General features: G+C 71.8%; 100 protein-coding genes and 3 pseudogenes (1 of these 103 only partly in view). 50 read left to right on the forward strand and 53 right to left on the reverse strand.

The features are described 5' to 3' along the window. Positions 1-564: 564 nt before the first annotated feature. A complete protein-coding gene (locus AH6_RS15430; protein WP_067479944.1) occupies positions 565-2,709 on the forward strand; it encodes an ATP-binding protein in 2,145 nt (714 codons plus the stop codon). Positions 2,710-2,747: 38 nt separating this feature from the next. Next, positions 2,748-3,938 (forward strand): MFS transporter, encoded by a 1,191-nt coding sequence (locus AH6_RS15435; RefSeq protein ID WP_373861778.1) that lies wholly within the window; start codon positions 2,748-2,750, stop codon positions 3,936-3,938. 7 nt (positions 3,939-3,945) lie between these two features. Here AH6_RS15435 and AH6_RS15440 read toward each other — a convergent pair whose 3' ends face one another. After that, the gene (locus AH6_RS15440; protein ID WP_067479946.1) at positions 3,946-4,398 is read right to left on the reverse strand and encodes a VOC family protein; all 453 of its coding nucleotides are present in this window, start codon (positions 4,396-4,398) and stop codon (positions 3,946-3,948) included. A gap of 183 nt (positions 4,399-4,581) precedes the next feature. Here AH6_RS15440 and AH6_RS15445 point away from each other — a divergent pair, with 183 nt between their 5' ends. The 3 genes from AH6_RS15445 to AH6_RS15455 are packed head-to-tail and all read left to right on the forward strand — an operon-like array spanning position 4,582 to position 6,554. After that, positions 4,582-4,947 carry a VOC family protein gene (locus AH6_RS15445; RefSeq protein WP_067479948.1) on the forward strand — a complete coding sequence of 122 codons (366 nt, stop codon included), beginning with the start codon at positions 4,582-4,584 and terminating at the stop codon, positions 4,945-4,947. A 29-nt stretch (positions 4,948-4,976) separates the two neighbouring features. Further along, positions 4,977-5,330: a YciI family protein gene (locus tag AH6_RS15450; RefSeq protein ID WP_067479950.1), complete on the forward strand. Its 354-nt coding sequence runs from the start codon at positions 4,977-4,979 to the stop codon at positions 5,328-5,330. A gap of 3 nt (positions 5,331-5,333) precedes the next feature. Beyond that, positions 5,334-6,554 (forward strand): RNA polymerase sigma factor, encoded by a 1,221-nt coding sequence (locus AH6_RS15455; protein ID WP_067479952.1) that lies wholly within the window; start codon positions 5,334-5,336, stop codon positions 6,552-6,554. A gap of 43 nt (positions 6,555-6,597) precedes the next feature. Here the strand turns inward: AH6_RS15455 and AH6_RS15460 are convergent, their stop codons facing one another. Continuing rightward, entirely contained in the window at positions 6,598-7,668 is a 1,071-nt protein-coding gene (locus AH6_RS15460) for a polyprenyl synthetase family protein (protein ID WP_067480341.1), read from the reverse strand. 445 nt (positions 7,669-8,113) lie between these two features. On the opposite strand from AH6_RS15460, the gene AH6_RS15465 reads away from it, so the two are divergent. Then, the gene (locus AH6_RS15465) at positions 8,114-10,000 is read left to right on the forward strand and encodes a 1-deoxy-D-xylulose-5-phosphate synthase (protein WP_083982889.1); all 1,887 of its coding nucleotides are present in this window, start codon (positions 8,114-8,116) and stop codon (positions 9,998-10,000) included. A gap of 30 nt (positions 10,001-10,030) precedes the next feature. Here AH6_RS15465 and AH6_RS15470 read toward each other — a convergent pair whose 3' ends face one another. Together AH6_RS15470 and AH6_RS15475 are read right to left on the reverse strand one after the other, a co-directional pair. Further along, on the reverse strand, positions 10,031-10,357 hold the full coding sequence (locus AH6_RS15470; protein ID WP_067479954.1) for a DMT family transporter: 327 nt from the start codon (positions 10,355-10,357) through the stop codon (positions 10,031-10,033). Next, complete coding sequence (locus AH6_RS15475) at positions 10,354-10,704, reverse strand: DMT family transporter (RefSeq protein WP_067479960.1); 351 nt, start codon at positions 10,702-10,704, stop codon at positions 10,354-10,356. Before AH6_RS15475 ends, AH6_RS15470 begins: the two co-directional genes overlap by 4 nt. Positions 10,705-10,963: 259 nt before the next feature. Between AH6_RS15475 and AH6_RS15480 the strand changes: the two genes are divergently transcribed. Beyond that, the gene (locus AH6_RS15480) at positions 10,964-11,548 is read left to right on the forward strand and encodes a TetR/AcrR family transcriptional regulator (RefSeq protein WP_067479962.1); all 585 of its coding nucleotides are present in this window, start codon (positions 10,964-10,966) and stop codon (positions 11,546-11,548) included. 63 nt (positions 11,549-11,611) lie between these two features. On the opposite strand, the gene AH6_RS15485 is transcribed toward AH6_RS15480, so the two are convergent. Beyond that, positions 11,612-13,981: an ATP-binding cassette domain-containing protein gene (locus tag AH6_RS15485; RefSeq protein WP_067479964.1), complete on the reverse strand. Its 2,370-nt coding sequence runs from the start codon at positions 13,979-13,981 to the stop codon at positions 11,612-11,614. A gap of 61 nt (positions 13,982-14,042) precedes the next feature. After that, positions 14,043-14,525, reverse strand: a complete 483-nt coding sequence (locus AH6_RS15490; protein ID WP_067479966.1) for a pyridoxamine 5'-phosphate oxidase family protein — start codon at positions 14,523-14,525, stop codon at positions 14,043-14,045. Between the two features lie 434 nt (positions 14,526-14,959). On the opposite strand from AH6_RS15490, the gene AH6_RS15495 reads away from it, so the two are divergent. The 6 genes from AH6_RS15495 to AH6_RS15520 all read left to right on the forward strand — a co-directional run bounded on the left by AH6_RS15495 (position 14,960) and on the right by AH6_RS15520 (position 25,222). Then, positions 14,960-16,351, forward strand: a complete 1,392-nt coding sequence (locus tag AH6_RS15495) for a cytochrome P450 (protein ID WP_245679318.1) — start codon at positions 14,960-14,962, stop codon at positions 16,349-16,351. A 63-nt stretch (positions 16,352-16,414) separates the two neighbouring features. Continuing rightward, entirely contained in the window at positions 16,415-17,308 is an 894-nt protein-coding gene (locus AH6_RS15500; protein ID WP_067479968.1) for a terpene synthase family protein, read from the forward strand. 312 nt (positions 17,309-17,620) lie between these two features. Further along, positions 17,621-19,981: a sensor histidine kinase gene (locus AH6_RS15505; protein WP_169807862.1), complete on the forward strand. Its 2,361-nt coding sequence runs from the start codon at positions 17,621-17,623 to the stop codon at positions 19,979-19,981. A 70-nt stretch (positions 19,982-20,051) separates the two neighbouring features. After that, positions 20,052-20,591: a DUF742 domain-containing protein gene (locus AH6_RS15510; protein WP_067479972.1), complete on the forward strand. Its 540-nt coding sequence runs from the start codon at positions 20,052-20,054 to the stop codon at positions 20,589-20,591. Positions 20,592-20,625: 34 nt separating this feature from the next. After that, complete coding sequence (locus AH6_RS46620; RefSeq protein ID WP_067479974.1) at positions 20,626-22,899, forward strand: tetratricopeptide repeat protein; 2,274 nt, start codon at positions 20,626-20,628, stop codon at positions 22,897-22,899. Positions 22,900-23,185: 286 nt separating this feature from the next. Further along, a complete protein-coding gene (locus AH6_RS15520) occupies positions 23,186-25,222 on the forward strand; it encodes a catalase (RefSeq protein ID WP_067479976.1) in 2,037 nt (678 codons plus the stop codon). 66 nt (positions 25,223-25,288) lie between these two features. Here AH6_RS15520 and AH6_RS15525 read toward each other — a convergent pair whose 3' ends face one another. Beyond that, the gene (locus AH6_RS15525; RefSeq protein WP_067479978.1) at positions 25,289-26,662 is read right to left on the reverse strand and encodes a hypothetical protein; all 1,374 of its coding nucleotides are present in this window, start codon (positions 26,660-26,662) and stop codon (positions 25,289-25,291) included. A 498-nt stretch (positions 26,663-27,160) separates the two neighbouring features. Between AH6_RS15525 and AH6_RS15530 the strand changes: the two genes are divergently transcribed. Beyond that, positions 27,161-30,055 (forward strand): TIR domain-containing protein, encoded by a 2,895-nt coding sequence (locus tag AH6_RS15530; RefSeq protein WP_067479979.1) that lies wholly within the window; start codon positions 27,161-27,163, stop codon positions 30,053-30,055. An 11-nt stretch (positions 30,056-30,066) separates the two neighbouring features. Here AH6_RS15530 and AH6_RS15535 read toward each other — a convergent pair whose 3' ends face one another. Next, positions 30,067-30,552 (reverse strand): hypothetical protein, encoded by a 486-nt coding sequence (locus AH6_RS15535; protein ID WP_157431497.1) that lies wholly within the window; start codon positions 30,550-30,552, stop codon positions 30,067-30,069. 143 nt (positions 30,553-30,695) lie between these two features. Here AH6_RS15535 and AH6_RS15540 point away from each other — a divergent pair, with 143 nt between their 5' ends. Beyond that, on the forward strand, positions 30,696-32,432 hold the full coding sequence (locus AH6_RS15540) for a RyR domain-containing protein (protein ID WP_067479983.1): 1,737 nt from the start codon (positions 30,696-30,698) through the stop codon (positions 32,430-32,432). Continuing rightward, positions 32,429-35,407: a TIR domain-containing protein gene (locus AH6_RS15545; protein WP_067479985.1), complete on the forward strand. Its 2,979-nt coding sequence runs from the start codon at positions 32,429-32,431 to the stop codon at positions 35,405-35,407. The genes AH6_RS15540 and AH6_RS15545 overlap by 4 nt, the downstream gene beginning before the upstream one ends. 21 nt (positions 35,408-35,428) lie before the next feature. On the opposite strand, the gene AH6_RS46625 is transcribed toward AH6_RS15545, so the two are convergent. Next, positions 35,429-35,554 carry a hypothetical protein gene (locus tag AH6_RS46625; RefSeq protein WP_281180241.1) on the reverse strand — a complete coding sequence of 42 codons (126 nt, stop codon included), beginning with the start codon at positions 35,552-35,554 and terminating at the stop codon, positions 35,429-35,431. Positions 35,555-35,649: 95 nt separating this feature from the next. Here AH6_RS46625 and AH6_RS15550 point away from each other — a divergent pair, with 95 nt between their 5' ends. Both AH6_RS15550 and AH6_RS15555 read left to right on the forward strand, forming a co-directional pair. Beyond that, positions 35,650-35,958, forward strand: a complete 309-nt coding sequence (locus AH6_RS15550; RefSeq protein WP_067479987.1) for a hypothetical protein — start codon at positions 35,650-35,652, stop codon at positions 35,956-35,958. Between the two features lie 59 nt (positions 35,959-36,017). Continuing rightward, positions 36,018-36,413, forward strand: coding sequence for a lipocalin-like domain-containing protein (locus AH6_RS15555; RefSeq protein ID WP_067479989.1), 396 nt, complete (start codon positions 36,018-36,020; stop codon positions 36,411-36,413). Here the strand turns inward: AH6_RS15555 and AH6_RS15560 are convergent. The 4 genes from AH6_RS15560 to AH6_RS45910 form a co-directional block, all read right to left on the reverse strand. Next, positions 36,382-36,792 carry a DUF6114 domain-containing protein gene (locus AH6_RS15560; protein ID WP_083982893.1) on the reverse strand — a complete coding sequence of 137 codons (411 nt, stop codon included), beginning with the start codon at positions 36,790-36,792 and terminating at the stop codon, positions 36,382-36,384. The genes AH6_RS15555 and AH6_RS15560 overlap by 32 nt on opposite strands. Positions 36,793-36,794: 2 nt before the next feature. After that, positions 36,795-37,412, reverse strand: a complete 618-nt coding sequence (locus tag AH6_RS15565; RefSeq protein WP_067479993.1) for a DUF6230 family protein — start codon at positions 37,410-37,412, stop codon at positions 36,795-36,797. A 120-nt stretch (positions 37,413-37,532) separates the two neighbouring features. Beyond that, complete coding sequence (locus tag AH6_RS15570; protein ID WP_067479994.1) at positions 37,533-38,177, reverse strand: class I SAM-dependent methyltransferase; 645 nt, start codon at positions 38,175-38,177, stop codon at positions 37,533-37,535. Between the two features lie 296 nt (positions 38,178-38,473). Beyond that, positions 38,474-38,818, reverse strand: a complete 345-nt coding sequence (locus tag AH6_RS45910; protein WP_245679338.1) for a hypothetical protein — start codon at positions 38,816-38,818, stop codon at positions 38,474-38,476. On the opposite strand from AH6_RS45910, the pseudogene AH6_RS47200 reads away from it, so the two are divergent. Together AH6_RS47200 and AH6_RS47205 are read left to right on the forward strand one after the other, a co-directional pair. Beyond that, positions 38,810-39,049: pseudogene (locus AH6_RS47200) on the forward strand (WYL domain-containing protein); the annotation flags it as partial. The gene AH6_RS45910 and the pseudogene AH6_RS47200 overlap by 9 nt on opposite strands. A gap of 44 nt (positions 39,050-39,093) precedes the next feature. Further along, positions 39,094-39,417: a WYL domain-containing protein gene (locus AH6_RS47205; RefSeq protein WP_444978622.1), complete on the forward strand. Its 324-nt coding sequence runs from the start codon at positions 39,094-39,096 to the stop codon at positions 39,415-39,417. Positions 39,418-39,554: 137 nt separating this feature from the next. On the opposite strand, the gene AH6_RS15580 is transcribed toward AH6_RS47205, so the two are convergent. Together AH6_RS15580 and AH6_RS15585 are read right to left on the reverse strand one after the other, a co-directional pair. Beyond that, positions 39,555-39,767 carry a hypothetical protein gene (locus AH6_RS15580; RefSeq protein ID WP_067479996.1) on the reverse strand — a complete coding sequence of 71 codons (213 nt, stop codon included), beginning with the start codon at positions 39,765-39,767 and terminating at the stop codon, positions 39,555-39,557. A 363-nt stretch (positions 39,768-40,130) separates the two neighbouring features. Continuing rightward, the gene (locus AH6_RS15585) at positions 40,131-40,793 is read right to left on the reverse strand and encodes a TetR/AcrR family transcriptional regulator (protein ID WP_067479998.1); all 663 of its coding nucleotides are present in this window, start codon (positions 40,791-40,793) and stop codon (positions 40,131-40,133) included. Positions 40,794-40,916: 123 nt separating this feature from the next. Here AH6_RS15585 and AH6_RS15590 point away from each other — a divergent pair, with 123 nt between their 5' ends. Next, positions 40,917-41,747, forward strand: a complete 831-nt coding sequence (locus tag AH6_RS15590; protein ID WP_067480000.1) for an NmrA/HSCARG family protein — start codon at positions 40,917-40,919, stop codon at positions 41,745-41,747. 135 nt (positions 41,748-41,882) lie between these two features. On the opposite strand, the gene AH6_RS15595 is transcribed toward AH6_RS15590, so the two are convergent. Then, entirely contained in the window at positions 41,883-42,548 is a 666-nt protein-coding gene (locus AH6_RS15595; protein ID WP_067480002.1) for a hypothetical protein, read from the reverse strand. Positions 42,549-42,708: 160 nt separating this feature from the next. Here AH6_RS15595 and AH6_RS15600 point away from each other — a divergent pair, with 160 nt between their 5' ends. Further along, positions 42,709-43,305 carry a hypothetical protein gene (locus AH6_RS15600; protein ID WP_067480004.1) on the forward strand — a complete coding sequence of 199 codons (597 nt, stop codon included), beginning with the start codon at positions 42,709-42,711 and terminating at the stop codon, positions 43,303-43,305. 39 nt (positions 43,306-43,344) lie between these two features. Next, a complete protein-coding gene (locus AH6_RS15605) occupies positions 43,345-43,887 on the forward strand; it encodes a DUF1707 SHOCT-like domain-containing protein (RefSeq protein ID WP_067480006.1) in 543 nt (180 codons plus the stop codon). Positions 43,888-43,904: 17 nt separating this feature from the next. Here the strand turns inward: AH6_RS15605 and AH6_RS15610 are convergent, their stop codons facing one another. The 5 genes from AH6_RS15610 to AH6_RS15630 are packed head-to-tail and all read right to left on the reverse strand — an operon-like array spanning position 43,905 to position 51,524. After that, the gene (locus AH6_RS15610; RefSeq protein ID WP_067480008.1) at positions 43,905-44,888 is read right to left on the reverse strand and encodes a DUF2804 domain-containing protein; all 984 of its coding nucleotides are present in this window, start codon (positions 44,886-44,888) and stop codon (positions 43,905-43,907) included. Beyond that, complete coding sequence (locus AH6_RS15615) at positions 44,885-46,570, reverse strand: glycoside hydrolase family 2 protein (protein ID WP_067480010.1); 1,686 nt, start codon at positions 46,568-46,570, stop codon at positions 44,885-44,887. The genes AH6_RS15610 and AH6_RS15615 overlap by 4 nt, the downstream gene beginning before the upstream one ends. Next, positions 46,560-48,575 (reverse strand): alpha-galactosidase, encoded by a 2,016-nt coding sequence (locus AH6_RS15620; RefSeq protein ID WP_218005836.1) that lies wholly within the window; start codon positions 48,573-48,575, stop codon positions 46,560-46,562. Before AH6_RS15620 ends, AH6_RS15615 begins: the two co-directional genes overlap by 11 nt. Further along, complete coding sequence (locus tag AH6_RS15625) at positions 48,572-50,218, reverse strand: glycoside hydrolase family 13 protein (RefSeq protein WP_067480013.1); 1,647 nt, start codon at positions 50,216-50,218, stop codon at positions 48,572-48,574. Before AH6_RS15625 ends, AH6_RS15620 begins: the two co-directional genes overlap by 4 nt. Beyond that, the gene (locus tag AH6_RS15630; RefSeq protein ID WP_067480016.1) at positions 50,208-51,524 is read right to left on the reverse strand and encodes an MFS transporter; all 1,317 of its coding nucleotides are present in this window, start codon (positions 51,522-51,524) and stop codon (positions 50,208-50,210) included. The genes AH6_RS15625 and AH6_RS15630 overlap by 11 nt, the downstream gene beginning before the upstream one ends. A gap of 74 nt (positions 51,525-51,598) precedes the next feature. Here AH6_RS15630 and AH6_RS15635 point away from each other — a divergent pair, with 74 nt between their 5' ends. Next, positions 51,599-52,228 carry a TetR/AcrR family transcriptional regulator gene (locus AH6_RS15635; RefSeq protein ID WP_169807863.1) on the forward strand — a complete coding sequence of 210 codons (630 nt, stop codon included), beginning with the start codon at positions 51,599-51,601 and terminating at the stop codon, positions 52,226-52,228. A 99-nt stretch (positions 52,229-52,327) separates the two neighbouring features. Here AH6_RS15635 and AH6_RS15640 read toward each other — a convergent pair whose 3' ends face one another. Together AH6_RS15640 and AH6_RS15645 are read right to left on the reverse strand one after the other, a co-directional pair. After that, a complete protein-coding gene (locus AH6_RS15640) occupies positions 52,328-52,777 on the reverse strand; it encodes a hypothetical protein (RefSeq protein ID WP_067480020.1) in 450 nt (149 codons plus the stop codon). 233 nt (positions 52,778-53,010) lie between these two features. Beyond that, a complete protein-coding gene (locus AH6_RS15645) occupies positions 53,011-53,541 on the reverse strand; it encodes a MarR family winged helix-turn-helix transcriptional regulator (RefSeq protein ID WP_067480022.1) in 531 nt (176 codons plus the stop codon). Between the two features lie 92 nt (positions 53,542-53,633). Between AH6_RS15645 and AH6_RS15650 the strand changes: the two genes are divergently transcribed. The 4 genes from AH6_RS15650 (at position 53,634) to AH6_RS15665 (ending at position 57,142) form a co-directional block, all read left to right on the forward strand. After that, a complete protein-coding gene (locus AH6_RS15650; protein ID WP_067480024.1) occupies positions 53,634-54,563 on the forward strand; it encodes an EamA family transporter in 930 nt (309 codons plus the stop codon). Between the two features lie 39 nt (positions 54,564-54,602). Next, on the forward strand, positions 54,603-55,472 hold the full coding sequence (locus tag AH6_RS15655) for an SDR family oxidoreductase (protein WP_067480026.1): 870 nt from the start codon (positions 54,603-54,605) through the stop codon (positions 55,470-55,472). Positions 55,473-55,554: 82 nt separating this feature from the next. Further along, positions 55,555-56,478: an SMP-30/gluconolactonase/LRE family protein gene (locus AH6_RS15660; RefSeq protein WP_067480028.1), complete on the forward strand. Its 924-nt coding sequence runs from the start codon at positions 55,555-55,557 to the stop codon at positions 56,476-56,478. Positions 56,479-56,656: 178 nt separating this feature from the next. Further along, entirely contained in the window at positions 56,657-57,142 is a 486-nt protein-coding gene (locus tag AH6_RS15665; protein ID WP_157431500.1) for a hypothetical protein, read from the forward strand. 84 nt (positions 57,143-57,226) lie between these two features. Here AH6_RS15665 and AH6_RS15670 read toward each other — a convergent pair whose 3' ends face one another. Then, a complete protein-coding gene (locus AH6_RS15670; protein ID WP_067480033.1) occupies positions 57,227-58,327 on the reverse strand; it encodes a winged helix DNA-binding domain-containing protein in 1,101 nt (366 codons plus the stop codon). Positions 58,328-58,381: 54 nt separating this feature from the next. After that, positions 58,382-58,951: a DinB family protein gene (locus tag AH6_RS15675; RefSeq protein ID WP_067480035.1), complete on the reverse strand. Its 570-nt coding sequence runs from the start codon at positions 58,949-58,951 to the stop codon at positions 58,382-58,384. A gap of 98 nt (positions 58,952-59,049) precedes the next feature. Between AH6_RS15675 and AH6_RS15680 the strand changes: the two genes are divergently transcribed. Further along, positions 59,050-60,030: a helix-turn-helix transcriptional regulator gene (locus AH6_RS15680; protein ID WP_067480350.1), complete on the forward strand. Its 981-nt coding sequence runs from the start codon at positions 59,050-59,052 to the stop codon at positions 60,028-60,030. On the opposite strand, the gene AH6_RS15685 is transcribed toward AH6_RS15680, so the two are convergent. Both AH6_RS15685 and AH6_RS15690 read right to left on the reverse strand, forming a co-directional pair. Next, the gene (locus AH6_RS15685) at positions 59,975-60,457 is read right to left on the reverse strand and encodes a hypothetical protein (RefSeq protein ID WP_218005837.1); all 483 of its coding nucleotides are present in this window, start codon (positions 60,455-60,457) and stop codon (positions 59,975-59,977) included. The genes AH6_RS15680 and AH6_RS15685 overlap by 56 nt on opposite strands. A 235-nt stretch (positions 60,458-60,692) precedes the next feature. Next, on the reverse strand, positions 60,693-61,079 hold the full coding sequence (locus tag AH6_RS15690) for a MerR family transcriptional regulator (protein ID WP_067480037.1): 387 nt from the start codon (positions 61,077-61,079) through the stop codon (positions 60,693-60,695). Between the two features lie 58 nt (positions 61,080-61,137). Between AH6_RS15690 and AH6_RS15695 the strand changes: the two genes are divergently transcribed. Continuing rightward, a complete protein-coding gene (locus AH6_RS15695; RefSeq protein ID WP_083982895.1) occupies positions 61,138-62,367 on the forward strand; it encodes an MFS transporter in 1,230 nt (409 codons plus the stop codon). Here the strand turns inward: AH6_RS15695 and AH6_RS15700 are convergent. From AH6_RS15700 to AH6_RS15720, 5 genes are all read right to left on the reverse strand, one after another. Beyond that, positions 62,311-62,982, reverse strand: a complete 672-nt coding sequence (locus tag AH6_RS15700; RefSeq protein WP_157431501.1) for a DUF8175 domain-containg protein — start codon at positions 62,980-62,982, stop codon at positions 62,311-62,313. The two genes, AH6_RS15695 and AH6_RS15700, sit on opposite strands and share 57 nt — an antisense overlap. Before the next feature lie 157 nt (positions 62,983-63,139). Next, entirely contained in the window at positions 63,140-64,108 is a 969-nt protein-coding gene (locus AH6_RS15705) for a quinone oxidoreductase family protein (protein ID WP_067480041.1), read from the reverse strand. A gap of 20 nt (positions 64,109-64,128) precedes the next feature. Continuing rightward, complete coding sequence (locus tag AH6_RS15710; protein WP_067480043.1) at positions 64,129-64,959, reverse strand: SDR family oxidoreductase; 831 nt, start codon at positions 64,957-64,959, stop codon at positions 64,129-64,131. Positions 64,960-65,122: 163 nt separating this feature from the next. Beyond that, positions 65,123-65,698: a TetR/AcrR family transcriptional regulator gene (locus AH6_RS15715; protein WP_067480045.1), complete on the reverse strand. Its 576-nt coding sequence runs from the start codon at positions 65,696-65,698 to the stop codon at positions 65,123-65,125. A gap of 10 nt (positions 65,699-65,708) precedes the next feature. Next, positions 65,709-66,296 carry a sugar O-acetyltransferase gene (locus AH6_RS15720; protein ID WP_281180243.1) on the reverse strand — a complete coding sequence of 196 codons (588 nt, stop codon included), beginning with the start codon at positions 66,294-66,296 and terminating at the stop codon, positions 65,709-65,711. A gap of 1,262 nt (positions 66,297-67,558) precedes the next feature. Between AH6_RS15720 and AH6_RS15725 the strand changes: the two genes are divergently transcribed. The 5 genes from AH6_RS15725 (at position 67,559) to AH6_RS15745 (ending at position 76,671) form a co-directional block, all read left to right on the forward strand. After that, positions 67,559-69,949 (forward strand): helix-turn-helix domain-containing protein, encoded by a 2,391-nt coding sequence (locus AH6_RS15725; RefSeq protein ID WP_067480047.1) that lies wholly within the window; start codon positions 67,559-67,561, stop codon positions 69,947-69,949. 2,392 nt (positions 69,950-72,341) lie between these two features. Further along, the gene (locus AH6_RS15730) at positions 72,342-73,796 is read left to right on the forward strand and encodes a ParB/RepB/Spo0J family partition protein (RefSeq protein WP_507762028.1); all 1,455 of its coding nucleotides are present in this window, start codon (positions 72,342-72,344) and stop codon (positions 73,794-73,796) included. A gap of 44 nt (positions 73,797-73,840) precedes the next feature. Next, positions 73,841-74,716 carry a ParA family protein gene (locus AH6_RS15735; RefSeq protein WP_067480052.1) on the forward strand — a complete coding sequence of 292 codons (876 nt, stop codon included), beginning with the start codon at positions 73,841-73,843 and terminating at the stop codon, positions 74,714-74,716. Between the two features lie 117 nt (positions 74,717-74,833). Then, on the forward strand, positions 74,834-75,619 hold the full coding sequence (locus AH6_RS15740) for a hypothetical protein (protein ID WP_157431502.1): 786 nt from the start codon (positions 74,834-74,836) through the stop codon (positions 75,617-75,619). 524 nt (positions 75,620-76,143) lie between these two features. Next, complete coding sequence (locus AH6_RS15745; protein ID WP_157431503.1) at positions 76,144-76,671, forward strand: hypothetical protein; 528 nt, start codon at positions 76,144-76,146, stop codon at positions 76,669-76,671. Between the two features lie 239 nt (positions 76,672-76,910). Here the strand turns inward: AH6_RS15745 and AH6_RS15750 are convergent, their stop codons facing one another. Continuing rightward, complete coding sequence (locus AH6_RS15750; protein ID WP_067480058.1) at positions 76,911-77,132, reverse strand: hypothetical protein; 222 nt, start codon at positions 77,130-77,132, stop codon at positions 76,911-76,913. Between the two features lie 623 nt (positions 77,133-77,755). Between AH6_RS15750 and AH6_RS44695 the strand changes: the two genes are divergently transcribed. From AH6_RS44695 to AH6_RS15765, 3 genes are all read left to right on the forward strand, one after another. Further along, the gene (locus tag AH6_RS44695) at positions 77,756-78,913 is read left to right on the forward strand and encodes a hypothetical protein (protein WP_067480060.1); all 1,158 of its coding nucleotides are present in this window, start codon (positions 77,756-77,758) and stop codon (positions 78,911-78,913) included. Between the two features lie 239 nt (positions 78,914-79,152). Beyond that, a complete protein-coding gene (locus AH6_RS44700; RefSeq protein ID WP_067480061.1) occupies positions 79,153-80,076 on the forward strand; it encodes a chaplin in 924 nt (307 codons plus the stop codon). A gap of 366 nt (positions 80,077-80,442) precedes the next feature. Further along, positions 80,443-81,075: a class E sortase gene (locus tag AH6_RS15765; RefSeq protein WP_067480063.1), complete on the forward strand. Its 633-nt coding sequence runs from the start codon at positions 80,443-80,445 to the stop codon at positions 81,073-81,075. A 286-nt stretch (positions 81,076-81,361) separates the two neighbouring features. Here the strand turns inward: AH6_RS15765 and AH6_RS15770 are convergent, their stop codons facing one another. The 4 genes from AH6_RS15770 to AH6_RS15785 all read right to left on the reverse strand — a co-directional run bounded on the left by AH6_RS15770 (position 81,362) and on the right by AH6_RS15785 (position 84,911). Continuing rightward, on the reverse strand, positions 81,362-81,802 hold the full coding sequence (locus AH6_RS15770) for a hypothetical protein (protein ID WP_067480065.1): 441 nt from the start codon (positions 81,800-81,802) through the stop codon (positions 81,362-81,364). A gap of 158 nt (positions 81,803-81,960) precedes the next feature. After that, positions 81,961-82,200, reverse strand: a complete 240-nt coding sequence (locus AH6_RS15775) for a hypothetical protein (RefSeq protein ID WP_067480067.1) — start codon at positions 82,198-82,200, stop codon at positions 81,961-81,963. A 101-nt stretch (positions 82,201-82,301) separates the two neighbouring features. Continuing rightward, positions 82,302-83,546, reverse strand: a complete 1,245-nt coding sequence (locus AH6_RS15780) for an NAD(P)-binding domain-containing protein (protein ID WP_067480069.1) — start codon at positions 83,544-83,546, stop codon at positions 82,302-82,304. A 138-nt stretch (positions 83,547-83,684) separates the two neighbouring features. Next, positions 83,685-84,911: a carboxylate--amine ligase gene (locus AH6_RS15785; RefSeq protein ID WP_067480071.1), complete on the reverse strand. Its 1,227-nt coding sequence runs from the start codon at positions 84,909-84,911 to the stop codon at positions 83,685-83,687. 147 nt (positions 84,912-85,058) lie between these two features. On the opposite strand from AH6_RS15785, the gene AH6_RS45920 reads away from it, so the two are divergent. Further along, entirely contained in the window at positions 85,059-86,990 is a 1,932-nt protein-coding gene (locus AH6_RS45920; RefSeq protein WP_157431504.1) for a glycoside hydrolase family 26 protein, read from the forward strand. A 92-nt stretch (positions 86,991-87,082) separates the two neighbouring features. Here the strand turns inward: AH6_RS45920 and AH6_RS15805 are convergent. The 8 genes and pseudogenes from AH6_RS15805 to AH6_RS15840 form a co-directional block, all read right to left on the reverse strand. After that, positions 87,083-88,078: pseudogene (locus AH6_RS15805) on the reverse strand (glycosyltransferase); the annotation flags it as partial. Positions 88,079-88,083: 5 nt separating this feature from the next. Further along, positions 88,084-89,235 (reverse strand): GNAT family N-acetyltransferase, encoded by a 1,152-nt coding sequence (locus AH6_RS15810; protein ID WP_067480081.1) that lies wholly within the window; start codon positions 89,233-89,235, stop codon positions 88,084-88,086. Beyond that, positions 89,232-90,035 (reverse strand): YveK family protein, encoded by an 804-nt coding sequence (locus AH6_RS15815; RefSeq protein ID WP_067480083.1) that lies wholly within the window; start codon positions 90,033-90,035, stop codon positions 89,232-89,234. The genes AH6_RS15810 and AH6_RS15815 overlap by 4 nt, the downstream gene beginning before the upstream one ends. A 17-nt stretch (positions 90,036-90,052) precedes the next feature. Next, positions 90,053-91,228, reverse strand: coding sequence for a glycosyltransferase (locus tag AH6_RS15820; protein ID WP_067480085.1), 1,176 nt, complete (start codon positions 91,226-91,228; stop codon positions 90,053-90,055). Continuing rightward, the gene (locus AH6_RS15825) at positions 91,225-91,935 is read right to left on the reverse strand and encodes a polysaccharide deacetylase family protein (protein WP_245679320.1); all 711 of its coding nucleotides are present in this window, start codon (positions 91,933-91,935) and stop codon (positions 91,225-91,227) included. The genes AH6_RS15820 and AH6_RS15825 overlap by 4 nt, the downstream gene beginning before the upstream one ends. After that, positions 91,932-93,551, reverse strand: a complete 1,620-nt coding sequence (gene murJ / locus AH6_RS15830; protein WP_083982937.1) for a murein biosynthesis integral membrane protein MurJ — start codon at positions 93,549-93,551, stop codon at positions 91,932-91,934. Before murJ ends, AH6_RS15825 begins: the two co-directional genes overlap by 4 nt. Before the next feature lie 5 nt (positions 93,552-93,556). Continuing rightward, positions 93,557-95,023, reverse strand: coding sequence for an O-antigen ligase family protein (locus AH6_RS15835; RefSeq protein WP_157431506.1), 1,467 nt, complete (start codon positions 95,021-95,023; stop codon positions 93,557-93,559). Between the two features lie 8 nt (positions 95,024-95,031). Continuing rightward, the gene (locus AH6_RS15840) at positions 95,032-96,312 is read right to left on the reverse strand and encodes a sugar transferase (RefSeq protein ID WP_218005838.1); all 1,281 of its coding nucleotides are present in this window, start codon (positions 96,310-96,312) and stop codon (positions 95,032-95,034) included. Between the two features lie 675 nt (positions 96,313-96,987). Here AH6_RS15840 and AH6_RS15845 point away from each other — a divergent pair. Further along, positions 96,988-97,236: a hypothetical protein gene (locus AH6_RS15845; RefSeq protein ID WP_083982902.1), complete on the forward strand. Its 249-nt coding sequence runs from the start codon at positions 96,988-96,990 to the stop codon at positions 97,234-97,236. A 622-nt stretch (positions 97,237-97,858) separates the two neighbouring features. Further along, positions 97,859-98,470, forward strand: coding sequence for a BP74-related protein (locus AH6_RS15850; protein ID WP_245679321.1), 612 nt, complete (start codon positions 97,859-97,861; stop codon positions 98,468-98,470). 111 nt (positions 98,471-98,581) lie between these two features. Here AH6_RS15850 and AH6_RS15855 read toward each other — a convergent pair whose 3' ends face one another. Then, positions 98,582-99,856: a hypothetical protein gene (locus tag AH6_RS15855; RefSeq protein WP_067480091.1), complete on the reverse strand. Its 1,275-nt coding sequence runs from the start codon at positions 99,854-99,856 to the stop codon at positions 98,582-98,584. Between the two features lie 621 nt (positions 99,857-100,477). Between AH6_RS15855 and AH6_RS15860 the strand changes: the two genes are divergently transcribed. Then, the gene (locus tag AH6_RS15860; protein WP_067480093.1) at positions 100,478-101,530 is read left to right on the forward strand and encodes a matrixin family metalloprotease; all 1,053 of its coding nucleotides are present in this window, start codon (positions 100,478-100,480) and stop codon (positions 101,528-101,530) included. Positions 101,531-101,646: 116 nt separating this feature from the next. On the opposite strand, the gene AH6_RS15865 is transcribed toward AH6_RS15860, so the two are convergent. Next, entirely contained in the window at positions 101,647-102,501 is an 855-nt protein-coding gene (locus AH6_RS15865; RefSeq protein WP_067480095.1) for a hypothetical protein, read from the reverse strand. A 334-nt stretch (positions 102,502-102,835) separates the two neighbouring features. Here AH6_RS15865 and AH6_RS15870 point away from each other — a divergent pair, with 334 nt between their 5' ends. After that, the gene (locus AH6_RS15870; protein ID WP_067480097.1) at positions 102,836-103,120 is read left to right on the forward strand and encodes a hypothetical protein; all 285 of its coding nucleotides are present in this window, start codon (positions 102,836-102,838) and stop codon (positions 103,118-103,120) included. A gap of 103 nt (positions 103,121-103,223) precedes the next feature. After that, entirely contained in the window at positions 103,224-103,475 is a 252-nt protein-coding gene (locus AH6_RS15875; protein WP_067480099.1) for a hypothetical protein, read from the forward strand. A gap of 290 nt (positions 103,476-103,765) precedes the next feature. Here AH6_RS15875 and AH6_RS15880 read toward each other — a convergent pair whose 3' ends face one another. Then, positions 103,766-104,761 (reverse strand): DUF11 domain-containing protein, encoded by a 996-nt coding sequence (locus tag AH6_RS15880; RefSeq protein ID WP_083982903.1) that lies wholly within the window; start codon positions 104,759-104,761, stop codon positions 103,766-103,768. Positions 104,762-105,287: 526 nt separating this feature from the next. Between AH6_RS15880 and AH6_RS45145 the strand changes: the two genes are divergently transcribed. From AH6_RS45145 to AH6_RS15895, 3 genes are all read left to right on the forward strand, one after another. Beyond that, the gene (locus tag AH6_RS45145; protein ID WP_176580236.1) at positions 105,288-105,734 is read left to right on the forward strand and encodes a hypothetical protein; all 447 of its coding nucleotides are present in this window, start codon (positions 105,288-105,290) and stop codon (positions 105,732-105,734) included. Between the two features lie 353 nt (positions 105,735-106,087). Further along, positions 106,088-106,828: an esterase/lipase family protein gene (locus AH6_RS15890; protein WP_083982905.1), complete on the forward strand. Its 741-nt coding sequence runs from the start codon at positions 106,088-106,090 to the stop codon at positions 106,826-106,828. A gap of 402 nt (positions 106,829-107,230) precedes the next feature. Next, the gene (locus AH6_RS15895) at positions 107,231-107,896 is read left to right on the forward strand and encodes a C40 family peptidase (RefSeq protein ID WP_067480105.1); all 666 of its coding nucleotides are present in this window, start codon (positions 107,231-107,233) and stop codon (positions 107,894-107,896) included. Positions 107,897-108,021: 125 nt separating this feature from the next. Here AH6_RS15895 and AH6_RS15900 read toward each other — a convergent pair whose 3' ends face one another. After that, positions 108,022-109,371 (reverse strand): aminotransferase-like domain-containing protein, encoded by a 1,350-nt coding sequence (locus AH6_RS15900; protein WP_067480107.1) that lies wholly within the window; start codon positions 109,369-109,371, stop codon positions 108,022-108,024. Between the two features lie 102 nt (positions 109,372-109,473). On the opposite strand from AH6_RS15900, the gene AH6_RS15905 reads away from it, so the two are divergent. Together AH6_RS15905 and AH6_RS15910 are read left to right on the forward strand one after the other, a co-directional pair. Then, entirely contained in the window at positions 109,474-110,271 is a 798-nt protein-coding gene (locus AH6_RS15905) for an alpha/beta fold hydrolase (protein ID WP_067480109.1), read from the forward strand. Positions 110,272-110,276: 5 nt separating this feature from the next. Continuing rightward, complete coding sequence (locus tag AH6_RS15910; RefSeq protein ID WP_083982939.1) at positions 110,277-111,035, forward strand: SDR family oxidoreductase; 759 nt, start codon at positions 110,277-110,279, stop codon at positions 111,033-111,035. 190 nt (positions 111,036-111,225) lie between these two features. On the opposite strand, the gene AH6_RS15915 is transcribed toward AH6_RS15910, so the two are convergent. Then, positions 111,226-111,723, reverse strand: a complete 498-nt coding sequence (locus AH6_RS15915) for a hypothetical protein (RefSeq protein WP_067480113.1) — start codon at positions 111,721-111,723, stop codon at positions 111,226-111,228. A 905-nt stretch (positions 111,724-112,628) separates the two neighbouring features. On the opposite strand from AH6_RS15915, the gene AH6_RS15920 reads away from it, so the two are divergent. After that, positions 112,629-112,862 (forward strand): hypothetical protein, encoded by a 234-nt coding sequence (locus AH6_RS15920; protein ID WP_157431508.1) that lies wholly within the window; start codon positions 112,629-112,631, stop codon positions 112,860-112,862. A 178-nt stretch (positions 112,863-113,040) separates the two neighbouring features. On the opposite strand, the gene AH6_RS45925 is transcribed toward AH6_RS15920, so the two are convergent. From AH6_RS45925 to AH6_RS15940, 3 genes and pseudogenes are all read right to left on the reverse strand, one after another. Beyond that, complete coding sequence (locus tag AH6_RS45925) at positions 113,041-113,787, reverse strand: DUF6879 family protein (RefSeq protein WP_245679322.1); 747 nt, start codon at positions 113,785-113,787, stop codon at positions 113,041-113,043. Between the two features lie 59 nt (positions 113,788-113,846). Then, positions 113,847-114,260 (reverse strand): annotated as a pseudogene (locus AH6_RS15930) (Scr1 family TA system antitoxin-like transcriptional regulator); the annotation flags it as partial. Between the two features lie 40 nt (positions 114,261-114,300). After that, positions 114,301-114,513, reverse strand: a protein-coding gene (locus AH6_RS15940) for an IS3 family transposase (RefSeq protein ID WP_157431516.1) (it continues 1,004 nt past the right edge of the window). Within the gene, positions 114,301-114,513 belong to an annotated coding region that runs on past the window's edge; the region does not span the whole gene.

Genomic DNA, 114,513 nt, shown 5'->3' on the forward strand with positions numbered 1-114,513 from the left:
CCGCTGCACCGACTCAATCCGTGGGGGTCTACAGCCGACCAACCACCTCAACCCCGTGCCCCGCACCCGAGCAGCGACCCCAACCCCGTACAGGTTTCCCACACCCGACCACCAACCCCAGCCCTACGCGGGGTTGATCCAGGCGCCCACCAACCCAACCCGCACGGGTTTCCCACACCCGATCAACAAACCCCAGCCCGCACGGGGTTGCTCCAAATACCCGACAACCCCAGCCCATGCAGGTTTTCAGTCCAGGCCCACCCACCTCAACCCCGCGCCCCGCACCCGACCAACGACCCCAACCCAGCGCCCTGCACCTGCCCTTCAACCCCAGCCCCGCATCCGCGCCCCGTGCCCCGCGCCGCACACCCGACCAACACTCCCCCACACCCGCCACCCGCCACCCGACCTCCACCAACCCCAGCCTCGCCGCCCGGCCCCCATCACCCCCATCTCCGACCCCTTACTGAAAGTTGCCGAAATCCCCCGCAACGTAACCGGAGCTTGCTTAGGCTGAGCGCGCGAGTCACTGACCAACCGTGAAGACCCCGTGGTGGAACCCCCGTGCGACGACCCGGCAACCTGCCCATCGAGCCGACCAGCTTCGTGGGTCGGCGCGCGGAAGTGCGCGCCGTTCGCGATTTGCTGGCCGAGTCCCGGCTGGTGACGCTGACCGGGGTCGGCGGGGTGGGCAAGACGCGGCTGGCCCTGCAGTCGGCGGCCGGGCTGTGCGAGCGGTTTCCCGACGGCGTCTGGCTGGTCCCCTTGTCGGGCTTGCAGGATCAGGTTCTGCTCGCGCACACCGTCGCCGCCACGCTGGAGATGAACGAGCAGACCGCGCGCTCCCCCGTCGATCTCCTCACCAGCCACCTGGCCGGCAAGCGCCTGCTGTTGATCCTCGACACCTGCGAGCATCTGCTGGACGGTTGCGCGGAACTGGTGGTCGAACTGCTCACCCGGTGCCCCGAGCTGAGCATCCTGGCCACCAGCAGGACTCCCCTGACGGTGCGGGGCGAGTGCATCTACGCCGTCATGCCGCTGCCGACGGTCCGGCCGGGCGACGGTGTGAGCGCGTCGGTGGCCGATCTGGACGCGGTCGCCCTCTTCGCCGACCGGGCGGTCGAGGCGGTGCCCGGTTTCGTCCTCGGGCACGATGATCTGGACGTCGTCGCGCGCCTGTGCGCCCTGGTGGACGGCCTGCCGCTGGCCATCGAGCTGGCGGCGGCGCGGCTGCGGTACCTGCCGCTCGCGGAGATCGAAACGGCGCTGGAGGATCGGTTCGGGCTCCTGACCGCCCATCACACGCCGCTCCCCCGGCACCAGACGATGCGGTCGGCGATCGGCTGGAGCCACGAGTTGTGCGAACCGCTCGAACGGCTCCTCTGGGCACGGTTGTCGGTGCTCGTCGGCGGCTACTCCCTCGATCTCGCCAAGGACGTCTGCGCTGCTCCGCCGCTGTCCGCCACGCAGGTCGCCGAGCTCATGCCGAGGCTGGTGGGCCAGTCGATCGTGCTGCGCGAGGACGGGGGCACCCGCTTCCGGATGCTGGACACCGTCCGCGAGTACGGCGTGGAACGGCTGCGCGATCTGGGCGAGGAGCACGTCCTCCGGCGCCGCCACCGCGACGCGTGCCTGCGGCTGGCCGGGCGCGTCGAGGCGGAGTGGTCGGGCGCGGACCAGCTCGGGTGGATCAGGCGGTTGGGCGCCGAGTTTCCCAACCTCCGCGTGGCGCTGGACTACTGCCTGAGGATGAAATCGGCGAAGGCGCTGGATCTGTCGGCCGCGTTGTGGCCGTTGTGGAGCGCGTGCGGATATCACCGGGAAGGGCGCTACTACCTGCAACGCGCCCTGGAGCAGGACATCGGGTCGGATTCCCAGTTCGCCAAGGCCCTGTGGGTGTCCACATGGGTGGACGCCGAGCACTACGAGGCGGAGGTCGCCGCCGCGCGGCTCGATCTGGCGCGCCGCGCGGCGGTGGCATCCGGTGACAAGACCGCGCTGGCCTACGTCGGTCACATGGCCGGGGTCACCGCGTTCGTCGCGGGCGACGACGAGGCCGCCGCCGGCCTGCTGCGCGACACGCTCGCCCTGCACCGGTCGGCGCTGGAGGAGGCCGGGCCGGGGCCGCTGCTGACGATGGCGCAGCTGGGGGTGTCGCTGGCCAGGCTGGGGCACGACGACGCCGTGCCGATGCTCCGCGACTGCGTGCGGCAGTGCCGCCGGCGCGGCGAGCTGTGGGCGCGCTCCATCGCCCATTACGGTCTCGCCCTCGCGGCGTGGCGGTGCGGTGACGTGGCCGGCGCGGGCGCGCACAACCAGGAGTCGTTGCGGATCAAGCGGCGGTTCGGGGACGTCGCGGGCGCGGCGCTGGGCATCGAGTTGCAGGCGTGGTGCGCGGCCGCGTCCGGGCAGGGCGACGTCGCCGCGTACCTGCTCGGCGGCGTCGACCGGTTGTGCCTGGCGACGGAGATGCGGATCGACCAGGTGCCGTTCTGGGCCGCCGGGCACCGCGAGTGCGAACGGGCCGCCCGCGCGCTGCTCGGCGACGAGGGCTTCGACGCGGCCTTCCGTCTAGGCCGCGCGCTGGAGCTGGACGAGGCTTACGGCTTCGCGCTCGGCGAGCGGCCCGGCATCCGCCTGCGTGCGCGTTATCCGGGGTCGGCGGTGGGCAGGACCGATCCGTCGTCGGGGCACCGGGAGGCACGCTGAGCGGGAGTCAGGCCATCCGGTCGGAGGCGTCCGTCAGGCTGGTCCGACCCGGCTGGATCGTCGCGTTCACCCTCGCCAACCTGGGCTTGTGGGCGGGGCACTACGCCCCGCTGTCGGTGCTGCTGCCGGTCCGGCTCCAGGAGGCCGCGCCCGACCATAAAGAGATCACGTTCGCGCTGGTCAGCGGCGCGGGCGCGGTCGTGGCGATGGTCGCCGGGCCGGTGGCGGGCGCGTGGTCGGACCGCACGTCCGGACGGTTCGGCCGCCGCCATCCCTGGACGCTGGGCGGCGCGGCGCTGGCGGCCGTGGCGCTGGCCCTGCTCGCCGGGCAGCAGACCGTGGCCGGGATGCTCGTGGGCTGGTGCCTGGCCCAGGCCGGGCTCAACACCATGCAGGCGAGCCTCACGGCGGAGCTGGCCGACCGGGTTCCGGTCCGGCAGCGCGCGACCGTCGCGGGCTGGATGGGCATCACGGCGGGGAGCGCGCTGCTGCCGGTGTTCGTCATGACGCGGGTCGTCTCCGGGACCGGTCCCGGGTTCGTGGTCACCGGCGCGGTGGTGCTGCTGTGCGCGGTGGCCTTCTTTGTGCTGACGCGTCGTTCGACCGCAGAACCGGAGGAGGCCCCGCCTGCTTACGCGGGGCGGCTTCGTCGTGCCGACTTCCTGTGGGCCTGCGTCAGCCGCGCGCTCTTCTTCACGGGCTGGTCGCTGGCCACGGTCTACGTGTTCTACTACCTCGTCGACCAGGTGCGCTACGAGGAGCGTTTCCCGGGCAAGACCGGCGCGGACGGGGTGCTGGAGGTCTCCACGGTCTTCACCGCCGTCCTCATCGTCGCGGCGCTTCTCAGCGGCGTCGTCTCCGACCGGACGGGCGGGCGCAAGAGGCTGGCCGCCGGGGGCAGCGTCGTGGTGGCGGCGGGGATCATGATGTGGGCGTTGTGGCCGAGCTGGCCCGCGGTGCTCGCCGGGACGGCGCTGCTGGCCGTCGGGCAGGGCGCGTTCCTGTCGGTCGACCAGGCGCTGGTGACGCAGGTGTTGCCGTCGGCCGCCCACCGGGCCCGCGACCTGGGGATCGTCAACATCTCCTACACCGGCCCGCAGACCCTCGCGCCCTTCGTCGCCGGTCCGATCGTCACCACCCTGGGCGGATACGAGACGTTGTTCGTCGTCGCCGCGATCCTGACGCTGCTCGCCGGGCTCGCCGTTCGGAGGGTCCGGGGCGTCGCCTGACCGGCCGTCACGTCGCGCAGAACTCGTTGCCTTCGGGGTCCAGCATGACCCACCAGTGCCCGGCGGGCCCCTGGTCGACCTCGCGGACGCGGGTCGCTCCCAGCTTCTCCAGCCGCGCCACCAGCTCGTCCAGGCCGCCGGGCTCGCTGTGGACGTCGATGTGCAGGCGGTTCTTGACGCTCTTGCCCTCGGGCACGTCCTGGAACAGCAGCCGACGGCCGCGGCCGACGCCGCTGAGCTCGTCGAAGGGGTCCTCGGGGTGGCGGACGGCGGCGTAGCCGCGGAAGAGCTTGCGGCCGCGATGCTCGGTGACGGCCTCCGCGCCGATGTGCCCGGCGGCCAGCAGCTGCTCGACCAGAGCGCTGGGGTCCTCCACCTCGTACTCCAGGGCCGCTCCCCAGAAGTCCGCGAGGGCGGCCGCGTCGGTGCTGTCGATGACCAGCTTCCAGCTCAGTGCCATGTAACCCGTTTTAGCGGTTATCCCACCGTCCCCGCAACCACCGCGCGGCGCTTGCCCGCCCCTCCGTCAACGCCGCCCAGCGGTCGAAATCCGGTCGTGGCGAAGTGTCCATGACGGGCGATCCTGTTCGTCCTTAAGGTGAAGGCCGGTGAGAGGCACCGGCCCCGCCCGGAGGAGCGAGCCATGTCCGAATCCCGCATCACCGAAGTGGCGACGATCGCAATCCCCGTCACCGACCAGGACCGCGCGGTCGACTTCTACGTCGGCACGCTCGGCTTCGAGAAGCGCCGGGATCTTCCCTTCGGGCAGGCGCGCTGGATCGAGGTGGCCCCGCCCGGGGCCGCGACGACCATCGCGCTCGTCCCCACCGGGATGCCCACCGGCATCCGCCTCACGACCGAGGACGCCGACGCCGCCCACGCCGACCTCGCCCGGCAGGGCGCCGACGTCGATGCCGAGATCCTGCGCATGGAGGGCATGGCACCGCCCATGTTCACCCTGCGGGACCCGGACGGCAACACGCTCATCCTCGTGGAAAACGCCCAGTGAAGCACGAGCGGTCCGACTGAAGGGAAACCATGCCCACCTACATCGCCCTCACCTACACCGCCGAGGTCGACTGGAAGCAGCCGGAGTACGCGGACGCCATCCAGGAGTACGTCGCGTTCGACGAGGCGCACGCGGCCGTGCTGCGAGGCGGCCACGCGCTCTACCCGACGGCCACCGCCACGACGGTGCGCGTCCCCGGCGGCAAGGGCGGCGAGCCGATCGTCAGCGACGGCCCGTACGCCGAGACGAAGGAGGCGCTCACCGGCTTCTACCTGCTGGAGTGCGCCGACCTGGACGAGGCGCTCGCGGTGGCCGCGAAGATGCCGGCGGCCTGGCACGGGACCGTCGAGGTCCGCCCGGTCCATCCGTCGCTGGAGTCCTGATCCGTGGCGGCCGGTGACGCGGTGGCGCGGCTGCTGCGCGACGAGGGCGCGCACGTGCTGGCCACGCTGATCCGCGTCACCGGCGACATCACCCTGGCCGAGGACGCGGTGCAGGACGCCGCCGTCCGCGCGCTGGAGCGGTGGCCGCGCGACGGCGTCCCGGACAACCCGCGCGCCTGGCTCATCGTCGCCGCCAAGCGGCGGGCGATCGACGTCGTGCGGCGGGAGGCCCGGCGCGCCGGGAAGGAGACGGCGGCCGTGGCGCTGCTCGACCCCGTGCCCGAACCCGCCGGGGCCGTCCGTGACGACCTCCTCCGGCTGGTGTTCACCTGCTGCCATCCGGCGCTGTCGGCCGAGGCGCAGGTCGCGCTGGCGCTGCGGACGCTGGGCGGGCTGTCCACCGCGGAGGTCGCCCGCGCCCTGATGGTGCCCGAGGCGACGATGGCCAAGCGGCTGACCCGCGCCAAGCAGAAGATCGCGCTGGCGCGGATCCCCTACCGCGTGCCGTCCGCCGGGGAACTGCCGGGCCGGGTGCGGGGCGTCGCGGCCACGATCTACCTGATCTTCAACGAGGGGTACGCGGCCGGGGCGGGCGAGCACCTGGTCCGGGTCGCGCTGTCGGCGGAGGCGATCCGGCTGGCCCGGCTCCTGGTCGGTCTCCTGCCCGACGAGCCGACCGCGCTCGGCCTGCTCGCGCTGCTGCTGCTGAGCGACGCCCGCCGCGCCGCCCGGCTCGACGAGCGGGGCGGCGCGGTGCTGCTGCCCGACCAGGACCGCACGCGCTGGGACACCGCCATGATCAGAGAGGGGGTCGTGCTGGTCGGGACGGCCCTGCGCCGCGCCCCCGACCGGCCCGACCCCTACGTGGCGCAGGCGGCGATCGCGGCCTGCCACGCGCTCGCGCCCTCCTACGCCGACACCGACTGGGACGCCGTCGTGTCCTGGTACGACGTGCTGCTCACCGTCCAGGACACCGCGGTCGTCCGCCTCAACCGGGCGGTGGCCGTGGCCGAACGGGACGGCCCCGAGGCGGGCCTCGCCCTGGTCGAGGGCATCGACGGGCTGGCGGCGTATCCGTGGTGGCACGCGACGCGCGCCGAACTGCTGCGCCGCGTGGGCCGGGCGTCCGAGGCGAGCGCGGCCTACGAGCGGGCGCTCGGCCTGGAGATGAACGACGTCCAGGCCGGGCATCTGCGCCGTCGCCTTTCCGACCTCGACGGCTAGGTGGTCCCCGCCTGCCGTCTTCGCCCGCCGCGCCCGTCCAAGGTCAGCTCAGGCGGTCGGTCAGCAGCCGTGCCACCGCGATCAGTTCGTCCGCCGACCCGTCCGTGTCCAGCGCGCGCAGCTCCCTGATCGCGGCGTCCTGGTAGTGGCACGCCATCTGCTCGGCGACGGCCCGGCCGCCGGTGGCCTCGATGAGTTCGGCGGCCTGGCGCACCTGGGCGTCGTCGCGCCCGCCGGACAGCAGCGCCACCAGCCTGCCGCCGCGGTCCGGTCCGGTGCGCGGGCCGGGCAGCGGGTCGGCCGGGGGGCCGGTCAGCGCCGCCAGCACCGGAGCGGTCTTCTTGCCGCTCCGCAGGTCGCTGAAGGCGGGCTTGCCGGTGACGGCGGGATCCCCCCAGATGCCGAGGACGTCGTCGATCGCCTGGAAGGCCAACCCGAGGTGACGTCCGGCCTCCTGCAAACCGGTCACCACGGCGGCGGGCGCTCCCGCCAGCGCCGCCCCGATCGCGATGGAGCAGCCCAGCAGCGCGCCGGTCTTGCGGGCCGCCATGCGCCGGTACTCCGCCATGGTGACCGCGCGGGGCCCGGTCCAGGGACGGCTCTCGAACGCCAGGTCCGCCGCCTGCCCGCCGACCAGGTCCACCAGCGCGCCCGACAGCAGGCGGGTCGCCTCGGCGGACCCGTTGTGCGGGACGTCGGCCAGGGTGCGCAGGGCAAGGGCGAGCAGGGCGTCGCCGGTGAGGACGGCCGGGCCCACGCCGTACGCCTTCCACACCGACGGGCGGTGGCGGCGCTGCTCGTCGCCGTCCATGATGTCGTCGTGCACCAGCGAGAAGACGTGCATCAGCTCGACGGCGACGGCCCCGGCCACCGCGGTCTCGGCCGGGACACCGGCGGTCCGGGCGCCCAGCAGGGCCAGCGCCGGCCGCAGCCCCTTGCCCGCGCCGCCCTTGCCGGGACGGCCGTCGCTGTCCCACCAGCCCAGCGCGAAGCCGCACATCACCTCCAGCTCGCCGCCCAGCGAACCGACGGCCGCGCGCAGCGCCGGCCGCACCAGCTCCTGGCAGCGGGCCATGCTCCCGGTCGCCTCGCATGTCGTCGTCGGCGTGTTCATCACCACATCCGTTCCTGGATTGCGCGCTGAGTGATCGCGTCCGCTGTTCCGGGCATTCTCGCATCCGGGTCGAATGGCGCACGAATGGTCGGAGGAAAACGAGCGAAACGCCGCCCCAGGCTGCGCTCATCGGCGCGCCCGCACCGCCGTACATCCCCCAGCGAGTGGAAAACTGCACTTTTGTCTCTTAGTGGGCGGGAGGGCATCCAGCAGGAACGACGCATGCTCGTACGGTATGGGGCGGCACCGACACCGAAGCTTTGGCGGCGGGCGAGTCAAATAATGCTTTCCCCGGATAATTAGGGCATTTACCTTTCGTTCCTGCCCTCCAGCAAGGAAGCAGTGACCGAACATCCCGCCACTGTCACGCCGGGTCAGTCCTTTTGAGGCGGCGACAAGGAAAGGAATACGGGCACCCCGTTTTCTTCCCGAGGAGGCCCCCGCCATGATCCTCCGGCGCCCTTCCGCCGCGCCCGCCAACGGTGCCGGACGCACGGCCACCGCCACGCGGAGCGGACCCCCGCCGCTGGAATCGCTCGACCCCCGGCGCCTGCGCGCCCTACCGGCGGCCGAACTGCCGCTGCTCGCCGAACGCATCCGGCGGTTCCTGGTGGCGAGGGTCTGCGCGACCGGCGGGCACCTGGGGCCGAACCTGGGCGTGGTCGAGCTGACGATGGCCCTGCACCGGGTGTTCGACTCGCCCCGCGACGCGCTCCTGTTCGACACCGGCCACCAGTCCTACGTCCATAAGATCCTCACGGGCCGGGCGGGCGGCTTCGGCATGTTGCGGCAGCAGGGCGGCCTGTCGGGCTACCCCAGCAGGACCGAGTCCGAGCACGACTGGGTGGAGAACTCGCACGCCTCCACCGCGCTGGCCTACGCCGACGGCCTGGCCAAGGCGCTACGGCTGACCGGGGCGGCGGCCGACCGCACCGTGCTCGCGGTCGTCGGGGACGGGGCCCTGACGGGCGGGGCCGCCTGGGAGGGGCTCAACAACATCGGCGCGGCCCCCGACCGCCCCGTGATCGTCGTGCTCAACGACAACGGCCGCTCCTACGCCCCGACCACCGGCGGGCTCGCCGCCCACCTCGCGGACCTGCGCGAACGGCTCGGCAGGCCGGGCGTCGCATCGCCGCCGACCGTCTTCGAGCAGTGCGGCCTGGCCTACCTCGGACCGGTCGACGGCCACGACATCGGCGCGCTGGAGGACGCCCTGCGCCAGGCGCGCGACCTGCGTCGGCCCGTCGTGGTGCACGTCCTCACCCGCAAGGGCCGCGGCTACGAACCGGCCGAACGCGACCGGGCCGACCACCTGCACGGCGTCGGCGTGCTGGACCCGGCGACCGGCCGCCCGATCGTGCCGGGAGCGCCTTCCTGGACGTCGGTCTTCGGGCGGGAGATGGCGCGGATCGGGGCCCGGCGTCCCGCGCTGGTGGCCGTCACCGCGGCGATGTTGCTGCCGGTCGGGCTCGGGCCGTTCGCCGAGGCGTTCCCCGACCGGGTCTATGACGTCGGCATCGCCGAGCAGCACGCGGTGGGCAGCGCCGCTGGCCTGGCGATGGGCGGGCTGCATCCGGTGGTGTGCCTGTACGGCACCTTCCTGAACCGCGCCGTCGACCAGCTCCTGATGGACGTCGCCCTGCACCGGCTGCCGGTCACCTTCGTGCTGGACCGCGCCGGGATCACCGGCCCGGACGGGCCGTCCCACCACGGCGCGTGGGACATGGCGCTGCTCGGCGCCGTGCCGGGGCTGCGCATGGCCGCGCCGCGCGATCCCGTCCGGCTGTGCGAGCTGCTGGACGAGGCGATCGCCGACGACACCGGGCCCACCGCGATCCGCTTCCCCAAGGCGACCGCGAGCGTCGAGGTTCCGGCGCTGGCGCGCGTCGAAGACGTCGATGTGCTGCACCGCTCGCCACGCCGCCGCCAGGACGTCCTGCTGGTGAGCATCAGTGCGATGGCCGAACGCTGCCTGGACGCGGCCGGGCTCCTGGAGCGGTACGGCCTTGGCACGACCGTCGTGGACCCGCGCTGGATCACGCCGGTCAACCCGTTCCTGCCCCGCCTGGCCGCCCGGCACCGGCTGGTGGTCACCGTCGAGGACGGCTGCCGCGCCGGTGGGGCCGGATCGTTGATCGCCCAAGCCTGCGTGGACGCCGCCTTCCCGGTCCCTGTCCTCAACCTGGGCCTGCCCCGCGAGTTCATCGGCGCAGGCGACCGGGAGGAGTTGCTCGACGAACACGGCCTGTCCGCCGAGCGCATCGCCGGGTCCGTGCTGGACGCCTGCGGCACGCTGTTCGACCCGGACGGTGCCGTGCCGATCGGTCGCTGACGCCACCCGGCAGCCCGCTCCGGGCGCGGGTCAGTGGGCGGAGCCGAGCTCGATGAACAGGACGCCCGCGATGATCAGGGCGATGCCCAGGCCCATCACCCTGGTGAGCGCCTCGCCGAACAGCACGCGGGACGCCAGCGCGGTCAGCGCGACCCCGACGGCGGACCAGATGCCGTACGCGACGCCGACCGCCAGGCCGCGGCCGAGGACGACGGTGAGCAGCACGAAGGCGGCCAGGTAGCCGACGCCCACGACCAGCAGCCAGCCCTTGCGCGCGCCGGGCTGGGACGCCATGCGCAGGGCCAGCGTCGCGGCGACTTCGGAGAGGATCGCGCCGGTGAGGAACAGCCAGGTCATGCGGGCTTTTCCGCTTCCGCACGTTGCGCCTGCTGGGAGCCGAGCTCGACGCACAGCACACCGGCGATGACCAGGACGATCCCCAGCCCCATGGTGGCGGTGAGCGGATCACCGAACAGGACGGCGGCCAGGATCGCGGTCAAGGCGACTCCGGTGGCGGCCCAGACGCCGTACGCGACACCGATGCCCAGGCCAGCGCGCAGGGCCAGGCTCAAAGCGCCGAACGCACCGAGATAGCCCACCGCGACCAGCGCGTACCAGGCGGGATGGTCGAGAGCCGCGCGGAGGGCCAGCGTGCCGCTCACTTCGAGCAGGATCGCCGCCAGCAGCGGCAGCCACTTCTTCATAGGGCGTCGCGGCACGGCGCGTCGTCCGGGGTCCACCGCCGGGCGTTCGATCTCACCCGCCTGACCTTACCGTCCGGAAGGTCGGGCGCACGGGCTCATGGCCGTCCCGCGACCGGCCGGGTGATGTGGAACGGCGGTCCCGGCGGACGCCGGACGCGCGGTTTGGCCGTCCGGTCCCCGCTCTGGCATCATAGGCAAATGGAACGATGCTCCGATTAATGTGCGGAGCGCCGGTCCGTCCGGAGAGGGGGCAGGCGCGGTGAGCGACAACGACGAGGGCACGGCGGCCCGGCCCAGGCGGGCGGACGCCCGGCGCAACCAGCAGGTCCTGCTGGACGCGGCCGCCGCCGTCTTCGTCGCCTCGGGCGTCGAGGCGCCGGTCCGCGACATCGCCGCCAAGGCCGGGGTCGGGATGGGCACCATCTACCGCCACTTCCCCACCCGCGCCGATCTCATCATCGCCGTCTACCGCCACCAGGTCGAAGCCTGCGCCGAGGCCGGGCCCGCCCTGCTGGAGAGCAGCGCGACGCCGCACGCCGCCCTGGCGCAGTGGATCGACCTGTTCGTGGACTTCCTGGTCACCAAGCACGGGCTCGCCGCCGCCCTGCAATCGGACGAGGCCGGTTTCGACGCCCTGCACGCCTCCTTCCTCGACCGCCTCGTGCCGGTGTGCACCGAACTGCTCGACGCCGCGGCCGAGGCCGGTGAGATCCGCTCCGACCTGACCGCCTACCAGCTCATGCGCGGCGTCGGGAACCTCTGCATCGGCGCGGACACCGACCCCCGCTACGACGCGCGCCGGCTGGTCGCGCTGCTCATCGCGGGGCTGCGCCAGCCGAACTGACCGACCGGCCGGGCGGTCCGAAGTGGACCCGCCCGGCGTAAGCACGTGCCCTCGGCGACGCCGTCAGGCTCCGACGTAGGACGCGAGGTGCCGCCCGGTGAGGGTGGAGCGGGCGGCGACCAGGTCGGCGGGCGTGCCCTCGAAGACGATCTGGCCGCCGTCGTGGCCCGCGCCGGGGCCGAGGTCGATGATCCAGTCGGCGTGCGCCATGACCGCCTGGTGGTGCTCCACGACGATGACCGACGTGCCGGAGTCGACCAGCCGGTCCAGCAGGCCGAGCAGCTGTTCGACGTCGGCCAGGTGCAGGCCGGTGGTCGGCTCGTCCAGCACGTAGACGCCGCCCTTCTCGCCCATGTGCGTCGCCAGCTTGAGCCGCTGCCGCTCGCCGCCCGACAGCGTGGTGAGCGGCTGGCCGAGGCTGAGGTAGCCGAGCCCGACGTCGGCGAGCCTGGCGAGGACGGTGTGCGCGGCGGGCGTGCGCGCCTCGCCGGTGCCGAAGAACTCCTCGGCCTCGGTCACCGACATCGCGAGCACCTCGCTGATGTCGCGGCCGCCGAAGCGGTACTCCAGCACCGACGCCTCGAACCGCTTGCCTTCGCACTCCTCGCAGGTGGTGGCGACGCCCGCCATCATGGCGAGGTCGGTGTAGATGACGCCGGCGCCGTTGCAGTTGGGGCAGGCGCCTTCGGAGTTGGCGCTGAACAGGGCGGGCTTGACGCCGTTGGCCTTGGCGAACGCCTTGCGGATGGGGTCGAGCAGGCCGGTGTAGGTCGCCGGGTTGCTGCGCCGCGACCCGCGGATCGCCGACTGGTCGATCGACACCACGCCCGCGCCCGCCGGGATCGACCCGTGCACGAGCGAGCTCTTGCCGGACCCGGCGACGCCGGTGATGACGGTGAGGACGCCGAGCGGGATGTCGACGTCCACGTCCCGCAGGTTGTGCGCCGTCGCGCCGCGGATCTCCAGCTTGCCGGTGGGCTTGCGCACCGTCTCCTTGACGGCGGCGCGGTCGTCGAGATGGCGGCCGGTGAGGGTGTCGGAGGCGCGCAGACCCTCGACCGTGCCCTCGTAGCAGATGGTGCCGCCCGCCGTACCGGCGCCGGGTCCGAGGTCGACGACGTGGTCGGCGATGGCGATGGTCTCGGGTTTGTGTTCGACGACCAGGACGGTGTTGCCCTTGTCGCGCAGGCGCAGGAGCAGGGTGTTCATGCGCTGGATGTCGTGGGGGTGCAGGCCGATGGTGGGTTCGTCGAAGACGTAGGTGACGTCGGTGAGGGAGGAGCCCAGGTGGCGGACCATCTTGACGCGCTGGGCCTCACCGCCCGACAACGTCCCGGCCGGACGGTCCAGCGACAGGTAGCCCAGCCCGATCTCCACGAACGAGTCCAGGGACTGCCGCAGCGCCGTGAGCAGCGGGGCCACCGACGGCTCGTCCAGGCCGCGGATCCACTCGGCCAGGTCGCTGATCTGCATCGCGCACGCGTCGGCGATGTTCGTCCCGTCGATCCGCGACGACCGGGCCTCCTCGCTGAGCCGGGTGCCGTCGCACTCGGGACAGGTCGTGAAGGTGACGGCGCGGTCCACGAAGGCGCGGATGTGCGGCTGCATCGCCTCCCGGTCCTTGGACAGGAACGACTTCTGCACCCGGGGGACCAGACCCTCGTAGGTGAGGTTCACACCCTCGACCTTGATCTTGACCGGCTCGTGGTAGAGGAAGTCCCGCATCTCCTTCTTGGTGTAGTTGCGGATCGGCTTGTCCGGGTCGAGGAAGCCCGACTCGGCGTAGGTCCGCACCGTCCACCAGCTGTCGGACTTCCAGCCCGGGATGGTGAACGCGCCCTCGGCGATCGACTTGGAATCGTCGTAGAGCTGGGTGAGGTCGATGTCGGAGACGGTGCCCCGGCCCTCGCAGCGCACGCACATGCCACCGGTGCGGGAGAAGGTCGCCTTCAGCGCCTTCTTGGCGCCGCGCTCGACGGTGATCGCGCCGCTGGCCCGGACCGAGGGCACGTTGAAGGCGAACGCGCCGGGCGGGCCGATGTGCGGCTGGCCCAGCCGGCTGAACAGGATGCGCAACATCGCGTTGGCGTCGGTGGCGGTGCCGACGGTGGAGCGGGGGTCGGCGCCCATCCGCTGCTGGTCCACGATGATCGCGGTCGTCAGGCCGTCGAGGACGTCGACCTCGGGTCGCGCCAGCGAGGGCATGAAGCCCTGCACGAACGCGCTGTAGGTCTCGTTGATGAGCCGCTGCGACTCGGCGGCGATGGTGCCGAACACCAGCGAGCTCTTGCCCGAGCCGGAAACGCCGGTGAACACCGTCAGCCGGCGCTTGGGGATCTCGACGGCGACGTCCTTGAGGTTGTTCACGCGCGCGCCGTGCACGCGGATCAGGTCGTGGCCGTCGGCCGGGTGCGGGGCGGTGTTCGTGCTCATCGTGTCTCCGTTGGTCTGCTCTGATCGGTTGCGAATACTACGGCGGGGCCGTCGGCTCTGGTCAGGCCAGCCAGCGGCCGTCGCGCATCAGGTCGCGGCCGGCCAGCTCGTCCTCCTCGCGCCACGCCTGGACGCGGCGCGGGGTGACGCGGAACCAGCGGTACGGCACGGCCGACGCGCGCGGGTCGAAGCCGGTGCGCGCGGCGAAACGGTCGCCCCGCTCCCGTGGCAGCGCGTCGATCCCGAGGACCTCGACCACGCCGTCGATCATGGTCACGTCGCGGGTGGGGCCGAGGCCTAGCCGGGCGGTGCCGGTGGCGGCGAGGTTGCGGCCGGTCGGGCTGCTCGCCGGGGTGGCGAGCAGCAGCGCCTCGCCGTCCCAGTCGAAGGACAGCGGGACCAGGTACGGCGCGCCGTCCGGGGAGGCGCTGGCCACCCAGAGGTCGACGTCGCGGGCGAGCCGGTGCTCGGTGTCGCGGCGGCGCTGAGCGCGGGACCGGGGAGCGGGCGTCGGGCCGTCGGCGGTGGTGTCGGTGTCGGTCATGGTCGCGGTCTTCCGATCGTTCAGCGCGGCTCGTTGACGCGGGCCGGGTCGCCCACCGGGCCGTCGTGCGGTGGGAAGCCTGCGTGGATGTCCATGACGATCACGTTAGGCCCGGCGCGACGACCTGCGCTTCTCGATTCCTGACCGGTCCGCGCGCTCCCTTCCTCGCGCCCGAGGAGCGGAGAGAGCGATCACATGGGGCGGAGTGATCCGTGACATCGGATGGCGATTCCGTTGCCGCAGGGCATCGATCGGTGCGTCATCTGTCGCCGGGAGTCGCGTGTGGCGTGCCGGTCGAGGGGGGCGGTAGGGGTTCTGTCGCCTTATAGGCACCTAGGCGCGTCATGGGGCATATGTAATAGTTCGACCGAAGATCAGGGCGCGGCCCGTCGCGGCCCCGGACCTTCGTGTTCGCCGTCCACTCAGGAGCTGCCGTGACCATCACCAGCCATCACTCCGCGGCCTCCTTCGTGCCGCGCGGCCACGTGCTTCAGGTGCCGCTGCGCCGCCTGCTGGGAACCGCCCGCAAGCAGGGCGCGCTGGGCCTGATCGAGGGGCTGGGGGAACAGGCCGCGGGCGAGCTGGTGCAGCTGAAGCTGGGTCCGTTCAAGCCGTACCTGGCCTACCACCCCCTCCACCTGGAGCACCTGCTGCGCGCCAACGCCGCCAACTGGCCGCGCGGCGCGGCGATGTGGGACGCCCTGGGGCGGCTCACCGGCGAGGGCATCGGCGGCGAGGGGGCGCAGTGGCAGGCCAGCCGCCGGATCCTGCAACCGGCGTTCGCCGCCCGGCACGTCAAGGCCATGGGCGAGCAGATGGTCGCCTCGGTGAGCGGCGCGGTCCAGGACCTGGCGCGCCGGGTCGAGGCCGGGCGGCCCGTCGACGCCGGCGCGGAGATGACCGCGATCGTGCAGCGCGTCGTCGACCCGGTGTTCTTCGGGCAGCTCATCCCCGACGGCGAGGGCGGCCGGCTGGGGGCGGCGGTGGCGACGGCGATGCGGTCGTTGTTGTGGCGGATGGCGATGCCGGGGGTGCCGCACTGGGCGCCGCTCCCCGGCGACCGCCGGTTCCACCGCTCCACCCGCACGATCAAGCAGATCCTGGGCCCGGTCCTCACCCAGGCCCGCGCGCAGCCGGCCGACCAGCAGGGCCGGGACGTGGTGTCGATGCTGATGAACGGCCTCGGGGCCGACGACGCCGCGCTCACCGACGAGCAGATCATGCAGGACATCGTGGCGCTGTTCGTGGCCGGTTCCGAGAGCAGCGCGATCGCGCTGGTGTGGGCCTGGGTCGCGCTGGTCCAGCACCCGGAGGTGCACGCCGCCGTGCGCGAGGAGGTGGACCGGGTCCTGGGCGGCGGCGAGCTGCGCCCCGAGCACATCCGCCGCCTCCCCTACACCGGCAAGGTCGTCAAGGAGGTGCTGCGCCTGTACTCGGTCGCCTGGGCGGTCCCCCGCATCGCCGTCCAGGACGACGAGGTCGGCGGTGTCCCGGTCCGGGCCGGGTCCACCCTGGTGATCTCCCCCTACCTGACCCACCGGCTGCCCGGCTACTGGCCCGACCCGCTGCGGTTCGACCCCGAGCGTTTCGACGGCGACCAGGTCCGCGCGCGCATGGCCCTGCCCGGTGGCCCGCTGGCCTACCTGCCGTTCGGCGACGGCGCTCACGCGTGCCTGGGCGAGGGTTTCTTCCACCAGGAGGCGACGCTCGTGATGGCCGAGATGGTGCGGACCTTCGACATCGAGCTGGCCGCCCCGGTGCAGCCGTCGTTGTCCTTGACCATGCAGCCCCGCGATCCGGTCGGCCTGCTGCTGACCCGCCGCTGACCGACGCGGCCAGAGCCGCGGCGACCGTCGTGGCCGCGCGGCCGGTGACCCCAGGGAGACCCGTTGCACGAGTTCGCGGACAACGCCGACGCACGCCAGGCTGACCGGGACATGCGCCTGCTGACGCAGATCGGGGAGGACCTGCACGCGCGCATGCGCGCCCACCCCGACCTTTTCCCGGAGCGGCCGCTGGGCACCGAACTGGCGGTCAAGCTGGCGCAGCCGCTTGCCTGGGGCGCCCCCTGGTGCAGCGCGGAGGAGCTGAGGCCCGCGGCCCGCGCCGCTCTGTGGATCTTCGCGCTGGACTGGATCGTGGACCACCAGGCCACCGAGGCCGGTCGGATCCTCCAGCTGGTCGACCAGTGCCTGGACGTCGCCGACGGCGCCGATCCCGCGAACTCCCTGGGCGCGCTGCTGGCCGAGGTGCGCGACGAACTCGCCGGTCACGACGCCTTCGAACAACTACGGCCCCTGTGGCGCGCGGAGCTGGAACGCATGCTCCGCGCCATGGCCCGCGAATGGGACTGGAAGACCACCCTGGCGTCGTCCCCGCCCGGCGCACCCGCGCCGATCACGCTCGACCAGTACCTGGACAACGCCGCGAACTTCGGCTCGACCTGGGTCAACGTCTGCCACTGGATCCGCCAGGGCGACCCCGTCGCCCTGCGGCACCTGGCGGCCCTCGTGCCGCTCAGCGACACCGTCCAGCGGATGTTGCGGCTGTACAACGACCAGGCCACCCTGCACCGGGATCGCGGGTGGGGCGACCTCAACGCGCACATGATCGCCGATGCGGACCAGCTCGGACGGCGCCTCCGCGACCTCACCGACCGGTTCGAGCACGAGTGCGACGCCCTGCGCGCCGCCTGCCCGCACGAGGTCGACTACCTGAGCCGCCAGCTCGCCTTCAGCCGGGACTTCTACGGCGCGGGCAACGACTACTGGGGACAGCTATGACGCCGCCCGCCGGCCGGTCAACGCAAGTCCGGCGCGGCGGGCCGTGACCGGTCCAACGACCGGCGTTCTTTCCGGCGGTTAACGGGATGTTCGGTGATCAATACGAAACCGGCGTTGCTAAGGTGCTGCACGTGCAATCAGGCGTCCGGCCGCGTCCGTGACGGCCTGCTCTCCCCGAGCACGCCGTGCCGCGCCGGTGCCTGACCTTGCCGTCCCTGCTGCTCCCCCGGCCACCGCTAGGACGTTGCCCCGATGCGCTTTCGCTCTCCCCCCGAATCTCGCCGGATCCGGCTGAGGTTCAAGATCACCTCAGTGCTGGTCTCGCTGGTCCTGTTGTGGGGGTTCGCCGCCTGGGTGACCGTCGGCGACGGCTGGAACCTGCTCCAGGCCGCCGCGCGCGACGAGACCGCCGGGCGTCCCTCCAAGACGCTGATCAGCACGCTCCAGGACGAGCGGCGGGCGGCGCTGGCCAACCTGGGCGCCCGCCGCCGCGGTGGCATGGCGCCGGGGCTGGCCGCCCAGCAGGCCCGCACCGACGAGGCGATCATCGTGTGGCGGCGCAGCGCGCACCAGGCCGAGGGCAAGAAGATCAAGGCCGCCGTCCGGCTGACCGACCAGCGGCTGCGCACCCTCGGCGCGGCCCGCGCGGCCGCCGCCTCCGCCGCCACCGACCGGGACGCGGCGGCCCGCCCCTACAACGACATCATCGACGCGGCCTTCGCCATCACCAGCGCCAACGCCGAGCTGGACGACCTGGACGTCAGCGCCGACGGCCGCGCCCTGATCGCCCTGACCCGCGCCCGGGAGCTGCTGTCGCGCGAGGACGCCTACCTGGCGAGCGTGATCGGCGAGGGCCGCTTCGGTCCCGGCGAGCTCGTCGCGTTCGGGCAGGCCGTGGGGATCACCCGGCACGCGCTCCAGGAGGTCTCCGGCCAGTTGCCGCCCGACGACCAGCAGCGCCTGCGCTCCCTCATGCAGAGCTCGGTGTACACCCAGCTACGCGGCGTGGAGGACCGGGTGCTGCAGCAGCCGGTCCGGGCCAGGGCCAAGACCAAGCCGACCGTGGGCGTGACGGCCCTCCAGTGGCAGGCGGCCACCCGCCCGGTGCTGACCCGGCTGGACGAGACCATCGACGTCGGCGGTGACGCGGTCGTCGAGCGCGCCACGCCGGTCGGCTACGGCGTGCTGGTGCGCCTGGTGATCGTGGCGGGCCTCGGCCTGCTGGCCGTGGTCACCTCCATCGTGCTGGCCTTCACCACCAGCCGCACCCTGCTGCGCCAGCTGCACCGGCTCCAGATCGCCGCGACGGAGCTGGCCGAGCACAGCCTGCCCACCCTCATGGAGCGCCTCAGCCGCGGCGAGAAGGTCGACGTGGCCGCCGAGGCCCCGCCGCTGGCCTTCGGCGACGACGAGATCGGCCGGGTCGGCCAGGCGTTCAACCAGGTCCGGGGGTCCGCGATCGCCGCGGCCGTCAAGCAGGCGGAGCTGCGCCAGGGCTCGGCCAAGGTCCAGGCCCAGCTGGCCCGGCGGACCCAGTCGCTGGTGGTCCAGGCCCACAAGCACCTCGACGAGCTGGAGCGGCGCGAGGACCTGGCCGACCAGCAGGAGCTGTACGGCAAGGTCGTCAAGGTCGACGAGATCGTCACCCGCCTGGGCCGGCAGGCCGTGAACGCCCTGGTGGCGACGGGCGAGGTGAAGCACCAGAGTTCGCGGCGCCCGCTGCCGCTGCTGGACGTCATCCGCGCGGCGATGGGCGCGGTCGAGGGGTACGAGCGCATCCAGCTGACCCACGTCGAGACGCGCTGGCTGAACGGGCGGGCCTACGACCTGCCCAACCTGTTCGCCGCGCTGCTGGAGAACGCGCTCAGCTACAGCCAGCCCGACACCAGCGTCACCATCACCACCACCACGACCGCCAACGGGCTCGCCGTGGAGATCCAGGACAAGGGCCTGGGCATGTCCTCCGAGCAGCTGGCCCGCGCGAACCAGATCCTGGCCTCGCCCCCGCCGTTCGACGCCGTCGGCGGCGGGCAGCTCGGCCACCTGGTGGTGGGCATGATCGCGCAGCGGCACGGCATCACCGTCACCCTCCAGCCCTCGGCCTACGGCGGCGTCCAGGCGGTGGTGCTGCTGCCCAACAAGCTGTTCGAGCAGGACCCGCCGCAGACGCGCGACCGCTCGGGCCTGCGGAACCTGGGGACCGCACCGCTCGCGGAACGGCCGTCGTCCCCGCCCCAAGGACCGCGCCGCCTGGCCCCCGTGGCCGTGCTGCCCGACACCGAAGAGGCGGCCCCGGCCGACGAGCAGGCCGCGGACGACCAGCGTCCCTCCATCGACACCGGCCCCCGCCCCGTCCAGGTCGCGGCGCCGATCCGCCCGGTCGAGGACGCCGCCCCCGAGCGCGCCGTCCCCCCGGCCCGGCAGCAGACGCCGGGCGGCCTGCCGATGCGGACGCCGCAGGCCAGCCTCGCGCCGCAGCTCCAGACCAACGTGTCGCTGGACGAGCTGCCCGAGGCGGACTCCGTCGTCGCCGGGCGTTCCCCCGAGGACGTCCGGTCCACCATGAGCGCTTTCCAGCGCGGCACCCAGCAGGGCCGCGCGGACGCCTCGCAGGGGACCGACGAGACCGGTGAAGGCGTCCAGCAGGATCCCGGCCCCGGCGACGACCGGTAGGCGGGCCGTTCCCGTGACCTCTGACCCGTCCGGCGCGTCCGGGCCCGGCCCGAGTGGAGTACGTCCGTACATGCTGCTCGACCAGGCCACGCGGGAGCACCTGGCGCGGCTGCGTGACCGGGCGGTGGGGCGCGTCGACTGGTTGTCGGTGGTATGCAGCGAGGTCTCCCGCGAGGAGATCGACGCCGAGGCCCGGACCTACGCGGAGCAGGACCGCCGCACGGGCGAGGTCGTGGAGCGCCAGCGGGCCTTCGGCCTCGGGCCCGAGCACCTGACGTTGCTGCGGCTGTGCCAGGACGGGCCGGAGGCCGTGATGTACCTGGCCGCCGGTCTGAGCCGGCAGGAGCGGACCGGCGTGGGCTCCGGCTCGTCGGTCCCGTCAGAGGATCTGGCGGAGCGGTTGGGAGCCCGCATGGTCGCCGATCTCACCGGTCCGCCCGGGTTGCCGATCGCGCTGGTGCGGGGACTGCTGGCGGATCTGGCGACCGTCGGGCTGGTCAGCATCCGGCAGGCCGAGCCGGAGGCGACGCTCGCCGACCCCCGGACCTACCAGGCGCTTCTGGAGGGGCTGGAGGCTCTGGGCGAAGGGACCGACGCCCCCGTTCCTTGACGCGCAGCGGCTCGGCGGAGGGGAGAATGCGGTCATGACGGGGCGAGCGCGGCGCGAGCACGGTCAGGACGGACCCGTTCCCGAGGGCGCGCGGAGCGACGCGCCGGGCCCGGCGGCCGCCAACGAGTTCTCGGGCGTGGTGCGCGGGCCGGTGATCCAGGCGCGGGACGTCAACGGTCCCGTCACCTTCCGGTTGCCCGCCGAGGTGCCGTCGGCGGTGAACGGGCTGCGAGCGCCGACGGCGGAGTTCGTGGGCCGGAGCGAGACGCTGGCCGAACTGCTGGGGCTGATCGATCCGAAGGCGTCGGGCGCGCGGGTCGCGCGGGTGTCGGCGGTGGCGGGGCTGGGCGGTGTCGGCAAGACCGAACTGGCGGTGCAGGCCGCGCACGCGGCGTTGGCGCGGGGATGGTTCGCGGGCGGGGTGCTGGCGATCGACCTGCACGGTTACGAGCCCGAGCGGCGTCTTGAAGCGGGGACGGCGCTGGCCCGGTTGTTGCGCCGGTTGCAGGTGCCGGAGGAGGTCATCCCGGCCGAGGCGGAGGAGCGCGGGGAGCTGTACCGGGCGGTGCTGCACGCCTACGCGGCGACGGGGCGCCCGGTGCTGGTGGTGGTCGACAACGTCTCCCCGGCCACGCCCCCGGACGCTCTGCTGCCCGGGGTGGGGCCGGTGATCGTGACCTCCCGGCACACCCTGGAGCGCCTGGGCGGGCGGCTGCTGGACCTGGACGTCCTGCCGTCGAAGCGGGCGATGGAACTGCTGGCCCGGTTGCTGGAACTCAAGCTCGGTGCCCCCGACCCGCGTCTCATCTCCCAGGCCGAGGACGCGGAACGCCTGATCGGGTGGTGCGCGGGCCTGCCGCTGGCGGTCCAGATCGTGGCGGCGCTGCTGGCGGCCCGGCCCCGCAAGCCCCTCGCGCAGACGGTGGCCCGTCTGGAGGCCGGGCACTCCCCCGCCGGTGAGGTGAACGCGGTGTTCGCGCTGTCGTACGGGGCCCTGGACGAGGCGCAGCAACGAGTCTTCCGGTTGATGGCGCTCAACCCGGGCCCGCAGGTCTCCACCGAAGCCGTCGCCGCGCTGACCGGGCTGGACGAGGAGCAGGCCGAGGAGACCTTGGAGGCGCTGGCTTCCGCCCACCTGGTGCAGGAGGCCGAACGGTACGGGTGGTGGCGGATGCACGACCTGGTCACCGCCTACGCCACCACCCTCGTCACCGGTGATGACGACGCCGGACAGGCGCTGGAGAGGTTGTTGCGGCACTACGCCGACACCGTCGACGCCACGGTCGCCCATGTGAGCGTGCGGGCGACCGCTCCGGCCGGAGGCCGGTTCGCCACCCGCGCCGACGCGCTGGAGTGGCTGGACGCCGAGTTCCCCAACCTGGCCGCCGCCGCCCGGACCGCCGCCGCCCCGCACCCCGAGACCGCCATCACCCTGGCGCTGGACCTGGCGCACTACCTGAGCCGGCGACGCCGCTTCTCCGACTGGCTCGCCCTGTCCGCCCTGGCCCGCGACACCGCCCGCCGCACCGGTGCCCACCACCGCGAGAGCAGGGCGCTGAACAACCTGGGCATCGCGCTGCGCCAGCTCCGGCGCTTCGAGGAGGCGATCACCGCCCACCGGGAGGCCGTCAGGCTGGAGCGTGAATCCGGTGACCGGAACGGCGAGGGCGCGGCGCTGAACAATCTGGCGACCGCGTTGTTGCATGTGCGGCGCTCCGACGAGGCCGTCACCGTCCAGCGGCAGGCCACCGGCATCTACCGCGAGATCGGCGACCGGCAACGCGAGGGCCGGGCGCTGAACAATCTGGGGGTCGCGCTGCGCCGGGCGCGGCGGCTGGAAGAGGCGATCACCGCCCACGAGCAGGCCGCCGCCATCTGCCGTGAGATCGGCGACCGGCATGGCGAGGCCCAAACGCTGAACGGCCGCGGGCTCGCGCTGGCGGAGACGCGGCGGTTCGAGGAGGCCGTCACCGCCCACCGCCAGGCCGCCGTCTTCTTCCGCGAAGTCGACGACCGGCACGGTGAGGGCCAGGCGGTGGGCAATCTGGGGCTCGCCCTGGCGGAGACACCGCGCCTTGAGGAAGCCGTCGCCGCCCACCGAGAGGCCGCCGCCATCTTCCACGAGGTCGGCGACCGGCACAGCGAAGGGCTGGCGCTGATCGGACTGGGCCGGACGCTCCGGCGGACCGGCCAGGACCAGCAGGCCGCCGCAGCCTTCACCGAAGCCGCCACCGCCCTCCAGGAGGTCGGCGACGAACTCGCGCACCGAGAGGCCGTGGAAGCCCTGCAAACGGTCGTGGACGAGTAGAGACCGCGCCCGTCGGACGACCGGAGGATGGGACCCGGCAGCAGAACTTCCCCATCCTGCCGCCGGGCTGATCAACTCATGCCCCGAACGGCCCCCGCATAACCCGGACGGCGCGCCGCCGGGCGAGCCGCCGCCTCTCCGGCGTCCTGGCAGGTCAACGCCGGGATCCCGCACCTGTCCATCCCTTGCCGAACCTTGGCGTGCGGAGTCGATCACTGATCATCCCGCCGGGTAGGTCCTGCTGCGGTCCTCCTACGGCCGGCGGCAGAGATCACCAGGGGAGCACATGACGGAGGATGACAAGCAGCGGCAGCTCGATGCCCACCGCGTCGATTCCGACGGGACCCGCTACACCACCGACCAGGGCGTACGCGTCGACGACACCGACAACTCCCTGAGCATCGGCGAGCGGGGCCCGACGATCCTGGAGGACTTCCACTTCCGGGAAAAGACGATGCGCTTCGACCACGAGCGCATCCCCGAACGCGTCGTGCACGCGCGCGGCGCGGGGGCGTACGGGCAGTTCCGGGTCTATGACGACTCGCTGGCCGAGTACACCGTCGCCGACTTCCTGACCGACCCTTCCCAGGTGACGCCGGTCTTCGTGCGGTTCTCGACCGTCGCCGGGTCGCGCGGTTCGGCCGACACCGTGCGCGACGTGCGCGGCTTCGCGACGAAGTTCTACACCCGCCAGGGCAACTACGACCTGGTCGGCAACAACATGCCGGTGTTCTTCATCCAGGACGCGATCAAGTTCGCCGACTTCGTGCACGCGGTGAAGCCCGAGCCGCACAACGAGATCCCGCAGGCGCAGTCGGCGCACGACACGTTGTGGGACTTCGTCCAGCTCCAGCCCGAGACCATGCACATGATCATGTGGCTGATGTCGGACCGGGCGATCCCGCGCAGCTACCGCATGATGCAGGGTTTCGGCGTGCACACCTTCCGGCTCGTCAACGCCCAGGGCAAGGGCACGTTCGTGAAGTTCCACTGGCGGCCGAAGCTGGGCACGCACTCGCTGGTGTGGGACGAGGTGCTGCGCGTCCAGGGCAACGACCCCGACTTCAACCGCCGCGACCTCTGGGAGAACATCGAGACCGGCAGCTACCCCGAGTTCGAGCTGAGCGTGCAACTCGTCCCCGAAGAGGACGAGCACAAGTTCGACTTCGACCTGCTGGACGCCACCAAGATCATTCCGGAGGAGGAGGTCCCGCTGCGGCCGGTCGGCTCGATGGTGCTGAACCGCAATCCGGAGAACTTCTTCGCCGAGACCGAGCAGATCGCCTTCTGCACCGCCAACGTGGTGCCCGGCATCGACTTCACCAACGACCCGCTGCTCCAGGGCCGCAACTTCTCCTACCTCGACACCCAGCTGATCCGCCTGGGCGGCCCCAACTTCCCGCAGATCCCGATCAACCGGCCGGTCGCGCCGGTGCACAACGACCAGCGCGACGGCTACCACCAGCACATGATCCACCAGAGCCGCACCAGCTACTCCAAGAACTCCATCAGCGGCGGCTGCCCGATGACCGGGGTCGGGAGCGGCGACATGGAGGGGGTCTTCAAGCACTACACCGAGCGGGTGGACGGCAACAAGATCCGCAAGCGCAGCCCCAGCTTCGAGGACCACTACAGCCAGGCCACGCTGTTCTGGAACAGCATGGCCGACTGGGAGAAGCGGCACATCGTCAGCGCCTTCCTGTTCGAGCTGGGCCACGTGGAGCGCCGCTCCATCAAGGAGAAGGTCGTCGAGCACCTGACGCACGTCGACCAGGACCTGGCCGCCCAGGTCGCCGCCGGGCTCGGCATGCCCGCGCCGAGCGGCGGCACGCCCAACCACGGCAAGTCCTCGCCCGCCCTCAGCCAGGCCGACCAGCCGCACGACTCGATCGCCACCCGCAAGATCGCGATCCTGGTGGCCGACGCCAGCGACGCCGGTGAGGTCGAGGCCGTCCGCCAGGCCCTCACCGACCGCGGCGCGATCTGCGAGATCGTCGCCCCGCACGAGGGCGAGGCCGGCTCGCTGACGGTGGACCGGCAGGTCAGCGCGGCCTCCTCGGTCCTGTACGACGCGGTGCTGCTGGCCGCCGGGCAGGACCTGGCCGAGACCGGCGACGCGGTGCACTTCGTCCGCGAGGCGTTCAAGCACGGCAAGGCCATCGGCGTGCTCGCCGACGCCCGGCCGCTGCTGGAGGCGGCGAACCTGCCGAGCGACCTGGGCGTGATCGGCCCGGACTCCGCCTCCGCGCTGGCCGACCAGTTCGCCCAGGCGATCGCCGGGCACCGCTTCTACGACCGCGACGTCGCCGCCTTCTCGGCCTGATCCACCCGGCCACCGGAATCCCGCCCGATGCGATCGGGCGGGATTCCGCCGTTCCCGGACCGGCGCTCAGCAGCCCAGGAGGCGGGCGACGTTGGGAGTGACCTTGTCGCACGGCCGCCCCTCCTCCGCGCCCTCGTTGTTGTAGACCAGCCGCCAGGCGTCATCGGCGCGTTGGAGCAGGTAGATGTTCCTGGACGCGACGCTGTCGCCGAACCGGACGGCCGCGTACCCGCCGCCGCACTCGATCTGGTGCACCCGGAACCCGGTGGCGGCGGGCGGCGGCCGGTAGAGGCCGAGGCGCTGGAACTCGGCGGCGGTCAGGCAGGCCACCGGACGGGCCGTCGCGACGGCGACGGTGACCGGACCGCTGAACTTCCGGCGCATCGCGTCGACCCCGCCCAGCAGCCCGCCGGCGGCCTTGCCGATGGCCTGGAAGACGGCGAGCTTCTTCGCGAAGGTGTCGTTCCAGGCATTCCGGTCCAGGGCGACCCGGTACCCCAGCCCCTCGGCGATCTTCTCGCCGCAGACGCTGGTCGCGGCGTCGAGCAGGCCGGTGACGCGGGTCGCGATGGCGCCGTCGGAGGCGGCGTCCCCGAGACCGCGCAGGCAGTCGACCACCGACGCGGTGTCGAGCAGGCGCGAGATCTCACCGGTGTCCCCGCCGAGGAGGCCGACCAGTAGTCCCAGGACCACGACCAGTTCCTCGGCGTGGAAGGCTCCGTCGTCCGGACGCAGCTGGAGCAGGGCGGTCGGGTTCTCCGCTTCGAGCCGGGCGAGCAGGACGCCCTGCCGGGACAGGTGCGCTTTGACGCCCTTGGCGGCGAGGACGGTCTCCAGCACCCTGACGGTCAGGTCGGCGTCGAGGTTCTCGTTCCGGGCCTCGAAGGTGACGCCCGGCGTCGCCTTCACCGCCCAGTAGGTAAAGGCGTTGTTCGTCACCTCCAGGCTGACCGACCCGGCCACGGCCTTGAGGCACGGATGCACGGCGCTGTCCCTGCCCCGCTGCCAGTTGCCCTGGCTTGCCGGAGGAAAGCCGACCTTGCCCGCCGCCGTGGAGAGTTCGCGCGCGCAGCCGTTCGGCGGGTCCTTGTCGATCCCCTGTGGAAGAGCGTTCGTCCTGGTCCAGGCGAGGACGTCCCCTGCGCGCTTCGTGGTCTCCTCATAAACGTTCCGGAGCCACGCGTCAGCCTCGGGGGAAAGGAAGACGAAGGGCGAGAGGTGGGTGAGATTCGCTTTGAGGAAGGCGCCCTCCCGCCGGGACGGCACACGTTCGTACGGGAGCCTGAAGGGCGCCTTGCCCGGAGTGAACAACATCGCGGTGGCGGGATTCCTGAGCGCCAAGGGGCCGAGATCCGCCTCCAGGAGAAGGGTCTTACCGGGCCGCAACCGGCCCCGCCCGCCGTCCAACTCGATGGTGATCTCGATGGCGGAGGGGGCCATTTCGCTGAGCGGTGGACGCAATGCCGCCGGGCGCGGCCCCGTCATGGTGAGCCGGTGTTCGCCGTCCACCGCCCCCGGCGGAAAAGTGATCTTTATCGGGCCGGACCGGAAGTGGCCACCCTTCTCCGTGACGGTGAAGGAGCCGCGGTCGGGCCCGTCCTTTGGCAACCAGAGCGCCACGCCCACGGCGACGACGACCGCGACGGCGGCGGAAAGGAAGACCAGCGCTTTCGCGCGACTTCGTCCAGCGAGGATCGACGCCATCCGCACCTGCCTTGACCCGCCACGGACCGAACCGGAGACGGCACAACCGTAATGCCGCATTCCGCAATGCACAGCTTCTTTGGAAAAGCGACCCGGACACCGTCACCGAGAAGCTCCCGCCGTTACCCGATCGCAACTCCACCCGGTGAACCACCGTGGAAATCCGGGCGTCTTCTCGCACGAGCGGCACTTCACCTAAAGATCATTTCTCTTCGTTCCGAAGGCCAGGTGGGAATGCTCGGCACAGATCATGAGTATGACGCCTTCATCTCCTACAGCCACACCGAGATCGACACCGCCGCGGCGTTGCAGCGGTCCATGCAGCGGCTCGCGCGGCCCTGGTGGAAGAGCCGCGCGATGCGGGTCTTCCGCGACGAGAGCGATCTCGCGGCCGCGCCCGCCCTCTGGCCGACGATCGAGCGGGCGCTCGAAGCCTCGCAGTGGCTGGTGCTGATGGCCTCTCCGCGGGCCGCCGCCTCGGGGTGGGTGGCCCGCGAAGTGGCCTGGTGGCTGGAGCACCGGCCCGAGGCGCGCGAACGCCTGCTCATCGTGCTGACCTCCGGCGAGATCCACTGGGGTGACGGGGACTTCGACCGGGACACGACCAACGCGCTCCCGAAGGAACTGTTCGGCGTCTATCCCCAGCCTCCCACCTGGGTCGATCTGCGCAATCTCATGCCGGAGGGGCCGCGGGAACCGGGGGACGCCGCCCTGGCCGACGTCGTCTCGAACGGCAGGCTGCCCGACCTGATGGTCGCCGCGGTCGCGGCGCCCATCCGCGGCCTCTCCAAGAGCGAGATGGTCGGCGAGCACCTCCGGCAGCGGCGCACGACGCGCCGCGTGGTGACCACGACCGTGGCCGTCCTGACCGTGTTGACGGTCCTGGCCGGTGTGACGGCCTGGCTCGCCGTCGACCAGAGCCACGAGGCCGGGGAGCGCGCCCGCATCGCCGAGGCCCGCCAGCTCGCCGCCGTCTCCACGACCCTGCTCGACGACCGGCTCGATCTCGCCCAGCCGATGGCGGTGGCCGCCTACCGGCGCGACCGCAACGCCGAGACCCGCGCCGCGCTGTTGCGGTCGGTGCTGGCGAGCCCGCATCTCGTGCGGTATCTGGACGCGGGCGATCAGGTGTCGGCGCTGGCCGGCTCCGCCGACGGGCGGGTGATCGTCGCCGGGACCCGTGGCGGCGACGTCCTGCGCTGGGACGTCGGGACGGATCCCGGGACCGGATCGAGGGTGGGCAAAACGAAGCTGGCCAAGCTGCCCGACCAGGTCGCCGATGTCGGGATCAGCGCCGACGGCAGGGTCATCGCGGCGGCGGGCAGGACGGCAGCGGTGTTGTGGACCGCGGGCCGGGGCGACGCCCCGCTCGCCGTCCCCGCCGGATGGCTCCCGAAACTGATCACCGTGTCGCCCGGCGGCGCCCGCGTCGCCATGACCACCGAACGAGCGGACGCCGAGTACGACGAGGCCCCGACGCTGAACCTCCTCGACCGGGCCACGGGCGCGTGGCACCGGAGCCGGACCGTGCGCTGGCCCTCGCGCCTCAGCATGCCGGACGAGAAGGAGGTCGTCGTCTTCGACGGCACCGCCGGGAACTGGACGCGCCACGCGGTGCCCGCCTGGAAGATGCGCGACCCGGTCGGCCCCGGCTTCGGCACCTACGACTTCTCCAGCGCCCTGTCCCAGGGCGGGCGGTACTTCACCTACAGCAACGGGAACACGGAGTTCCAGATCTGGCGCACCGATGCCACCTCCGCCAGCTACGACCATCCGCCGCTGTGGGGGAAGGCGGGCGTCGACTACCCGAGCGCGATGGCGGTCGCCCCGGACGGGAAGCGCCTCGCCGTCGCCGGTCCCGGCGGGATCCACGTCTCGACGAGCGCGGCCCGGCGCGGCCAGAACGGCAAGGTGACCGTGCTCACCGGCAACGAGTCGGTCAACACCGACACGCTGAGCTTCTTCGGCCAGGGCGACGACAGGCTCCTGTCCGCCTCCGGGCAGATGGTCACGCTGTGGGACCTGAGGCAGACCTCGCGGATCGGCTCGACGCACCGGCTCGAAATCCCGCTCGGCTGCCGGGCCTGTAGCGCTCCCCGCATCGCGGTGCGGCCCGACGGGCGGGCGGTGGCCGTCCTCGACGGCAACGGCGAGACCGTCGCCGTCAAGGACCTCTCCTCGTCCACGCCTCCCACGGTGCTGCGGAAGGAGCTGCTGGACGGCGTCTACGGTCCTCCCCTGTGGAGCGCGCGTGGCGACCGGCTGTTCCTGCCCACCCCGAGGGACGGCGGCGGCGAGGTCCGCGGCGGCGGGACCGCCGCCACGACGCTCGCGACATGGCCGTCCAGACCAGAGCTCGGCGAGACCGCCGAGGACGATCCCGTCGTCATGACCGGATGGGCCGGACGGGACGGGCACCTCCTCGAATTCCGCTCCTCGGGCCGCGTCGTCACCCGTGATGCCGCGACGGGAGAGGTCGTGAACGACCGGACCGGGCCTCCGCAGCTGGAGGACACCACAACGATCCATGTGGGAGAGATGGACTTCGATCCCACCCGCCAGCAGGCGATCATCGCGGCCAACGGCTCGAACAGCACCGACAGGACCTACGCGCTCCTGCTCAGCACTCGCGACGGCCGCGCCGAGCGCATCCCGGGCGATGACGAGGTCGGCCTGGTCGGGTTCGCCGGGAGCCGGGTCCTCGTGCAACGTACGAACGGATCGCTGGAGGTGCGCTCCCCGAACGGCCGGGACCTCGTCCGGACCATCCCGGGTGACGGCCGCTACCCGGCCCTCACCACCGACAACGCGAATCTACTGGTCCGGCTCCGGTCGGACGGCAAGGCGGTCGTCTCCGACCTCGGTTCGAGCGCGGCGGTCGGTGTCGTCCCCGTCCAGGAGCCTCCCATCTCGGGCTCCATCGCCCTGCGGTTCTCTCCCGACGGATCGACGTTGTTCGTCGCGATCCCGTCGGACGGCCCGTCCGACCAGGGAGCGTTGCAGCAGTGGTCCTTCGACGAGAAGAAGTGGCTGCGCGTCGCCTGCGACGCCGCCGGGCACGACCTCACCGACGACCAGTGGCGGCGCTACACCGGGATCGGCGCGCCGGCGGGTTCCAGGTGCGGCTGACGGACGGCGGCTCAGCAGGCGGGCAACTCGGTCACAGGCCAGCCCCGCTCGCGGCAGGAGCGCGCCAGATGCCCCGTCACCTCGCCGCCGGGCAGGTCGCGGCTCTGGACGACGACGGCCTCGACCCGCTCGCCCGCCTCCCCCGCCACCGCGACGATCAGATCGTTCACGGCACGATGGCCGATCCCGCCGTCATCGGTACCGGGCACGAAGGACAACGTCACCGAAGGGTCGGCGACGATCCGGTCGTAGCGGCCCGTCCACTCCGCGCCCAGGTCGGCGACCGACACCTCCCGGAACCGGGCCGCATCGCCCAGCAGGACCACGTGCGCCGGTACCTCGCGGCGTCCGGCCTCCTCCAGGAGCAGCAGATCCGTCCCGGCGGCGGCCGAGCCGACCACCAGCCGTGGCCGATGGTGGTCGAGGAACCGCCCCAGAGCGCGGGCGGTGCGCCCGGGATCGGCCAGGGTCCGCCGTCCCGCGTAAACGATGATCACGTTGCCCATGGTGGCAGCGGCGGCCTGACCGGCAGCGGCCAAGGCCGCCGGCGCGGGCGGGCCCGGAACAAGGATGTCGACCGTCGGGGTCGCGCGCGAAGAGCCGGAGGCGGCGGATGTCAGGGGAACGGTTCGCACCACGGGTGTCACGCAGAGCGATCCTGCGGCTGCTGTTCGGCTTGGCCGCGCCGACCGCGCTGTTGCTGGGCGTCGTCGGATTCGAGGAGTACCTGCAACGGCGGCCCGACCTGGGCCGGAGCGCCGCCGACGTCCTGTACTACTCCCTGCAGCTCTACGTGCTGGACCCGACTCCCCTGGACGGCAAGGGCCCCTACCCGGTCGCCCTGGAGATCGCCCGGTTCCTCGCCCCGGCCGTCACCGTCTACGCCATCGTCGACGCCGTCTGGACGCTCTGCGCCGAGCGGTTGCGGCGCTTCCGGCTGAGCCGGGCGCGCGGGCACTGCCTGGTCAGCGGGGACGGTCCGGCCCCGCGCGTCCTGGCGGAGCGGTTGGCCGCGGCGGGCGAACGGGTGATCACCATCGGCCCGGCGGGCGAGGGCGCGCCGCTGCACCGCCGCCATCTCAGCGGCGACGCCACCGACGGCGACCTGCTCCTGGCCGCCGGGCTGCGCGGCGCCAAGGCGCTGTACGCGTTCGGCTCCGAGAGCGCCGCCAACGCGCGCGTCGCCCTGACCGCCCAGCGGCTCCTGCCCGGCCGCAAGGCCCGGCCGTTCCGCACCTACATGTACGTGAACGATCCCGACCTGTGCCAGGTGCTGCGCGCCCGCCGTCTCGGGCTGGGCGGCTCCGGCGGCTTCCGACTCGACTTCTTCAACCCGGCGCAGATCGCGGCGCGCGTGCTCCTGGAGACCCATCCCCTGAACCCCGGTGACCGGAGCTTCCTGGTCCTCGGGCTCAACGGCTTCGGCCGGGAGACGGTGGTGGAGCTGGCCCGGCAGCACCGGCTGCTGGAGCCCGCGCCCGGCACGCCCGACGGCGCGCGCCGCCCGGTCCTGACGGCCGTGGACCGCGACGCCCGGCGCATCCTGGACGGGCTGGTCCGCCGCTACCCGATCCTCCGGTCGTGGGAGACCGTCGCGATAGACCTCGCGCCCGAGGACTTCCGGCTCGACGAGGCGGTCGGCGACGCCCCGCCGGACCGCACGATCCTGTGCCACCGGGACCCCGACCTGGCCCTGCACACCGCGCTGGCCTCGGTGCGGCTCTGGCGCGGCGCGCCCGGCTCGATCGTGGTGGCGGTCGACCAGGACACCACCTACGGGCGGGCCTTCGCCGCCCGGGACGGCGGGGCCCTGCTGGACGGCCTCGCCGGGCGGCTGGTGGTGCACGGCGTGCTGGACGCCGCCTGCGACCCGGCGCGGATCGGCGACGACCTGATCGAGCAGCTCGCCCGCGCCATCCACGACCACTACGTCGTCAACCAGACCCGGCGCGGCCGCACCCGGTGGGACAACCCGGCGCTGGTGCCCTGGGCGCGGCTGCCGGAGGACCTGCGCACCGCCAACCGCGAGCAGGCCCTGGGCATCAGCGGCAAGCTCGCGGCCGTGGGCGCGACGCTCGCCCCGCACGTCGGCGAGGGCCCGCCGTTCTGCTTCGAGGACGAGGAGGTCGAGCTGCTGGCGCGCGTCGAGCACGTCCGCTGGGTCGAGGAACGCGGGCGGGCGGGCTGGAGCTTCGGTCCCCACCGCGACGACGAGCGCCGGTTGCACCCGCAGATGAAGGACTGGGCGGCGCTGGACGAGGAGAACCGCGAGAAGGACAGGGACGCGGTGCGCGCGCTGCCGCGCATCCTCGCCGACGCCGGTTTCCAGATCGTGCGCCTGCCGCGGACCGCCCCGGACACCGGCGGGACCGCGTGAACGCGCCCCGGCGGCCGGACGGGGAGCCGTCGGCGGTCGCGCCGCGCCCCACCGCTCCGCCGGACGGCGTGCGGTTCGACGCCTTCCTGTCCTACGCCCGGCAGGACGAGGCGGTGTGCGAGGAGCTGCACCGGGCCCTGGCGCGCTTCGTCAAGCCCTGGTACCGGACGCGCGCCCTGCGGATCTTCCGGGACCGCGCCGTCCTGCCCGCGGGTCCCGGGCTGCGCTCCTCCCTGCACGACCACCTGCGCCGCAGCCGGGCCCTGATCGTGCTGGCCTCCCCCGCCGCCGCCCGGTCGCGGTGGGTGGAGGAGGAGATCGCCTTCTGGCGGCGGGAGCGCGGCCGGGCGCCAGTGTTCGTCGTGGTGGTGGCCGGGCGCATCGGCTGGGACGACGCCCTCGGCGACTTCGCCCGGGACCGGACCGACTGCCTGCCCGAGGCCGCCCATGGCCTGTTCGCCGAGGAGCCGCTCTGGGGCGACCTGCGCGGCATCGCCCCAGAGCGGCTGCGGGCCGAGCCGCGCTTCGTCCAGGCGGTCGCCGACATCGCCGCGCCCCTGCACGGGCGGCCCAAGGACGAGATGTTCGGCGAGGAGGTGCGCCAGCGGCGGCGGTTCCGCCGGGTGGTCACCGCGACCGTGGCGGCGCTCACCGTGCTGGCCGTCGCAGCCGTCGCCGCCGCCGTCGTGGCGGTGCGCCAGCGCGACACCGCCGAACGGCGGGCGGCCATAGCCGAGTCGCGGGAGATGGCCGCGCACGCTGCCGACCTGTTCGCCACCGATCCGCACGGCGGTGCCGCGCTCGCCGCCAGGGCGGTGCGCAGGCACGCCACCTCGGAGGCGGTGGAGGCGCTGCGGCAGGGGCTGGGCCTCGACCATGTGCGCGCGGTGCTGCGCGGCGACGGGGCGATCGGCGACGTCGCCCTGTCCCCGGACGGCCGCCAGATGGCCTACGGCGACAGCCGCGGCCAGGTGTACCTGTGGGACGTCCCCGGCCGGACCGCCCGCAGGCTCGCCACCCGTCCCGCCACGGTCATCACCCTGGCCTTCGACGCCGCCGGGCGGCGGCTGGCCGTCGGTGACGGCGATGGCGGGGCGGCTCTGGTCGATCTGCGGACGGGGGCGGCCACCGAGCTGCGCGGGCACGACCGCAGGCCGGTGCGGATCGTCGAGTTCGCCCCCGGCGGCGACCGGGTGCTGACGACCGGCGACGACGAGACGGGCCGCCTGTGGGATGCCGCCACCGGACGGCAGTTGTCCCGGTTCGCCGACACCGCCTCTTTCATGGACGCGCCCCACTTCAGCGCGCGCGGCGGCCTGGTGCTGGCACGGGAGCCGGAGCGGGTCGTCGTCCGTGACGCCGCCACCGGCGACCAGGTGTCGGCGCTGGAGCATCCGAGCGTGTCGGTCGCCACCTTCAGCCCGGACGGGCGCACTGTGGTGACGGGCGGCTTCGACACCAAGGCGATGTTGTGGGAGGCGCGCACCGGCCACCGCAAAGCCGAGCTCAGCGGGCACGGGGACCCAGTGCGCGGCGTGGCGTTCAGCTCCTCCGGCGCACTGGTCGCGACAGCCGCCGACAGTCCCCGGATGGACACCGACTTCACCGCGCGGGTCTGGAACGCAGGCGACGGCCGCGCGGTGGCGACGCTGCGCGGGCATACCGCCGCCGTGCGCCGCGTGTTGTTCCTCAACGACCGCGAGGTCGCCACCGCCTCCTATGACGGGACCGCCCGGTTGTGGGACGGCCGCAGCGGCGCCCAGCACACCGTCCTGGCTGGGCACACCCGCAACATCTGGGACGCCGCCGCCGACCGGGACGGCCGCCTGCTGGCCACGGCGAGCGAGGACGGCACCGTCCGGCTCTGGGCCGCCGACGCCGACCGCCCGCGGTTCACGGCCGAACTGCCGGGCGGGGCCGAGGACGCCGGGTTCCTGCCGGACGGCCGACTGTTGGTGGTCGGCCCGCAGGAGGCGCGGGTCATCGGGGCGGACGACGGGCGGACGCTGGCGACGCGGCGGCTGGCTCCGGCGCCCGGCGGCGTCCGCCTGGAGCCCCACCTGCGCGTCTCGCCCGACCGGCGGCGCGTCGGCGTCGACGCCAACGGGCTGGTGACCACCTTCGACACCGCGACCGGCCGCTGGACCGCCGACCTGCCTTCCGAGACCGGCTTCTACAGCTACAACGCCGTGGACCGGAAGGTGACCAGGGCGGTGACGTTCCCTGCCGGTCGGGAACCGCCGCAGGTGCGGGAACTCCCCGGCGGGCGGGTGACGGCGCGGTTGGCGCAGGCCGTCCCCCACCTGGTGAGCGCCGTCGTGTTCAGCCCGGACGGCCGGTACGTCGCCGTGGGGCAGATCGACGGCCAGACGCTGGTGTTCGACGCGGGCGACGGCCGCCTGCGGTGGCGGCTGCCGCCCGCCAAGGACCGAGTCTTCACGATGGCCTTCAACGCCGACTCCACCGCGCTGGTGACCGGAGGAGGGCAGGATCTGGAACGCAACTCCCAGGACAGCTCCGCCCGGGTGTACGACCTGCGGACCGGACGGCTGCGGGCCACCCTCACCGGCCACATCGAGGCGATCCGGTCGGCGGCGTTCAGCCCCGACGGCCGCCTGGTCGCCACGGCCGCCCAGGACGACACCGCTCGGCTGTGGGACGCGCGCAGCGGCCGCCAGATCCATCTGCTGCGCGGGCACGCGGGGCAGGTGTGGACGGCGGAGTTCGGTCCGGACGGCGCGTTCCTGCTCACCTCCGGCAGCGACCGCACCGCCCGGATCTGGCGCGTCGCCACCGGCCAGCCCGCCGGAGTCCTGCGCGGACACGGGCACGAGGTGCGCTCGGCCCACTTCGCCCCCGGCGGCCGGCAGGTCGTGACCACCAGCCTGGACCGCGGTGCCCGCGTCTTCGACTGCCCGCTGCTGGGCGACGCGGACACCTTGTTGAAGGTGGCCCGTGGACGGGGGCTGACCTGACGACTCCCCCGAGCCCGCCTGTCATCTGGCGGGAGGCCCGAAGTCCTTGGTGAGGATCTCGTCCAGGCAACGTTCGACGATCGCGGCGATCGTCGGGGACGGGTTGACCGCCGCCACGCCGCCCACGCCCGACCAGATGATCTCCACCCGGTGGGGTTCCTCCCGGCCCCCGCCGCCTGATCGACGGGTCGGCCGCACCGCACCGTCTGGCCGGACGGTGTGATGATCTTTATGCTGGGTGCATGGACTTCGGACTGGCCCCCCACACCATCGTCACGGTCACCGTCGTCGCGCTCGCGGCGATCGCCGGGACCATCGTCGCGATGCGGCAGGAGCAGGACCTGTACCGCGACCAGCGCCGCGTGTCGACCGAGGTCGGCGGGATGGAGCTGCCTGAGATCCGGCGGTTGCTGAGCCAGGGGATGTTGTCGCCGACGCGGGAGTTCTGGCAGGTCATGGAGGAGGGACTGGTGGCCTTCCGTCCCCGCGACCGCGACGAGGAGGTCCAGCGCCAGCGGCTGCTCCAGCAGGTCCGCCTGCACCTGCTCTGACGGGGTTGGCCGCCCCGCCGAGGGGCGGTCCGCCGCCCGTCGCCTAGCCTGGAAGGATCATGTCCAATGACACGATCACTCCCGAGCGGCTGACCGGTGCCTGGACCCTGCACCGGGTCCTCCTGAGGCGAGGCGGCAAGGGCCGTCCCATGCCCGCGTCCGCCTGGAAGGGCTTGCTGTTCTACAGCGCCGACCGGCATTTCTCCGTGACGTTGAGCGTCAGCCTGGGACCGCTGCGCAAGACGATCGCCTATGCGGGGACCTTCGCCGTCGACGCCACCCGACCCGGCAGCCCGGCGCAGATGCTGCACCAGCCTGCGATGGCAACCCTGCCGCTGCGGCCCGGCCGGACCCAACGGCGCGCCGCTCGGCTCCAGCAGGACCCCGACGTCCTCACGTTGACCGCCGCCTGGCGCGGCTGGTCTATGGACCTGGTCTGGACGCGTCCGGACTGAGCCGGTTCGGGACGTTCCTCGAATGCCTTCCCGCGCGCGGAGCTTCGGCGGGCGTCCAGGCCATACCGGCGGCGGCCCCGGTCAGGGCCAGCAGCAGGCCGATCCCGAATCCGGCCAGGTTGGCCGCCAGCAGCGCGGCCAGCGCGGCGGCGATGGTGAACACCGCCGTGCAGGCACGCTGGGCGGGCACCAGCCAGAACAGCGCGCCCAGCCCGATGAGCACGATCCCGAGCACCAGCCCGGCCTGCCCGGCGAACCCCGGATGCACCACCAGCCCGACACCGGCGACGGGCGTCAGCAGGATCTCGGCCCCGGCGAGCATGGTCAGCAGCCCGGCGCCGAACGGACGCCGGTGCCGCCACGCGGCGACAGAGGCCATCGTCACTGCTCCCCCGCCCGTCGGGACGAGCCGAAGCATTCGCGCTCGCCGCGGCCGATCGCCAGCCGGAACCCCTGCACGCGGATCGAACTGGACAGCAGCGACCACGAGTCCACCTTGACGTCGTCAACGGTGAAGTTCAGCGCCTGCAACCCGAACTGGCCCGGATTGCCCACCGCGCCCGGCACGGCGTCCAGGGTCGCCGCGTCCCGGTTGAGTTGCAGGGAGGAGAAGTCCAGATCGGCGTCCAGGCGGGTGGCCGACACCAGCAGGTTCTTCACCGTCGCCGTCTGGCCGGGCGCCGAATCCAGCCGCAACACGTACCGGCCCAGCGGGGTCCGCACCACCGCCGACTGGCAGAACCCCCTGATCCGCGCCGACCTGATCGCCAGCACCGTGACCGGGTGCCTGCGGCCGTCGGCGGTCGTGACCACCGACGGGTAGGTCGCGTACCCGCGGCCCTCGATCCGCTGTGCCGACACCTTCATCTGGCGGCCCGACACGGCGAACGACGCCGCCAGGCTCCCCTGCCCGACCGCCACACCCAGGACCCCCGCCACCAGCAGCGATCCCACCAGCGTCACCCCGAACCGGCCCCACCGGATGCGCGCCCGTCCCACCTGGCCACCCCGGTGCCGCCCCCGGCACGCCCCACCCCTCAAGATCACGACACATCATTACACGCAGTCACAATGAGGTGGTGGACATGACGCTCCGTGCCGTGCACCGGCCGACGTGAGTCATTCGCCTCTGCGCATCAGCAGGCGGCCGTGGCGGAGGGGCCGTTCTCCCTCCAGGGGTTCGCGCAACATCCGGCCGATCTCGCGGAACCCGGCTTCACCGGCCAGTTTCGCAAGGTCGTCGATCGGCCAACAGTAGGCCGTCGTCACCTTGTGGTCGAACGCCGTGACCGGAGCGTCCCCCGCCTCGAAGAAGCCGAGGAGCAGGTGTCCGCCGGGCGCGACGACCCGCCGGAACTCGGCGAAGTACGCGGGCACCTCCTGCGGCGGGGCGTGGATGATCGAGTACCAGGACACGACACCGCCCAGCGTGCCGTCGGGCAGGTCCAGCGCGTCCATGGACCCGACCTCGAACCGCAGGTCCGGGTAGGCCCGGCGGGCGAGGTCGATCATCACCGGCGACAGGTCGACGCCGAAGACCTCCAGCCCAAGGTCCCGCAGGTGTGCGGTGATCCGCCCGGGTCCGCACCCCAGCTCGGCGACGGGCCCGGCGTCGGCGGTCCGGGCGAACTCGGCGAACGCGGCGAACAGCGCGCGGTCCAGCGGAACGGCGTCGAGCTCGTCGCGGAAGAGTTCGGCGTAGAGGACGGCCACGGCATCGTAGGCGTCCGCCGTCACATCGAGGTACGAGGAAGATCCAGTCACGGCCCAGGACCCTAGGCCCTCCCCCGCCGCACCGGCACCGGACCCGCGAAACCCGGAGCTTGACGGCGGGGTTGGTGGTGCGTAGCCACGTGCGGTGGGAGACCGCCGCTCCTTTGACCAAAGATCGGCGATCATTAACCTTGAGCAAATGTCCGAAAGGGCAAGGTAGCAGTAGCGGGTCGGCGGCCACCGGCAAGCAGCGAGCTGAGCGGTTCGGATTACGGAAGGCCAGCCCGGACAGGGCCAGGGGAGCGCGAGTGAGTCACCTCGCGCTCCCCTGGTCGTTTCAGGGGCCCTCAGCGGACGAGCGAGCGGGCCGTGGGCGCCAGCCGGAGTACCTGAGGGGATGCCGTCTGCTCCCGCTCGATGCCCGGCAGGACCTCTTCCCGTGCGTGGGCCTGCACCTCGGCGAGGTGACGGTGGTGGGCCTCCTCGTCCGGTACCCGCTGCTCGACGGCTACCGCACCAGCCTCACCGGCATGAGCGAGGGCGAGGCGCGGGCGCTGTTCTTCGCCGGGCTGCCCGAGCCCGCCGCCGACCTGGGGCTCGCGGCGGAGGTGACGGCGGCACGCCTGAAGCTGCTGGCCGCGCTGCCTGCGGGGCCGCGCGAGGAGGCGGCGCGGATCGCGGCGGTGTTCCATCTGGACGCTCCGGCCTGGTACCGCGAGCCCGAGGAGACGCCGCACCTGCCCCTGCTCGTCGACGCGGTGCTCACCCGGCGCGCGGTCGACGTGCGTTACCGGCGCTGGCGCGCGCCGCAGGAGGTCGACCGCCGCCTTCGCCCCTACGGCCTCGTGCTCAAATCCGGCGTCTGGTACCTCATGGCCGCCTCCCAGAGCCGGATCGCCACCTACCGGGTCGCCCAGGTCCTCGACGCGACGGTGAGCGACGAGCGGTTCGACCGGAGGACTTCGACCTGGCCGCGCACTGGGCCTCCTACCTCGCCGATTTCGAGGCGCGCCGCTACACCGGCACCGCCACCGTCCGCCTGTCCCCGCACGGCCTCCGCCGCCTGCCCGACAACGTCCCCCCGGAGGTGGCGCGGGCGGTCGACGCCACCGCGACCGCCGCCGGCGACGACGGATGGGTCGAGGCGGTCATCCCGACCGAGAGCACCGCGCACTCCTGCGGCGAGCTGCTACGGCTCGGCGTCGACGTCGAGGTCGTCGCGCCTCCCGAACTGCGCCGGGCCATGGCCGACAACGTGCGCGTGCTCGCTCGGGCCTACGGACTTTTCTGACGCCCGGCCGCACTTCCCCGGGAACATGCGAAGGCGCCCCGAACACTGGAGTGGTTCGGGGCGCCGAACAGGAGCCGGTCGCTGCGTGTCGACGAGCTGACTAGAAGCTCATCCGACTACCGGGCTACGGGCCGTACTCAGTCGCAGTTGGCCAGCAGCACCAGGTTGAGCAGCCCGCCGTTGCAGGACGGGCCGTCGTAGTCGTAGTGGTTGTGGTGCCCCGGCCACGGGTCCTGCGAGGCGCTGGCGGGCGCGCTGTTGGTGGCGGCCGACGCCGAGCCGGCGGCCAGGCCCACCGTGCCGAGCGCACTCAGGGCCAGGACGGGCACCAGGACGAGCTTGCGTTTCATCTTCGCTCCTTCGAGTTGAGACCAACCGGTTCATACCCAAAGTGAGCAGTTAATTACTCTCCGCGAGCAAAGGTGTGGTAACGGGTGCATGCCGTATTTTGCCGATGATCTTCCTGGGCGGCCGGTTCATCCCCCGGCGGCCCGGGGTCGGCTGCGGTGCCACGACCAGCGCATGTACGCCGTCAATCCCCATGCCTGGAGCGTCGAGGGGAGGCGGCGGGCTGCTCTCACGAGTTGCGGGGGGTTGCACATCCCGTGCAGCCTGCCACGTTCCAGAGATCGATATGGCGAGAGTCCGTCCTTCACCTCAAGAAGGGCCGGTTCGCGCCGCAGGCGAGGACGTCGTTTCCGCGGCGGCCGGGGTCAGGCGGTCGCCCAGCGCCGGGTGAACAGCGTCTCAGGAGGCGGGTCTCCGGGGAGCGGCTCGCCGTCGGCGCGGAGGCCGTCGAGCACGACCGCGACGATGCGGCGGCGGGCCGCCGCGGCGGCCGGGAGCTGGTCGGTGCGGCCCTGCTTGCGGAGCTGTTCGAACATCGGGGCGGCGGCGAACTGCTCCAGCAGCGCCCAGATGTCGGTCGGTGCGACGTCGGCGCGCAGGATCCCGGCGGCCGACGCGCGGTCCACGAGGCCGGAGAGCAGCTCGTCGGCCCGGCGACTCTTCTCCCACATGGCGGGGGTGACCTCGACGGTCCCGGCGATCGGCGCGAGCGAGCCTCCCCCCGGGTCCAGGGACGCGGTGACGAACCCCGTCAGCGCCTCCCAGGGATCGTCGAGCGCCGCCGCCTCCTCCAGGACGCGCAGCGACTGGTCGAGCGAGAGGTCGGCGAGGCGCTGGAAGAGCTCTTCCTTGGTCCGGTAGCGGCGGTACAGGCTGCCGATCCCGACCCCGGCGCGGGCGGCGATCGCGGCGACGGAGGCGTGCGCGCCGTCCTCGGAGAGGACCTCGCGGGCGGCCTGCAACAGGGCCCGGTCATTACGTTCGGCCTCGGCCTGGCGCGGGGCGGGCCGCCGTCCTGGAGCGTTCACGGGGTCAGCCTATCCCGTTGCGGAGTGATTCGCTCCGTTATAGCCTCAGGTCTAAACGGAGTTTTTCGCTCCGATTCAACGGCCGCAGGTCCGCTCCCCGAACGCAACACGACAGGAGACGTCATGACCGACACCAGGACCGTCCTGGTCACCGGAGCCACGGGCAACCAGGGCGGCGCCACCGCCCGAGCACTCCTCCAGCGCGGCTGGGCGGTGCGGGCCCTGGTCCGCGCCCCCGGCGGTCCCGCCGCGCAAGACCTTCGGAAGCTCGGCGCCGAACTCGTCCAGGGCGACCTGGAGGACCCCGCGTCCCTGCGCCGGGCGGCGGCCGGGGTCCACGGCGTGTTCAGCGTCCAGCCCTTGGCGTACGAGCCCGAGACGCTCGCCGCCGAGGTCCGCCAGGGCAAGGCGGTCGCGGACGCCGCCGCCGAGGCCGGTGTTCAGCACCTGGTCTACAGCTCGGTCGGCGGCGCGGAGCGCGGGACCGGCATCGACCACTTCGAGAGCAAGGCCGAGATCGAGGCCCACATCCGGACCCTCGCGCTACCCACCACGATCCTGCGCCCGGTGTTCTTCATGAACAACCTGCTGCACTACGCCGATGCCACCGGCGAGCGGGTTATGGAGCTGCCGGTGCTGCCCGACCGGCCCATGCAGCTGATCGCCTCCGACGACATCGGCCGGATCGCGGCCACCGCCTTCGACGAACCGGCCGGGTTCCTCGGCACCGAGCTGGAGATCGCAGGAGACGAGCTGTCCTTCGCCCGCGTCGCGGAGATCTACCAGCGGGTCAGCGGGGTCCCCACCCGCCTCGTCCCGCTGCCGATCGAGGAGCGCATGTTCGAGTGGTTCGCCGAGGACGGCTACCGGGCCGACGTGTCCGCGCTCCGCAAGCGGTTCCCGGAACTGCTGACCTTCGAGGAGTTCCTGACGCGACGGCTCGCCGCCGGGTAGCCCGCACGGCGTCGCACCGCTGAGAGCCGCGGGCGGTATCCCCGCTCGATGCCGCCCGACTGCGCACGACGCCGGTGGCGCGAGGTGGAGCCGATCAACGGCCGTCAACGTGGGCGGCGGATCGCTTGGGTCGGGTCAGCGGGGCAGGACCGTCTCGCCGCTGAGGACCTGGGCGATGATCGGCGACAGTCGGGCCGCGGTCTCGGCGCAGGGCTCAGGGGCGACGACGCCGGTGCCGTGGAAGGTGGCGGTCCAGGTGCCGTGGGGGACCTTGTGACCGAGCACCCACTCCCACGGACCGGGCTCGTAGCCGCCGTACCAGCCACCGGTGCCCGAAGACGCGGCGGCCGCCGCGGCGGCACGGTCGGGCCTGCCCAGGGTCACCACCAACGGTTGCCGACCGTCTTCTCCCAGCGGCGGTGTGGTGTCCAGGCGGGGAAGGACCATGTACGCCACGATCGCGGTGGAGTCGGCCATCACCGGCGGCTGGAGGGGCGTCAGCGGAGTGTCGAGGTGATCGGGCAGGAAGTCCAGGGCGACTTGCAGCAGCGCACAGGGGTCGATCTCCTCCTCGCCGGTGAAGTAGTTGGCGCGGACACAGCGCTCCTTGACCGCGTTGAGCACCAGGCCCGCCAGGTCACCGGTACGTCGCTGGAATCCGTCCCTGATGTCGTGGTCGGCCAGGACGTCCTCAAGCGCTTCCAGAGCCCGAGCCGCATCATCAAGGACAGGATCGGTGTACAAGTCCCAACGAGAACCGGTGGCGGCCAGGCCGATCTGCATACGGAAGTAGCTGTCCACAAGAACCTCCCTGGGTACGGAAGCCCAGGATCCCGAAACAGCCGCCCCGCAGAGCGGACTTCACCGAACATGACCGACACGGGTCGTGCAGGCCCGAGCCCCGCACCGGAGGCTGCCTTAGAGTCTGCTGGGCAATCAACGGTGATCGATGGAGCGGACCATGTTCGAGGAACGGCTGAAGGAGTTCTCCCGCGAGCGTCTGGGCGGCCGTCCGCTCCCTGATGACCTGCGCACCATGCTGGTGGCGCAGTGGGAAGGTCGCACCGGTTTCCGCGACCTCCTCTTCCTCACGTTCCCGGAGCCGGGCGAGGTCGACATGCTGCGCGACACCAGCTACCTCAGCGAAGCCGAGCTGGCCGATCCCGAGATGCAGGCCATCTGCGCCGGAATGGCGGAGATGGGCAAGTACGTCAAGCTCGTCGCCAAGGACGAGGAGAACTGGATCGGCTACTGGCTGCACCCCGACGAGCCCGCCGACCGCCCCGCGCCGCTCGTCGAGCTCGACACCGAAGCCTCGTTCCGGCTCCTGCCGGGACGCACCCTGGCCGAAGCATGCGTCGCTACTTGCTCCCGCTACCTGGACGAGCCCGACGAACGGCTCGCCTTCACCGAACTGGCGGACGACCTCGCCGACCTCGGCCTGCCCCTCGCCCAGGACGCCTACGACGCCCTTCGCGAGCCTGAGCCCGTCGTACGCCCCGAGGACCTGGTGGAAGAACTCATCGACGCAGAACGGCAGAAGCGCGGCATCGCCTAGGCCTCACGCCCCTTACAGGCACGGCGTTAGGGTGAAACAATGTCCCCCCTTACGGAAGACCCTTCATCTCTAGTCGGCGAAGACGATCGCGACATGGCCGTGCACCGCCTGCAAGAGGCGTACGCCGAAGGGCACCTCTCGCACGAGGAGATGGACGAACGCCTCCACCAGGCGCTCACCGCCAAGACGCACGGTGACCTCGTGCCGGCCCTGGCCGCGCTCCCGCCGGAGAAGCCGGGCACCACCGCCACGATCACCGCTTTCAGCGGACGGATCCGGCGGCGCGGCGAGTGGCGGGTGCCGCGCGTGTTCAAGGTCGAGTCCGCGTTCGGAAAGGTGCGCCTGAACCTGTCCCGGGCGGTCATCGAGCACCCGGTGATCGACATCCGGCTGCACCTCGGCACCGGCAAGGCGACGATCATCGTGCCCCGCGACGCGGTCGTGGACGTCGAGCACCTGCACACCGGCTGGAAGGCCCTGCTCTACCAGCCCCCGCCGCACCCCCGCCCCGGCGGCCCGAAGATCCGGATCTCCGGGGGCATGGGGATGGGCCGTCTGAAGATCCGCCACGCGCGGCGCTGACCTCGTCGCGGCCTACGTCACCAGCGGTTGCGCGCCTCCTCGGCCCAGCCGGTGAGGCCGTCGAGGTCCACCCAGGTGCCGTCGTCGGCGCGCGCCCGTCCCGAGAAGTGGCCGAAGCACTGGTGGGTCTCGTTGCCCACCAGACCCAGTTCGGTGCGGGCCACCTTCTCGTGGAAGGGCCGGAACTCCACCTCGACCCGCGGGCCGGTGATCCGCCAGGGCCGCGACCAGTCGGTCCGGTCGTAGGTCCACGCCAGCTCGTCGCCGATCTTGTGCAGGCGGCCGTCGAGGAACAGGGCGTTCTCCGTCGAGCCGGTGCCGTCGGTCCACTTGCCGCCGAGCTGGATCGCCCGGCCGGGCCCGCTTCCGGCCGCCCAGTTCCACGTCATCGAGTACGGCCACTTGCCCCGGCCGTGGTCGAGCACGGCGAACGAGTCGGTCTCGTCGAACGCGAACTCCGCCGACCCCAGCCACAGGCGGCCGCGCGCCGGGCGGCCGACGTCCTTCAGCGTGTACTGGAACCGGTTCGGCCCCCACGGCACCACCACGCCAAGCGACTCGTGGCCCTCCGGCAGCGGCACCTCCAGGTCCAGTTCGACGCCGGGCGCGACGGCCCGGATCGCGGTGCCCGAGGCCGTCTGCTCGATGTCGATCTTCACGCCGCCGCCCCGCACCGACACCGTCCCGGCGCCGCTGCGGTCGGGGAAGACGGCGCCGCGGGCCAGCGGCACCACCGCGTCCTTGACGGTCTCGGCCCGGGTCTCCCGGTCGAGCACGTACACGCTGTTCACCGCCGCGTAGTCCAGCGAGGACGCGACCAGGCCGATGATGTGGCGCGGGGTGACGACGCCCCAGTACTCCCAGCGCTTGCACCGCCCCCAGCCCCGCAGGTTGCCGCGGTGCAGCGGCCGCCGGGTCCAGCCGACCGCCGCGGCGTTGAGCCGACCGTCGGCCCGGCACAGGTCGACGGGCTCGGTGATCTCCCGCTCGTGGGTGGTCATGGCAGCCTGAGCCTTTCGGTGATCGAGCGCAGCAGTTCCGCGGGCAGCTTGAGCACCGCCCGGTCGTAGGTGAGCAGGCCGTTGATCTCGTCCTCCACGTCGGACAGTTGCGTGTAGACGGTCGCGCTCAGCCCGCGCGCGATGGCGGGGATGATCTGCTCCTCGTGCAGCCGGACGAGCGCTTCGCCGAGCGCCTCCGCCGTTCGGTACCGGCGGTAGCCGAACTGCTTGTCGCCCCAGAGATGTCCCTCGACCGGCAGGCTGTACCCACCGTATTCGGACAGTATGAGCACCCGTCCGTCGGGGCGGGGCGGGCGGAACCGGCGGAAGTAGACGTGCAGGCTCTGCATGTCGCCCGCGCGCTGGTCGTGCCAGCCGCTGGCGTGGTCGATCGTGCGGGTCGGGTCGAGTTCGACGAGTTCGGCGGCGATCCGCGCGGCGTCGAACTGGCCCCAACCTTCGTTGAACGGCACCCACACCGCCAGGCTCACCACGTTGCGCAGGTGCTCGACCGTGGCGCGCAGCTCGGCCTCGAAGGCCGCGCGGCCCGCCGCGTCGGCCCGGCCGAACCGGCGGTGGCGGCGGTCGTCCAGCCGCAGGGCGGGCAGGACGGCGGGCGTGGTGATCACCGACGGGCGGTAGGGCGCGCCGCCGTTGACCATGTCCTGCCAGACGAGCATGCCGAGCCGGTCGCAGTGGTGGTACCAGCGCAGCGGCTCGATCTTGATGTGCTTGCGCAGCATGGTGAAGCCGAGCCGCTTCATCGTGGCGATGTCGTGGACCATCGCCGCGTCGTCGGGCGGGGTGTAGAGGCTGTCCGGCCAGTAGCCCTGGTCGAGCACGCCCGCGTGGAAGTAGGGACGGCCGTTCAGCAGCAGCCGGGGGACGCCGTCGGCGTCGGGTCCGACCGAGAAGGAGCGCATGCCGACGTAGCCGCGCACGTGGTCGGTGCCGAGCGACACGGTGACGTCGTAGAGGAAGGGGTCTTCGGGAGTCCAGGCGCGCACCTCGGGCAGGGGGATGCGGACGGGTTGACTTGCTGGAACCGTGGCGTGCGCGACCAGCGAGCCTCCGGCGGAGATCTCGACCTGCGCCTCGCCTTCGGACGCATGGACCGTCACCTCGACGCACGAGTCGTCCAGCAGCGGGGTCAGGGTGAGCCGTTCAACGTGGACGTCGGGCACGCGCTCGGCCCAGACCGTCTGCCAGATGCCCGACTGCGCGGTGTACCAGATGCCGCCGCGCCGCAGACGCTGCTTGCCCCGCGAGCCGTCCCCGGTGTCGTCCTGGACGGACACGACGACGACGTTCCCCGTGGGGCGCAGCGCGTCGGTGACGTCGAAGTGGAAGGGGAGGTAGCCGCCGGTGTGCCCGCCGACCTCGACGTCGTTGACCCACACCCGGCAGGTCTGGTCGACCGCGCCGAAGTGCAGCAGCACCCGGCCATCGGCGAAACCGTCCGGCAGGTCGAACGAGCGGCGGTACCAGAGGGTCTCCCCCGGGAGCAGTTGCCGGTTCACCCCGGACAGCGGCGCTTCCGGCGAGTACGGCACGAGGATCTCGCCCTGGTAGTTATCGGGGGCGTCGTCGCTGAACGCGTACTGCCAGCGGCCGTTGAGGTTCAGGTAGCTGTCGCGGACGAGCTGAGGGCGCGGGTACTCCGGAAGCGGGTTATCCGACACGGGTGAACCTCTTCAGTTCGCTGCTGGACTCGAATGGCCACGGCCGGGGCAACCCGTGGTTCATCAGCACGACGCCGTGGTGGATCTCCCCGGTGTCCCGGTCGCGGTAGCGGCCGTCCGGGTCGAGGCCCTTGATCCGGACGGGGGCCGTCGCGTGGACCAGCATCGTCGGCCGCCAGGAGAGGACGATGACGTCCGCGTCACGGGTGTACTGCACGGCCCAGTCGGCGAGACGGTCGGCGCGGCCACCGTGCACGACCGGGCGGATCTCCTTGTACCGCTCGACGAGGTGTGCCGCCTCCGCCAGGTCGGCCGGGCTCCATCGCCGCAGGTCGCCGCCGATGCCGAGCGCGCCCGCCATCGCGACGTGGAAGCGGAAGGCGAGCGGTGTCGGCCTGCCGGTGATGGCGTTCGGGCTGTCGGTCACCCACGCGCCCATCGTGCAGGCCGGGTAGAGCCGGCCGTAACCGTGCTGGATCGCGATGCGCTGGGCGGCGTCGGTGTTGTCGGAGGTCCAGATCTGGTCGGTGCGGGCGAGTATGCCGAGGTCAGCGCGGCCTCCGCCGCTCGCGCAGCCCTCGATCATCAGGTGCGGGTGAGCCGCGCGCAGGCGGTCGATCACGGCGTACACGTTGCGGATGTACGGCACCCACACGTCGTCACCGGCCTCGGTGACAGGCCGGTTCATGTCCCACTTGAGGAACGCGATGTCGTTGCCGGTCACCAGCTCGTCGAGCCGGTCGTACACCCACGCGGCAACGTCGTCCCGAGCAAGGTCGAGCAGCAGTTGGTCGCGCACTTCGGACGAGTGGCGGTTCGGCTGGCGCAGTACCCATTCGGGGTGCTTGCGGTAAAGCTCGCTGTCTTCATTGACTGACTCCGGCTCCACCCACAGGCCGAAGTCCATGCCGAGCCGCTTCACGTGCTCGATCAGCGGAGTGAGGCCGTCGGGGAAACGTTCGGGGTCCGGCCACCAGTCGCCCAGGCCCGCCGTCTCGCCCCGGCGACCGGCGAACCAGCCGTCGTCCACCACGAACAGCTCGACGCCGATGCCAGCGGCCAGGTCGGCCAGCTCCATCTGCTGCGCCTGGGAGATGTCGAACTCGGTCGCCTCCCACGAGTTGAAGATCACCGGCCGGGTCCGGTCGGGCGCGGGCAGGACATGGCAGCGGACGTGGTCGTGCCAGCGGTGGCTGATCCCGCCGAATCCCTCGGCCGAGTAGATGCCGGTGAACTTCGGCGTCTCCAGGGTTTCGCCTGGTCCGAGCCGCCAGGTCACGCCCTCGTGGCCGAACCCGCCGGTCCAGCCCGCGCGGCCGTCGCGATCGTGTTCGCAGGTGATGCGCCAACTTCCGCTCCAGGCCAGCGCCGCGCTCCACACCTCGCCGTGGTCCTCGGTCGCGTCGCCCGCGTCGAGCATCACCCACGGGTTGGCGTGGTGGCCGCTGTGCCCGCGCCTGCTGGTCAGCGTGGTCTCGGCCATCGCGAGCGGCGTGCGCCTGGTCTGGAACTCCGCGCCCCACTCGCCGGTGACGTGGGTGAGCCGGTAGTCCGGGCGGTGCGGGACGGTCCAGGCCGCCGAGTCGCAGCGCAGGATCGTGATCGGTGCCGCGCCGGTGTTGCGCAGGGTCGTCCAGCGGTCGATGGCGTCGTCGCCGGGCCTGACGCGGTAGTGGAGATCGATCTCCAGCGGGTAGTGCCGGTCGGCCATTCTGATGGTCAGGTGGCTGCCCGGATTGTCGTCGGTGATGTCGTGGCCGAGGTGCTGCCATTCGACGCCGCGTACGCCGTCGTCGTATCTGATCTGTAGGCCCGCCACGCCGAACCGTCCGCCGCCCTCGCTGGCGAGTTCCTCGCGTCCGGCGGGTAGGGCGCGGGCCTGGTCGAGCGTGAGGGGCGGCCCCCAGTGGGCGCAGCGCGGCGCGCCGTCCGGTCCGAGCCGCACGGCGTACGCGCTGGACGGGGTGGTGAGCAGCCACAAACCGGGTTCTTCGTGAACGATCACGACAACCACACTCCGGTGTCGGGTGGCAGCAGGTCGCCGTCGAGCGGTCCGCTGGCGAGCAGCACGTTCTGGTGCGGAGCCAGCGGCACCGGTTCGGAGCCGAAGTTCACCATCAGCGTGAAATCGGGGTCGCGGGCGAAGGCCAGCACGCTAGGAGGTGCGTTCAGCCAGGTCAGGTCGCCGTCGCCGAGCGCGGGGTGATCGCGCCGGAGGGCGAGGGCGGTCCGGTAGAGGTTCAGCGTGGAGCCGGGGTCGGCTTGCTGCGCGGCCACGGTCAGCTCTGCCCAGTCCTTCGGCTGTGGCAGCCACGTTTCTGGGGAGACGCGGGTATCCGCATCGCCGAATCCGTACGGTGCGGCCGTGCCGGACCAGGGGAGCGGCACGCGGCAACCGTCCCGCCCCATGAACGTGCGGAGCGTGCGTTCGAACATCGGGTCCTGCCGGGCCTCGTCCGGGATGGTGAGGTGTTCCGGCAGGCCCAGCTCGTCGCCCTGGTAGATGTACGCGCCGCCGGGCAGGGCGAGTAGCAGCAGCGCGGCGGCGCGGGCCCGCCTGGTGCCCAGCTCGACGTCGACGTCCATCCGACCCAGGAGGACGTCGGGGGTCGGCGCGCGGACCAGGGCTTGGTCGACGCCGTATCGGGTCACCATGCGCGGCACGTCATGGTTGCCCAGCACCCACGGGATCGACCCGCCCGTCTCGCGCGCCAGCCGGTGCGACTCGTCGATGACCGCGCGGAACTCCTCGGCCGACCACGGAGCCGGCATCAGTTTGAAGTTGAACAGCTGGGCCAGCCCGTCCCCCACCAGGTAGGGCCTGGCCTGGTCGGCGTCGAACCACATCTCCGCGACGGCGCTCCGGTCACCGGGATAGGAGTCGAGGATCGTGCGCCAGGACCGGTAGAGCTCCAGCAACTCCGGCTGGTGCTCGTAGGGTGTGGCCGCCAGGCCCGGCGTGAGCGGGCTGCTCTGGTCGCCGGGAACGACGTCGGGCAGGCCGTCCTGCTTGAACAACATGTTGGCCACGTCGATCCGGAACCCGGCCACGCCCCGGTCCAGCCAGAACCGCAACACCTCCTCGAACAGGGCGACCACGTCGGGGTGCCGCCAGTTCCAGTCGGGCTGGGCGGAGTCGAACAGGTGCAGGTACCACTGCCCGTCGGCCACCTGGGTCCAGGCCGGGCCGCCGAACAACGACCGCCAGTTGTTGGGCTTGTCGCGGAAGACGAACCGCTCGCGCTCCGGGCTGCCGGGACCGGCGGCCAGCGCGGCGCGGAACCATGGATGCTCGGCCGAGCAGTGGTTGGGAACGATGTCGACGATCACCTTGATATCCCGCGCCGCCGCCCCCGCCACGAGCGCGTCGAAGTCGGCCAGCGTGCCGTAGCGCGGATCGACGTCGCGGTAGTCGGCCACGTCGTAGCCGCCGTCGGCCAGCGGCGAGGGGTAGAACGGGCTCAGCCAGAGCGCGTCCACCCCCAGGTCGGCCAGGTGGTCGAGCCGGGACAACACGCCGGGCAGGTCCCCTTCGCCGTCGCCGTTGGAGTCGGCGAAGCTGCGCGGGTAGACCTGGTAGACGACGGCGTCCCGCCACCACGGTCCCGGCCCCGGCCGGTCCCCGTCAGACGATCGTTCAGCGGACACCGCGAATCCTCCAGATCAGGCAGGCTCCGAGCGCGGCGAAGGCGGACGCCACGCCGTACATGAGCGGGTAGCCGCCGGCCGAGGTGACCAGCGGCGCGGCGATCACCGGGCCGAGCGCGTTGGCCGCCGAGTTGGCCAGGCTCACGATGCCGAGGTCCTTGGCCCGGTCGGCGTCGGTGGGCAGCAGCTGGGTGACCATCGCCTGGTCGACGGCGGCGAAGATCCCGTAGCCCGCGCCGAGCAGCACCGACGCCGCGATGGCGGCGGTCCAGCTGGTCAGCAGCGTCAGCACCAGCCCGGAGGCGGCCATCGTGAGGCCGCCGACGAACACGGCGGGCCTGCGGCTGCCGTACCGGTCGGACAACCAGCCCGCCGCCAGCGTCGGCACGACGCTGCTCAGCGTGAACACCGCCACGAGCACCACGACGCCCTGCTCGACGGTCGACCCGGGGAACAGCCGCTCGTAGTGGACGGCGTCCCGCAGGTAGTACTGGAGGTAGCCGATCGCCATCGCGAGCGTGAGGGTGATCAGTAGCCGGCTCGTCCAGGCCCAGGCGAAGTCGGGATGCCTGCGCGGGCTCACCCACAGGCCGCGCAGGAAGGCCCGCAGGTCGAACGGCGCGGCCGTCCCAACCGTGGCCGTCTCGACCGTGGCGACGGCGGTCCCAGCGCTTCCAGCGGCGGTGGCGACAGTGTCGGAAGCCTCCACGGGTTCGCGGGTGAACAGGCCGAAGGGCAGGATCAGCAGCAGCGTCAGGGCCGCCATCGCGAGGAACCCGCTCCGCACGCCGGTCAGCAGGACCGTCACCACCACCCCGCCCAGCAGCGGCCCGGTCAGCTGGCCCACGGCCGCCAGCGCGGACGCCTTGCCGCGCTGGTGGACCGGCACCTGGTCGGGCACTGTGGCGATGGCGGCGGCCAGGGCGGCGGTGAACGCGAGTTGCGCGACCGCCCAGCCGACGACCAGCCCGGCCAGCGAGTCCTGCCAGGCGAGGAACACCAGCGCGGCGGCGCAGACCAGCGCGCCGCCCACGATCCAGGGGCGGCGCCGGCCGAACCGGGACCGGGTCCGGTCCGACAGGGCGCCGAACAGCGGGTTGGCGACGATCGTGCAGGCGGCGCCGACCGCGAACACGACCGCCAGCGACGCCTCCTTGTGCTCGGGATCGACGCGCACCATGTGGGAGGGCAGCAGGACCTGGTTGCCGACGGTCATCGCCATGATGACGCCCATCTGGGCGAGCGCCAGCAGCGCCATCCAGCCGGCCGACACCCGTCTCACGGGCGTGGTGCGCACCTCGTGCATGCGGTTCCTTCGGGGGAAAACATGAGAGGCTGACACGTTAGAACATGACAGGGCGTTATGTTAAGACTGAGAACGTGGAGAATCCCGGCATCCGGCGGCGGCCGGTCCAGCAGCGGAGCATCGACCGGGTCGAGCGCATCCTGGACGCCTGCGCCCGCCTGCTGGACGAGGTGGGCCTCGACGCGCTGACCACCGCCGAGGTCGCCCGGCGGGCCGGGGTGCCGGGCGGCACCGTCTACCAGTTCTTCGACGGCAAGCCCGGCATGTTGCGCGAGCTGGCGCTGCGCAACCTGGAACTGCTCCTCCTGCGGCTGCGCCGCCGGGTGGCCGAGGGGGGCGCGCTCACCTGGCCGCAGGCGGTCGAACTCGTGCTGGCCGAGACCATCGAGATGCGCAGGACGGTCCCCGGTTACACCGTGGTCGACTTCGCCGACACCCGGTCCGGCGGGCAGACGTTCCTGCCGCAGGGCGAGGCGGCCGAGGGCGGGGACGTGCTGGCCGAGCGGCTCTACCACTTCGCCCTCGACGAGGCCGGGCTGCCGCCGCTCCCCGACCCCTACCGCGTCATGCGGCTGGCCATCCAGACCACGGCCGCCGCCCTCCAGCTCGCCTTCGCGGCCTCCCCGGACGGCGACCCCCTCATGATCGAGCAAGGACGCAGGATGCTGCGCGCCTACTTCACCGAGGTGTCCTCCGCCGAGTGAGACGTGGGGCGGGGGCCCGTCCGGACGGTTGACGAGGACAGGCGGCGGTGGTCCATCGCAATCGCCGCGTCCGGATCGGGAGCGGGGTACAGGCCTCGGCTATTCCTGCGATTGCCGGGGGCCGAGCTGCACGTCCAGCGTCACGACGCCGTGCGGGGCGTCCGGCTGCTGCCGCGCCTGGTAGTCGCCGATGGTGGGCAGGATCTCCGCGTAACCGCACACGTCACGGAGCATGCGTTCGACACCGGGATAGCCCTCGTCGACGTAGAAGTCGGCCTCGTACTGGGGCAGCGGCTCCAGGAAGCGGATCTCCAGCGCCGACCGTTCCTCCTTGAGCAGGAACGCGGCGTAGAACTCCTCGTGCGGTTCGGCGATCCGGCGCTCCAGAGCGTCCATGTCCTCCTCGATGGACGGCGGGAAGACCTTGATCTTGCAGATGCCGAAGCCCTTGAGGCACTTGCGCTTCTTGCGCCCGAAGGCCCCTTTCACGATCGTGATCCCCTCAGCGCTGCCCTCCAGCAACACGCCGTTCACCACGCTGCTCGCCATGAGCCGGTCTCCTCGTGCTCGGCCGGGTCGATCCCGGTTCTGCGCTGCGGGGTGCGGACCGTGATCCGGACGACGGGCGCGGGCTCGGGGAGCCCGTCGCCGTCCGGCTACTGCGCCCAGGATCCCCCCGCTTCGCGTTCCCGTCACCCGCAGGCGGCTGCCCACATCCGGACATCCGGCGAGCGCGACGCCAGGAGCGGCCGGAAACCGCGCGACGGCTCACGCCTGGCCTGTCAGCGGCTCTCCTGAGCGGTCTCGGGCACCGGTGCCGACGGCACGTCGCCGAGCCCCACCAGCAGGGTGCGCAGCAGCGCCGCGAGTTGCCGCCGCTCATCGGCGCTCAGGGCGGCCAGCAGGCGTTCCTCCTCGGCCACGTGGTGGGCGAGGACGTCCTCGATGACCTGCCAGCCGCTCTCGGTCAGGGTGATGGCGACCGAGCGCCGGTTGGCGGGGTCGGTCTCGCGGGTCACCAGGCCCTTGGCCACCAGCCGGTCGATGCGGTTGGTGATCGCGCCCGAGGTGACCATGGCGCTGGCGGAGAGCGCGCCGGCGGTCAGCCGGTAGGGCGGCCCGGACCGGCGCAGGGTGCCCAGGATGTCGAACTCCCACAGCTGGAGGCCGTGGAGGGCGAAGTTCTCGCTCAGCCCGCGTTCGAGCCGGCGGCTCGCGCGCTGGACGCGGCCGATGACGCCCATCGGCGAGGCGTCCAGGTCGGGCCGCTCGGCGAGCCACTGCTCCAGCACGCGGTCGACGTTGTCGCCCATCCGGCCCCCTTCTCGACGTGCACGCGGTTGACGCAGCGTATCAACAGTCTTAAAGTCTTCAATGTTGAACATTTCAATATTGAGGAGTTCAGATGCTCCAGAACGCCGGTGGCGGCTCGCGCACCGCCGCCTTCACCGCCCTCGCCGCCGTCGCCCCGATCACCTGGGGGACGACCTACCTCGTCACCACCGAGTTCCTCCCGCCCGACCGCCCCCTGCTCTCCGGCGTGCTGCGCACGCTCCCCGCCGGACTCGCCGTCCTGCTGCTCACCCGCACGCTGCCCCGCGGCCGGTGGTGGTGGCGTTCGGCGGTGCTGGGCCTGCTCAACATCGGCGCGTTCAACGTGCTGCTGTTCGTCGCCGCCTACCGGCTGCCCGGCGGCGTCGCGGCCACCCTCACCTCGATGCAGCCGCTGCTCGTCGCCGGGATGGCCCTGCTGCTCCTGAAGGAGCGGCCGACCGCCTGGCGGCTCGGCTGGGGGGTCGCGGGCGTGGCGGGCGTCGCGCTGATGGTGCTGCGCGGGGAGGCGGCCTTCGACCTCCTCGGTGTCCTGGCGGGCATCGCGGCCGCGTTGTCGATGGCCACCGGCGTCGTGCTGACCAAGCGCTGGGGGGCGACGCATGGCGCGGGCCTGCTGTCGTTCACCGGATGGCAGCTCACGGCGGGCGGGCTGCTGATCGTCCCGCTCGCCCTGATCGTCGAGGGAACACCGCCCGCGCTGGACGCGGCGGCGGTCGGCGGCTACCTCTGGCTGGGGGTCGTCGGCACGCTGGTGGCGTACGTGCTCTGGTTCCAGGGCGTGGGACGGCTGCCGGTCGCGGCGGTGTCCTTCCTGGTCCTGCTCTCGCCCGTCGTGGCGACCGCGCTGGGCTGGCTGGTGCTCGGCCAGCCGCTCACCGCACTCCAGACCGCCGGGTTCGTCCTGGCCATGGTCTCGATCCTCGGCGCGCAGCTCACACCACAGGCGGCGAGCGCCCTGCTGCGCGTGACGCCGCGCGCGCACCGCTCCTCCACCTCCTGACATCTCGCACGTTCCCCCCGACGAAAGGAAACACCGACCATGGGTCGCACCCTGCTGATCACCGGAGCCACCGGCAGCGTCTCCAGCGCGCTGCGGACGGCGCTGGAAGGCTCCGACCTCGCCGTCCGGGCGATGGTCCGGGACGAGACCAAGGCCGCGCCGCTGCGCGACCAGGGCATCCAGGTCGTGCCCGGCGACCTGGACGATCCCAACTCGCTGCCCCCGGCCTTCGAGGGCGTCCAGGACCTGTGGCTGCTGGTCCCCAACGGGCCGCGCGCCCCGGAGCACAGCATGAACGCCGTGTGGGCCGCGCGGCAGGCGGGCGTCGAGAGGATCGTCCGCCTCTCGGTCGTCGGCGCGGCCCACGACGCGCCGACCCGCAGCGGGCGGCTGCACGCCCTGTCCGACCGCGAGCTGCAGGAGTCCGGGATGAGCTGGACCGTCCTGCGCCCGCACTGGTTCATGCAGAACCTGCTGAACGAAGCGGGCGACATCGCGGCGCACAGGCGGTTCTCCCTCAACGCCGGTGACGGCCGGCTGGGCATGATCGACGTCCGGGACATCGCGGAGTTCGCCGCGCGCGTGCTCACCGACGACCCGAAGCGGCACGACGGCAGGACCTACACGCTGACCGGGCCGAGGTCGGTCTCCTTCGCCGACGTCGCCCAGGGGTTCACCCGGGCCCTCGGCGAACCGGTCGACTACGTGCCGGTCTCCGACGAGGCCCAGCGCAACACCTTGCTGAGCTACGGCGTCCCGGCCTGGATCACCGACATGCTCATCGAGTACTCGCAGGCCTACGCCGCAGGCTGGGGCGACTACACCACCGGCGACTTCCTCGACGTCGTCGGGCACCCGCCGCGCGACGTGGCGGACTTCATCCGCGACCACCTCGCGGCCTTCTCCTGACCAGGCCCGGTCTGCGGTCGGGCACCACCGCCCGGCCGCAGACCCGTCAGCGACCGCACCACGAAAAGAGGAAGGACAGAAGATGAGGCGATCGATCGCGGTTCTCGCCACCGGCACGCTGGTCGTCACCTTGGCCACCCCCGCCGGAGCGGCATCGGCGCGGCGGGACGGCGCGTTTCCGACCTCCTTCGCGTTGCCCGACGGCTTCCGCCCCGAGGGCATCGCCATCGGCCCCGGGCCCGTCGCGTACTTCGGGTCGCTGGCCGACGGGTCGATCTACCGCACCGACCTGCGCACCGGCCGTGGCAAGATCGTCAGCCGAGGGCCCGGCACCCCCGCGGCCGGTCTCAAGACCGATGCCCACGGACGGCTGTTCGTCGCGGGCGGCACCGGCGGTGACGCGCGGGTCGTCGACACCCGCACCGGGGCGGTGCTGGCCTCCTACCGGCTCGCCACCGGCACCACCTACGTCAACGACGTGGTGCTCACCCTCGGCGCGGCCTGGTTCACCGACTCCTACAAGCGGGTGCTCTACAAGGTGCCGCTGCGCAACGGCCGGTTGCCCGCCGCCGCCGAGACGATCCCGATCACCGGCGACCTGGCCTACCGGGACGGCTTCAACGCCAACGGCATCACCGCCACCCCCGACGGCAAGGGCCTGCTCATCGTGCAGTCCAACACCGGACGGCTGTTCCGGGCCGACACGACCGGCCGCACCCGCCGCGTGGACCTGCGCGGCGAGTCGCTGACCGAAGGCGACGGCATGCTGCTGGAAGGCCGCACCCTCTACGCCGTGCAGAACCGGCGCAACGTGGTCACCGTGCTCCGGCTGGACCGTGCCGCGACGACCGCCCGCGTGGTGCGACGGGTGACCGACCGCCGGTTCGACGTCCCCACGACGCTGGCGGCGTTCGGAGGCCGCCTGTACCTGCCCAACGCCCGGTTCGACACCCCTCCGACCCCCACCACGCCTTACACGGCGGTGGCCGTTCGCCCGCGTCGCTAACCCGGCGGATCGGTGTGTTCGCGCAGGTGAAGCCCGCTATCGAGTCTTGGCCGTTACGCCTGGCAACGCTCGCGGTTAGGCGAGGACATCGTGGCTCCACGGCACGGTACAGAGAGTAGTTTCACAACTACCTTGTGTGAGGCGACATGAAAGCCATGGACCAGCCAAGGGAGTTCTCTTGCGCAAGCATCCGATCATTCGCCGCATCCTGACCGCAGCCCTCCTTCCCCTCGCTATGGGCGCCGTCGCGGTCGTGCCCGCCCAGGCCACCCCTGTGCGCACCACCGCCGTGACGGCCGCCCCGGCGCAGAACTGCGCCGGTCGCCTCATCGACCGCAAGGTCGCGTCCTACAACGGCAGCCCCGTCGCCGAACTGGTCGTCTACTACAAGGACGGCCAGAACTGCGCCCGCCTCAACCACCTCGGCGCGACCCGGGGCGTGCGGTTGCGGACCAGCGTGTTCCTCGTCGCCTGCCAGCAGACCCGGCCCGGCCCGCTGTGCGCCTTCCACGGCCGCCCCGCCGCGCAGGACGGCGCGTTCACGCACTTCGCCGGGCCGGTCCGCGTCCGCGCCGGAGGCCGCTGCATCCATGCCGCCGGTGACATCTACTTCCACGGCAAGCGGCATCTGGAAACCTCGCCCGCCGCCTCGCACTGCCGGTGACGGCCGTCGCGGGAAGGTGAGGCCCCGCCCGATCCGGCGGACCGGACGGGGCTTCGCCAAGCGGCGACACGCTCCGTCCCCTGCTCAGTGGGGAGACTCCACGATCCGCACGCGGTCGTCGTCGCCGTCGGAGAGGAACGACGCCATCGCTCCGCCCTCCTCGGCGACGGCGCTGCGGTCGGCCTGGGAGAAGCGGCGCAGCGGGGTGACCGTCACGGCGCCGTCCTCGACGTTCCAGGTCGCGGAGACCCGTCCGTCGACCAGGACGACGCGGACACCGGCGACCGACAGACCGCGGTGGGCGGTGTCGATGATCCGGCTGCGGTCGTCGTAACCGAGGATCGTGTTGTCAAAAGCTGGCAGGAACCGCACCGGGGCCGGGGTGTCGGGGTCCGGGCGCGGCGCGTCGGGAAGGTCCAGCAGTTCCCGGCCGCGCTCGTCGCGGAAGGTGACCAGTTCCTCGCGCAGCCCGGCCACCGCCGCCGGTAGCCCGGCGAGCCCGGACCAGGCGCGCAGGTCGGCCGTGGCGGCGGGACCGAACGCGGCCAGGTAGCGCCGCACCAGTTCCCGGCCCACGGGATCGGAGCCGTCCGGGGCGGGAGGGGCGATCTCGCGGCCCAGCCAGGACGAGAGCGGGACGTTGCGCACTCCCGCCTTCGTCCGCCAGAGCCCGCGCGGCGGCAGCTGCACCATCGGGACGAGGGCGCCGATCAACATCTCGCCGAGCGCCCGCGGCCCCGGTTCCGGCCAGCGCTCGGCCAGCGCCCGCCCGATCTCCGGCATCGAGCGGGGTTCGCCGTCGGCCATGAGCGCCCGGCCCGCCGCCGCGAGTTCGTCCAGATCCATCCCGGCGAGTTCGCGGCGGTAGACCCCGAGCACCCGCTGGCGCAGCATGGCGTCGTGGCGAGCCCGCCAGGCGAGGGCGTCGTCGGCGGTGACGAGGTGGATGGTCCGGCGCATGAGGTGGGTCCGCACGATGCTCCGGCCGACCAGCAGCTCCGAGAGCCGGGCGGGGTCGAAGGCGCGCAGCCGGGACCAGAGCCCGACGAACGGTTCCTGCGGCTCCTGCGCCTGGAGGCCGCCCAGGTGGGCGACGGCGTCGCGGACCGGCAGGTCGGCGCGGTCGAGCAGCAGTTGCCGCGCGAGCGTCGCGCGGTTGAGCGCCCGAAGGCTGAGAACGGTCATCGGTGTCTCCCCGGCTCGCGCGTCTTCACGGTGTCGTCGTCCCTTCGGTGTCGCTCAGGCCGCCGTCCGGCCGTCGAGGGTCTCGCGCAGGATGTCGGCGTGCCCGGCGTGCTGGGCGGTCTCGGCGATGATGTGCGTCAGCACCCGGCGCGCGCTGCGCACCGCGCCCGGCTCGTGCCAGGGTGCCTCCGGCAGCGGGTGCGCCGCCGACAGGTCGGGGAGCGCGGCGACGATCTCCTCGGTGCGGGCGGCGACGCGCTCGTAACGGGCGAGGACGCCCTCCAGCGTCTCGCCGGGCGACATCCCGAACTCCTCCTGGTGGTCGATCATCCACTGCGGGAACTCGCGCGCGGTGCCGGACGCGATGTCGGCCCAGGTGACGCCGTCGGGCAGGTCGTAGCGGAGCGCCGACGGCCCTTCGGCGACGAAGCGCGACCAGTCCTCCTCCATGGACGCGACGTGCTTGACCAGCCCGCCGAGGCACAGCGCGCTGACCGTCGGGCGCTCGCCGAGCTGCTCGTCGGTGAGCCCGCTGACGGTGCCGGTCAGGGCGACCCGTGCGGTCGCGAGGGCGGCGAGCAGGTCGGCGCGTTCGGTGTCGAGGGTGGTGGAGGAGAGGGTCATGGCGGATGTCCTTTGATCGTCGTCGTTGGCCGGTACGCGACAACCTTCGCAAGGGAAGAGGCCAGGATGTGTCCTCTTCTCCGGGCATCATGGACGTCATGGCGAAGACCTCAGCGCGTCTGCTGGCCCTGCTCTCGCTGCTCCAGGCGCGCCGGGACTGGCCGGGAGCGCTGCTGGCCGAGCGGCTGGAGGTCAGCCCGCGCACCGTGCGCCGCGACGTGGACCGCCTGCGCGAACTCGGCTACCCGATCACGGCCGTCAAGGGGCCCGACGGCGGATACCGGCTGGACGCCGGGACGCGCCTGCCCCCGCTGCTGTTCGACGACGAGCAGGCCGTCGCCCTGGCCATCGCGCTCCAGATCGCCACCACCTCCGGCGCGGGCATCGAGGAGGACGCGATGCGCGCGCTGCACACCGTCCGGCAGGTGATGCCCGCGCGGCTGCGCGGCCGGATCGACACCTTCCGGGTCACCGCCGTCGAGCCGCCGACGGCCCGGCAGGGGCCGCAGGTCGGCGGCGGCGTGCTCATGGCGCTCAGCGCCGCCGTCCATGCCCGGGAGGTGCTGCGCTTCGACTACGCGTCCCCGGCAAGGACGGACGAAGACACCATGGCCCCGCCGAGACGAGTGGAGCCGCATCACCTCATCACCTGGAACAGGCGCTGGTACCTGGTCGCCTGGGATCTCGACCGCGAGGACTGGCGCACCTTCCGCGCCGACCGCGTCACCCCGCGCTCGCCCACGGGCCCCCGCTTCACGCCGCGCGAGCTGCCCGGTGGCGACGTGGCCGCCTTCATCGCCGACCGGTTCAGGGGTGCCGGCGGTTCCGGCGGCTGGCCCTGTCTGGGCGAAGTGATCCTCGGCCTGCCCGCCGCCGCCGTGTCCCGCTACACCTATGACGGGGCCGTCGAGGCGCTCGGGCCGGATCGCTGCCGCCTCGTTCTCGGCTCGTGGTCGTGGACCGGCCTGGCCGCCGCCATCGGCGCGTTCGACGCCGACATCGAGGTCGTCGGCCCGGCCGAGCTCAGTGACGCCTTCGCACGCCTGGCCCGCCGCTACGCCGCAGCCGCCAGGCGGTGAGGGCGAGGCGGGCGCGGATCAGGCCGGTGGGATCGGCCATGGTGGTGCGGGCGGGCCCGTACTTCTCGACCACGCCCGCAGCGGCGATGGCCAGGCGATCCAGCAACGCCTCGTCCAAGGGGCTGGGCGGGCCGGGGCGCTCCAGCCACACCGTGCCGATCTCCTCGTCGTCCAGGGCGATGGGCGCGCTGCTGGAGACGGAGGCCGACGAACCGGAAACCGAACCGCCGTCGGGCGCGAACCGGATCGTCCGCCCCGTACTGTGCAGGCGGATCCCGGCCACGCACTCGGCCAGCCCCGCCGACGCCCGCACCAGCGCCGGAAGGTCCACCCGTCGGCGCATCAGCGTGTCGTGGAACATGACGACGCGGATCGCGCCCTCGACCTGGGTGTCCAGCTGCGACAACCGTGCCGCCAGTGCCTCCACGGCCGCGAGGATAGGCGGCGGTCCGCACCCGGTGCCCGGCGGGTGGCGGACGGGCGGCCATAATGATCACCGCTCGCGTCGAGGAGGCCGTGCATGCCGCAGATCACCGTCGAGTACTCCGCCTCGCTGGGGACACCTTCGACCGCCGGTCGTTCGCCCTCCACACCGGCGGCGCCGACCTCATCGGCAGCGCCCTGGGCGGCTATCACAAAGCCGTTCTCCCGTAGGTCGCCTCTCAGGTGGTGCCGGTCGTGGCGCGTTCGGCGACGTCGGCGGGGGCTGCGGCGATGACGCTGTCGAGCGCGCTGCGGGAGGTCTGCAGGTCGGTGATGGCCTTGGTGATCCGCTCGCGTTCCCTCATCAGGTCGCCGAGCAGGTCGGAGCATGTCGGCACCAGGCGCTCGCCCTCGTCACGCAGGCACGGCAGGATCGTGCCGATGGTGGCGGTGTTGAGGCCGGCGGCGAGCAGGCTGCGGATGCGGCGCACCGTGTCCACGTCCGCCTCGCTGTATTCGCGGTAGCCGCTGGGCCGCCGCGCGGGCTGGAGCAGGTCCTGCTCCTCGTAGTAGCGCAGCAGCCGTTCGTGCACGCCGGTCCTGCGGGACAGCTCGCCGATCCGCACGCCGTCCTCCTTCCCGCCGCTTGACTCTCACACCCATGTGAGACTCTAGCTTCTCCGCATGAGCAGGAGTCATGCCTCGCTCGCGGCCTTGTGCGCGAGCGTCTTCGTCGTCGGTACGTCGGAATACCTGGTCGCGGGCATGCTGCCCGAGGTCGGCGCGGATCTCCAGGTGTCGCAGGGCACCGCGGGGCAGGCGGTGACCGTCTACGCGCTCGGCGTCGTGATCGGCGGCCCCGCGGTGACCATGCTCACCGCGCGCCTGCCCCGCAAGCCCCTGGCGCTCGGGCTGATGCTGCTGTTCGCCGCGGGCAGCGCGCTCAGCGCCCTGGCCCCCTCCTTCCCGATGTTGCTGGCCGGACGGCTGGTCTCCTCGCTCAGCCACGCCGCGTTCCTCGCACTGGCGCTGGTGATGGCCACCAGCGTGGTGCCCGCGCACAGGACCGGTTCGGCGATCGCCACCGTGTCCTCCGGCTTCACCGTCGCCACCCTGCTCGGAGTACCGCTGGGCTCGTTGCTGGGGAACAGCGCGGGCTGGCGCGCCCCGTTCGCGGTGCTGACCGTGCTGACGCTGGTCGCCGTCGCCCTGCTGGCGTTGGTGCTGCCCAGGCAGCAGGCGCCGTCCGGCAGCCTGCGCGACGAAGTGCGCGTGGTGACGCGCAGGCCGGTGCTGCTGGCCATCGCCACCACGGCGGTCGGCTTCTCCGGCGTCGCCGTCGTCTTCACCTACATCGCGCCGCTACTCACCCGCGTCGCCGGTTTCTCCCCGTCCGCCGTCTCCGCCCTGCTGCTCACCTACGGGGTCGGCAGCTTCCTGGGCAATCTGGCCGCGGGCAAGCTGACCGACCGATCCATGTCCGCCACCATGCGCGGGGTCTTCGGCGGCCTGACCGGCGTGCTGGCGGCCATGCCGTTCGCCGTCGCCTGGCGGCCCACTGCCGTGCTCGCGGTCCTGGTCATGGGCCTGCTGGCCACCGCCACCATCGCCCCGTTGCAGGGCCTGATCCTGCGCCACGCCGGTGCCGCGCCGACGCTGGCGGTCTCGGCCAACGTCGGTGCCTTCAACCTCGGCGCCGCCGCCGGTTCCGCCCTGGGTGGCGTCCTCGTCACCACCGGCGCACTGCGCTGGACCGGCCTGGCAGGGGCGGCGCTCAGCCTGACCGGCCTGGCCCTGACCTACCTCGCCCTGCCCCGCACCGAGACGGCCAGCGCCTCGCACCAGGCGGGCTGGTCTTTAGAAGCCGCCCCAGAAGACGTATCCGGAGGTCGAGTCGACAGCCTTGGGCACTGAGCCCGTGGAGCCCTCCGAGGTCAGCGCGAGCTTCCAGTCGCCGTCCCACTTCACGGTCGTGGTCCTGGCCGTGCGGCCGCCGCGCACCGGGTCCCGCGACACCGTCCCGACGACGGCGGTCCGGGGCGTGTAGGAGACGATCCGGAAACCCGCGATCTGCGCCGCCTTCGCGGCCGGCACGACCTTGCCGCCCGTCCGCGTCCGCATATAGGCCGCCTGGCTCCCACCCGCCACGACCTGCTGCTGCAAGATCTTCCGCCACTGCGGTGACCGGTCGAGCCGCACGCTGATGTGCACCGCGGCCATCAGGGCCCCGCGCGGCGTGTGCTCGTAGCAGCGCGCGATGTCACCCTGGACGACGAGCGGTCCGACCGACGGCGAGAACGGCACCGCCACACCCTGGAACCGTTCCCAGTGCACCTGCCTCGGCGCGGTGTGGGGGATGCTCTGGTTGCTGTTGTCGGGCGTGCACCCGTCCGTCCCGGCCGAACTCGTGGTCTGGGGCGTCGGCTTCGCCTTGGCCGCCGCGGGCTTCTCCTGTCCCGGCCCGACACAACCGGCGGTGACCAGGGCTGCCAAGCCGATGATCACTGCGGGACAAGCTCTGCTGAACATGGAGGGATCCGTTTCGCCGGGGGGGACTGGCACGATCAGGCCGACATGCCAGACCCTGATCATCCACCAGCCGGAGAGCAGGACGGTCAGCCACTGGTCGCTTCTTCGACGATCTTCTTCAGGAGGTTCCCGCCCCTCGCCTTGTGGCCGTGCCGGGTCAGGGCATCGTCAGCACGACCTTGCCGTGGGCCTGGTGGTCGCGGAGCCGGTCGGCGGCCCGGTCGGCCTCGTCGAGGGGCAGGACGTGGTCGATGACGGCGCGGACGCGGCCGTCGGCGATGGCGGGGCCGAGCGCGGTGAAAGCGGTGGCGAGGGCGTCGCCGAGTTCGGCGGGCCGGGTGAACCCGAACGACACCCCGCGCACGCGCAGGTGCCGGTAGGACAGGGCGTCCAGGTCGATGGTCGAGGCGGCGCCGCCGAGGCGGCCGATGTTGACCACGGCGCCGCCGACGGCGGTGGCGGGCAGGCAGTCGGCGAAGGTCCGGCCGCCGACGTGGTCGAGCACGACGTCGGCGCCGCAACCGTCGGTGGCGTCCAGGACCTCGGTGGCGAGATCGCGTCCACCGGTCACCAGCACCCGGTCGGCGCCCGCGGCGACCAGCAGGTTCCGCCGGGCGGCCGTACGGGTGGTGGCCAGGACCCGGCGCGCCCGCAGGGTCCGGGCGATCTGCACGCCGATCAGGCCGACGGCGGAGGCCCCCGCGGTGATCAGGACGGTGCGGCCGGGCCGGAAGCCGCCGAGCGCCAGCGCGCCGTGCTCGGTCAGCAGGCCCGTGGGCAGCGCGGCGGCCTCGGCGTCGGCCAGGCCGTCGGGGACCGGCAGCACGTGCCGGTGGTCGGCGGCGACGTACTGGGCGAAGCTGCCGGGCGCGGTGCCCATGACGCGGTCCCCGGCGCGCAGCCCCCGCACGCCGCTCCCGACCGTCGCGATCTGCCCGGCGAACTCGAACCCGGCCGTGTACTCCCGGTCCGCGCCGTCCAGCATGGGGATGTCGGCGTTGTTGAGCGCGACGGCGTGGACGCGCACCAGGACCTGGCCGTGGCCCGGCTCGGGCACCGGCACCTGGCGCGCCTGCCAGTGCGGGCCCAGGCCGCCCAGCAGGGCCGTCATCTCCGTGGTCGTCATCTGTTCCCCTGTTCCACCGGTCAGGCGGCGCCGCTGTGCGCCAGCTCGCGGGACGCCTCGGCCTGGCCGGTCAGCTCCCCGGCCTTGCCGACGGCGGCGGCGACGGCGTCGTCCCCCGTGATCCAGCGCAGCGGCGGCCGCCCGGTCTCGACGATCTTGACGAGGCCGGCCGCGGTCCGGGCCGGGTCGCCGGGTCCCGGGTCGTTGTCGGCCCGCCAGTCGGCCAGCTTGGCGGCGGTGCGTTCGGCGTAGTCGCCGATCGACAGCTCCGGCCAGTAGACGGAGGCGTCCGCCTGTATTCCGGCACGGGAGAAACCCGGTTCGACGATGGTGGTGCGGATGCCGAACGGCTCGACGTCGAAGCGCAGCGACTCCATCCAGCCCTCGACGCCGAACTTGGACGCGGCGTAGGCCGCGCAGAACTCCCGCCCGGCCAGCCCCGCCGTCGAGGAGATCGTGACGATGTGCCCGGACCGCTGGGCCCGCATGACCGGCAGCACCGCGCGGGTGACGTTCATCGGGCCGAACAGGTTGGTCTCGATCTGCGCCCGCGTCTGGGCGGGCGAGACCTCCTCGAAGAAGCCGGGGTAGCAGGTGGCGGCGTTGTTGACCAGCACGTCGATCCGGCCGAAGCGCTCCACCGCCATCGCCGTGGCCGCCTGGGCCTCGTCGGGGCAGGTGATGTCCAGCCGCACCGCCAGCAGCCGTTCGTCCGGTCCGTCCAGCGCCCGCTCGACGTCGCCGGGGCGGCGGCCGGTCGCCATCACCCGGTGACCGGCCGACAGAGCGGCGGTGGCGATGGCGGCGCCCAGGCCGCGACCGGCGCCGGTGACGAAGAAGACCTTGCTCATGACGCTCTCCTCAGGGCCCGGTCCCGGCTGGATGGCCGGTTCCTCCCCTTTCGGGAGTTACCCTCCGCTCCGGGGTCGCGACGGCCCGGCCGGAAGGTGTGACCCTTCCTTGGCCGAGCCATTGCGTCCCGGCGGCCGGAACGGCCCGGGGGAGCCCGCTGGGTCAGCGCAGGTACCGGTGGATGGCGTGCCGGATCTGCGCGGGTGTCATCGGGTCGGTCGACAGGGCGCTGTGCAGGACGAGACCCTCGATGAGCGCGTCGAGTTCCCGGGCGGTGGTGGCGTCGAAATGGCGTTGCAGCGCCCGGCGGCTGCGCGCCATCCACGCCTTCGTGACCGCTTTCAGCGCCGGGTTCCGCGCCGCCGCCACGTACAGCTCCACGGTGAGGACGAGATCGTGCCGCGAGCCGAGCAGGTCGTCCGACACCAGCGTGATGACGGCCTCGACCGCCGCGGCACGGTCCCCGGCGGCGTCCAGGCGCTCGTCGAAGACCCGGGCCATGGCGTCGGCGTGCCGGGTGAACGCCTCGGCGAGCACCTCGTCCAGGGACGCGAAGTGGTAGGTCATCGACCCCAGCGGCACGTCGGCGGCGCGGGCGATCTCCCGGTGGGTCGTCCCGGCGACGCCGCGCTCGGCGATGACGGTGAGCGCGGCGTCGATCAGCCGGTCCCGCCGCCCGGGGTCGTGCCGCCGGGGCCGCCGCGGGGCAGGGGAGCGCCGCGCGGCCGGACCGCTCACGCCGGACCGCTCACGCCGCGTCCGGCCCGATCGTGCGGATCACGCGGGCGGGGTTGCCCACCGCGACGACGTTCGCCGGGAGGTCCCGGGTGACGACCGCCCCGGCGCCGACGACGGTGTTCTCCCCGATCGTGACCCCGGCCAGGACGATCGCCCCGCCGCCCAGCCACACGTTGTCGCCGATCGTGATCGGTGCCGCGGCCTCCCACTTGGCCCGGCGGGGCTCGGGGTCCACCGGATGGGTCGGGGTGAGCAGCTGCACGTTGGGACCGATCTGCACGTCGTCGCCGATGGTGATCGGCGCGACGTCCAGCGCCACGAGGCCGAAGTTGGCGAACGACCGGGCGCCGATGCGGATATGCCCGCCGTAGTCGACGCGCAGCGGCGGCCGGATCTCGGTGCCGTCGCCGACCTCGCCGAGCAGTTCCGCCAGGAGGCGGCGGCGCTCACGCCGGTCGCGGGCCGGGGTCGTGTTGAACGCGTCCGCCAGCTCCATGGCCCGCAGGGCGTCCTCGGCCAACTCCGGGTCGTCGGCGATGTACAGGTCACCGGCGAGCATCCGCTCGCGCATGGAACGGTCGTCAGGATCGGGCATCATGCGTACGACCGTACACATGGGGCATACGACCCGCCCGCCGACCGCCGCGCGAACTCCCGTGGCCGGATGCGGCCAACGGGTCGGGGCGGCACGATCGGAGCCCTTCCGGAGCCGCCCATCGGCCCGCGATCTTTCCTAGAGGTGACATCTCTATTACCCGGCGCGCCGGACGCTCCGCCCGGCGCGTGGCGATCGGTGCCCGAAGCCGTCCGGCACGGGGGGATCGGGGCGATGCGGACCGGCGTGTCGGGGTCGCGCGGGGGCGGTCGGCGGCCGATCTCCGATGAAGATGGTCAAGACGCCGGTCGGCCGACGCGATAACCTCGACGTGCTGTTGGGAAGGTACCCGGACGGGTGCCTAGAGCAACCCGACACAACGGCGGCGTGCCTCGCACACAGGCACAGCCCGCACGTGTACCGTCCAGGGTAGGCGTGAGGCCGCTTCCATCCCAGGAAGCGCCCCACACCCCCTACAACAAAAAAACGACGGCGACTCGTCCGCCCTGAGGAGCTGGAGACTCCTTAAGTCAGGCGACTCGCCGCCGTCGCTGGAACCGAACTCCCTGGACAGTAGTCCGGTTCCGGTGGCCCAATCGGTAAACCGTTACCTCCACCCGAGAGGACCAGTTATGAGAGTACCCGCTCTGACGAGATGCGCAACGGGCGACACGCCACTTGCCCGTTCCCGCCATGATTCCGTGGCCCTCTCCCGGCGCCCCGCACCCCCCGCGACGGCCGCCCGTCGGCTTCGGCCGCCCCTTTCCTGCTTCCGCGCGGACCCCAACAAAAATCTTGGTGTTCGCGCGGCGTTCTTCCGCTCCCGCAACCGGCACGGCGGCCTGCCGCCGCTCTTGACCGGTGGAGACGGATCCTTGACCGGGCCCTCGGAGCGGCGCGGGACCCCACGTCCTGCGCCCTGGAAGGCTTGGCGACTCGGTCACACCCGGGCGGGAGGCGACGACCTGCACACATGAGAAAGCGCCCCAGGGGGGCGCTGTTCCCATCTCCCATATTGTGTCCGGTCTCCTGACCCGTCTGGCTCCTAGTAGGTGTGGCAGCCAAATCCGAGCTAGACGGTTCTGAAGACCCGGCAAGTCGTGTCGGAGGAAACGATAGCAACTCGTCCTCCGGTTAGCCAAGCACGCCCCGGCAACACGCCGTCAAAGCTCTCTCGGCTGACCGATTCCAACCCAAATGTCGGTACTGTGCGTGCGGATACCGGCACTCTCGGCGATGCCGAGGGGGAGTCGCCTCCCTCTCCGGTGCCCGCCGAAGGGTCCGCCGCGCGTCGGCGCACCCGCGTTCTCGACGTGCCCGGGGCCCGGATCGCCGCCCAGGCGCATGCGCGCATCACCGTGCCGCACATCGCCCAGCGTCCCGTCATGCGGCGCAGCCCCGACGGCGGCCGGTCCTTCCCCCGATGCTCGGCGTCGGGATACCGGTACGAGACCGAGCTCTCCAGCACGCCCCCCTCCCAGCCCACCAGCGTCCCCACCGGCGACCGGGAGACCGGCACCACCCGGCTGCTGGTCCTGGACCTGGACACCTCCCGCGTGCCCGAGTCGGGAGCGGGCAATCGCCCGGCCTACATCGCGAGCGTCGCCGACCAGGCCGTGGCGATGGTCGAGGAGTGCGGCGGGCGCGCCCTGGTCGACGTCAGCCCCAGCGGCGGGCGCCACGTGTACCTCCTGTGGGCCCAGCCCGTCCGGTACTCCGAGATGCGCACGCTCGCCAAGGCCTTCGCGCTGCGGTTCGCCCCGGTCGTCGACACCTCGCCGATGGAGCACACCGACGGCCAGATCCGCGGGCCGGGTTCGCCGCACAAAAGCGTCAACGGCCGGCTCAGCGGCTTCATGACCCTCACCATGAGCATCGACGAGGCCGAGGCCCTTTGCGCGCGCCCTTGCGACAGCGCCGTCTGGGAGGCCCTCCAGATCGAGCTCACCGCCGAGCTCGATCTCGTCACCGGCTGCGGCCCGGATCTCGAAGCCCGGCACCCCCAGGCCCCCGACGCCGTCCCCGGCACCGAGCTGGACCTCAAGGGCGAACCCTTCCGTCCCAGGGTCGGCGGTCGCGCCACGGTACGTCCGGACCTGGAGCAGACCGCTCGAACCCGCCAGTGGGACCGCACTCGATACGCCACCAGCTCCGAAGTCCGCCAAGCGATCCTCTCCAGCGCCGCCGCACGCGGCTGGCGGCTGGAGCACGTCCGGACGGCCCTGGCCACCGAGTGGTCTCCCATCGCCGACTGGTGGCGCGATGACGACCGGCTGAGGACCGAGTGGACCAAGGCCCTGGAGTTCACCACACCCGAGTCGCCACCCCCTGCGGCAGGAGTGGGGGATTCTGTCCGTGAGAGCAACACTAGTGGAACAACCATCACGCGGGGGGGCTCCCCCGGGCCTCAGACGGAGCCTGAGCGCCCGTCGCCGAGAACTGATGATCCTGACCGGACCAGAGCCGGAAACGTCTGGGGGATCGAAGTCAGATCTGAACCCTGGCAGCTGTCGGTGTATCAACAGATCAGGGTCTGGCAACATGCCATGTACATCGTTGAGCGGTATCTGGAGCTGGAGTGGGCGGGTCGGGCCCTGAGTTATCGGGCGATCCTCAGGGCGATCGGCGCCGCGGCTCAGATGGCGGGATCCACTACCGTCGAGTTCGGAACGCGTCAGCTGGCCTATATGACGGGTCTGGACCACACGACGGTCTCGCGAGCGTTGCAAGCGTTGCGAGAGGGGCCTTATGCCCTCATCGCCCTGGCGCAGCGGGCCGAAGGGGTTCGAGCGGACCTCTACCAGCTCGTCGTCCCTGAGGCCCTCGCGGAGGAGGCGGCGCGACGCCGGTTCCGCAGTGGTCGGATCGACGCGATCCATCCGGTCTTCCGCAAACTCGGACTCGGCCCGGCGTTCATGTTCGAAGCCCTGTCCAGCAACCCCGCCACCGCTGCCGAACTGGCCACAGCGGCTCTCTTGTCGAGAACGACGGCGTACGAGGCCCTCCATTCCCTGGCCGCCCACGGCCTGGCCGAACGAGACGAACACGGGCTCTGGCGGCGGGGCCCCGCCGTTCTGGACGTCATTGCCAGCGTTCTGGAGGCCGATATCGAGGCCGACGACCATCTTCGAGAACATCGTGCGGACCGAGCGAAATGGCATGCGTACCTTGGCATTATCTCGGCGGCCGGTGCGGAATTCGTTGATGGGCAGGATCAGCAACCGGACAATACGACCGGCGCCCCGGCCCCCTGTGCGCCCAGAACGGCCCGTGCCCGTCCGCTGAGGGCGCCTCGGACGGCACCCTCCATTCCAGCGGACGCGGCTGCCCAGCGTCGGCAGCGACGCAGACAGGCGGTTCGCGCGAGGCTGGCCCCGAGCTGGTTGACGCCTCCCCGCCGGCTGGTCACCGAAATCGATCTGGCATGCCCAGCTGAAATACGAGCCGTTCTCGATCAGGCGCTGCTAGACGAAATGAGCGAGACGCTTTCCGCACTTCCGGCCGATCTTCATGCCGTTATTGCCGAGGACCTGGCGGTCATCGCCGAGGACGAGGCCTGCCATAGTGCGGAACGAAGTGCCTACGAGCACGAACTCGTCGCGCTGCGCCGCATTTTCGGAACCGCCATTCTTGATCATCCCAGCGGCCCTTCCTGAGAAGACCGTTCGGCCTGGCGGCCTGCGCGCCGGAGAAGCCGTGCTCCCGCAGCGCGCGGCCGGTCCGCCGGGCCGTCCCCGCAAAGATCAAAAACATGCGGTCGTCTTTGTGGAAACTCGCACTGCGGATATCGCGACGGCGAGGTGACCTGCGTAAACGGGTGTGGGAACGAGGATGTGCACCGGCACGTCGATCCGTTCCTCCGTTGCGCCCCGCGAACCGGCGACACGTTTCCTGGATTTCTGCGGCGAGCCTCTTCTTTTGTGCTTCCCAAATATTTTGGCGTTGCCGGGGCGAGCGCGTGAAGATTCAAATATGAGATCGGCCCGGCCCGCACGGCCGACGATTTTCGCCGCACGCCACGTTGGCTTTTTCTCCCAGGGGACGAGCGAGCCCGCTCGTACGAACTTTCAGAGCCGGTACTGAAGCGGTGTTCGGCGACGGCCTGTGATCGGGACCCGCGTGCTCATGGTTGTTTTCAGGTCCGGCGTTGTTACCGGGGCGGCGGACGGAGTAGGGAACGGAGTAGGGAGGGGAGAGGTCTTGTGAGGTTGCCCAGATCTCCCCTGCCACGCTTGCCGGACCGCCGCCGGTTTCCCGACATCGTGGCGGCTCGGTGAGGACAGCGGGAGCCGAAGGGAAGCGCGGTCGGCAGAGAGCCGGGTTCGATCGGGATGCGACGGGAACAGAGAAGACAACCTCCGCCGCTTGAGCCGCAGTGGAGCGGGCTCCTCTGGCGCAGTAACAGGGGATCGCCACGACGACACTGGCCCGATCGGTTCCGTGGGAACCGCTGCATAGGCGGGGAACCGGTTCCGGGAGAACCGCAATGACGGCGGGTGATGCTGCACCGGTTCCCGAAGAACCGCTGCCATGTGTCGGCCCCGGTTCCCCCGGAACCGAAACGACGCGGCCAGGCTGGTTCCCCCGGAACCGGAACTGACGGCTGAATATCGGTTCCGTGGGAACCGCCCGACAACCCATGGTCCGGTTCCTCAGGAACCGAGGCCAGGTAACCCCGGCCTGGTTCCTCGGGAACCGATGCAAGCCCGAAGTACCGGTTCCCGAGGAACCAGGTACTCGTTGAGACCTGGTTCCTCGGGAACCGTAAGAGTGACACGGAACTCGGTTCCTGGGGAACCGCACCTGATGCAGACTCCGGTTCTCCGGGAACCGCCCCCATGACGATACGTTCCGGTTCCCAGGGAACCGCGGCGGCGGTAGAACTACCGGTTCCGGGAGAACCGCGGGTCGCAGTCTGATCCGGTTCCGAGGGAACCGGGCTGGTCACTTTCAATCGGGGACCATTGCCGGTTCTCCGGGAACCGGGGTGGCCGGAGAACTATCGGTTCCTAGAGAACCGGTTCCGGGAGAACCGGCACGAGCGCATTGCCGTGTGACGGCTAGGCACTCTGCTCGACTCATCGTGCACTTGCGAGCGCGAGACGGTGGTTCCCCGAGAACCGCTATGTGCGAAAGTGCCCCGGCCTGCTGCGAATCCTGGCGCAAAGTGGGATGCTCGTTCTCTACAACCTCCCGCCTTGTCGGTGGGACTCACGTTGCAGCATGTGGGGAAGAGGTCTCAGCGAAGGCGGACGCGGTGGCGGCCGCCAGTGCCCAGAGCGGAGGCTGTTGAACGTTATGGCGTCCGGGAGCCGGTCACACCCCCTCTGACCTGCACTTTTGCAACCCTCCCCAAGGTGTCGTTATTTTATAGACGCCTTTGATCTTGGATTTCGAGGAGACTTTCTGAACAAGACCGGTTCCTCGGGAACCGGTGTGACCGTAGGGAAACGGTTCTCTGGGAACCGGCGTGAGAGTCGGCGATCGGTTCCTGCGGAACCGATGGGGATGCCTGCATCGGTTCCTCAGGAACCGGGGAGCGGCCCCTCAGTGGTTCTCCGGTTCCTGAGGAACCGCCGAGATATCGGTTCCGCAGGAACCGGTAGAGGAGGCAGCGGTTCTCTGGGAACCGGCGAGCTGTTGAGTTCTACCGGTTCCCTAGGAACCGGCGAAGCACTCAAGCTCAGCGGTTCCCTGGGAACCGATGGCGGTACTTCAACCCGGCGGTTCCCCGGGAACCGATGGAATGCTTCGCCGTTCCGGTTCCCAGGGAACCGAGGAGAACCGCTGAAGCATCGGTTCCCTGGGAACCGGCAGAGTGCCGCAGCCCGCTGGTTCACCGGTTCCCGGGGAACCGATAGAGCCCCCTGCTCGGCCGGTTCCCGGGGAACCGGTGGAGTGTCCCGCCTCACCGGTTCCCCGGGAACCGGTGGACCCCCCTCCAGGAGAGTCCTGGAATCTGTCACCCGTCCGCGCGTCAGCCTTCCGGCGGTTCCGCGGGAACCGCTACCGTCCAAGCGTCACTCTCTCAAGCACTGAAGGACTGCAATGCCCCGAGGCAAGACCGGAGGACGTCCCGCACACGCTCCGAACGTCCTGAAGCAGCGGCCGTTGATCGAGCCCCCGGAGCCAGGGACCGGCCAGCCGGCACCGGTCGAACAGATCGCCCCCAATCCGGAGAATCCTCGGGGTGCACAGCTCGACCAGGTCCAGGTCGCGCAGATGCGGGACTCCATCGCCCGCTACGGCCTGCTCCAGGCGCTGGTCGTGGTGGAGCTGGAGGTGTTCCTCAAGGAGTACCCGGAGTACCAGGGGCACTTCGAGGCGGGCGTCAAGTACGTCATCGTCACCGGGCACATCCGCTACGCGGCGATCACGAGCCTGCTCGCCGACGAGGACCCCCAGTTTGACGAGCGCCGCAAGACGCTCCGCGAAGTTCGCATTGACGTCCAGAACCACCTGATCGACGACCTTGATGCGATTTTCCATCAGGAGAACCAGAAGCGGCTCGACCTCAACGTCTTCGAGGAGGCGCTGATCTTCCAGCGGCTCCAGCAGCGCAAGGGGTTCAGCCACGCCCAGATCGCCCAGGGGCTCGGTGTCGGCAAGTCGACGGTCACCAAGCGGCTCAAGCTCCTGGAGCTCGACGACGCCGGCCGGGCCCTGGTGCTGGACGGCCGCATGCAGGTGGCGACCGCCTACGAACTCGTGTCGGCCCTTCCCGGCCAGCCGGATCTGGTCGTGGCGGCCTTCCAGCTCATCGAGACCGAGCGGCTCTCTCCCGGCGAGGCCGTGAACCGGATCGTGCTCGCCGAGACCGCCGAGCCCGTCGCGGAGGAGCCGACGGTGAGCGGGAGCGTCGGGGACGATGCCACCGGTGAGCCGGACGGCGTCCAGGACGCCTCCGAGGAGGGCGAAGCCGGTCCGGCGTTCCCCCCGGGCGTGCACGTGGGCGACCCCGCGCCGCAGGAGAAGGTGCAGGCGTCCCAGTCCCAGGACCCCGCCGACGCCGTGCCCGAGCCGCGCGTTCCCCAGGAGGTGCCCGAGCCCGCACCGGCCGCACCGGTCGATGACGTGCGTGCCCGCACGCGCGCCACCGCTCTCCGCGAACGCGCCTGCGCCCAACTGGTGGCCGAGTACGCTCCCGCCGTCGACGACCCGCAGGCCACCCTCATCGCGGCCGGTGTGATCACTGCGGCGGGCGGACAGATCCTCAAGCAGGCCCACCGGTGGATGCGCGCGGCGGGCGACCCCGACGCCGAGCACCTGGAGCCGTCCGCCTATGCGGCGACGGTCGTGGCCCGCGGGAACGGCGCGCTCCTCCGGAAGCTCGCCTACGCCGTGGCGCTGGCCGGTGGCGAGCGCCAGGCGAGCGACCGGCGCACCGGCCTGTCCCCGGCCGCCATCGCCCATATCCGGCACCTTCAAGACGCAGGCGTCTACGAACCGGCCACCGAGCAGGAGCGCGCCGCGCTCGGCTCACCGGCCGCCGCCTCCGCCTGAGGATGCCACCAGCCCTCTCCCCGTCCTCACCCACGGAGACCTCGATGTCAGAACTGCACCGTCCCACCTACGCGCCCCATCTCCCCCCCGTGCTCGCCGGCCTGAACCGCGCCGGATCGGTGGGCAAGACGACCTTCGGTGAGAACATCGCCGCCCAGGCCGCCCTGCGCGGCTACCGGGTGTTGTGCGTCGACGCCGACAACCAGGGCGACCTGAGCTTCTGGAACGGCTACGAGACCTACACCCCGGACGGCACCACCACCGTCCACGACGTCATGATCGGCCAGGCGGCGCTGGCGGACGCGATCGTCCCGGGCCGGACGCGCATCAACCCCGACGAGCACGAGACGCCGTTCCAGAACATCCCGGGGCTCGACCTCGTCCTGGGCTCCAAGGCCATGGAGCAGGCGGACTCCGAACTGGCCGAGGACCCCTTCGGCGTGTTCTGGCTGCAGAACGCCCTGGCCGAGGGGATCAAGGAGGACGAGTACGACCTCATCTACATCGACTGTCCCGCCTCCATGGGACGGCTGTCCATCTCGCTGATCCTGGCGGCGACCAACATCGTGGTCTGCATGAAGCCCGCCCTCAAGGAGATCCGTGGCTCGGCCGCCATCACCGACAAGATCGACGAGATCCGGGCCAGCTACGGCCGCCGGCACAACGCCTCCGCCGAGGCGTCGTACTACTGGATCAACGAGGCCCGCAAGACCAAGTTCCAGGGCCAGTTCTACCTCGACGTCCAGGACGACGCCGTCGAGGCGTACGGCGCCAAGATGTTGCCCCCGCTCGGCCAGGTCGGCCAGATCGCCGAGGCCTACGCCGCGCAGGAGCCGCTGGCGATCTACAATCCGCGGCTGCCGGCGGTGGGGGTCTTCAACACCATGCTCGACCGGTTCGGCTTCCCCGAGAAGAAGTAGGCGAGCCGGGACCGTTGGGGGCCGGTTCCGCGGGAACCGACCCCCAACCGGTTCCCGCGGAACCGGTAGGTGGATGTGAAGAAAGAGACCGGACGCGGACGCGGCCCCGCCCGCCCCGTGCCTTCCTATACCGCTGCCAGGACGGCCGCCGTCGAGATCAAGGACCTCCGGCTGTCGCACGGCGCGGACGGCGTCGAACTCCTTCCCGAGGACACCGACTTCCTGGGGCTGCTGGCCCACCTGCGCCGGTTCGGCGGCGTCGACCGGGCCGTGCATCCCGCCGACGCGCGGCGGCTGGCCGAGCGGGAGTTCTCCGGGGCCGCCGTCATCCTGCGGTACCTGGGCCACCAGCTCCTGGTCGAGGAGCTCAAGCTGATCCAGCAGGCGCGCCAGACCGGGGTGTCCTGGACGGACATCTCGCACAGCCTGGGCTACAAGACCCGGCGCGGCGGCGAGGGCCGGGCGGTCAGCCTGGAAGCGGCGGTGAAGGCCGTCGAGGACGCGCGGACGCTCGCCACCGACAACGCGGCGGTCGTGCCGCGTCCCCGGGACGCCGCGGAGATCCGGCGGGCCCGCCGTGGCGCCCTCATCGTGGACGACTGGCAGATTCGGCACGTGCGCTCCATGGTCGAGGTCTCCGAAGAGCTGATCAAATTCCGGGACCGGCTCCCGCACGGCGAGTTCACCGGGGAGTTCCTCGACGACCTGGCCGAGGCCATGGAGACGGCCACCGAGTCGAGCAAGGGCCGCCGCCGCTTCGTCGTCTGGTTCCGCGCCACGGCCGGGGACCTGCTGGCGGCCGCCGAGGAGCAACCTCCCGAACCGGACGTCCAGCCCCTGCTGGACCGGACCCGGCACCTCTGGATGCGGGCGCGCCAGGCCGAGGAACTCGCGGCGGGCTGAGTCGCTGACGGCGGGCTTCCCAGCCACGGGCCGCGCCCCTGCACGCCCTCGCCCCCACCGTGTCGGGGCCGCGGAGCCGGGTAGATCATCAGTGCGGCGGCGGGCGGCGCTCATGCGCGACGCCGCCGACGACAATCCTCAACTCCGCCGCGATATCGAGGAGTTGCGCGAGGCCGTGGGACTGGAGGAGCGGGAGAGCGCGTGAGCCCGCCCTTCTCCTGCGGCCGTGCCGCGCCCTGACACCGCTCGGGACGAAAAGGGCGAAGGCCGGGCGGAAACCGCCTTTTCCCATTCGCCTTTAAGAATGGATTGCGGCAATCAGGGCATTCTTTTCCATGCCCTCCCGGAGCGGCGTCCGGCGAATTCGCACGGGGGCGTTATGGCGGAAATGGCGTTATTTAAAGGGCGTGTTTTATGTGACGGCGGGTCGGGTAACGATGCCAGGGGCGACATATTCCATAAGCAATTTATGGCGATATTCGCGCTGCCTTTTCCCAGGAGCAGGTCTGCACGGAAGGAACACCATGTTCAGACGAACGGTCGTGCTCGGCGTGGCCGCCACCGCAGTCGTCCTCGGCGGCACCGGCGTCGCCAGCTCGACGACCGGCGGGCATCACCGTACCCAGCCGGGCACCGCCGCCGCCCCCGCCGTCGATCTCCACCTCGTCGCCAACAGCGAGACCGCGGCACCGGGCACGGAGGCCACCATCACGCTGCGGATCGGGAACAAGGGCACCGCGCCGACGAAGGAGGAGGCCACCGTGCAGGTGGTGACCCCCTTCTACACCTCGCTGGGAAAGAAGGCGCCCAAGACCTGCAAGGCGACGCCGGCCGCCCCGACGCCGCCGCTGCCCCAGACCGTCAAGTGCACGGTCCCCGCCGGTATCAAGCCCAAGGGTGACACGAAGGTCGCGGTCCCCCTGCTGGTGGCGAAGGAGGCGCCCCGCGGAACGCTGGCCGGGGCCGCCCTGGTGACGCCCGCCACCAAGGAGCCCGACGCCTTCCCCGGCGACAACCTGGCGGCCTTCAGCCTCCTGGTGCTGGGCGGCTGACGGACTCCGCACGAGCGCCGTTCATCGTGCGCCGGGCCGATCCCATGGCCCGGCGCACGACCATGTCCGGTGGAGCAGGACGTCCCCGCGAACCTCCCGCTGGGAAACGGGAATTGCCCAAAGAAACAGCCGGTGCCCCTGCCGGGCACCGGCTTCTTGCATGGTCGGCAAGTCCCATGCGGGCAACAAAAAAGGCCGCAGCGCCCTCCCGGACGCTACGGCCTTTTTCGCGGCGTGTGTCAGCTGCCGAACGAGCCGTTGACGCAGTCACCCTGCTCGTTGGTGATGCCGAGGATGTTGTGGATCGCGGCGCCGACGCCGGCCACGTCGACGCTGCGGCAGGTCTGGATGCCGACGATCTGGATGTTGTCCGGGCCTTCGCCGGCCACGGCCGGGGCGGCGGCGAACGCCATGAACCCGGCGGCACCGATGAGGGCGGAAGCGACCAGTCGCTTAACCATGGAAGTCTCCGTTCGAGGTGTGGGCGTCGTAGGGCGCCCCGGCTGGAAGATCGTCGGCCGGGACTCCGGTGTCGATCGCACCGCAACTCTCGCTGCGGGGCAACTGTTTCAAACTGCTCTTTGGACATACGTTGCGCCTCTCTAGGGGTTGCTTTCCACGGCGCAGACGCCGCCGTCCGCTTATGGGGGAATCGAGCGGTTCTGGAATTGGCTGACATGGTTCGGTTCGGTCGTGCCGGAAAAATGCCACGCTCGGCCGTTCGATCATCACGCGTCCTCTCCCCGACCAAACGCCATGCCATGCAATGGCAAACTCTGGGCATGCCCGACGTGTCGCCAACCTGCGGAAGGAGCCGGTGAAGACGTGCGCGTAACGGCCTCTGAGCTGCTCATTCGTGCGTTCCCCGACTGCGAATCTTTGGAAATCACGTCTGGCCGCGTGTTCTGATTCCGCTGGCACCGCAGCGGTTATTAGGGCACTCTGTTCGCGAGACACACCGAGGATTTCGAGTTTCCCGTGGTGGCCGCGATTAGCGGTGTTATCGTCTCGACATCGTCGAAGCGGTGGCGACCATGCCGCCGCGTGTTGTGCGACAGAGTCGTACCGACAAAGGAGAGCGCAGATGCGGCCGGACATGACCCAGCACGGAGCAGCGATGCTCCAGGGTCGTCCCTGCCGCGCGCTCTTCCGGGTGGCGGTGCGCGTCGGCGGCCTGGCCGTCCTCGCCCTCCTGGCGTGGGTGCTGGGCTCGGTCCTGGCGCAGTCGACCTCGTCGGCCGCCACGACGGCCGACGCCCCGGCCGCCCCGGCCGCCTCGACCCCGGCCGCCAAGCAGTCGAAGCTCGCCCGGTTGATGAACCGGACGGCGTCTTCGGGATCGCCGGCGGTCACGCGGGCCGTGGACGGCGCGCACCTGCTGGGCGAGCGCGAGCTCGGACTCGTCGAGGAGCGCGTCGAGCGCGCCGTCAACGGGCCCGCCCGTCTCGGCTCGCGCGGCGGCCGGTCCCGGGCCGACGCCGTGCGGAACCTCGGTACGACACGGCTCACCCGGGACGCCGCGAAGACGGCCCTGGCCGCCGGAACCGACGCGTTGCGGGTTCCCCGGCAGGTCGGTCTTGAGCGGGTGACGCCGCCGGTTCGCGCGGTGGAGCGCCTCGCCAAGCCCGCCCTGGCCCAGGTCCGGTCCCAGGGACGCGACGTGCTGGAGCGCGCCGACGCCGCCGCGGCCGACCTGCTCCCTTCCGAGCACCTGGGCGTCCCCTCCGTTCACCTCGCCCCGCTGAGCGAAGCGACCGAGGCCGTGCGGATGGTGACGCCCTCGCCCCTGGCAGGGCTCCCGCCGATGGCCGGGCCGCCGGACCAGCAGCAGCGCCAGGCCCAGCTGCCCGCCGCCGTTGCCGACCCGGTCTCCGGTGATCTCGACGCCGCCCGCGACACCGCCCCGGCCTCCCAGGCCGCCGGTGGCCAGGGACGTGCGCGAAGCCTGCCGTCCGGGCACCTGGCATGGGCCGGCGGCACCGGACGGGCAGGCCACACGGCCGCGACCTCGCAGGCCGAGGACGCCTCCGCCCTGCCCGGCTCCCCTGCTCCCCTGGCCCCCGCGGGCCAGCACACGCGGGACGACGTCCTGCCCCACGGCGGCCACGGCGCCGGTCCCGGGGCGAACATGTCGCCGACCGTCCTGCTGACGGCCCCGGCGACCGCCGGCCGGCCGATGTTCGACCAGCCGGGCCTGAACGACGCCGCGATGTCCGCCGCGCCCGCCGTCGTCCCCGACTAGGACCCCGGCCCCGCACGGGCGCCGCTCGGCGCCCGCCCGCGATCACCTCGACGACCCACCCGCACACGCCCCGCGAGCGCGCCCCGCGCGCCGCTCCGGACGGCGGCGGGCCCGGTCCTCGCCGATCGCCCTTCCCAGACCTTCCTTCCGAAGGCAGCGGCTTCGACCAAGACCGCTGCTCGCCCTGGCCGCACCGTCGGCGGCCAGGCGAACCCAACCGATCGAAACAGGAGCACATCATGCGCAACTGGGCCAAGCACACCAGCCGTGCGGCGCTCGTGGCCGCCGGCGCCGTCGTCATCGGCACCAGCCTGACCTCCGCGTCGGCCATCGCCGACATCGAGACCTCGGGCAAGGGCAGCGTGCTGGGCGGCAACCAGCTGAACGCCCCGGTGTCGGTGCCGGTCAACCTGTGCGGCAACGCCGTGGCGATCGTCGGGGCGGCCAAGGCCAAGTGCCTGGGCGCGGCCACCGTCACCAACCACGACTCCGGCGGCCACCTGAAGTCCTCCGGCGAGGACAGCGTGCTGGGCGGCAACCAGGCGAACATCCCGATCAGCGTCCCGGTCAACGTCTGCGGCAACAGCGCCGCGGTGCTGGGGCTCGCCAAGTCGCACTGCAAGGGCGGCGCGCACGTCATCAACGAGAACGGCGGCGCCGACCTGCACACCTCCGGCAAGGAGAGCGTGCTGGGCGGCAACCAGGGCAACATCCCGATCAGCGTCCCGGTCAACGTCTGCGGCAACAGCCTGGACGTCGCCGGGGCCGCCAAGTCCGGCTGCAAGGGCGCCGCGACGGTCACCAACGCCGTCGGCCACGCCATGGACGCCAGCGACCCGCTGCCCTCCACCAAGCGGCAGGCCGTGGTCAACAAGCTGTCCAAGAACAAGCTCGTCGGCAAGCTGAAGTCCAAGGTCAAGCGCCCGTCGCTGGCGGTCCCGAACCAGGTGGAGCCGGCCGCGACGCTGCCCTCGACCCGCCGCATGGCGACCGGCGCCGTCCAGGAGCCGGAGACCCCGCGCGTCCAGCCGGGCGAGGTCGTGCGCAACATGGTGAAGGCGCTCGGCGTGCCGGTCCCGAACGAGGACGGCACCGGCGACCGCCCGCGCCTGCCCCTGGAGGGCCTGCCCGTGAACATCGGGGGCACGCCGGTCTTCCCGTAACACCGCGTACCGGATCGGCGGCCCGCCCGATCCCGCCCGGCGATCCCGGCTGACGGATCACCGGCGGGCCGAGGCCGATCACCTTCGCTTGCGACGCGGGCGTCCGGACCGAGCCGACGGCCGGCCCGGCGAGGCCCGGCGCCGCGTCGCCAAGCCGCCGTGCGAGCACTGCTGCAGCGTGTGAGCACGGCTCACCAGCGGACGGGGGGCACCGAAGGGTGCCCCCCGTTCACCCGTTGCCGGGACGGTCACCGGCCCCGTCCCGGCCGCCGGACGAACCCCGCGCGTCCCGCCGGACCAAGGCCGCAAGCTCACCCGACCTCAGCGGGGCGGCGCCGCGCCGTCACCGCTGCGAGAGGAGTTCGCATGCCGCGTCACAGGACACACCGCAACCGGCTCCGCCGCCGCATCGTCTACGGGGCGATGCTCGTCGCCGGCCTGGGGGCGGTCGCCCCCCTGGCGATGGTGACCGCGTCGCCGACCAGCAACCCCGACAACACCGCGCACGCCTCGACGGCGGCCGATCCGCTCGGCGCCTCCGCCGCGACCGTCCGGGACGAGCCGACGTACGTGCGGCTCTCGGCTCCCAGCATCGCGCTGTCGGAGCCGGTGCGCGAGGGCGTGGACGAGGAGACCCTCTACCGCGGGGTCGGCCACTATCCCGGCACGGCGCTGCCGGGACGCAGGGGCAACGCCGTGTACCTCGGGCACCGGACCCAGGGCCACGCGCCCTTCGCCAACCTCGACCGGCTCCACAAGGGCGACCGGATCGTCATCGAGTCGCTGGGCGAGACCTTCACCTACCGGGTGACCCAGCAGAAGATCATCCCTCCGACGGCCCAGGAGGTGCTCGCCCCCGTCCCCTTCCGGCCGGACGAGACCGCGCGCCGGAGCGTCATGACGCTCATCACCTGCCACCCCAAGGGGTCGGACCTGCAACGGCTCGTCATCATGGCCGCCCTCGTCAAGCGCGCCAGCTCGCCGCGCCCCGGTCAGTAGGCAGTGTTTCTTGAAGTCCCGGCCCAGGAGGGCTCGCCTGGCGGCTCGCCCTCCTGGCCGTGCCTTGGCGAGTGCCACATCGCTTCGCGATCTGTCCCGGCGGGGCTCGCCTTCGGCTTTGCCCCGCCAGGCCAGTTAGGCACTCGCGCGACGGCTGAGGTCTTGGAGACAGACCCTCGGCGGCCTAGCCCACGAGCCCGCCCACGTCAGGGGCGGGCTCGTGCGGGGCCGGGGAAGGCGCGGCCCTCCGGGAGTTCCAGCGGGAGGGCCGCGCCCGGCGAGGCCGTCAGCCGCAGTGGACGCCGCGCACGTCAGCGCCGTACGTGTTGCCGCCGTGGGTCAGGCCGCCCCAGAGGTAGACGCACTGGTTCTTGAGGTACATGTAGACCGGAGCGGCGTAGTAGTGGTAATTCACGCCGCTGTCGAGCTGGGGGTCGCGCACCACCTTGCTGCCGTCGCTCAGCCCGACGTAGACCTGGCTCGCCTTTCCGTCCCAGGCGGCCTTGACGCGGCTGATGGCGCAGTTCTTGCCGTTCGCGGGGTTGTAGTGGAGGCTCAGCGTTCCGCCGACCTTGTCGTAGTAGTCGAGCGGGTAGGAGTCCAGGAAGTTGTAGCCGGAGCCGCAGGTACCGCCGGTCGCGAGCGCGGGGCCCGCCATGGCGGCCGACAGCGAGGCCGTCAGGACACCGGTGGCAAGGACGGCCGAGAGCTTTTTCGGAGTGGACATCAGGACCCTTACTCAAGCGGGGAGCTCCCGGTGATCTTGATGCAGGGCATCGCCTCGGCGCAATCCCCGGAGAGGATCGTGGTCGGGAGACGGGTGTCCGGTCGAGCGACCGGAGCGCCGATGGGCGCAGGGAAGCGGCCGCATCGGCTTCCCGGCGTTCAGCCGCCGTCGAGGGCGCGGTGCCGGATGGTCCGCAGATGCCGTCGGAATCCGCCGTAGATGTACCGCAGTTCCTGCTCGACGGTCTCGTCGATGCGCAGGTCGGGAGCGGCCGTCACCACCCGTTCCGCGGCGGCGCGTATCTGGGCCTCGCTCACCGCTTCCAGCGGGGGGCGTCGGCCGTACGGGGTGAGGGAGTCGGGGAGGGGGCGAAGGTCGGTGCGCCGGGGGCTGTTCACGGTCTCGTTCCTCGGAAAAAGCCTGGTCGAGCGGGTGGATCTGTTGGGACGGCACGGTGCCCGCCGGGGCGAGGCCGCAGCCCCGCCCCGGATGGCGCGCGTCAGTGCGTGGCGTGCAACCGCTCCTCGGAGGCCCGCGCCGCCGGGATGGCGGTGGTGACCGGCGCGTTGGACGCGATGTGCTCGGCGATGCGGCGGGCGCAGAAGTCCGCGCCGTGCACGAAGCGCATCACCGGGCCGAAGCTGGCGGCGGCGGTCAGGCCCCCGAAGTACAGGCCGGGCAGCGAGGACTGGAAGTGCGACCCCAGCTTGGGCGAGCCGCCCAGCGTGCGGAGCCGCCCGCGCACGCCGGCCGACAGGACGTCGATCCTGTCCAGGTCCACGACGAAGCCGGTCGCCGCCATGACGTGGTCGGCCGTCACGATCTGCGGGTGGCCGTGCTCGGAGACCGTCGTCACCACGGCCCGGCCGTCGGCCTCGCAGGTCTCGGTGATCCGCTGGCCGAGCATGACCTCGATGCGCTCGTCGAAGCGGTCGCGCAACCACCAGGCGCCCGCGGGCCGCATCGTGTTGCGGAGGACGTTCTGGCGCGCGCGGTCGCTGAGCCGGCGCGCGACCTCGGGGTGCTCCGACCAGAGCCAGGTGCGCCAGCCGCGGCCGAGACCCGACTGGGGGCCGCGCAGCAGCCGGCTGCTCCACGACGGGTCCGGGGCGGGCACGGAGTTCCAGGACAGCTCGGGGGCACGGGCCACCACCCGGGGACGCGCCCCGGCCTCGGCGAGCAGCACCGCCGTTCCCAGCGCCGACTGGCCAGCGCCGACGATGGCCACGTCCTGGCCGGCGAAGACGCTGAGATCGTTGTGGTCGGCGGTGTGCGACAGCAGGTCGGCGGGCAGCGGGGCCAGCTCGGGCGGCGTGTGGGCGAAGGAGCCGACGCCGATGGCGACCACCACCGCGCGGGCGCGGATCGTCTCGCCGGTCGCCAGCGTGGCCAGGTAGCCCGCGACGTCGTGGTCGACGCTCACGACCTCGGTGGGCTCGGCCTGCTCGGCGAGCTGCCGGGCGAACCAGCGCCCGTAGGAGACGAAGGTGTCCAGCGGGATCGGCCGCCCCATGCCCCAGTCGGGGTGGTGGTCGGTGAAGCCCCGGTCCGGCACGGGGGAGCCCAGGTTGGAGGCGAAGGGCTCGGACTTGAGGAACATGCCGATCGGCATGTTCTCGTCCCAGAACCGCATCGGCGTGCCGATGACGCGGGTCCGCAGCCCGCGCCCCTGGGCGTGGGCCGCGATGGACAGGCCGTACGGGCCCGCCCCGACGATCAGCACGTCGGTGGCCGAGTCGTTCACAGGTGCTCTCCGATTCCTACTGGTGGCTGGGGCCCACGCCGCAGGCGGGCAGGCGGCGGATGGCAGGCGGTGCGGTCGTTGCGGTGGTGCTGGGAGCGGCGGGCGCCGTCGTGTCCGCCGGGCGCCTGCCGCTCCGGGCTAGGGCCGACGTCGCCCGGCCCGCAGTGCCCGCCGCGCGAGCGCGCGGACGGGCCAGCGCAGGCCGTCCGCCCCCATGGCCAGGAACGGCGCCATGTCGTCGCGCGCGTACCAGGCGTGCTCGCCGGCGCGGCCCAGTTGCCTGAGGCCGCTCGGCAGACCCGTCGGATGGGCGACGGCGTGCTGGAGGCAGTGGTTCTCCACCACCATCGTGCGGCCGTAGTCGGGTTGGGCGGGAGGGACCGGACGGCCGGACTGGTGCAGGTGCTGGACCCGCACCAGGTCCAGGCCCTGACGGTCGCGGAACAGCCGGAACTGCGCGCCGAGGCGGGGGTTGAAGTCGACCAGGTGGTAGGCGCGGGACTCGGTCTCGCGGAAGTCGAGGTCGACCATCCCGCTGTAGCCCAGCGTCTTGATGAGGGCGTGCGCGTGCTGCTCCAGCTCGGGGTTGGCCACCCACTCGCCGGTGATGGTGTGCCCGGCCTGCACGGGACGCGCCAGGTGCTTGCGGCCGGTGCCGCCGAACAGGCAGTTGGAGGACTGGTCGAAGTAGCCCTGGAAGAACCAGTCGCCCTTGCTGTGCCCCACCAGCCGCTGGAGGATCAGGGGACCGGCGGCGCGGTGGGCGGGGTCCTGGGCGAGGGCGACGAGCTGCCGCGCGTGCTCGACGGTGGACACCAGCGTGGTGCTGCGCTGGCCCGCCGCCAGCGACCAGGGACGCGACCACTTGGCGATGAGCGGCAGCCCCAGCTCGGTGACTGCGGCCGTGGTCTCCTCGGCGGACTCCGGGACGCTGCTCGGCGGGCAGTCGATGCCGTGCGCGGTGCAGTGGGCCAGCAGTTGCGACTTGTCGGCGACCTGCTCGGGCAGGTGCGGCGGCTGCCGCGGCAGGACGTAGTGCTTGCTGAGCCGCTCGGCGTGACGGGCGGCGAACAGCGCGCCCGCGTCGTCCACCGGGACGAGCAGGGCGCGGCGGCCGATCCGCATGGCGAGGCCGGTCAGGTGGGCGGCCAGCCGGTCGGGCTCGTCGGGGGCGGGGCCGAAGGGCAGGGCCTGGCTCAGGTACCGGGAGCGGGCCGACGGGTTGCCGTGCTCTTCGAGGACGGCGTGCACCTCGATGCCCGCGCGGCCCAGCGACCTGATGGCGCCCAGCGTGCCGTGGTGGAGGGGGTACCGGTTGGTCCGCAGGATGAGGACCGGCAGGTTCGCGTCGAATTCTGGATGCATGAGGTTCCGGTTGTCTCGCAACAGGGGCCGTCCGCCCGAATTTGTTAAGAAAGGCACAATTTGGACTGCCCGTGAAAGAGAGGTAAATTTTGTCGACAGAGGACCGGTCACCTGTTCATTGATGGTGGTCGAGGGCAGACTTTACGCATGGGGGCCGACGACATCCACTCTTTCCTGCGGCGATTTCTCGAAGCGAGCAGAAAATGGATGCGGCCCAAGGGCGGGCGGTTGCTGCCCGCCGCGTCCATCGGCCTCGTGCTGGCGCTGTGCGCCACGCTGACCGCGTGCATGGGGCCCTTCCTGTCGGCGCCCGCCGCCCGCGCGGTGCCCCTGGGCGCGTTCCTCGGCTCGGACGCCAGGGGCGTGCGGAACATCAAGCCGTTCCAGGAGTGGCTCGGCTCCCCCGTCGACGTGGGGCACACCTACATGCCGGGCGAGGGCTGGAGCGGCATCGAGGGGCCCGACGAGATCCTCAAGCCGTGGGCCCGCTGGAAGGTCGCCAACCCCGACAAGCTGCTGGTCATCAACATCCCGATGATGGCCGCCAACGAGCGCGGGCTGGGCGACGGCACGGTGGCCTCGCTGCTGCGGGCCGGGGCCTCCGGCGCGTTCGACAAGCACTACCTGAGGTTCGCCCGGCGTCTGGCCGGGGAGGGCGTCAAGGACGCGATCATCGTCCCAGGCTGGGAGATGAACGGCATCACCTACAGCGGGCGCTGCCGCCCCGACCCGGCCGCCTGGAAGGTGTACTGGCGGCGCATCGTCACCACGATGCGGTCGGTCCCCGGCATCTCGCTGCGCTTCGACTTCACCGCCACGCGCGGCCCGGACGCCATCCCCTGGCCCGACTGCTATCCGGGCGACGACGTGGTGGACATCATCGGCTCCGACTCCTACGACCAGCCGGCCGGAAAGTCCTTCGACTACTACATCAACGAACCCTACGGCCTCAAAGCGCACGCCGAGTTCGCCGCCGCGCACGGAAAGCAGATGTCGTTTCCCGAGTGGGGGCTGTTCCGCAATGGCGACAACCCCGACTATGTGCGGGGAATGCATGACTGGATGCAATCCCACAATGTCGCCTATCAGACAATAACCGACTATTGCCCGCATGGCGTGTGGAGTTGTGACGACAATCCGCGTTCGGCCGAGGTCTACCGTTCCCTGTTCGGCGGGCGCGGCATTCCGACCGCGTCCCCGACGGTGACGCCGCCCGACTGCCCGACCCCGACGCCGCTCGCGCCCGCGTCGCCCGCTCCCGCCGTGCTGAGCGCGAGCCCGTCCGCTCCGTCGAGGGTGAACCCGGACCCGTCCGCAGGCCAGCCCGCGAGCCCGCCTGCGGGCCCGCCCGGGGACTCGCCTGCGAGCCAGCCCGCAAGTCCGTCCGAGAGCCCGCCCGCCGTGTCGCAACCGCTCTCCTCCGACGCGCCGAGCACGAGCACGCCCGCCTCGCCGGAGACGCCCCAGCCGTCGGCTCCCGCCGCAGCGGAGGCGAGCACACCCGCCCCGCCGGAGACGCCTCAGCCATCCGCTTCCGAGTCGCCGGGCGCGAACGCGTCCCCGCTTCCCTCGCCCGAGCCCACCTCGTCGTGCGCGCCGTCCACGGACCCGTCGTCCTCGCTCACCCCGATCCCGTCGCCGGAGCCCGTACCCGGCACCCCGGCACCGGCGGAGTCCGCCAAGCCGCTGGCGACGGGACCGACGAGCACGACGGGAGCGCCGTCCCTGACGCCTACGCTCGCGGCTCCCTCGGAACCGGCCCGCGAACCGGCCCCGGCGTCCACGCCCACGTCCTCGCTGCCGACGTCACCAATCCCGTCCTCCGCGCCACCGGCCGCGACATCCTCGGACAGCCCTCAACCGCAGGGCACGCCGGAACCGGCCTCGTCCGACCCGTCCACGCCCGCCGCGCCGGAACCGGCACCCACACGGTCGACACCCACACGGCCGGAACCCGCGCCGACCGCAGAGACGCCTTCGGCCCCCACCAGCAGCGGCCCGGCACCTATGCCCGCCACCTCCGGCGCCACGACGTCGACGCCTTCGCCGTCCGCCGCCGGATCACCGACGAGCCCGTAGGTGACCTCGGCCAGCCGGGCGAACGTGACCGCCGAGTCGAAGGCCGCCGCGCCCGCCGAACCGGCGACGCCCTCGGCGTCGGCCAGCGCGGGGTCCAGCAGCCTGGCGGCGACGGCGTCGGCGAGCGAGCCCGGGTCGTCGGCCGCCACCAGCGCGCCCGTCCCGGGCGTCACCACCTCCGCCAGGCCAGGGATCTCGGTCGCCACCAGCGACCGGCCCACCGCCAGCGCCTCCAGCGCCGTCAGCGGCAGCCCCTCCCACCGCGAGGGGAGCACCATCACGTTGGACGCGGCCAGCCAGCGGCGGGTATCGGCCACGGCGGGAACGAATATCACCCCCGGCCCCGCCTGCGCGCACAACCGGTCGACGTCGTCGCCGTCCCCCACCAGGGCCAGCACGGCTTCCGGGCATCGGGCCCTGATCAGCGGCCAGGCGTCCAGCAGGACGTCCTGCCCCTTCTGCCGGGTCACCCGCCCGACGCACACCGCGATCGGCGTGTTCAGGGGGAGTCCGAGTTCCGCCCTGGCCGCCGCCCGGTCATCGGCGTCCATGGGATAGAAGCGGCGGCGGTCCACTCCGTTGCGGACCAGGTGGACGGGCCCGTGCACTCCGGCCCGCCGCCCCTGCTCCAGCTCGCCCTGCCCCACGCACACCAGCGCGTCGGCCCGGCGCGCCGCCAGCCTCTCCCAATGCAGGCTCGCCCGCCCTTGCACCCCACCGGCCGCGAGCCACGACCACCCATGCGGCTGGAAGATCACACGCCTCCCCGGCGCGACCAGCGGGAACCGCCCCACCAGCCCCGCCTTGGAGGAGTGCAGATGCACCACGTCGGGATCGAACCGCTCGACGAGGGCGCGCAGCCGCGACGCCTCGCCCAGCATCCCGGGCCCCGGCGAGCGCCGCGCCCGCCACGGCAGATGGTCGATCCCGGCCGCCGCGAGGTCGGCGGCCAGCTCGCCTTCACCGGGGCACGCCACCGCCACCCGCCAGCCGCGCCGCACCTGCTCGCGCGCGGCCTGGACGACGTAGACCGCCACACCGCCGTGCGTCGGCTGGCTGACGTGCAGCACGCGCAAAGGGAACGGCATCGTGCTCACGCGTCCGAACTATTGCGCGGACGGTCACCCGGGCAGCTCCGGAGAGCGCCGTCGCGGTGCCGCTGCTTGAAGTCGCGCAGCCGCGCCCGGCCCAGCTCGCCCGCGACGTAGTGGGCCGCCAGCGCGGACCGCCCCAGCAGCAGGTGCTCGTTGCGGACCGGCGTCGGCCGCCACTTCAGCTTGTAGCTCTCCGCCCCGCGCAGGAAGTTCAGCACGGGCCTGTCCCGCTCGACGGCGTACTCCAGGTCCTGCCGCACCAGCATGAGCGACACGTCCACCCGGTCGCGCAACCCCGGATCGCAGCCGAACAGGTAGCCGCCGACGAAGTCGCCGCCGACCAGCACCAGGTCGGCGGCGACCAGCTCGCCGTCCCGCCGGTACTGGAACAGCTCCGCCTGCCCCTGCCCGATCATGGCGGTGACGGCCTCGGCGAGGTGCCGCCGGAACCGGTCGCTCATGTGCTCGGGGTTGATGCCGCGGTCCCGCCACTGCCGGATGTGCAGGTCGAGCAGCTCGTGCACCGCCGGCGCGGCCTGGTCGGCGGGCGTGGGGAGGACCGCGAGACGGCAGGCGTCGATCTTGCGCAGGCGGGCGCGCGTCTTGCTGGCGGTGCGTCCGGGCAGCCGCCCGAGGAACGCGGCGACGTCGGAGGCGGGCAGTTGCAGGCACATCGACGCCGGGACGCGCCACGTCGGCCGGGGCCAGTGCGCGGCCAGCAGGCCGACGGCGGCGGAGGGGCGGACCTCGGGGAAGCTGAGCACGTGCCAGCCGGGCTCGTCCATGAGCGCCGCGGCCATGCGCTTGGCGGCCTGGGGGGCGTGCTCGGGGTCGAGGAGCACGTCGCTGAAGTCGCTCTGCGCGGCGGCGAGGGGTTCGAGGACCTGGCAGCCCCAGCGGCGCTTCATCAGCAGCGCGGCCGCGCCGACCAGCTGGTCGTTGCGCCGCACCAGCACCAGCCGCAGCCGTCCGGAGGAACCGTAGTGGTGCCACCAGGACCTGATCCAGGCGTGGGTCTGGAACGGCGTGGCCTCCGGGCAGCGCTCGTGCAGCTCCTGCCACTGCGCGGCCACGCGGAGCAGCGCCGTCTCGTTGCGGCACACCTCGGCGGACCAGGTCGCGGCGCGGGGGTGTGCGGTACTGGTGGTCATTCTCCGGCCTCCGCTGGCTTGGCCTTGCTCTTGCGCGCGCCGCCGCCCTGCGGGCGTCCCGCGCCCTGCGCCGCGCCGACCGCCGCGGCGCCGATCCCCGCCGTGGCGGGCTCGCGGCGGCGGCCCGCCGGGGTCCGGTCCCCCGCCTTCTGCGCGGCGGACTCGTCGGCGGAACCGCTCTGCTGGCAGTCCGTGTCGTGGCCGGTCGCCGGGGCGGGACGCCGCCTCCGGCCGCCGGGCCGGACGCTGACGCCGCTCACCATCGCCAGGACCGCCAGCAGCACGCCGGTCGCGGTGCCGACCAGCACGCTCAGCAGCAGGTTGGGCGAGGAGGGGGAGGCGGGCTCGGTGGCCGGGCTCATCGCGGCGACCTTGACGCGGGTGTCCTGCTCGTGGGCCTTGCCGTAGCTGACCACGGCGCTGGCGGCGGCGTTGGCGTACCGCGCCGCCTGCTCGGCGGTGCGGGCCTGCCCGGTGATGCGGATCAGCGGCGTCTCGGGCGAGGTGGACGCCTGGATGTGGGACCGGGCGTCCTCGACGACGGAGGGGGGCAGGGCCGGGGAGGCCCACGCCAGCGTGGCCGGGAGCGACGCCAGGCGGCCGTACGCCTGGGCGAAGCTGGTGGCCGCCGGGCCCGCGTCGGCGCTCTGCGCGACCACGATGACGTGCGCCGACGCGCTGTAGGAGGGAGGCTTCACCAGTCCGTAGCCCAAGCCGCTCAGCAAGCCCGCGGCTATGAAGACGCTGGGCACGCCGATCCGGGCAGCGAGGCGGTTGACGGCCTGCCGGTTGTTGGGCATACGGGTCCTTTTCGTGTTCATAGCGAGAGGTGTTCACGCTGGGCGGGCAGGGTGGTCGAGCCGCTGTCGGCGGGGCCGCCGGAACCGCCGGGGCCGTCGGCGTCCGGAAGCGTCGGCGCGCCCCGGTACAGCGCGGTCAGGCGCGCGACCTGCGCGGCGACGCCGTACCGGGCGACGGCGGGCGGCGGCGCGAGGCGGGCGGGCGGTTGTTGCGACCGGCGCTCGATCGCCGCGCCGTACGCGTCGGCGCTGATGGGCAGCCGCTCGGCCGACGGGGCCTGCCAGGCGGGCAGGTCCTCCAGGGCGGGGCAGACCGAGTACAGCACCGGCAGGCCGCTGGCCAGGGCCTCCAGCACGCTGAGCCCGAACGTCTCCTGGGCGGAGGCGGTGGCGAACACGTCCATCGCCGACAGCGCCCCGGCGACGTCGCCGGTCTCGCCCGCGAAGACGATCCGGGACGCCGCGGGCGACCGCTCGGCGTGCCGCCGCAACGCGTCCGCCATGGGCCCGTCCCCGACGATCAGCAGCTTCGCCGTGGAGGTCGCGTCCATCGCGTCGATGAGCACCTCGACGCCCTTGGTCGGCACCAGGCGGGCCACGGTGCCGACCACGAAGTCGTCCGCGCCGAGGCCCAGCCGCCGCCGCGCGGTCGCCCGCCGGTCCGGCCGGTAGGCGAAGGCGGCGGCGTCCACGCAGTTGGGGATCACCACCGTGCGCGAGCGCGGCACGCCCCAGCCGGCCAGCCGGTCCGCCACCGTGTCGGAGACCGCGACGGTGGTGGTGCCCAGACGTTCGGTCGCCCGGTACAGCAGGCGGACGCCCCTGGTCGTGGCGCGGCCCTCGATGTGCCCCGCCCCCAGGGAGTGCTCGGTGGCGATGACGCGCCGGACGCCCGCCAGGCGCGCGGCGACCCGGCCGAAGACGCAGGCCCGGTACAGGTGGGTGTGCACCACGTCGTAGCGGCCGCGCCGCATCAGCCGCACCAGCTCGGGCAGGGCCGCCAGGTCGGTGTTGCCGCGCATGCCGATCCGGTGCACCGGGATGCCGAGCGCCTCCACCTCGCCGCTCAGCGTCCCGTCGCCGGTCAGGATCGCGACCTCGCAGGCCGCGGGCAGGTACCGCAGCAACAGCAGGAGTTGCTGCTCGGCACCGCCACGGTCGAGACCGGTGATGACGTGCAGGACGCGCGTCATACCCGCGCCTTCCAGCGCAGCTCGTGGCGCAGCAGCTTGGCGCGCATCCGCATGCGCCGGTCGCGGTCGCCGACGTAGGTGCGCACGAGCGCGTGCGGACCGGCGTGGCTGTCCCAGATCGCGCAGCCGTAGGAGTATCCGGCGTTGGCGACCTCGCCCACCTCGCGGTCGGAGACGTGCCCGTAGGGGTAGGCGAACCCGGTGACCGGCCGGTCGAGGGCCTCCTCCAGCAGGGCGCGGCTGTCGTGCAGCTCCTGGCGCAGCTCGGGTTCGGTGGCCTTCGGCAGCGACAGGTGCTGCATACCGTGCGAGGCGATCTCGACGCCCCGGGTGGCGACGGCGCGGAGCTGCTGCATGTTCATCAGCGGCTTGCGCGGGCCCTCGTCCCAGGTGTTGTGGCCGCCGATCTGCCCGGCGACCATGAACACGGTGGCGTTGAAGCCGAACCGCGTCAGGACCGGCAGGGCGCGGGTGGCGAAGTCGGCGTACCCGTCGTCGAAGGTGAGCCCGACCAGCCCCCGCGTGCGGCCCTGCTCCTGGGCCTGGCGGAGCTCGTCCATGCTCACGCCCCGCAGGCCGCAACGGCTGAGCCAGCTCATCTGCTGGGTGAAGCGCCGGGGCGAGACGGTCACCAGGTGCGGGTCCTCCTCGACGTCGTCGACGGAGTGGTACATCAGCACGTAGGGCATGACGTCGGATCGGATCACTGCTGCCTCCCAGGCGCGGCGCTACCAGAGCTGCCGGTAGCGGGTTCATCGGGCGCGGGCCCGCCGAGGGCGCGGAGCCCCATCGCCGGCCGCCGCCCGCGGCCGGTGGCGGCCAGGACGGCGGCGAAGACCGACGCGACGACCCCCGCCCCGGCGACGAGCACGAGCAGGGGGGGAGTGGCGGGGGACAGGACGGCGGCCGTCACGGCACCGGCGGCCGAGCCGCACGCGGCGGCGGCCACCAGGCGCAGCAGGTCGCCGCCGACGCGGGCCACCGAGATCCGCACGACGCGCGCGCGGACACCGGCCAGCAGCAGCACCGCCGACAGCGTGACCCCGGCGGCGTTGCCCGCCGCCAGCGCGATCGTGCCCGCGCGCTCGACCAGCAGCGCGCCCGTCACGACCGTCACGCCCAGCCCGGCCGCGACCGCGAGGGCCGGCCGCCACAGCGGCTGGCTGCGGGCGAACAGCGCGCGCGCCGAGACGCCCAGCATCGACTGGCCCCACAGGCCCAGCGAGTAGACGCGCAGGACCGACGAGGTGCCCTCGGTGTCGTCGGCGGTGAAGTTCCCGTGCTGGAACAGCACCTGCACGATGGCGGGGGCGAAGGCCGTCAGGTAGGCGACCGCGCACAGCACGATGCCGCTGACGATGACGAGGTCGGCCTCGATGCGGTGACGGATCTCGCGGGTGTCGCGCTCGGCGGAGGCGCGCGCCAGGCGGGGGAAGGTCACCGTCACGATCAGCAGCGACAGCACCATCGGGACCTGCGCGACCTTCTGCGCGTAGTTGAGGTGGGAGATGGAGCCCGCCGCGAGCCCCGAGCCGAGGAAACGCTCGACGAGCACCTGGGCCTGGCGCGTGAGGGTGTAGACGACGATGGGGAGGATCGCGGCCACGCTCAGCCGCGCGGCCTCGGCGGCGGCCTCGCCGCCGGTGTCGGCTCCCCCGGCCTCCGCCTTCTCACGGGCGGGAGTGCGCAGCCGCGTGACGAACGCCGGGACCTGCACGGCGACCATCAGCACGCTCCCGCACGCCACGCCGATCGCGGCGCTGGTGATGCCCAGCGGCGCGGACAGCGCGGTGATCGCCGTCAGGATGCCGATGTTGTAGGCCATGTAGATGGAGGCGGGCGGGCCGAAGCAGTGGTGGGCGCGCAGCGTCGCGTTCATGAACCCGGCGATGCCGAAGGCGAGGATCGTCACCGACGTCCAGCGCACGCAGTGCACGGCGGGCGCGGGGTCGGCGAGCCCGGGGGCGAGCGCCGACACCAGCAGCGGCGCGGCCGCCGCGACGGTGATCGCGATCAGCGCCAGCGCCAGCGCCAGCCGGGGCAGGGCCGTGCGCACCAGCGACCGCACGCCCTGGGGCTGGAGCATCATGCGGGTGACGGCGGGCACCATGATCAGCGCCATGGCGTCCTCGATGAGCAGTGGGGAGACCGTCTCGGGGATCGTCCAGGACACCAGGAACGCGTCGGTGCTGCTGCTGGCCCCGAAGCGGTGGGCCAGCACCAGGTCGCGGGCGAAGCCCAGCGCGGTGCCCGCGCCGATCAGCACCGCCGACAACCCGGCCGCGCGCCCCAGCGAGCGGAGCTGCGGCTTCCGGGACGCCACGGCCGTCACGGCGCGGTCACCGGCGCTCCGGCCGTCCCCTTCCCGGCGGGCGCGGTGGACGCGGCGGGCCGCACCCGCTCCCAGTTGAGCGCGCGCGCCGCGGCCAGCCCCAGCATGATCGAGGTCAGGACGCAGGTCGGGCCGCCCAGGTCGGAGTAGCCGAAGTTGATCATCAAGCCGCCGGTGAAGCCCACCGCGGCCAGCCAGGCCATGTCCTTGGCCGCCCGGCCCGCCCACAACCCGCGCAACACCAGCGCGAACAGCAGCAGGAACCCGGTGAGGCCGAGGACGCCCTGCTCGCTCAGCACCAGCAGGTACTGGTTGTGCGGCGACAGCAGCGGCTGGCGCAGGTAGCCGTTGACCGGGTCGTCGGTCTCGCTCGCGCCGGAGAGCTGGATGGGGGCGTAGGTGTCGCGGAAGGCCGGGAAGTTCTTCACCCCGACGCCGGTGACCGGATGGTCGCCCCAGATCGCGGTGGCCGTCCCCCACAGGCTGTAGCGGTCGTTGACCGACTGGTCGGGGTCGTCGACCGAGGCCGCGATCGAGCGGGTCCGGGAGGCGATGCTCTCCGAGCCCACGCCGAGGCCGCCGACCAGCACGACCGCCGCGGCGGCCACGCACAGCGCGGTCCGCAGCGCCACCCTGAGGTCGAACCACACCAGCATGATCAGCACCCCGGCGCCGACCGCGATCCAGCTGCCCCGGCTCAGCGACAGCAGCAGCCCGGCGGCCAGCACCGCCAGGGCCGCGAACGCGACGGCGCGCGCCCGGCCCGGCCGGGACAGGATGATCGCGACGACGACGAACACGGCGAACCCCGCCACCGTCGCCATCGCCATCACGTCGGTCGCGCCGAACGTGCCGACCGCCCGCACGTTGCGGCCCTCGAAGGACGCGCCGGTGCGGGTCACCGCCTGCCAGACGCCGTACCCGGCCTCCGCCACCCCGACCACGACCACCGCGCCCGCGACGACGGCGACGTCGCGCCGGTCGCGCAGGGCGACGACGACGGCCAGGGGCACCAGCACGAAGATCTGCACGACGCGCACGTAGCCGGGAAGGCTGGCCGCGACGTCCTGGGAGCAGATCGTGGAGACGGTGAGCGCGGCCACCAGCGGTCCGAACGCCAGCAGCACGACCGGCGCCAGCCGCCACCGGCGCAGCAGCGCCCAGCAGCCCGCGACCACGACCAGCAGCACGCTGGCGACGTCGCCCACGCTGACCTGCACGCCCGAGCCGAGACCGCTCGGACCGGGGGGAACGCACACGCACAGGGCCGTGGCGGCGACCAGCCAGCTCGCCCGGGGCTTGCCGATCTTCCGGCTCCACCGGTCCAGGCGTCGCCGCTTCGTGCGGCCGTCCGGCTCGGGCGCGCGGGGGGCGCAGCGGCACCGGCTCGGGCGGCCGTCGTCGCCCGCCCGGGGCGCCGCCACCCTGATGCCCTCGGCCCCGGTCCGGCCGGCCGATGACACCGGTGGGGTCACCTGCCGCCTCCGGTGAGCACCGAGCGCACCGTCATCATCAGGATCTTCAGGTCGCCGGCGAACGTCCAGGCGTCGATGTAGTGGTTGTCGAACCGGGCGCGCAGCTCGATCGAGGTGTCGCCCCGCAGGCCGTGCACCTGCGCCCAGCCGGTCAGGCCGACCGGGGCCCGGTGCCGCAGCCCGTAGCCGGGGTGGGTCGCCGAGAACTGCTGGACGAAGTGGGGCCGCTCGGGACGGGGCCCCACCAGGCTCATGTCGCCGCGGACGACGTTCCACAACTGCGGAAGCTCGTCCAGCGAGGTACGGCGGAGGAAACGCCCGACCGGGCCCATCCGCAGGTCGCCGTCAACGGACCAGCGCGTGTCGGCCTCAAGGTCGTCGTTGGGCTTCAGCGTCCGGAACTTCAGCAGCACGAACTGCTCGCCCCCGATGCCGACGCGGCGCTGCCGGAACAGCACCCCCGGCCCGCCCTCCAGCCGCACGGCCACCGCGCAGACCAGCAGCAGCGGCCAGATGAGCGCGGCGACGGCGGTGGCGGTCACCACGTCGAAGGCCCGCTTGGCGAGCCGCTCCAGCGCGCCGCCGCACCCCCGCAGCGGGATGTAGGAGAACCCGGCCAGGTGCCCGGCGCCCGTCGCGGGCGCGAGCCCGGACGGCGACAGCACCATCAGCGTCTCGCACCGCCCGGCGACGCAGGCGCGCGCGACCGCGTCGTGGTAGCGGCCGGGCGTCTCCTCCAGCACGACGACCACGGTGTCGATGGCCTGGGCCCGGACGGCGTTCCGCAGGTCGAGCGCGTCCTCCCCGACGGGGGAGGGGTCCGCCCCGTCGCCGATGACGTACCGCCCCACGACCGTGAGGCCCAGGGCCCGCTGGTGCTGCAACCCCTCGATGACGTGGAGGGTGAGCGGCCCGTCCCCGACGACCAGCGTCCGCCGGGCCGCCGGGCGCACGCGCCGGTAGCGCTGCACGAGCGCGTACAGCGCCATGCGGCCCAGCAGCAGGACCGCCAGGAACCCCAGCACGATCTCCAGCGCGTGCGGACCGATCACCGCCGGGCCCGCCGGGATACCGGCCAGCACCAGCACGAACAGCGCGCGCACGCTGAGCGGGACGGCGTCCTCGACCACCGACAGGTCGCGCCGGGGCCGGTAGCGCCCGGTCGTGGCGTGCACGCTCAGCAGCGCCGCCGACGCGACGGCCGCCCCGGTCGCCGGGTACCCCAGCGCCCAGGCCGCCACCGAGGTCGCGGCGCCGTCCAGGACGGCCAGGCACAACGGATAGGCCGCCAGCCCGATCCGGCGGGTCCGGGCGGACCGCCGTGACGGGAGCCGGCCGGGAGCAGACGCGCTCGGCCCGGACTCTGCGGCTGGGGCAGCCGAGGCCGGAGCGAGGGGCTCCTCGGCAATGGAAGGGGCGCTGAGCCCCTGGGCTCCCATCGTGGAGGTCCTTTCGGAGAGAAGCGGCGCGCCGCGTCGCACGGGGACGCGGCGCCTCTTCGTCGTTTCCGCCGCGGCCCGTCCGGCGGCCCGTGCAACGGGACGCCGGCGGCGCGGCGACGACCACGCTGCAATTACGGCCCACCAAGCATGGCAGGAGACGCCGTTCCGCCCGAGGGGCTTTAACAAACGACTCCACAGTTTTGACATCGAAAGACGTTCGCGCACCGGAAGCCCGTTCGACGGCAGGTTGCCGACGAATTCACGGGTCAAGCCCCGTGGTTCAGCGCACATGCCGACGAACTGAATGCATTGCGGACACACCGGGCAAGAAGTGGCGCCATGCACGCGCGGAAGCCACGGATTTGCAATCTGATTCTCAAGATCATGGCAGGTGTCGCGTTACGGCCGCCGAACGGCGCGTCCGGCGTGCTACTTCTTGAATGGCTCCGCGGCCAACAGGCTGCGGATTGAACGAAGTCTGTGCACAGAAGCTCGGAAAGGACCACACTCATGATGAAGCGTCTGGCCGCTGCTGGCCTGCTGTCCTTCACCGCCGCCGGCGTGCTGATGAGCGCCGCCCCGGCCATGGCCAACGACGGGCCGAAGATCGAGAGCGAGAACGAGAACGCCCAGGTTCTCGGCGTTCAGACCTGCCGCTCGCTCGACGTCGCCGTGATCGGCGCCGCGATCCACAACATCCTCGGCACCACCGAAGAGGCCGGCGACTGCAACAACGGCTCCGTCGCGCAGGAAGACTGAGCTAACGCCTGAAACATGGGGAGGGGCCGCGACGGGGCCCCTCCCCATGCGCGTTTTCCCGGCAAAAGCACGAACGCTTTCGAGTTCACGCAGCGGTTCTACCGGAATCGCGCGCACCGGCTCAACGAGAACCGCCGATAAGCCCGCACCGGCGATGCGTCATAAAGCTCCCCGATGACGCAAGATGCCGGAAGTGAGAACTACTGGCTCCCCGCCCTCCCGAACAGTTTCCCCCGGCGACGTGAACCGAGACTCCCCTCAATTTCTCGGACGGATCCCCCGAGCAATTCCGGCTACTCGCCCAACTGCCTCGGCATTGTGCCGAACCGGCGAATCGTCACGAACACTGCAAAGCAGTTCGGCCGACACGTCCTGAGTGACGAAGCCGCCGGACGAGGCCCGGCCTTTCCTCGCCCGGGACCCGGACGTCACCGCACCGCAGGCGGCCCGACCTTCGTGATCAAGCGCGCCGCCCGGGGCCGCCCGGCCACCGGACAGACCCGGGAACGGTCTTTCCGATGTCCAGGAATATCACTCTCTGTATGTGGATAGACACCAGGTGTGCTCGGCGGGTGTCGACGGGTCACCTCATGACCGCACCCGCCATCAGGGAGTCCACCAGATGCACCGCTACACCCGTCTCCTCACCGCCGCCGCCCTGGCCGCCACGCTGACCAGCGCGCTGCCCGGCACCGCCGACGCGCAGACCGGCGCCCGCCCGCCCGCGTCAGCGGCGGCCCGCACCGGCGCGGCGGCTGCCGCACCGGCCGCGATTCAGCGGCAGCAGCCCTGCCCCCAGGCGGTGGCTTTCGGCGAACGGCTCAAGCCCGTCCGCCCCGCGCACCGGGCCGAGCCCGCCTACTTCCAGTTCGAGGATCACTTCGACACCTTCGTCATCCAGCTGACCGACCCCGCGAAGATCCAGCACGCCCGCGACGTCCTGTCCGGCAAGGAGAAGAACCGGATCCACGTGATGGGCCGCATCAAGAAGACCCAGGCGCCCTACAACCTCCGGTGGAACTTCCACCTCATCCCTGACACCATCGACTTCTTCGATCTGGCGATCGAGGTCTGCGACGCCTCCATCTCCTACACCAACGACCACATCGACGATGCCTGTGGAGCCTTCCTGCCCGGCTGCTTCTGGTGCCCCTGGAGTTCCAGGCTCGTCGCCGAGGTCACCGCCATCGGACAACCGAAGCGCATCGCCCGCACCCGCGCATACACCGCCTAGCCCGGCCGGTCGCCGGTCGCCGCTACCGGCGACCGGCCCGGTCCGGCGTCCGATCCCGTCAGCAGCCGCGCGCCGTCGGCAGCCCTAAAACGGCCGCGACCACTGCGGTGCTCATGGTGACTTCCGGTGCATGCGGTAGTGGAGCACGAGGAACGGGATTCCGAAGACCGAGAAGGCGTGCTCGGCGCGCAGCTCCCCGTCCTGCGTGTAGACGTCCAGCCGTTCAGCGAAGCCGTGCACGGCCAGGGCGGTGAGGTCGCGGGTGTCCGGGGCGATGTAGGTGAGGTAGTGGCCGGGCTGGTCGAGGTCGCTGCGGCTGGTCAGGACGAGCCCGCCGCCGGGCCGAGCCTGCGGCGCGAGCGTGGCGGTGAAGCTGGCCTGCGGGAGGGGGAAGCCGACGCTCACGTAGCCGCGGCCCTCGTGCCGGTACGTCGTGTAGATGCCGATGTAGATCGGCTCGTCGGTGTCGGCGAACGACCGGATCCAGCCGCGGACGGTCTCCGCGCCGTCCTTGGTGGTGATGGTGTCGATGCGTCCCCGCACGCCGCGCTGCGCCTCGCGCTGGTTCATCGGGACGCTGGCCTGGCCGAGAGGGCGCGCGACGAACGTCCGGTAGAGCAGGTAGCCGGGCCGGACCCACAACCGCCACCGGGGGACGATGTCGAGCGTGAACCGCGTGGTGTGCTCGTAGAACTCGCGGACCTGCGGGTCCACGCCCGCCGGATCGAAGTCGGGGCCGTGCAGCTCGTCGAGCGAGGCGACGATGCCGACGTCCTGGGCGTCCTCGACGTAGTCGCCGCCGAGCGTCTCGGCGAGGGTCCGGACGTAGCCGGTGCCGACGTACCGCGTCGTGGACTCGCGGGGAACGACGAACGGGAGGTCCTCCGCGCGGACCTGCTCGGCGAGCAGGGTCACCTGCGCGTCGCGGAACAGCAGTGCGGCCAGTGAGCGGTAGGTCAGCACCGTCGTACTGGCGACGACCGCAGCGGAACGCCCCCGGAGAACCCCGCCGACGGCCGCTCCCACAACGGGCCCGAGCGCGACCTTCTGGGGCCGGAGGCCCAAGGCTCCGGCGGCTGCGCCGGTGGCCGTCCCGACGGCGAGGGGTCCGGCCCCGGTGAGCTTCCCGGCCGCCCACCCGAGCGGGGCGGCGATCATGGCGCCGCTCGCGATGCGCGCCCACAGCGCGGGGATCTCGTCGGGCCGCTGCCGTGCGCGGGCGACCGCTTCGACGGCTCCCAGCCCGACGGCCCCGGCGACCGCGCCGAGGACCGCCGCCCTGCTCCCGCGACGCGCCGCCAGCGTGGCCCCGCCCAATGCTCCGACGACACTTGCGGTGCCGACCTGCTGAGCCCGTCCCGGGCCCGACGAACGATGGTGTGCCACGTCCGGAATCTACTGCTTGGTGCCCGTCTTCGGCCTTCAGACCTCGGGGTGGGGCGCGTCGGGGCGGTGACGATTCGCGGACGGATGCGGGAGAGGCGGGAGCCGAGGGCCCGCGCATTGTGGCGCGCACCAAGAGGCAATCGAGTCGGACGCACCTGAACGATCACATGGGGCGGAACGGTTGCCGAACATTCTGCTGCTACCCGTAGAAAATGGCAACAAAGGGACTCCGCGTTAAAATCGAGGAGAACCTGTGATCACTTGGACGGGTGGGCATCCCCTACCCCGCGGCCCGCCGGAAGGCGAACCCGTCCCACTCGGCGCTGACGGCAAGCGCACGCTTGGTGCACTCGGAATCGTGCGCTGACCAGGCGATATGTGATCATCTACCAACGGCGGCGTTTCACATCATTTTACCTGTAACCGTAGTTACGGACAGTTAATGCCGGGCATCTTCGCTACGTTTCTGCGACGTTCATCGCGCAGAATTCGGCACTGGAACCTGTCGGCGGGAAAGCGCGGTGGACGGTCCTCTCTTCGCCGCATCCGGCAGATCACCCGTCTGTGCCGCCCGGTAGGCCAACGCTCGCGTCAGCCCAACACGATCTGGACCGGTCAGATATGAAGAGAAGTGCTTTCGGCGTTCAGGTCGCGTCCGCGACCATCACCGTCCTCGCCCTCCAGACCCTCGCCCTGGCGGGGGTCGCCGGAGCGGCCGACACCCCCGCGACCCCCGCCGGCGACGACCCGCCGCGCTGGTGCCCGGCCCAGGGCGTGCTCCGCGCCGACGAGCTCCCGCGCACGGTCCGGCTCAGCGACTGCGACCTGCGCGACCGCGTGGTCCGTGGCACCAGGGGAGCGTCGGTGACCGTTCCCCGCGAGAACCTGACGGTCGCCGCGAGCAGCCTGCACGTCGACGGCAGCAGCAACCTGCGCGTCCGCGTCGACGGCACCGCCGGGACGGTGGAGATCACTCAGGAGAGGACCGCCACCGCCCCCGCCCAGAGGGGCGCGGCGGCCGACCCGCTCGACGCGTGCTCCGACGACGCGTGGACGAGCAGCGCCTCGGCCTGGCCGAAGGGCAGCACGGTCAAGTGGAAGTACTACGTCAACCGGCGGATCGAGGGCGGCATCACCAACGCGCAGGCCAGGCGGGCGGTCAGGAGCGGCGTCACGAACGCCTTCGACGCGCGGACCGACTGCGGTGACGCCGACCAGTTCTCGCCGCTGCCGAACATCTTCGAGGACTACACGGGCAAGACCTGGCGGCGGCCGAACGTCGACGGCCGGGGCTCGTGCACCTCCCGGAACGGCGTGAACTCGTTCGGCTGGGTCTCGCTGGCCGGCCTGCCCGAGTCCACGCTCGCCGTGGCCTGCACCTGGCAGGGGTGGAACAGCACCATCGAGGCCGACGTCGCGCTCCAGAGCAACGGGAAGAAGTGGTGGTACTTCGGCGGGGACGGCCAGTCGGACGCCCAGTGCCCCGCCGGCCACTACGACCCCGCCTCGGTCGTCACCCACGAGACCCTGCACGCCCTGGGCCTGGGGCACGTCGAGGGCGACAAGCACGCCAACCTGACGATGGCGCCGGTCATCCGCGCCTGCGACGACCGGGTGTCCACCCTCGGGCGCGGCGACTACGAAGGGCTGATCAAGCTGTACGGCCCCCGGTAGGGGACCCGCCGCGGGCCGGAGAGCACCCGATCACCCACGCCAAGGCGCCTCTCGGAACCGAGAGGCGCCTTGGCGTGGTCGCCGGAGGGACCGCCCGGCCGGGCGGAGGACCGTCCTCAGCGGGCGGGCGGCTTCGCCGGCGTCGCGCTGAGCGTGACGTTCTTGCCCCGCGTGGTGGCGATGCACGAGGTGCTGGTGGCGACGCCGGTGACCTTGCCGCTCTCGCCCTCGGTCGTCTCCGGCGGAGCGACGAGCGGGGTGACCGGGACCACCGCCGGTGAGGTGGCCTTGGGCGTGGCGGTGGTGCCCGCGCCGCCGAGGCCGGTCTTGGGCGGCGTGTTCTCCAGCGGCGCTTCGGCCGGCGCGGGGTCCGCGCTGCAGTAGTCGCCCCTGCCGGAGGACGCCGCCTGCGCGGCGGGCGAGGCCGCCGTCACGGGGTCGCGGTTCGGCGTGATCCGGACCGAGACCGAGCTGTTGGTCAGGGACAGGACGGCGCCCGGCCCCAGCGTGACGGTGGAGGCGCCGCCGCTGGCCCCGGTCGAGATCGTCACGTTGGAGATGGTCAGCTTGGCGTCCTTGGCGATGTCGAACATCGCCCTGATGGGCTCGCTGCCGGCCCAGGCGATCGTGGACCTGTTGCCGTCGATGTCGGTGTCCTTGGTGACGGTGGGCAGCGCGGAGGTCGTCCCGGCGCGCTTGGTCAGGGTGTAGGTGCAGCGCTTGCCGAGCTCGTAGTCGCCGCCGGTGGAGAACGCCTGGTTCAGGGCCGCCACGTCGCCCACCAGGTTGGTGCAGGCGACGGCCGTGGCCTCGCGCGCGCCGGTCCGGCCGGGCGACGCCGAGGCGGACGGGACGTTCGAGACCAGCGCCGCGGTGACGGCCGTCGTCAGGGCGACGGCCGTCACCGCCGCACGGGCGGGCCGCGCCGCCCGGTGGCCGTCCGCCGTCGGGATGCCGCTTGTCGAGCGCATGTTCTGCCTCTCTGTCGAAGGAGCCCGTGCCGCCGGACGCGGCTCGCGCAACATGATCAATACCCACTGTGATCGACCTCCTACAGAGCGGTAGGGGCGGCACTGCGCCCAGGATCGGCAAAGCGCGGGCACGCCGGACGGCGGCGTCCACCTCCCCGAACGACCATGATCGTCCAAAGTGATCATTACTTACCGAGCGTGTTGATTCGACTCCGGCTGGTAATGAAGCTTCGTGCAAGCCGACATCGGAACACGGCGGCACGGAGAGCCGGTCCGATGGACACACCGAAACCGCGTTGCGCGCTGTCTAACGCGGACGAGAGGGAACGGGTACATGAAAACGCTGCACAAGGTCACCATCATCGGATTCGCCACCGCCGGTCTGGCGCTCGCCGCTCCGGCCGCCATGGCCGACACCTTCCACGGCCAGGGGAGCAAGGCTGCCGGCCCCGGCGGCGCCTCCTCGGTGGGCGTCGTCTCCGGCGCCGTCGACGGCGACCACGGCCACAAGGGCAAGGGCAAGGGCGACGCCGACGGCGGTGTCTTCTACGGCAAGAAGGCCCAGACCGCGGGTCCGGCCGGCGCCACCTCGTCGGGCGTGTTCAGCGCTGCCGACTGAGGTCGTTCCAGCACCCCTGGACGACCGTTAGGCGGTCCCGCCCGGAACCGGGCGGGACCGTCCCATGCCGTGAGAGATTCGCTCTGCCGGAAAGAGACACTCGATGAGCTTCAAGACCGGGCGCGCCGCCCTCACCGCGTGCGTCACCGCCGGACTGGTCCTGGGACTGCCCGCCGTCGCCAACGCGGACGTCGAATACAACCAGTCCTGGATGAAGGCCGACGCGAGCGGCAGCCAGTTGCACATCCGCCGCGCCTTCGTCCGCGACAACGGTGAAGTCGGGTTCCGGGACTCCTACTACAGCGCGGGCCCCGAGGGCGCCAGCGTCCGCCACACCTACAGCGGCGCGCGCTGACCGTTCCCGGCGGCATGGCGCGGCCTTCCGCCGACGGGGACCGCTGCCGGATACCGAGCGTCCGGCCGCGACCCGAACGGGAAGCGCCCGCCATGCCGCCTGGAACGGGAGGACGGAACCCGCCGAATCCAGTGCCCGGCTCCGCGGCCGGCACGGCTCAGATCTTCCGCGGGGACACGGAAAGCGGGCGCGAGACCACGAGGTCTCGCGCCCGCTTCCCGTTGTGACGACCGGCGGCCCGCGGTCCCGGAAGGGCTCCGGAGACCGCGGGGCCGGATCGGCCGAAGGTGTTAGGACCGTGCCCGCGGCCGGCGGGCGCGCGTGCCCATCACGGCCGCGCCGCCCGCGGCCACCGCGGCCAGCCCGGCGATCACCAGCCAGCCCACCGACGACCCGGTGCTGGGCAGCCCGCGGGCCTCGGCGCGCATGCACTGCGAGCCGCCGGAGACCGGCTGCCCACTGCCGTTGCGCGCGGTGGAACCGGCCGGGCACACGCACCCCGACTGGCTCGGGCTCTGGGACGAACCCCGGACCATCCCGTTCGGGCACACGCACGCCGACTGGCCCTGCCCCTGCCCCTGACCCTGGCCGGAACCCCGGACCATGCCGGGCGGGCAGGGCTGCGGGGCCTGCGGCTCCAGGCGCAGCGGCTGCGCCGAGCGCACGGCGGCGGGCTTCTTCTTGACCTTGGCCCGGTGCGGCTTCTGCGGGGTGTGCCGCTTGCGCGGGACCGACGCCACGGCGTGGGCGGTGACGCTGGGACGCTTGGGCTTGTCGACGTCCGAGCGCTGCGGGACCGCGGGCCGGGGCCGCGCGACGACCACCGTGGACAGGGCGCGGGCCCGGCGTCCGGCGTAGTCGAGGACGGCGGCGTTGGTCAGCCGCGAGCCCGGCCGCGCCCGGTCGGACACGGTGGCGGTGACCGCGACGGTCCGGGAGCCCCGGTAGCGCACGCTGTCCCAGCGGCAGAGGACCCGGGCCCCGGTGACCTTGCAGCCGGGGCCGTTCACCCCCGCCTCCGTCAGCTCGTCGGGCAGCCGGTCCTCCAGCCGCACCTTGTAGGCGGGGACATCGCCGGTGTTGCGCACCGAGATGGTGTAGACGATCCGATCCCCCGGCAGGGGCGTCTGGTCGGAGGCGTTCTTGGACACCTGCATCCGCGGGGCGGTCGGTGCGCCGTCGGCGGGCATGGCCGCAGCGGTGGGCGCTGGGACGATGGTCGTCGTGGCGGCCGCGACCATGAAGGTGGCGGCCACACGACCCTGCGAGCGTCGTATGACGCGCATATTGAAGATCCAATCGTCATGCTCGTGCAGTCGGCGCGGCGGGGTGCACCGAACACCCCGCCCGCGCCTGTCGTCATCTGACGGCTACTCTGCGTAAGCATGCTGCGCTGTGACGCGGGGGGCAAACAGGCGCGCACAACGGATCGGGTCTCGCTCGGGAAAAGCATCTGGAGGCCGTGTTCGCCCTGCTGGGCAGGGTTTCAAAGACGATCTTCGGATGGTGGTCGCGAAAGAGACAGCGGAATGGTGCCGCTTTTGTCGTCACTGACGGTCACGAGTTGTCTTGGGTGCCTTTCGCCGTGATGTGCTGCTCGGCGACTTCCGGGACGCCGGAGAGGCGGGGGAGGGGCGGGACGGCAGGAGGCGCCCGGTACACCTCGGAAGCGGAGGAGAGCTGCATAAGCAGGATGAAGTGTCCACAATTCTACTACCTTGTGAATAGGCTTCGTCACTATCGGTGATTGGCGGAGGGGTCCAGGGGGTACTGCACCCTTGTCAGCAACCGGCATCTCTGGACGGTGAGATCGTGACGAAGCCGTTGAAGGTCGAATACCGGCCGGCCACGGACATCAAAGATCGGTACATCAGCGCAGAGGCCAAGATGTGGCACAACATCTTGCTGGTGCTGGCGCTGATCGGCGTAGTCGTTCTGATCGCCAACCTGGCCGCGGACTTCATGCCGATGCGGGGCGCGGTCTTCCTCTACACCGCCGTGGTGTTCCTGTTCGTGGTCCTCATGTTCAACCACACCTGGGGCCGCCTCGAACGACTCATCCGGGACCAGGAGAAGCTGGTCTCGATGTACATCACCGCGATGGGCCAGCACGAGCCGGGCGGGAACCCGCCGGCGCCCGCCTACCCGCCCGCGCCGCCCGAGCAGCCCCCGGCGCAGCCCGCCGGACAGGCCCCGCCGCCACCGCAGCCGGCGACCCAGGAAGGGCCGCCCGCCCAGGCGCCGCCGTCCGGGTACTGAGAACGGCGGCAATACGTGGTCAACGGTCATGGCCCCGGGACTCCGGTCTCGGGGCCATGACCGTTCATTGCCGTTCACGGGAATCCCGAAATCCATCGCCCAGCGGGTGATCTACCCGTGGAAATGCACTTTCGCAAACGAGCGGACATATGCGCCAAGCCTCCACCTGTGACGCCAGGATAGCGGGGCATGCGCTCTTTGACCGTTTCGCCTCGGCGGTGACCCGGCATAACTCGTGGAGGGCATGGGTATCGCATTCTTGGATTGCCCGGAGTGGTTTCACCGTCGACAGGACGAAATCACGACCACCCGCCTTCCTGTCCGGTGCGGAAAACCCTAACGAGGAATGAAACATGGCCCGTTCTCTTGTCCGGCTTTCGGTCGCCGCGGTCGCGGCCGTAGCGGTGTTCGGCGCGACGGCACCTTCTTCGGGGGCCGCCGGTGGGCGGGGCCCCGGCGCTAAAGCCGATGCCAACCCCGTCCTGGTGGTCGGGGGCTTCCACGCGGAGCAGGCCAAGCTGGACAGCCTGGTGGCCTATCTGAAGGACCAGGGTTTCCACGCGGAGTCGATGCAGCTTCGCGGCACGCCGGCGGGAACGGCCGCCATTTCCGAATCGGCCCAGGCCGTGGCCCAGAAGGCCGCGTCGATGCGCGCCCGGCAGGGCGCATCACGCGTCGATGTGGTCGGACACTCCATGGGCGGGCTGGCCCAGCGCCATTACGTCAAGTTCCTCGGCGGGGCGGCGCAGACCGGCACCTACGTCAGTGTCGGCACTCCCGAGCAGGGGGACTGGCTCGGCCTGCTGTGCGCCACGAGTCACCAGGGGTGCCGCGACCTGGTGCCGGGCTCCGCCTTCATTCGGCGGCTCAACGCTCCGCCGCCCATCCCGCCGGGGTTGCCGGCCTATCACCTCTACAGCGAGCAGGGGACCGGCGAGAAGAAGCCACTGCCCGGCGCGGTCAACGCCAGCGTCCAGAGCTTCTGCCCCGGCCGGAGGGTCGAGCACGCCGACGAGCCCGCCGACAAGGCGATGCAGGGTCTCATCGCCGCGGCCCTGAAGCGGCGTCCGCTGGCCACCGACTGCTCCGGATGAACCGCTGGGACGGGCTCGGCGGAGGCCCGTCAACGGTGTGGAGCGCCTTTGGCGTGCCCTTTGCGGGCCACCGGCCTGCCGGGCCGCCATCAAAGCCGTCCCGAAGAGAGCTTTTCGCTTGCCGAACGCGCACTCTCATTGTCAATCAAAATAACTCAGTCGATTTCCGGGTGCGTGAAGTGTTCTGCCGGTCGGACAAACGCCCGGCGCGAAGTCGGAAATGCCGCACTGTTGCTCAATGGAATGTCCTGACTGCTTAGCCGGGCAATAAATAAACGGCCAAGTCGGCGTGTCAGTCTTGCCGTCGGGTAGGCGAAAGGCATGAGCGATGACAGATCAGTTTTTGCTCCGCATGCCAAACGTGTCCTGCGTCCCGCGGGTCGGGCGTGCGTTTCGTTTCTGATGGTGAGCGGACTCACCTGCGCCCTGGCGAATTCGGGGGAGGCCGCCGACTCGCCGGGATTCAGGAATTCCAGCCGCCACCTCACCCGAGCACAACAGAAATCGGCCAAGGCCTACCTGGCCTACCAGGCGCGCGAAGCGCAGCAGAAGCGCCGCGCGAAAACAGCGGTCAAGTACGCGCTCGGACAGCGCGGCAAGCCCTACCGGTGGAGTGCGACCGGCCCCAACGCGTTCGACTGCTCGGGCCTGGCGATGATGGCCTGGCGGAAGGCCGGTGTGCGGCTGCCCCGCGTCACCCACGCGCAGTACCGGGCCGTCCGCCGGAAGGTCGGCATCAAGAAGTTGCGGCCGGGCGACCTCGTCTTCTTCAGGGGGAAGGGGCACGTGGGGCTCTATATCGGCGGCCGCAACTTCGTCCACGCCCCGCGGCAGGGGACCACCGTCCGCGTCGACTCGCTCAGCGGGTCCCGGAAGCGGTCCTTCTCCGGCGCCGTGCGGCCCGCGGCGCCTCCTGCCCGCGTCTGGCCCACGACGATCCAGAAGCTGGCACGCCAGGAAGGCCGCGCGGCCCCGGCCAAGCCCGCCGAGCCCGAGAGGCCGAGCAGCGACCCGCAGCCATCCGCCGGCGAGCTGGAGCCAGAACTCCTGCCGGGGCCCGGAGAGTGAACTCACCCAGCGAACCGTCCGCGACATAACCCGAGACGACAGGGAAGAGATCCAACCGCGCAAGGCCCGGTGCGTGCTGCCGCAGCACGCACCGGGCCACACGCGCGTCAATGCCAGCTCTACAGTCAGTCCGGCAGGCCGACTCCCAGCTCGGCCTCCGCGTCCTCGGGAACGTTCCGGGCCAGCGCGGCGAGCGTCGCCAGCGCCGTCGCCAGGGTGTCGATCGGCGGCGCGGACAGGGCGAGGCGGACGGCGTTGGGCGCGTGGGCGAGGACGATGGTGAAGGCCGCGCCCGGCGTGACGGCGATGCCGCGACGCGCGGCGGCCGCGACGAAGGTGTCGGCCCGCCAGGGATCGGGCAGCCGCCACCAGCAGTGGAAGGCCCGCGGATCCGACTCGATGGCGAAACCTTCCAGATGCTCGCGCACGAGCCGCTGGCGCGCCGCCGCGTCCCGGCGCTTGATGTCCTGGAGGGTCGTGACCGTGCCGTCGGTCAGCCAGCGCGTCGCGGCCTCGACGGCGAAGCGCGGCGCCGTCCAACCGCCCGAACGCAGCGCCGACGCGACGCGCCCCCCAAGCGCCTCCGGCACCACCGCAAAACCGACGGTGAGCCCCGGAGCCACCCGCTTCGACAGGCTGTCCACCACGACGACGCGCTCCGGCGCGAACGCGGCCAGCGGCGGGAGATCTTCGCGGAGGAAACCGTAGATGGCGTCCTCGACGGCGTAGATGTCGCACTCGCGCAGCACTTCGGCGATCTCCGCGCGCCGCTGCTCGGTCATCGTGCGCCCGAGCGGGTTGTGCAACGTCGGCTGGAGGTAGACGGCGCGCAGCGGCCCGGCCGACCGGACGGCCTCCGGCAGCACGCCGTACTCGTCCATGGCGAGCGGGACCAGCGTGATGCCAAGACGTGCGGCGATGCCCTTGACCACCGGATAGGTCAGCTCCTCCACACCGACCCGCTCACCGGCCGGAGCCAAAGCGGCCAGCGCGGCGGCGATCGCCTGCCGCCCATTACCGGCGACGAGCAGGCGTCCAGGATCGGGGGACCACTCCGCCCGGGACCACAGCGCGGCCGCCGCCTCGCGAAGCGCCGGCGTGCCCGCCGCACCCAACGGAGTCAGCGCACTTCCCAGCACGTCGGGACGGAGCAGACCGCCAAGACTGTCGGCGAGCAGAACGGGCAGCTCTTCCGGCACGGAGAAGGTCATCTCCAGATCCACACGAGCACGCGTCGGCTCCGCAAGCGCGGGCTCACCCGACGGCGCGGCGGCACGTATGAAGGTGCCACGCCCCACCTCCCCAACAGCAAGCCCCCGACGGATTAACTCGCCGTACACGCGCGCCGCCGTAGAGCCGGCGATGCCGTGCCTACGGGCGAACTGCCGCTGAGGCGGCAGACGGTCGCCGGGCCGGAGTTCCCCAGCGGCGATCCGGGCCGCCAGCACGTCAGCGATCCGCCGATAGTCGTCCACGCCATCCCCCATATTGCACCGAGCGCAATTTGCCTATTGCACCGACATATTTGCCCCAATAGCATCGAGCCGTCAAGCCTCATCCCAAAGGAGACGTTCGACGTGAGCACCTTCGTCAAGGGACCGGTCTCCATCGACTACGACGACCACGGCAGCACCACCCCGCCCCTGGTCCTCGTCCACGGCCACCCCTTCGACCGGTCGATGTGGGCACCCCAACTTGAGACCGACCGCCGGGTGATCACCCCGGACCTGCGCGGCTACGGCCGCAGCACCGTCGTCCCGGGCAAGACCACCCTCCAGACCTTCGCCCAGGACCTCGCTGACCTGCTCGACCACCTGGCCATCGGGGAAATCGTCCTCGGCGGACTCTCGATGGGCGGCCAGATCGTCATGGAGTTCCACCGCCAGTTCCCCGAGCGCCTGCGCGGCCTGATCCTCGCCGACACGGCCCCGCAGGCAGAAACAGAAGACGGCAGGAAGGCTCGCAACACCATGGCCGACCGCCTAATCCAAGAGGGGATGGACGGCTACGCCAACGAGGTCCTCCCCAAGATGGTGGCCCCCGCCAACATCGAGCGCTTCCCAGAGGTAGCCGAGCACGTCCTCAACATGATGCGCTCAACGCCACCGGAAGGCGCAGCCGCCGCACTACGAGGCCGCGCCGAACGCCCCGACTACGTCGAGTCGTTGTCCCATGTCCAGGTGCCCACGCTGATCGTCGTGGGCAGCGACGACGAGTTCACCCCGATCAGTGATGCACAGCTAATGCACGAAACGATCCCGAACTCGACACTCGTCATCATCGACGACACCGCACACATGCCCAACCTGGAACGCCCGGCCGAGTTCAACAAGGCCCTGAACACCTTCCTAGACTCGATCCCCGAAAAGCGGTGACCCCCATGCCCAAGACAGCCTTCGTAACCGGCGCGAGCGCGGGCTTCGGCGCCGAAATCACCCGCCGCCTAGCAACCGAGGGCACCCGCGTCGTAGCGTCAGCACGCAGAGCAGACCTCCTAGCCAACCTGGCAGCCGACCACCCAGACCGCGTCCACCCCCTAGAACTGGACGTGCGAGACAAAACAGCAGTCGAACAGGCAATCGCCACCCTGCCCCCCGAGTTCGCAGACATCGACATCCTGGTGAACAACGCGGGCCTAGCCAAAGGCCTGGGCCCCGCGCAGGAAGCCGACCTGGACGACTGGGACCAGATGCTCGACACGAACTGCCGGGGCCTCATGTACTGCACGAGAGCGATCCTGCCCGGAATGGTGGAACGCGGCCGAGGCCACGTAATCAACCTGGGCTCAGTAGCAGGCACGTACCCCTACCCGGGCGGCAACGTCTACGGTGCGACGAAGGCGTTCGTGCACCAGTTCAGCCAGAACCTGCGCAGCGACCTACACGGCACAGGCATCCGCGTGACCTGCATCGAACCGGGCATGTGCGGCGACACAGAGTTCTCAACGGTGCGCTTCGGCGGAGACCAAGACCGAGCACAAGCGGTCTACAAAGGAATGCAGCCCCTGACCCCAACGGACATAGCGGAAGCAGTGTCGTGGGCGGCATCACAACCGGCCCACGTGAACATCAACGTGATCGAGCTGATGCCGACCGCACAGAGCTTCGCACCGTTCCAGATACACCGAACCGAACCCTGACAGAAGAACACTCCACCTCAATCACCGCACAACGAGAACAAGACGAGCGCAGATCGGTGGCCCGAAGCAGGGAACCGGTGGCGCAGCAGGCGTCCAAAGCATTCAAGCGATACAAACAACCGCGACGACATCTCCGTAGGGACATGAGACCCAGCGCACCTACCCTGCCCGCCGACGTGCCGCACGCATGTCAGTTCCTGGAAGCCTTCGGCGAAGCGCTCGACGTCGCAGCACCGATGGGCCTGTCCCACAGCACCTGAACTTCTCCGGGATCGTCCCGATCGACCAGACACGCGTAGTGCGCATCACCCGCATCGATGCGCGCTTTGGCGTCAACGCCGAGCTCCGAGGTGCTCTCGGCCGAGTAGCGGGACTTGCCAGGCATCTGGACGGTCAGCCGTAGGTGGTACACCGATCTGCGGTTGACCGTGCCGGCCTCTTCCCGGCTGAGAACATCGGCGACGCAGCCCACACCGTCAGCCTCATCAACAGAGGTGATATCGAGGTCACCCTCCACGTTGAAGAGGAGGACGGCGAACGCAACCATGCCCAGGGCCATAGTTGTGAGACATCCTCCAGGAACCGCCAAGGACTTGTCCCGCATCTGGATCGCCTCACGCACCAGAACGAAGCTCGCGATCGCGGCAATGACCGCAAACAGCCCCGCAATGGCAGCACCGATGTACATCCCCGAAATCTAGCGCAAGTCGATCTTCGCGCCGCGAGCCGCCAAGACCACTCAGCATGTACACCCAGGGAACCTGGCTCTGCCCAGCAGACCTACGCCGGAGACAGAAGACGCAGGCCGTCCCTCAGCGAGGCGTTTGTCTAGCTCATCAGCCCCCTTGAGAAGGGCCGCACCCATGAGGGTTGGAGTCAGTGAGGCAATTAGGCCCGACCGTCCGTGGTCCGCGTGGTGCTTTGTCGGCGCCCACTCCAGATCATGCTTGCGGCGTGACTCCAAACGTTCCTTGACGAAGCTGCTCTCATCGTGCTCGAGTTCTGCGCCGTGTGGTGCCCCGGGTGGGGGGCCACCAGCATGGGGAACGCCACACGTCATGGGATCCAGATGATCAACTAGTGATCGACCGGGCCTTCATGCTGAACGTTGCTCACCGTGACAGGGCTGGAGTTGGCGATGGTGTCCCGCCGAGTGGTGTAGCAGCGATCATGCGGCGGCTCTCGCTCATGAGGGTCCTATCGAGCGGCCACCGGACCGTCACAGGCACCGGAGAGATCGTCATCCTCCTGCGTGCCTGGTTCGTCTCTGACTGTGTAGAGAGCTTCAATAGTGGGACTTACCGGGTATGTGCAGGGGGTGCGGATGAGGATCCCGGCGATCAGGGCGGGTCTGTGCTGGATGTGTTTCAGTCGGGTCCTGATCAGGTCGGTGAGCTGGTCGATCGTGTGCTTTGCGAGGTTGGCCAACGAGGTCTTCAGGTGGGCCAGACGCCCTTGACGGGGTTGGTTCGGGGGCGTAGGGCGGTAGGGAGAAGACGGTCAGCCGGTCGCGGGCGTCGATGTAGTGGCGCATCTTGCATGGCCGCCCTGGCCGGGAGACGACATGACGAGGTTTGGGAGATCGTGGGGTCCATGGTCGGACTGCTCAAACCGCTGAGCGCACGAGAACCGCAAGCCCTGTCGCTGTGCGGCAGCCTGTACCTGTTCGGAGCGATCGCGCACGCCCGGACCAAACGATCAGCGGACGCCTGGCGCATGTGGGATCAGGCAGACGAGGTGTCGAGGCTGCTGCGGAGCATCGCCACGCTGGACGATCAGGATCGCATCCGACCGATCGGCGTCCCGGTCGTGGAGGAATTTGCGTGATGCCACGCGACCGGTTCAGAACCTTCGGTTTGCCGCCCAGGACGTCTTGATGAAGGTGTAGGGGGCTGCTCTGGTGGGGCTCATAGGCCGGTCAGGGTTAACTTGGAGGCCGAGCCCATCGCCGCCAGACGCGCGGAAGCCTAATGCGCCAAGCGGACCAGTGACCTTGAGAGAAGCGCTAGACCTGGTACTTCTCGTGTGGGGTGGCTCGTTCCCAGACCATCTCGAATGCTGCGACGACCGACGCGACGCGGCGGGGGTCGGAGACGAACTCGTAGTCGTCCAGCATGGTGCCGTCGCCTGCGTCGAAGTGGAAGCGGACCAGGCGTTGGTCGAACATCCAGAAGTCTGCACCGGGGAGCATCAGGTCCCAGGTGTGGCGGCGGGGCAGCCAGCGCACTTGTTCTCCGGCTTCGGTGTTGACGTCGGTGACCGAGTGTTCCCAGCGGATGTAGTCGGAGATCGGTTCGGACACGATGCGGGCGCGGCGCATCGTCACGCCCCGGGAGACCGCCTCTTGGACCTGGTTGACCCAGCGGGAGCGGTCGGTACGGCCTGAACCGCCCGCCTTCCAGTCGTCGAATCCTGGTGAGGGCTGGTAGTAGTCGCGCATCTCAAGGTGCACGGCTGAGCGGGTGGTGTTGGCCAGTAGTTCGGCGAAGGTGGGGATGCCGTGGCCTTGGCGGCCCGGCTCGTAGGTTCCGGCGGCGGCCTCGGCGAGTTGGTCGGCCATGCGAGCGGGTTGCCAGATGACGGCTTCGTCGGGTGCCAGCGCCACGTGTTCCCCCAAGCTTTTCAGGACTTCGGGGTCGGTCACCAGGCGCCCTTGCTGGTAGAAGTCGCCGGTGTTGGGATCGCGGAACACCGCCGGGCAGCGCTCGTCTTCAGAGCCGGGGTCAGAACCGATGAAGTCGATATCGCGCACGGGCAGTCCTCCACATCGCAGCGTCTGGGCCCGAAGGTTGCCTGCCGTGCCCCGATCGGTCAAGCGTTCTGTGTCGCAGCGAGAGCGGCGGTGATCAAGGCGCGCATCGGCTCGCCATGGACGGCCAGGGAGAACAGCCGTTCCCAGGCTTCGAGGTACATGCGGTTCTCGTACGACTGACTGAGGGTGAGCGTGCCCGAGACCAGCTCGACCGTGACCACCGCGGAGTCGGGGAGTTCGGACATGGTGAAGGACTCCTCGGGGTTCACCCCGTGCCGGTCGACGTGGCGGGGGATGACCCCGAGGGAGACGGTGGGGCGCCGCATGACCTCCAGCAGGTGGCGCAGTTGCCCGCGGTGGATGCCAGATGGGGCGGGCCGGTACCACAGGACGTCTTCTTCCAGCAGGAACAGCCAGCGGGCGTCGGGGCGGTCCAGGCAGCGCTGTCGGCGCAGCCGGGCTTGGACGGCTTCGGCGACGTCGGGCGTTCCCCCCGAAACGTGGACACCGGTTTCATGCGGCGGTAGCGATGCTACCTGTGGTTCTCTCGTAGTTGATGGGTGAGGTCTGGCCGAGCGCCGAGTGGCGGCGGTGGGTGTTGTAACGGGTGATCCAGCCGAACACCGCCAGGCGGGCGGCCTGCTGGTCGGGCCAGCCGCGTGCTCCTTGCAGCGTCTCGCGTTTGAGGGTGGCGTTGAAGGCTTCGGCGGCGGCGTTGTCGGCGCT

It is taken from the genome of Actinomadura hibisca NBRC 15177 (assembly GCF_001552635.1).
Taxonomy (GTDB): Bacteria; Actinomycetota; Actinomycetes; order Streptosporangiales; family Streptosporangiaceae; genus Spirillospora; species Spirillospora hibisca.

What these genes read in the sequence shown, in the direction of transcription:
- AH6_RS15730 (WP_507762028.1), top strand. Translation starts at nt 72,342, where the DNA reads ATGCCCCGAGGCAAGACCGGAGGACGTCCCGCACACGCTCCGAACGTC.
- AH6_RS15470 (WP_067479954.1), bottom strand. Translation starts at nt 10,357, where the DNA reads ATGACCTGGCTGTTCCTCACCGGCGCGATCCTCTCCGAAGTCGCCGCG.
- AH6_RS15745 (WP_157431503.1), top strand. Translation starts at nt 76,144, where the DNA reads ATGTTCAGACGAACGGTCGTGCTCGGCGTGGCCGCCACCGCAGTCGTC.
- AH6_RS15820 (WP_067480085.1), bottom strand. Translation starts at nt 91,228, where the DNA reads ATGACGCGCGTCCTGCACGTCATCACCGGTCTCGACCGTGGCGGTGCC.
- AH6_RS15785 (WP_067480071.1), bottom strand. Translation starts at nt 84,911, where the DNA reads ATGCATCCAGAATTCGACGCGAACCTGCCGGTCCTCATCCTGCGGACC.
- AH6_RS15555 (WP_067479989.1), top strand. Translation starts at nt 36,018, where the DNA reads ATGTCCAATGACACGATCACTCCCGAGCGGCTGACCGGTGCCTGGACC.
- AH6_RS45910 (WP_245679338.1), bottom strand. Translation starts at nt 38,818, where the DNA reads ATGGAACACCGCCGCGATCCGCGCCGCCTCCTCGCGCGGCCCCGCAGG.
- AH6_RS15630 (WP_067480016.1), bottom strand. Translation starts at nt 51,524, where the DNA reads ATGCACGAGGTGCGCACCACGCCCGTGAGACGGGTGTCGGCCGGCTGG.
- AH6_RS15475 (WP_067479960.1), bottom strand. Translation starts at nt 10,704, where the DNA reads ATGAAGAAGTGGCTGCCGCTGCTGGCGGCGATCCTGCTCGAAGTGAGC.
- AH6_RS15460 (WP_067480341.1), bottom strand. Translation starts at nt 7,668, where the DNA reads ATGAACACGCCGACGACGACATGCGAGGCGACCGGGAGCATGGCCCGC.
- AH6_RS15440 (WP_067479946.1), bottom strand. Translation starts at nt 4,398, where the DNA reads ATGGCACTGAGCTGGAAGCTGGTCATCGACAGCACCGACGCGGCCGCC.
- AH6_RS15525 (WP_067479978.1), bottom strand. Translation starts at nt 26,662, where the DNA reads ATGGCCCCCTCCGCCATCGAGATCACCATCGAGTTGGACGGCGGGCGG.
- AH6_RS15750 (WP_067480058.1), bottom strand. Translation starts at nt 77,132, where the DNA reads ATGGTTAAGCGACTGGTCGCTTCCGCCCTCATCGGTGCCGCCGGGTTC.
- AH6_RS15705 (WP_067480041.1), bottom strand. Translation starts at nt 64,108, where the DNA reads ATGACGACCACGGAGATGACGGCCCTGCTGGGCGGCCTGGGCCCGCAC.
- AH6_RS15655 (WP_067480026.1), top strand. Translation starts at nt 54,603, where the DNA reads ATGGGTCGCACCCTGCTGATCACCGGAGCCACCGGCAGCGTCTCCAGC.
- AH6_RS15590 (WP_067480000.1), top strand. Translation starts at nt 40,917, where the DNA reads ATGACCGACACCAGGACCGTCCTGGTCACCGGAGCCACGGGCAACCAG.
- AH6_RS15580 (WP_067479996.1), bottom strand. Translation starts at nt 39,767, where the DNA reads ATGAAACGCAAGCTCGTCCTGGTGCCCGTCCTGGCCCTGAGTGCGCTC.
- AH6_RS15640 (WP_067480020.1), bottom strand. Translation starts at nt 52,777, where the DNA reads ATGGCGAGCAGCGTGGTGAACGGCGTGTTGCTGGAGGGCAGCGCTGAG.
- AH6_RS15710 (WP_067480043.1), bottom strand. Translation starts at nt 64,959, where the DNA reads ATGAGCAAGGTCTTCTTCGTCACCGGCGCCGGTCGCGGCCTGGGCGCC.
- AH6_RS46620 (WP_067479974.1), top strand. Translation starts at nt 20,626, where the DNA reads ATGACGGGGCGAGCGCGGCGCGAGCACGGTCAGGACGGACCCGTTCCC.
- AH6_RS15650 (WP_067480024.1), top strand. Translation starts at nt 53,634, where the DNA reads ATGCTCCAGAACGCCGGTGGCGGCTCGCGCACCGCCGCCTTCACCGCC.
- AH6_RS15845 (WP_083982902.1), top strand. Translation starts at nt 96,988, where the DNA reads ATGATGAAGCGTCTGGCCGCTGCTGGCCTGCTGTCCTTCACCGCCGCC.
- AH6_RS15770 (WP_067480065.1), bottom strand. Translation starts at nt 81,802, where the DNA reads ATGTCCACTCCGAAAAAGCTCTCGGCCGTCCTTGCCACCGGTGTCCTG.
- AH6_RS15915 (WP_067480113.1), bottom strand. Translation starts at nt 111,723, where the DNA reads ATGTACATCGGTGCTGCCATTGCGGGGCTGTTTGCGGTCATTGCCGCG.
- AH6_RS15860 (WP_067480093.1), top strand. Translation starts at nt 100,478, where the DNA reads ATGAAGAGAAGTGCTTTCGGCGTTCAGGTCGCGTCCGCGACCATCACC.
- AH6_RS15660 (WP_067480028.1), top strand. Translation starts at nt 55,555, where the DNA reads ATGAGGCGATCGATCGCGGTTCTCGCCACCGGCACGCTGGTCGTCACC.
- AH6_RS15765 (WP_067480063.1), top strand. Translation starts at nt 80,443, where the DNA reads ATGCCGCGTCACAGGACACACCGCAACCGGCTCCGCCGCCGCATCGTC.
- AH6_RS15465 (WP_083982889.1), top strand. Translation starts at nt 8,114, where the DNA reads ATGATCCTCCGGCGCCCTTCCGCCGCGCCCGCCAACGGTGCCGGACGC.
- AH6_RS15720 (WP_281180243.1), bottom strand. Translation starts at nt 66,296, where the DNA reads ATGATGCCCGATCCTGACGACCGTTCCATGCGCGAGCGGATGCTCGCC.
- AH6_RS44700 (WP_067480061.1), top strand. Translation starts at nt 79,153, where the DNA reads ATGCGCAACTGGGCCAAGCACACCAGCCGTGCGGCGCTCGTGGCCGCC.
- AH6_RS15550 (WP_067479987.1), top strand. Translation starts at nt 35,650, where the DNA reads ATGGACTTCGGACTGGCCCCCCACACCATCGTCACGGTCACCGTCGTC.
- AH6_RS15910 (WP_083982939.1), top strand. Translation starts at nt 110,277, where the DNA reads ATGCCCAAGACAGCCTTCGTAACCGGCGCGAGCGCGGGCTTCGGCGCC.
- AH6_RS15735 (WP_067480052.1), top strand. Translation starts at nt 73,841, where the DNA reads ATGTCAGAACTGCACCGTCCCACCTACGCGCCCCATCTCCCCCCCGTG.
- AH6_RS15675 (WP_067480035.1), bottom strand. Translation starts at nt 58,951, where the DNA reads ATGACCCTCTCCTCCACCACCCTCGACACCGAACGCGCCGACCTGCTC.
- AH6_RS15445 (WP_067479948.1), top strand. Translation starts at nt 4,582, where the DNA reads ATGTCCGAATCCCGCATCACCGAAGTGGCGACGATCGCAATCCCCGTC.
- AH6_RS15895 (WP_067480105.1), top strand. Translation starts at nt 107,231, where the DNA reads ATGGTGAGCGGACTCACCTGCGCCCTGGCGAATTCGGGGGAGGCCGCC.
- AH6_RS15605 (WP_067480006.1), top strand. Translation starts at nt 43,345, where the DNA reads ATGTCCCCCCTTACGGAAGACCCTTCATCTCTAGTCGGCGAAGACGAT.
- AH6_RS15870 (WP_067480097.1), top strand. Translation starts at nt 102,836, where the DNA reads ATGAAAACGCTGCACAAGGTCACCATCATCGGATTCGCCACCGCCGGT.
- AH6_RS15815 (WP_067480083.1), bottom strand. Translation starts at nt 90,035, where the DNA reads ATGCCCAACAACCGGCAGGCCGTCAACCGCCTCGCTGCCCGGATCGGC.
- AH6_RS15485 (WP_067479964.1), bottom strand. Translation starts at nt 13,981, where the DNA reads ATGAGCACGAACACCGCCCCGCACCCGGCCGACGGCCACGACCTGATC.
- AH6_RS15490 (WP_067479966.1), bottom strand. Translation starts at nt 14,525, where the DNA reads ATGACCGACACCGACACCACCGCCGACGGCCCGACGCCCGCTCCCCGG.
- AH6_RS15530 (WP_067479979.1), top strand. Translation starts at nt 27,161, where the DNA reads ATGCTCGGCACAGATCATGAGTATGACGCCTTCATCTCCTACAGCCAC.
- AH6_RS15865 (WP_067480095.1), bottom strand. Translation starts at nt 102,501, where the DNA reads ATGCGCTCGACAAGCGGCATCCCGACGGCGGACGGCCACCGGGCGGCG.
- AH6_RS15890 (WP_083982905.1), top strand. Translation starts at nt 106,088, where the DNA reads ATGGCCCGTTCTCTTGTCCGGCTTTCGGTCGCCGCGGTCGCGGCCGTA.
- AH6_RS15700 (WP_157431501.1), bottom strand. Translation starts at nt 62,982, where the DNA reads ATGTTCAGCAGAGCTTGTCCCGCAGTGATCATCGGCTTGGCAGCCCTG.
- AH6_RS15560 (WP_083982893.1), bottom strand. Translation starts at nt 36,792, where the DNA reads ATGGCCTCTGTCGCCGCGTGGCGGCACCGGCGTCCGTTCGGCGCCGGG.
- AH6_RS45920 (WP_157431504.1), top strand. Translation starts at nt 85,059, where the DNA reads ATGGGGGCCGACGACATCCACTCTTTCCTGCGGCGATTTCTCGAAGCG.
- AH6_RS15850 (WP_245679321.1), top strand. Translation starts at nt 97,859, where the DNA reads ATGCACCGCTACACCCGTCTCCTCACCGCCGCCGCCCTGGCCGCCACG.
- AH6_RS15920 (WP_157431508.1), top strand. Translation starts at nt 112,629, where the DNA reads ATGGTCGGACTGCTCAAACCGCTGAGCGCACGAGAACCGCAAGCCCTG.
- AH6_RS15695 (WP_083982895.1), top strand. Translation starts at nt 61,138, where the DNA reads ATGAGCAGGAGTCATGCCTCGCTCGCGGCCTTGTGCGCGAGCGTCTTC.
- AH6_RS44695 (WP_067480060.1), top strand. Translation starts at nt 77,756, where the DNA reads ATGCGGCCGGACATGACCCAGCACGGAGCAGCGATGCTCCAGGGTCGT.
- AH6_RS15645 (WP_067480022.1), bottom strand. Translation starts at nt 53,541, where the DNA reads ATGGGCGACAACGTCGACCGCGTGCTGGAGCAGTGGCTCGCCGAGCGG.
- AH6_RS15875 (WP_067480099.1), top strand. Translation starts at nt 103,224, where the DNA reads ATGAGCTTCAAGACCGGGCGCGCCGCCCTCACCGCGTGCGTCACCGCC.
- AH6_RS15450 (WP_067479950.1), top strand. Translation starts at nt 4,977, where the DNA reads ATGCCCACCTACATCGCCCTCACCTACACCGCCGAGGTCGACTGGAAG.
- AH6_RS15810 (WP_067480081.1), bottom strand. Translation starts at nt 89,235, where the DNA reads ATGACCACCAGTACCGCACACCCCCGCGCCGCGACCTGGTCCGCCGAG.
- AH6_RS15670 (WP_067480033.1), bottom strand. Translation starts at nt 58,327, where the DNA reads ATGACCGTTCTCAGCCTTCGGGCGCTCAACCGCGCGACGCTCGCGCGG.
- AH6_RS15510 (WP_067479972.1), top strand. Translation starts at nt 20,052, where the DNA reads ATGCTGCTCGACCAGGCCACGCGGGAGCACCTGGCGCGGCTGCGTGAC.
- AH6_RS15610 (WP_067480008.1), bottom strand. Translation starts at nt 44,888, where the DNA reads ATGACCACCCACGAGCGGGAGATCACCGAGCCCGTCGACCTGTGCCGG.
- AH6_RS15880 (WP_083982903.1), bottom strand. Translation starts at nt 104,761, where the DNA reads ATGCGCGTCATACGACGCTCGCAGGGTCGTGTGGCCGCCACCTTCATG.
- AH6_RS15600 (WP_067480004.1), top strand. Translation starts at nt 42,709, where the DNA reads ATGTTCGAGGAACGGCTGAAGGAGTTCTCCCGCGAGCGTCTGGGCGGC.
- AH6_RS15680 (WP_067480350.1), top strand. Translation starts at nt 59,050, where the DNA reads ATGGCGAAGACCTCAGCGCGTCTGCTGGCCCTGCTCTCGCTGCTCCAG.
- AH6_RS15520 (WP_067479976.1), top strand. Translation starts at nt 23,186, where the DNA reads ATGACGGAGGATGACAAGCAGCGGCAGCTCGATGCCCACCGCGTCGAT.